Origin of the sequence: Streptomyces sp. NPDC046931, from assembly GCF_040644655.1 — a bacterium.
Classification (GTDB): domain Bacteria; phylum Actinomycetota; class Actinomycetes; order Streptomycetales; family Streptomycetaceae; genus Streptomyces.
The window spans coordinates 1-113,409 of the sequence record NZ_JBEYWX010000022.1; the positions used below are offsets into that span (position 1 = coordinate 1).

103 protein-coding genes and 7 pseudogenes (1 of these 110 only partly in view) are annotated in these 113,409 nt (G+C 71.2%); 46 read left to right on the forward strand and 64 right to left on the reverse strand.

What is annotated here, in order from left to right:
• Window positions 1-116: 116 nt before the first annotated feature.
• Together ABZ876_RS29645 and ABZ876_RS29650 are read left to right on the forward strand one after the other, a co-directional pair.
• Window positions 117-365 (forward strand): annotated as a pseudogene (locus tag ABZ876_RS29645) (transposase); the annotation flags it as partial.
• 309 nt (window positions 366-674) lie between these two features.
• Window positions 675-1,364, forward strand: coding sequence for a hypothetical protein (locus ABZ876_RS29650; RefSeq protein WP_361787682.1), 690 nt, complete (start codon window positions 675-677; stop codon window positions 1,362-1,364).
• Between the two features lie 348 nt (window positions 1,365-1,712).
• On the opposite strand, the gene ABZ876_RS29655 is transcribed toward ABZ876_RS29650, so the two are convergent.
• A complete protein-coding gene (locus ABZ876_RS29655) occupies window positions 1,713-1,898 on the reverse strand; it encodes a hypothetical protein (RefSeq protein WP_361787684.1) in 186 nt (61 codons plus the stop codon).
• 251 nt (window positions 1,899-2,149) lie between these two features.
• Between ABZ876_RS29655 and ABZ876_RS29660 the strand changes: the two genes are divergently transcribed.
• The 3 genes from ABZ876_RS29660 (at window position 2,150) to ABZ876_RS29670 (ending at window position 4,482) form a co-directional block, all read left to right on the forward strand.
• Window positions 2,150-2,890, forward strand: coding sequence for a Sir2 family NAD-dependent protein deacetylase (locus tag ABZ876_RS29660; protein ID WP_361787686.1), 741 nt, complete (start codon window positions 2,150-2,152; stop codon window positions 2,888-2,890).
• 577 nt (window positions 2,891-3,467) lie between these two features.
• A complete protein-coding gene (locus ABZ876_RS29665; RefSeq protein WP_361787688.1) occupies window positions 3,468-3,668 on the forward strand; it encodes a hypothetical protein in 201 nt (66 codons plus the stop codon).
• 115 nt (window positions 3,669-3,783) lie between these two features.
• Window positions 3,784-4,482, forward strand: a complete 699-nt coding sequence (locus ABZ876_RS29670) for a Sir2 family NAD-dependent protein deacetylase (RefSeq protein WP_361787690.1) — start codon at window positions 3,784-3,786, stop codon at window positions 4,480-4,482.
• A 51-nt stretch (window positions 4,483-4,533) separates the two neighbouring features.
• On the opposite strand, the gene ABZ876_RS29675 is transcribed toward ABZ876_RS29670, so the two are convergent.
• Window positions 4,534-4,638: a hypothetical protein gene (locus ABZ876_RS29675; protein WP_361787891.1), complete on the reverse strand. Its 105-nt coding sequence runs from the start codon at window positions 4,636-4,638 to the stop codon at window positions 4,534-4,536.
• Here ABZ876_RS29675 and ABZ876_RS29680 point away from each other — a divergent pair.
• Both ABZ876_RS29680 and ABZ876_RS29685 read left to right on the forward strand, forming a co-directional pair.
• A complete protein-coding gene (locus ABZ876_RS29680) occupies window positions 4,609-4,851 on the forward strand; it encodes a hypothetical protein (protein ID WP_361787692.1) in 243 nt (80 codons plus the stop codon). The genes ABZ876_RS29675 and ABZ876_RS29680 overlap by 30 nt on opposite strands.
• A gap of 39 nt (window positions 4,852-4,890) precedes the next feature.
• A pseudogene (locus ABZ876_RS29685) lies at window positions 4,891-5,053 on the forward strand (NAD-dependent deacetylase); the annotation flags it as partial.
• On the opposite strand, the gene ABZ876_RS29690 reads toward ABZ876_RS29685, so the two are convergent.
• The 7 genes from ABZ876_RS29690 to ABZ876_RS29720 all read right to left on the reverse strand — a co-directional run bounded on the left by ABZ876_RS29690 (window position 5,050) and on the right by ABZ876_RS29720 (window position 16,842).
• Window positions 5,050-5,532 (reverse strand): methylated-DNA--[protein]-cysteine S-methyltransferase, encoded by a 483-nt coding sequence (locus ABZ876_RS29690; RefSeq protein WP_361787694.1) that lies wholly within the window; start codon window positions 5,530-5,532, stop codon window positions 5,050-5,052. The pseudogene ABZ876_RS29685 and the gene ABZ876_RS29690 sit on opposite strands and share 4 nt — an antisense overlap.
• A gap of 23 nt (window positions 5,533-5,555) precedes the next feature.
• Window positions 5,556-7,034, reverse strand: a complete 1,479-nt coding sequence (locus ABZ876_RS29695; RefSeq protein ID WP_361787696.1) for an AlkA N-terminal domain-containing protein — start codon at window positions 7,032-7,034, stop codon at window positions 5,556-5,558.
• Window positions 7,035-7,159: 125 nt separating this feature from the next.
• Window positions 7,160-7,669, reverse strand: a complete 510-nt coding sequence (locus ABZ876_RS29700) for an O-acetyl-ADP-ribose deacetylase (protein ID WP_361787698.1) — start codon at window positions 7,667-7,669, stop codon at window positions 7,160-7,162.
• Window positions 7,666-9,075 (reverse strand): NAD(P)/FAD-dependent oxidoreductase, encoded by a 1,410-nt coding sequence (locus ABZ876_RS29705; RefSeq protein ID WP_361787700.1) that lies wholly within the window; start codon window positions 9,073-9,075, stop codon window positions 7,666-7,668. The genes ABZ876_RS29700 and ABZ876_RS29705 overlap by 4 nt, the downstream gene beginning before the upstream one ends.
• 158 nt (window positions 9,076-9,233) lie before the next feature.
• Window positions 9,234-10,079, reverse strand: a complete 846-nt coding sequence (locus ABZ876_RS29710) for an inositol monophosphatase family protein (protein ID WP_361787702.1) — start codon at window positions 10,077-10,079, stop codon at window positions 9,234-9,236.
• Between the two features lie 118 nt (window positions 10,080-10,197).
• The gene (locus ABZ876_RS29715) at window positions 10,198-12,024 is read right to left on the reverse strand and encodes a gamma-glutamyltransferase (RefSeq protein ID WP_361787704.1); all 1,827 of its coding nucleotides are present in this window, start codon (window positions 12,022-12,024) and stop codon (window positions 10,198-10,200) included.
• Between the two features lie 225 nt (window positions 12,025-12,249).
• Window positions 12,250-16,842, reverse strand: coding sequence for a cation-translocating P-type ATPase (locus ABZ876_RS29720; RefSeq protein ID WP_361787706.1), 4,593 nt, complete (start codon window positions 16,840-16,842; stop codon window positions 12,250-12,252).
• Between the two features lie 180 nt (window positions 16,843-17,022).
• Between ABZ876_RS29720 and ABZ876_RS29725 the strand changes: the two genes are divergently transcribed.
• Window positions 17,023-17,520, forward strand: a complete 498-nt coding sequence (locus ABZ876_RS29725; RefSeq protein ID WP_361787708.1) for a hypothetical protein — start codon at window positions 17,023-17,025, stop codon at window positions 17,518-17,520.
• A 12-nt stretch (window positions 17,521-17,532) separates the two neighbouring features.
• Here ABZ876_RS29725 and ABZ876_RS29730 read toward each other — a convergent pair whose 3' ends face one another.
• Complete coding sequence (locus ABZ876_RS29730; RefSeq protein ID WP_361787710.1) at window positions 17,533-17,919, reverse strand: HGxxPAAW family protein; 387 nt, start codon at window positions 17,917-17,919, stop codon at window positions 17,533-17,535.
• A gap of 119 nt (window positions 17,920-18,038) precedes the next feature.
• On the opposite strand from ABZ876_RS29730, the gene ABZ876_RS29735 reads away from it, so the two are divergent.
• From ABZ876_RS29735 to ABZ876_RS29745, 3 genes are all read left to right on the forward strand, one after another.
• The gene (locus ABZ876_RS29735; RefSeq protein ID WP_361787712.1) at window positions 18,039-18,512 is read left to right on the forward strand and encodes a MarR family transcriptional regulator; all 474 of its coding nucleotides are present in this window, start codon (window positions 18,039-18,041) and stop codon (window positions 18,510-18,512) included.
• A 110-nt stretch (window positions 18,513-18,622) separates the two neighbouring features.
• Window positions 18,623-18,865 (forward strand): DUF6480 family protein, encoded by a 243-nt coding sequence (locus tag ABZ876_RS29740; RefSeq protein WP_361787714.1) that lies wholly within the window; start codon window positions 18,623-18,625, stop codon window positions 18,863-18,865.
• Between the two features lie 270 nt (window positions 18,866-19,135).
• Window positions 19,136-19,834 carry a hypothetical protein gene (locus ABZ876_RS29745; protein ID WP_361787716.1) on the forward strand — a complete coding sequence of 233 codons (699 nt, stop codon included), beginning with the start codon at window positions 19,136-19,138 and terminating at the stop codon, window positions 19,832-19,834.
• A 25-nt stretch (window positions 19,835-19,859) separates the two neighbouring features.
• On the opposite strand, the gene ABZ876_RS29750 is transcribed toward ABZ876_RS29745, so the two are convergent.
• The 4 genes from ABZ876_RS29750 to ABZ876_RS29765 all read right to left on the reverse strand — a co-directional run bounded on the left by ABZ876_RS29750 (window position 19,860) and on the right by ABZ876_RS29765 (window position 23,623).
• Window positions 19,860-20,009, reverse strand: a complete 150-nt coding sequence (locus ABZ876_RS29750) for a hypothetical protein (RefSeq protein WP_361787718.1) — start codon at window positions 20,007-20,009, stop codon at window positions 19,860-19,862.
• A gap of 399 nt (window positions 20,010-20,408) precedes the next feature.
• The gene (locus tag ABZ876_RS29755; protein WP_361787720.1) at window positions 20,409-20,939 is read right to left on the reverse strand and encodes a hypothetical protein; all 531 of its coding nucleotides are present in this window, start codon (window positions 20,937-20,939) and stop codon (window positions 20,409-20,411) included.
• 18 nt (window positions 20,940-20,957) lie between these two features.
• Window positions 20,958-22,241: a NucA/NucB deoxyribonuclease domain-containing protein gene (locus ABZ876_RS29760; protein ID WP_361787722.1), complete on the reverse strand. Its 1,284-nt coding sequence runs from the start codon at window positions 22,239-22,241 to the stop codon at window positions 20,958-20,960.
• A 62-nt stretch (window positions 22,242-22,303) separates the two neighbouring features.
• Window positions 22,304-23,623: a hypothetical protein gene (locus ABZ876_RS29765; protein WP_361787724.1), complete on the reverse strand. Its 1,320-nt coding sequence runs from the start codon at window positions 23,621-23,623 to the stop codon at window positions 22,304-22,306.
• A gap of 601 nt (window positions 23,624-24,224) precedes the next feature.
• Here ABZ876_RS29765 and ABZ876_RS29770 point away from each other — a divergent pair.
• On the forward strand, window positions 24,225-24,383 hold the full coding sequence (locus tag ABZ876_RS29770; protein WP_361787726.1) for a hypothetical protein: 159 nt from the start codon (window positions 24,225-24,227) through the stop codon (window positions 24,381-24,383).
• Between the two features lie 110 nt (window positions 24,384-24,493).
• Here ABZ876_RS29770 and ABZ876_RS29775 read toward each other — a convergent pair whose 3' ends face one another.
• The 9 genes and pseudogenes from ABZ876_RS29775 to ABZ876_RS29815 all read right to left on the reverse strand — a co-directional run bounded on the left by ABZ876_RS29775 (window position 24,494) and on the right by ABZ876_RS29815 (window position 35,925).
• The gene (locus ABZ876_RS29775; RefSeq protein ID WP_361787728.1) at window positions 24,494-26,044 is read right to left on the reverse strand and encodes an NCS1 family nucleobase:cation symporter-1; all 1,551 of its coding nucleotides are present in this window, start codon (window positions 26,042-26,044) and stop codon (window positions 24,494-24,496) included.
• 257 nt (window positions 26,045-26,301) lie between these two features.
• Window positions 26,302-26,469: pseudogene (locus tag ABZ876_RS29780) on the reverse strand (nitrate reductase); the annotation flags it as partial.
• A gap of 166 nt (window positions 26,470-26,635) precedes the next feature.
• Window positions 26,636-27,658 carry a TIGR03842 family LLM class F420-dependent oxidoreductase gene (locus ABZ876_RS29785; RefSeq protein ID WP_361787730.1) on the reverse strand — a complete coding sequence of 341 codons (1,023 nt, stop codon included), beginning with the start codon at window positions 27,656-27,658 and terminating at the stop codon, window positions 26,636-26,638.
• Window positions 27,659-27,669: 11 nt separating this feature from the next.
• On the reverse strand, window positions 27,670-29,109 hold the full coding sequence (gene hydA / locus ABZ876_RS29790; RefSeq protein ID WP_361787732.1) for a dihydropyrimidinase: 1,440 nt from the start codon (window positions 29,107-29,109) through the stop codon (window positions 27,670-27,672).
• Between the two features lie 169 nt (window positions 29,110-29,278).
• Window positions 29,279-30,121, reverse strand: a complete 843-nt coding sequence (locus ABZ876_RS29795) for a nitrilase-related carbon-nitrogen hydrolase (protein WP_361787734.1) — start codon at window positions 30,119-30,121, stop codon at window positions 29,279-29,281.
• 148 nt (window positions 30,122-30,269) lie between these two features.
• Window positions 30,270-31,829, reverse strand: a complete 1,560-nt coding sequence (locus tag ABZ876_RS29800) for a PucR family transcriptional regulator (protein WP_361787736.1) — start codon at window positions 31,827-31,829, stop codon at window positions 30,270-30,272.
• Window positions 31,830-31,906: 77 nt separating this feature from the next.
• Complete coding sequence (locus ABZ876_RS29805) at window positions 31,907-33,190, reverse strand: aspartate aminotransferase family protein (protein ID WP_361787738.1); 1,284 nt, start codon at window positions 33,188-33,190, stop codon at window positions 31,907-31,909.
• Window positions 33,187-34,029, reverse strand: coding sequence for a nitrilase-related carbon-nitrogen hydrolase (locus ABZ876_RS29810; protein ID WP_361787740.1), 843 nt, complete (start codon window positions 34,027-34,029; stop codon window positions 33,187-33,189). Before ABZ876_RS29810 ends, ABZ876_RS29805 begins: the two co-directional genes overlap by 4 nt.
• A 186-nt stretch (window positions 34,030-34,215) precedes the next feature.
• Window positions 34,216-35,925 carry a hypothetical protein gene (locus tag ABZ876_RS29815; RefSeq protein ID WP_361787742.1) on the reverse strand — a complete coding sequence of 570 codons (1,710 nt, stop codon included), beginning with the start codon at window positions 35,923-35,925 and terminating at the stop codon, window positions 34,216-34,218.
• A 450-nt stretch (window positions 35,926-36,375) separates the two neighbouring features.
• Between ABZ876_RS29815 and ABZ876_RS29820 the strand changes: the two genes are divergently transcribed.
• The gene (locus ABZ876_RS29820; RefSeq protein WP_361787893.1) at window positions 36,376-39,078 is read left to right on the forward strand and encodes an ATP-dependent Clp protease ATP-binding subunit; all 2,703 of its coding nucleotides are present in this window, start codon (window positions 36,376-36,378) and stop codon (window positions 39,076-39,078) included.
• A gap of 12 nt (window positions 39,079-39,090) precedes the next feature.
• Here the strand turns inward: ABZ876_RS29820 and ggt are convergent, their stop codons facing one another.
• Window positions 39,091-40,887 (reverse strand): gamma-glutamyltransferase, encoded by a 1,797-nt coding sequence (ggt, locus tag ABZ876_RS29825; protein ID WP_361787744.1) that lies wholly within the window; start codon window positions 40,885-40,887, stop codon window positions 39,091-39,093.
• Window positions 40,888-40,991: 104 nt separating this feature from the next.
• Between ggt and ABZ876_RS29830 the strand changes: the two genes are divergently transcribed.
• The gene (locus tag ABZ876_RS29830; RefSeq protein ID WP_361787746.1) at window positions 40,992-41,747 is read left to right on the forward strand and encodes a hypothetical protein; all 756 of its coding nucleotides are present in this window, start codon (window positions 40,992-40,994) and stop codon (window positions 41,745-41,747) included.
• A gap of 114 nt (window positions 41,748-41,861) precedes the next feature.
• The gene (locus tag ABZ876_RS29835) at window positions 41,862-43,430 is read left to right on the forward strand and encodes an alpha/beta fold hydrolase (RefSeq protein WP_361787748.1); all 1,569 of its coding nucleotides are present in this window, start codon (window positions 41,862-41,864) and stop codon (window positions 43,428-43,430) included.
• 161 nt (window positions 43,431-43,591) lie between these two features.
• Here the strand turns inward: ABZ876_RS29835 and ABZ876_RS29840 are convergent, their stop codons facing one another.
• The 5 genes from ABZ876_RS29840 to ABZ876_RS29860 all read right to left on the reverse strand — a co-directional run bounded on the left by ABZ876_RS29840 (window position 43,592) and on the right by ABZ876_RS29860 (window position 48,565).
• The gene (locus ABZ876_RS29840; RefSeq protein WP_361787750.1) at window positions 43,592-44,032 is read right to left on the reverse strand and encodes a DUF6278 family protein; all 441 of its coding nucleotides are present in this window, start codon (window positions 44,030-44,032) and stop codon (window positions 43,592-43,594) included.
• 79 nt (window positions 44,033-44,111) lie between these two features.
• The gene (locus ABZ876_RS29845) at window positions 44,112-44,891 is read right to left on the reverse strand and encodes an exodeoxyribonuclease III (RefSeq protein WP_361787752.1); all 780 of its coding nucleotides are present in this window, start codon (window positions 44,889-44,891) and stop codon (window positions 44,112-44,114) included.
• Window positions 44,892-45,208: 317 nt separating this feature from the next.
• Window positions 45,209-45,844 carry an MBL fold metallo-hydrolase gene (locus ABZ876_RS29850; RefSeq protein ID WP_361787754.1) on the reverse strand — a complete coding sequence of 212 codons (636 nt, stop codon included), beginning with the start codon at window positions 45,842-45,844 and terminating at the stop codon, window positions 45,209-45,211.
• 72 nt (window positions 45,845-45,916) lie between these two features.
• On the reverse strand, window positions 45,917-47,215 hold the full coding sequence (gene pcaC, locus ABZ876_RS29855) for a 4-carboxymuconolactone decarboxylase (RefSeq protein ID WP_361787756.1): 1,299 nt from the start codon (window positions 47,213-47,215) through the stop codon (window positions 45,917-45,919).
• 696 nt (window positions 47,216-47,911) lie between these two features.
• Window positions 47,912-48,565, reverse strand: a complete 654-nt coding sequence (locus tag ABZ876_RS29860; protein ID WP_361787758.1) for a HemK2/MTQ2 family protein methyltransferase — start codon at window positions 48,563-48,565, stop codon at window positions 47,912-47,914.
• A 105-nt stretch (window positions 48,566-48,670) separates the two neighbouring features.
• Here ABZ876_RS29860 and ABZ876_RS29865 point away from each other — a divergent pair, with 105 nt between their 5' ends.
• Complete coding sequence (locus ABZ876_RS29865) at window positions 48,671-49,123, forward strand: DUF6098 family protein (protein WP_361787760.1); 453 nt, start codon at window positions 48,671-48,673, stop codon at window positions 49,121-49,123.
• A 320-nt stretch (window positions 49,124-49,443) separates the two neighbouring features.
• Here the strand turns inward: ABZ876_RS29865 and ABZ876_RS29870 are convergent.
• The 10 genes and pseudogenes from ABZ876_RS29870 to ABZ876_RS29915 all read right to left on the reverse strand — a co-directional run.
• Window positions 49,444-49,773, reverse strand: a pseudogene (locus ABZ876_RS29870) (SPW repeat protein); the annotation flags it as partial.
• Between the two features lie 95 nt (window positions 49,774-49,868).
• Window positions 49,869-50,084 carry a hypothetical protein gene (locus ABZ876_RS29875; protein ID WP_361787762.1) on the reverse strand — a complete coding sequence of 72 codons (216 nt, stop codon included), beginning with the start codon at window positions 50,082-50,084 and terminating at the stop codon, window positions 49,869-49,871.
• Between the two features lie 138 nt (window positions 50,085-50,222).
• The gene (locus tag ABZ876_RS29880; protein WP_361787764.1) at window positions 50,223-50,675 is read right to left on the reverse strand and encodes an SRPBCC family protein; all 453 of its coding nucleotides are present in this window, start codon (window positions 50,673-50,675) and stop codon (window positions 50,223-50,225) included.
• A gap of 570 nt (window positions 50,676-51,245) precedes the next feature.
• Window positions 51,246-51,773, reverse strand: a complete 528-nt coding sequence (locus tag ABZ876_RS29885; protein ID WP_055495080.1) for an ATP/GTP-binding protein — start codon at window positions 51,771-51,773, stop codon at window positions 51,246-51,248.
• A gap of 49 nt (window positions 51,774-51,822) precedes the next feature.
• The gene (locus ABZ876_RS29890; RefSeq protein ID WP_361787766.1) at window positions 51,823-52,260 is read right to left on the reverse strand and encodes a DUF742 domain-containing protein; all 438 of its coding nucleotides are present in this window, start codon (window positions 52,258-52,260) and stop codon (window positions 51,823-51,825) included.
• A gap of 40 nt (window positions 52,261-52,300) precedes the next feature.
• Entirely contained in the window at window positions 52,301-52,777 is a 477-nt protein-coding gene (locus ABZ876_RS29895; protein ID WP_055495024.1) for a roadblock/LC7 domain-containing protein, read from the reverse strand.
• Complete coding sequence (locus tag ABZ876_RS29900; RefSeq protein WP_361787768.1) at window positions 52,774-55,254, reverse strand: ATP-binding protein; 2,481 nt, start codon at window positions 55,252-55,254, stop codon at window positions 52,774-52,776. The genes ABZ876_RS29895 and ABZ876_RS29900 overlap by 4 nt, the downstream gene beginning before the upstream one ends.
• Before the next feature lie 315 nt (window positions 55,255-55,569).
• Complete coding sequence (locus ABZ876_RS29905) at window positions 55,570-57,147, reverse strand: ABC transporter substrate-binding protein (RefSeq protein ID WP_361787770.1); 1,578 nt, start codon at window positions 57,145-57,147, stop codon at window positions 55,570-55,572.
• A gap of 306 nt (window positions 57,148-57,453) precedes the next feature.
• Window positions 57,454-57,682 (reverse strand): annotated as a pseudogene (locus ABZ876_RS29910) (IS5/IS1182 family transposase); the annotation flags it as partial.
• A gap of 518 nt (window positions 57,683-58,200) precedes the next feature.
• The gene (locus tag ABZ876_RS29915) at window positions 58,201-58,875 is read right to left on the reverse strand and encodes a tellurium resistance protein (protein WP_361787772.1); all 675 of its coding nucleotides are present in this window, start codon (window positions 58,873-58,875) and stop codon (window positions 58,201-58,203) included.
• Between the two features lie 219 nt (window positions 58,876-59,094).
• On the opposite strand from ABZ876_RS29915, the gene ABZ876_RS29920 reads away from it, so the two are divergent.
• The 6 genes from ABZ876_RS29920 (at window position 59,095) to ABZ876_RS29945 (ending at window position 64,370) form a co-directional block, all read left to right on the forward strand.
• Window positions 59,095-60,564, forward strand: coding sequence for a hypothetical protein (locus ABZ876_RS29920; RefSeq protein ID WP_361787774.1), 1,470 nt, complete (start codon window positions 59,095-59,097; stop codon window positions 60,562-60,564).
• Window positions 60,561-61,055 (forward strand): hypothetical protein, encoded by a 495-nt coding sequence (locus ABZ876_RS29925; RefSeq protein WP_361787776.1) that lies wholly within the window; start codon window positions 60,561-60,563, stop codon window positions 61,053-61,055. Before ABZ876_RS29920 ends, ABZ876_RS29925 begins: the two co-directional genes overlap by 4 nt.
• A 45-nt stretch (window positions 61,056-61,100) precedes the next feature.
• Window positions 61,101-61,766 (forward strand): VWA domain-containing protein, encoded by a 666-nt coding sequence (locus tag ABZ876_RS29930; protein WP_361787778.1) that lies wholly within the window; start codon window positions 61,101-61,103, stop codon window positions 61,764-61,766.
• 8 nt (window positions 61,767-61,774) lie between these two features.
• Complete coding sequence (locus ABZ876_RS29935) at window positions 61,775-62,896, forward strand: protein phosphatase 2C domain-containing protein (protein WP_361787780.1); 1,122 nt, start codon at window positions 61,775-61,777, stop codon at window positions 62,894-62,896.
• Window positions 62,893-63,846 (forward strand): hypothetical protein, encoded by a 954-nt coding sequence (locus ABZ876_RS29940; RefSeq protein ID WP_361787782.1) that lies wholly within the window; start codon window positions 62,893-62,895, stop codon window positions 63,844-63,846. Before ABZ876_RS29935 ends, ABZ876_RS29940 begins: the two co-directional genes overlap by 4 nt.
• A gap of 245 nt (window positions 63,847-64,091) precedes the next feature.
• Window positions 64,092-64,370 carry a hypothetical protein gene (locus ABZ876_RS29945; protein ID WP_361787784.1) on the forward strand — a complete coding sequence of 93 codons (279 nt, stop codon included), beginning with the start codon at window positions 64,092-64,094 and terminating at the stop codon, window positions 64,368-64,370.
• Between the two features lie 22 nt (window positions 64,371-64,392).
• Here the strand turns inward: ABZ876_RS29945 and ABZ876_RS29950 are convergent, their stop codons facing one another.
• From ABZ876_RS29950 to ABZ876_RS29985, 8 genes are all read right to left on the reverse strand, one after another.
• Entirely contained in the window at window positions 64,393-66,501 is a 2,109-nt protein-coding gene (locus ABZ876_RS29950) for an SWIM zinc finger family protein (protein ID WP_361787786.1), read from the reverse strand.
• The gene (locus ABZ876_RS29955; protein WP_361787788.1) at window positions 66,498-69,302 is read right to left on the reverse strand and encodes a DEAD/DEAH box helicase; all 2,805 of its coding nucleotides are present in this window, start codon (window positions 69,300-69,302) and stop codon (window positions 66,498-66,500) included. The genes ABZ876_RS29950 and ABZ876_RS29955 overlap by 4 nt, the downstream gene beginning before the upstream one ends.
• A 108-nt stretch (window positions 69,303-69,410) precedes the next feature.
• Complete coding sequence (locus ABZ876_RS29960) at window positions 69,411-69,986, reverse strand: sugar kinase (RefSeq protein WP_361787790.1); 576 nt, start codon at window positions 69,984-69,986, stop codon at window positions 69,411-69,413.
• 8 nt (window positions 69,987-69,994) lie between these two features.
• A complete protein-coding gene (locus ABZ876_RS29965) occupies window positions 69,995-71,140 on the reverse strand; it encodes an ROK family glucokinase (RefSeq protein ID WP_361787792.1) in 1,146 nt (381 codons plus the stop codon).
• 172 nt (window positions 71,141-71,312) lie between these two features.
• On the reverse strand, window positions 71,313-72,134 hold the full coding sequence (locus tag ABZ876_RS29970) for an ATP-binding cassette domain-containing protein (protein WP_361787794.1): 822 nt from the start codon (window positions 72,132-72,134) through the stop codon (window positions 71,313-71,315).
• Window positions 72,131-73,195: an ABC transporter permease gene (locus tag ABZ876_RS29975; protein ID WP_361787796.1), complete on the reverse strand. Its 1,065-nt coding sequence runs from the start codon at window positions 73,193-73,195 to the stop codon at window positions 72,131-72,133. Before ABZ876_RS29975 ends, ABZ876_RS29970 begins: the two co-directional genes overlap by 4 nt.
• A complete protein-coding gene (locus ABZ876_RS29980) occupies window positions 73,192-74,196 on the reverse strand; it encodes a sugar ABC transporter substrate-binding protein (protein WP_361787798.1) in 1,005 nt (334 codons plus the stop codon). Before ABZ876_RS29980 ends, ABZ876_RS29975 begins: the two co-directional genes overlap by 4 nt.
• A gap of 176 nt (window positions 74,197-74,372) precedes the next feature.
• Window positions 74,373-75,122: a GntR family transcriptional regulator gene (locus tag ABZ876_RS29985; RefSeq protein ID WP_361787895.1), complete on the reverse strand. Its 750-nt coding sequence runs from the start codon at window positions 75,120-75,122 to the stop codon at window positions 74,373-74,375.
• 116 nt (window positions 75,123-75,238) lie between these two features.
• Between ABZ876_RS29985 and ABZ876_RS29990 the strand changes: the two genes are divergently transcribed.
• Window positions 75,239-76,249 (forward strand): Gfo/Idh/MocA family oxidoreductase, encoded by a 1,011-nt coding sequence (locus ABZ876_RS29990; protein ID WP_361787800.1) that lies wholly within the window; start codon window positions 75,239-75,241, stop codon window positions 76,247-76,249.
• Window positions 76,250-76,288: 39 nt separating this feature from the next.
• Here the strand turns inward: ABZ876_RS29990 and ABZ876_RS29995 are convergent.
• The 6 genes and pseudogenes from ABZ876_RS29995 to allB all read right to left on the reverse strand — a co-directional run.
• A pseudogene (locus ABZ876_RS29995) lies at window positions 76,289-76,501 on the reverse strand (cytochrome P450); the annotation flags it as partial.
• Window positions 76,502-76,920: 419 nt separating this feature from the next.
• The gene (locus tag ABZ876_RS30000; protein WP_361787802.1) at window positions 76,921-77,316 is read right to left on the reverse strand and encodes a ribonuclease domain-containing protein; all 396 of its coding nucleotides are present in this window, start codon (window positions 77,314-77,316) and stop codon (window positions 76,921-76,923) included.
• Window positions 77,317-77,437: 121 nt separating this feature from the next.
• Window positions 77,438-77,542: pseudogene (locus tag ABZ876_RS30005) on the reverse strand (dihydrofolate reductase); the annotation flags it as partial.
• 11 nt (window positions 77,543-77,553) lie between these two features.
• Complete coding sequence (locus ABZ876_RS30010) at window positions 77,554-78,366, reverse strand: AIM24 family protein (RefSeq protein WP_361787804.1); 813 nt, start codon at window positions 78,364-78,366, stop codon at window positions 77,554-77,556.
• A gap of 178 nt (window positions 78,367-78,544) precedes the next feature.
• Window positions 78,545-79,687, reverse strand: coding sequence for an allantoicase (gene alc, locus ABZ876_RS30015; protein ID WP_361787806.1), 1,143 nt, complete (start codon window positions 79,685-79,687; stop codon window positions 78,545-78,547).
• 44 nt (window positions 79,688-79,731) lie between these two features.
• A complete protein-coding gene (allB, locus tag ABZ876_RS30020) occupies window positions 79,732-81,072 on the reverse strand; it encodes an allantoinase AllB (RefSeq protein ID WP_361787808.1) in 1,341 nt (446 codons plus the stop codon).
• Window positions 81,073-81,356: 284 nt separating this feature from the next.
• Here allB and ABZ876_RS30025 point away from each other — a divergent pair, with 284 nt between their 5' ends.
• Window positions 81,357-82,151 carry an IclR family transcriptional regulator gene (locus tag ABZ876_RS30025; RefSeq protein WP_361787810.1) on the forward strand — a complete coding sequence of 265 codons (795 nt, stop codon included), beginning with the start codon at window positions 81,357-81,359 and terminating at the stop codon, window positions 82,149-82,151.
• A gap of 74 nt (window positions 82,152-82,225) precedes the next feature.
• Here ABZ876_RS30025 and ABZ876_RS30030 read toward each other — a convergent pair whose 3' ends face one another.
• Window positions 82,226-82,540: a DUF5955 family protein gene (locus ABZ876_RS30030; RefSeq protein WP_361787812.1), complete on the reverse strand. Its 315-nt coding sequence runs from the start codon at window positions 82,538-82,540 to the stop codon at window positions 82,226-82,228.
• Between the two features lie 178 nt (window positions 82,541-82,718).
• On the opposite strand from ABZ876_RS30030, the gene ABZ876_RS30035 reads away from it, so the two are divergent.
• Window positions 82,719-83,327 (forward strand): nucleotidyltransferase family protein, encoded by a 609-nt coding sequence (locus ABZ876_RS30035; RefSeq protein ID WP_361787814.1) that lies wholly within the window; start codon window positions 82,719-82,721, stop codon window positions 83,325-83,327.
• A gap of 217 nt (window positions 83,328-83,544) precedes the next feature.
• The gene (aceB, locus tag ABZ876_RS30040) at window positions 83,545-85,164 is read left to right on the forward strand and encodes a malate synthase A (protein ID WP_361787816.1); all 1,620 of its coding nucleotides are present in this window, start codon (window positions 83,545-83,547) and stop codon (window positions 85,162-85,164) included.
• A 1-nt stretch (window position 85,165) separates the two neighbouring features.
• Here the strand turns inward: aceB and ABZ876_RS30045 are convergent, their stop codons facing one another.
• The 3 genes from ABZ876_RS30045 to ABZ876_RS30055 all read right to left on the reverse strand — a co-directional run bounded on the left by ABZ876_RS30045 (window position 85,166) and on the right by ABZ876_RS30055 (window position 87,952).
• On the reverse strand, window positions 85,166-85,465 hold the full coding sequence (locus tag ABZ876_RS30045) for a SelT/SelW/SelH family protein (protein WP_361787818.1): 300 nt from the start codon (window positions 85,463-85,465) through the stop codon (window positions 85,166-85,168).
• Window positions 85,462-86,376, reverse strand: a complete 915-nt coding sequence (locus tag ABZ876_RS30050; RefSeq protein ID WP_361787820.1) for a HipA family kinase — start codon at window positions 86,374-86,376, stop codon at window positions 85,462-85,464. The genes ABZ876_RS30045 and ABZ876_RS30050 overlap by 4 nt, the downstream gene beginning before the upstream one ends.
• 76 nt (window positions 86,377-86,452) lie before the next feature.
• Complete coding sequence (locus tag ABZ876_RS30055; protein WP_361787822.1) at window positions 86,453-87,952, reverse strand: IucA/IucC family protein; 1,500 nt, start codon at window positions 87,950-87,952, stop codon at window positions 86,453-86,455.
• Window positions 87,953-88,007: 55 nt separating this feature from the next.
• On the opposite strand from ABZ876_RS30055, the gene ABZ876_RS30060 reads away from it, so the two are divergent.
• From ABZ876_RS30060 to ABZ876_RS30070, 3 genes are read left to right on the forward strand one after another with little or no spacing between them, the layout of a single operon-like run.
• Entirely contained in the window at window positions 88,008-89,546 is a 1,539-nt protein-coding gene (locus ABZ876_RS30060; protein ID WP_361787824.1) for an IucA/IucC family siderophore biosynthesis protein, read from the forward strand.
• A 52-nt stretch (window positions 89,547-89,598) separates the two neighbouring features.
• Window positions 89,599-90,864, forward strand: coding sequence for a VWA domain-containing protein (locus tag ABZ876_RS30065; RefSeq protein WP_361787826.1), 1,266 nt, complete (start codon window positions 89,599-89,601; stop codon window positions 90,862-90,864).
• Window positions 90,864-91,655, forward strand: coding sequence for a hypothetical protein (locus ABZ876_RS30070; protein WP_361787827.1), 792 nt, complete (start codon window positions 90,864-90,866; stop codon window positions 91,653-91,655). Before ABZ876_RS30065 ends, ABZ876_RS30070 begins: the two co-directional genes overlap by 1 nt.
• A gap of 162 nt (window positions 91,656-91,817) precedes the next feature.
• Here the strand turns inward: ABZ876_RS30070 and ABZ876_RS30075 are convergent, their stop codons facing one another.
• Window positions 91,818-92,444 carry a winged helix-turn-helix transcriptional regulator gene (locus ABZ876_RS30075; protein WP_361787829.1) on the reverse strand — a complete coding sequence of 209 codons (627 nt, stop codon included), beginning with the start codon at window positions 92,442-92,444 and terminating at the stop codon, window positions 91,818-91,820.
• A gap of 87 nt (window positions 92,445-92,531) precedes the next feature.
• Here ABZ876_RS30075 and ABZ876_RS30080 point away from each other — a divergent pair, with 87 nt between their 5' ends.
• From ABZ876_RS30080 to ABZ876_RS30090, 3 genes are all read left to right on the forward strand, one after another.
• Entirely contained in the window at window positions 92,532-93,740 is a 1,209-nt protein-coding gene (locus tag ABZ876_RS30080; RefSeq protein ID WP_361787831.1) for a pyridoxal phosphate-dependent aminotransferase, read from the forward strand.
• Window positions 93,741-93,875: 135 nt separating this feature from the next.
• Window positions 93,876-94,529, forward strand: a complete 654-nt coding sequence (locus tag ABZ876_RS30085) for a histidine phosphatase family protein (RefSeq protein WP_361787833.1) — start codon at window positions 93,876-93,878, stop codon at window positions 94,527-94,529.
• A gap of 47 nt (window positions 94,530-94,576) precedes the next feature.
• The gene (locus ABZ876_RS30090) at window positions 94,577-95,212 is read left to right on the forward strand and encodes a hypothetical protein (protein WP_361787835.1); all 636 of its coding nucleotides are present in this window, start codon (window positions 94,577-94,579) and stop codon (window positions 95,210-95,212) included.
• A gap of 170 nt (window positions 95,213-95,382) precedes the next feature.
• Here ABZ876_RS30090 and ABZ876_RS30095 read toward each other — a convergent pair whose 3' ends face one another.
• The 6 genes from ABZ876_RS30095 to ABZ876_RS30120 form a co-directional block, all read right to left on the reverse strand.
• The gene (locus ABZ876_RS30095) at window positions 95,383-96,762 is read right to left on the reverse strand and encodes an 8-oxoguanine deaminase (RefSeq protein WP_361787837.1); all 1,380 of its coding nucleotides are present in this window, start codon (window positions 96,760-96,762) and stop codon (window positions 95,383-95,385) included.
• Window positions 96,763-96,899: 137 nt separating this feature from the next.
• Window positions 96,900-97,829: a factor-independent urate hydroxylase gene (gene pucL, locus ABZ876_RS30100; RefSeq protein WP_361787839.1), complete on the reverse strand. Its 930-nt coding sequence runs from the start codon at window positions 97,827-97,829 to the stop codon at window positions 96,900-96,902.
• A 4-nt stretch (window positions 97,830-97,833) separates the two neighbouring features.
• On the reverse strand, window positions 97,834-98,241 hold the full coding sequence (gene uraH / locus ABZ876_RS30105; RefSeq protein WP_361787841.1) for a hydroxyisourate hydrolase: 408 nt from the start codon (window positions 98,239-98,241) through the stop codon (window positions 97,834-97,836).
• A gap of 12 nt (window positions 98,242-98,253) precedes the next feature.
• Window positions 98,254-98,763 carry a 2-oxo-4-hydroxy-4-carboxy-5-ureidoimidazoline decarboxylase gene (gene uraD, locus ABZ876_RS30110; protein ID WP_361787843.1) on the reverse strand — a complete coding sequence of 170 codons (510 nt, stop codon included), beginning with the start codon at window positions 98,761-98,763 and terminating at the stop codon, window positions 98,254-98,256.
• 161 nt (window positions 98,764-98,924) lie between these two features.
• Window positions 98,925-99,290: a helix-turn-helix domain-containing protein gene (locus ABZ876_RS30115; protein WP_361787845.1), complete on the reverse strand. Its 366-nt coding sequence runs from the start codon at window positions 99,288-99,290 to the stop codon at window positions 98,925-98,927.
• A complete protein-coding gene (locus ABZ876_RS30120; RefSeq protein WP_234517452.1) occupies window positions 99,287-99,538 on the reverse strand; it encodes a thiamine-binding protein in 252 nt (83 codons plus the stop codon). The genes ABZ876_RS30115 and ABZ876_RS30120 overlap by 4 nt, the downstream gene beginning before the upstream one ends.
• A gap of 353 nt (window positions 99,539-99,891) precedes the next feature.
• On the opposite strand from ABZ876_RS30120, the gene ABZ876_RS30125 reads away from it, so the two are divergent.
• The 14 genes from ABZ876_RS30125 to ABZ876_RS30190 form a co-directional block, all read left to right on the forward strand.
• A complete protein-coding gene (locus ABZ876_RS30125) occupies window positions 99,892-100,908 on the forward strand; it encodes a lytic murein transglycosylase (protein ID WP_361787897.1) in 1,017 nt (338 codons plus the stop codon).
• Between the two features lie 54 nt (window positions 100,909-100,962).
• Window positions 100,963-102,024 (forward strand): sigma-70 family RNA polymerase sigma factor, encoded by a 1,062-nt coding sequence (locus ABZ876_RS30130; RefSeq protein WP_361787847.1) that lies wholly within the window; start codon window positions 100,963-100,965, stop codon window positions 102,022-102,024.
• Between the two features lie 107 nt (window positions 102,025-102,131).
• The gene (locus tag ABZ876_RS30135) at window positions 102,132-103,076 is read left to right on the forward strand and encodes an ABC transporter ATP-binding protein (RefSeq protein ID WP_361787849.1); all 945 of its coding nucleotides are present in this window, start codon (window positions 102,132-102,134) and stop codon (window positions 103,074-103,076) included.
• Window positions 103,073-103,843, forward strand: a complete 771-nt coding sequence (locus ABZ876_RS30140) for an ABC transporter permease (RefSeq protein ID WP_361787851.1) — start codon at window positions 103,073-103,075, stop codon at window positions 103,841-103,843. The genes ABZ876_RS30135 and ABZ876_RS30140 overlap by 4 nt, the downstream gene beginning before the upstream one ends.
• Before the next feature lie 3 nt (window positions 103,844-103,846).
• Window positions 103,847-104,671: an ABC transporter permease gene (locus ABZ876_RS30145; RefSeq protein ID WP_361787853.1), complete on the forward strand. Its 825-nt coding sequence runs from the start codon at window positions 103,847-103,849 to the stop codon at window positions 104,669-104,671.
• A 5-nt stretch (window positions 104,672-104,676) separates the two neighbouring features.
• A complete protein-coding gene (locus ABZ876_RS30150; RefSeq protein ID WP_361787855.1) occupies window positions 104,677-105,924 on the forward strand; it encodes an MCE family protein in 1,248 nt (415 codons plus the stop codon).
• Window positions 105,921-106,958, forward strand: coding sequence for an MlaD family protein (locus ABZ876_RS30155; RefSeq protein WP_361787857.1), 1,038 nt, complete (start codon window positions 105,921-105,923; stop codon window positions 106,956-106,958). Before ABZ876_RS30150 ends, ABZ876_RS30155 begins: the two co-directional genes overlap by 4 nt.
• Before the next feature lie 194 nt (window positions 106,959-107,152).
• Window positions 107,153-108,133, forward strand: coding sequence for an MCE family protein (locus ABZ876_RS30160; protein WP_361787899.1), 981 nt, complete (start codon window positions 107,153-107,155; stop codon window positions 108,131-108,133).
• A complete protein-coding gene (locus ABZ876_RS30165; protein WP_361787859.1) occupies window positions 108,130-109,263 on the forward strand; it encodes an MCE family protein in 1,134 nt (377 codons plus the stop codon). Before ABZ876_RS30160 ends, ABZ876_RS30165 begins: the two co-directional genes overlap by 4 nt.
• Entirely contained in the window at window positions 109,260-110,543 is a 1,284-nt protein-coding gene (locus tag ABZ876_RS30170; protein ID WP_361787861.1) for an MCE family protein, read from the forward strand. The genes ABZ876_RS30165 and ABZ876_RS30170 overlap by 4 nt, the downstream gene beginning before the upstream one ends.
• Entirely contained in the window at window positions 110,540-111,814 is a 1,275-nt protein-coding gene (locus ABZ876_RS30175) for an MlaD family protein (protein WP_361787863.1), read from the forward strand. Before ABZ876_RS30170 ends, ABZ876_RS30175 begins: the two co-directional genes overlap by 4 nt.
• Window positions 111,787-112,314, forward strand: coding sequence for a hypothetical protein (locus ABZ876_RS30180; protein WP_361787865.1), 528 nt, complete (start codon window positions 111,787-111,789; stop codon window positions 112,312-112,314). Before ABZ876_RS30175 ends, ABZ876_RS30180 begins: the two co-directional genes overlap by 28 nt.
• 22 nt (window positions 112,315-112,336) lie before the next feature.
• Window positions 112,337-113,128 (forward strand): hypothetical protein, encoded by a 792-nt coding sequence (locus ABZ876_RS30185; protein WP_361787867.1) that lies wholly within the window; start codon window positions 112,337-112,339, stop codon window positions 113,126-113,128.
• 192 nt (window positions 113,129-113,320) lie between these two features.
• On the forward strand, window positions 113,321-113,409 hold the beginning of the coding sequence (locus tag ABZ876_RS30190; RefSeq protein WP_361787869.1) for a TIM barrel protein. It continues 742 nt past the right edge of the window; only the first 89 of its 831 coding nucleotides appear in the window; it begins with the start codon at window positions 113,321-113,323; its stop codon lies beyond the right edge, outside the window.

A 113,409-nucleotide genomic window follows, 5' to 3' on the forward strand; every position in this document is an offset into this window, starting at 1 on the left:
GCTCAGCCCAGTGGAGTACGAACTGCGTGCAGAACCTGTAGCGTGAAATCAGGTATCCCGACTCTGTGTAACTCGGGGCAGGCCGGAGCCTCCACCAACCCCGGAGCGGTTCAGTTATCGCAGACGGCGGCTACCGGGGCACCGGCCTGGTCATCCCTCACCGCCGTGAGCGCGGCCAGGCCGAACTCCCGTCCTGGAAAGAGGAACACAACGCGTCCCACCGCAAGGTCCGCGCCCGCGTCGAGCACGTCTTCGCCCGCATGAAGGCGTGGAAGATCCTCCGCGACTGCCGCCTGAAAGGCGACGGCGTCCACCACGCCATGCTCGGCATCGCCCGCCTGCACAACCTCACCCTGGCCGGATAACGGAAAAACGGGCTGGTCAGTCCGCACGCCGTAGATCATTTGCGGGACAGCCCTTAGGCTGCAGGCCTAGCCGGACATTTGGCCACCGTCCTGCTGCCTAGGCTGAAAGAGTACTTGCCTCGTGGACAGCCTTGCGGCGGGAGCGAGCTCCACTCGAAGCGCATGCGGCCGTGAGTTCTGCAGGCTCAGACCCACTCCACCTCTGAGTGGATGTCCAGGGCGCTTCGTGGATCCGGCAAAGCCCAGGGGCTTGAGGCATGAGGCCCAGACAGCTTGAGAGTTGAGGCGCGGGGCGACTTCAATAGCGCCGTGACCATAGCACCGATGGACCGCATGAGAATGATTGCTGGACGGGTCTCACTCGACGACGTCATGGCGAAGCTGGGTCGGCACAGGCCGGTCTTCCACTCCGAAGCCGACCTTCAGCACAGTTTTGCCCGGGCGCTCTGGGAGTTGGCGCCAGACGTGCACTCTAGGCTTGAGGTGCCGCAGCGAGGGTCGGGTAAGACCGAGTATCTAGACCTTCAGTGCCTCGGTCCTGGGGACCGCACTGCGATCGAATTCAAGTACTTCACCCGAGCTTGGACAGGCAAGGCCGGCGTTCCGGTCGAGGACTACGCCCTGAAGGCGCATGGCGCCACCGACCTCGCCCGCCTGCACTTTGTTCGGGACATAGCGAGACTGGAGCGCTTCTGCCGTCGGCCCGGCCAGAACGGTCTTGCCCTCATCCTGACCAACGAGGCGTCCCTGTGGGCCCCGCCGGGCCCCGGCCGCCGACGTACTCGGGATCATGACTTCCGGATGCACCACGGACGGGAACTTGCCGGGACTCTGCTCTGGGCCGAGGGGACCTACGAACCGAACACATGCAGTCTGCGAGGCACCTACCCCCTCGAGTGGGAGAAGTACTCCGAGCAGGGCGGAGCAGGCGGTGAGTTCCGCTACTTGGCGGTGTTCGTCGGTCCATCAGCTACCGAAGCCGACGACACAGATGCCTAGCTCGTTCGTGGATCACTCCACGAAGTGATGCGAGTAGTCGCGAAGCCATCTGGTTCGGTACCTCGCCCAGACCTCGGTGGCCGAAGGAACCCGAGACCCCCATCCGTGGGAACCGGAGCGAGCCCCATCGGGCATGGACGCGCCCCAATTGGTTAAATGGGTAATTAGCTTGGGCCCCGTCCCACCCAGCCCCGCAGTACCCGCTCGGACTTTTGCTGTCCAAAATTTACTGCTGTTGGTACCTGTCAAGCCCGGGAGAAGGAAGTTTTGCTCCCCTTCATCTGCTACGGGACGGGGTAGACAACGACACGTGCGGTCGTAGGCGGTCGCCTCGTGGGCGACGATTCCTCAGACCCACTCCACCTCGGAGACGATCCGCGAGGCGCTCCTTGGACTCGGCAGCGGACTCCTGGAGGACGCCAACGGCGCCGACGGGCGAGGGGCCGAAGCGCCGGCCGCAGCCAGCGCAGCCGCCACCTCCTCCTCGCTCACCCCCGCCAGCGCCTTCATCACCCGATCGAGTGCCTCGCTCACGTCAGTGCTCGTGACCACTCGAAGCCGACGTCAGACCAGCGTTCTTGACCGTCAGCGGCAGCAACTTCTTGCCGGTCGGGCCACTTGTACCCAAGTATCCATCTGCGGACAGATGCCGTAGTCGTAGGGGCCTCCCGCCTGCAGTCAGCGACTGTTACCGGGCACACACTGCCAGTTAGCACAACCTACGGGCGACGCACCCACCCCGATATCCATTCGCCCCGAGCAGGCCGGCGTCCTACTCTCGGCTCATGAACTGGCCTCTTGTAGCCATTCTCAGTGGCGCAGGTATCTCCACCGATTCGGGGATTCCTGATTATCGCGGGCCCAACGGGTTGTGGCGACGGGACCCAGAGGCCGAGAAGCTCGTCACGTACGAGTACTACATGGGCGATCCGGAGATCCGGCGGCGCTCCTGGCAGATGCGGCGCCAGAACCGGACGCTGAAGGCCGAGCCGAACGCCGCGCACCGGGCCGTGGCCGAGCTGGAGCGGTCCGGGGTGCCGGTCCGGGTGATCACACAGAACGTGGACGGGCTGCACCAGCTCGCCGGCATGCCCGCCCGCAAGGTACTGGAACTGCACGGCACCGCCCGCACCGTCGTCTGTACCAAGTGCCACGCGCGCGGCCCGATGGAGGTCGCCCTCGCCCGGGTCGAGGCCGGCGAGGACGACCCGCCGTGCCTGGAGTGCGGCGGGATCCTCAAGTCGGCGACGGTAATGTTCGGCGAGCGCCTCGACCCTCAGGTACTGGACGAGGCCATCGCCATCACCAAGGCCTGCCAGCTCTTCATCGCCGTGGGAACCAGCCTCCAGGTCCAACCCGCCGCAGGCCTCGTCGGCATCGCCGCCGACCGGGGCGCCCGGCTCATCATCGTCAACGCCGAACCGACCCCGTACGACGGCCACGCCAACGAGGTCATCCGCGAACCAATTGGCGCCGCCCTGCCCAAATTGTTGAAGGGGCTGAGCAGTGAGAGTGACGACAAGTGACCGGCGAAACCCTCGACAAGCAATGACGGAAGCGACGAGCGACGTCAGCTAGTGACCCGGCTCAGGCCGAGCCGAGGGACTCCCCAAGCAGCCGTTGATCAACAGCCAGTGGCCACTCTGCGAGTGCTCCCGCTCCACGGATATCGGCTCCCCGACCGGAGCGGTCCGGCGTCCCCTTCGTCCGACCCGCCATGTGCCCTGCCCCAACTTCTAGGGAGCAGGGCACATTTGCGTCTTAGCGACGGCCGCACCGGTATGCGCTAGCCTAGATGCATCGGGCGAGATAGCCCGTGCGCACCTGGGCGCTCTGCACTCGACAGCAGGAACCAGGAGGTCGCTCCGTTGGAAGCTGGCGGGCTCTGAGTATGTGAAGCCAGGGCTCGGACGCACAAGCTAGAAGACGGTGCCGCCAGACAGGGACAAAGGAAAGCAGTACCTGGGCTGAGTGTAATCTTGGCCCACCCCGAGAACATTTGCGCTCGGTGCGTCAGCGCGGGTGTCTCGGTCCGAACCAGAGGGTTCGGATCGAGGCTGCCTGCGCACCCGATCCGACCCATGACAGGGAAGGTAAGGATCGGTGGACGGCACGGCCATCCTCTTCATTCTCGCCATCGCTGGCGTGGTCTCCATGGCATTCACCGCCATCAAGAAGCTCTTGGACGAGGTGCCTGAGGTGCTGGACTCGGCAGGGCAGGCGCGGGACGCATGGCGGCGATTCCGGCGGCCCGAGCTTCCGCGTTCGACGGACGACGACCATGAGCCGCCTGCCGCTGCGTAAGCCGTCGCGGGCACTCGAGGAGCCTCGCCCGCACGAGAGCTCGCCTTGGAGCCTGGAATCGGTACGCGGACGAACGGCAGCACGCCTCGGCCGCGTGCCGGTGTTACCTCCACCAATGCCTTGCGATTCCGGGATCCCCGACTACCGCGGTCCGGGCGGGCTGTGGCGGCGGGATCCGGAGGCGGAGAAGCTCGTGACGTACGCGTACTACATGGGCGATCCGGAGATCCGGCGGCGGTCCTGGCAGATGCGGCGCGGGAACCGGACGCTGATGGCCGAACCGAACGCCGCGCACCGGGCCGTGGCCGAGCTGGAGCGATCCGGGGTCCCCGTCCGGGTGATCACACAGAACGTGGACGGGCTGCACCAGCTCGCCGGAATGCCCGCCCGCAAGGTGCTCGAACTGCACGGCACGGCCCGTAGCGTCATGTGCACGAAATGTCATGCCCGCGGGCCGATGGAGGACGCGCTCGCCCGCGTCGAGGCGGGCGAGGACGATCCGCCGTGCCTGGAGTGCGGCGGGATCCTGAAGTCGGCGACCGTGATGTTCGGCGAGCGGCTGGACCCGGCGTTGCTGGCCGAGGCCGTCGCCATCACCAAGGCGTGCACGGTCTTCCTCGCGGTCGGCAGCAGCCTCCAGGTGCAGCCCGCCGCCGGGCTCGCGGGTCTGGCGGCCGACCATGGGGCCCGGCTGATCATCGTGAACGCCGAACCGACCCCATACGACGACCGCGCCGACGAGATCGTACGAGAGCCCATCGGCACCGCACTGCCCGGACTCCTGCGCCGATTGAGCCCCGAGGGCAACTCCTAGTACCAGCAGCCAGTACCAGCGGCTTTTCGCTGTGCGCGGCCCGGCGACGGGTCACTCCGGCTTGATGCGCGGCTTGTCCTCCTGGCTGCGGCGGCGGTGGGACTCCGCGTATACCTGGGAACGGAAGTGCAGGACGGGGTCGTCGGACAGTTCGATGCCCGGTGGGACGTTGGTGGGGTCGAAGACGAGCCCCTCGACGTGTTCCTGGTCCTCGTGCAGCCGGTCGCCTTCGCGGAGGAGGCGATGACGAACTGGCCGGTGGACGGGACAGGCGCGCGGGACGAACTCCGCGTGTTCCTCGACGCCAGCTTCGTCAGCCTGCTGGGCATCCTCGACGACGGGCGGCCGTCTTCCGTGAGCGAGGAGTGACAGCGGTCAGTGGACGTGGGCGGCGATGGTCCGCACGGACAGTCCGCCGCCTGGCTCCCCGGTGTCGCCGCCGCCCACGGGGCCCGGCTGATCATCCAACGCCGATCGGCTCCCGTGGGAGGACCTGGCCGGCCAGGTCGTCGTACGGGAGCCGATCGGCACGGCGCTGCCGAAGCTGCTTCAGGGGCCCCGCGAGGGCTAGAACAGCGCTGTTCCGCGCTCGAAGTCCAGCAGCCGGCGCTTGCGGTCCAGTCCGCCGCCGTAGCCGGTCAGACCGCCGCCCGCTCCGATGACGCGGTGGCAGGGGACGATGATGCCGACCGGGTTCCTGCCGTTGGCGAGGCCGACCGCGCGGGAGGCGCCCGGGTTGCCGAGGTCGGCGGCCAGTTCACCGTACGAGCGGGTCTCACCGTAGGGGATGCGGCGCAGCCCGTCCCACACGCCGCGCTGGAACGGCGTGCCGTGCAGGCGCAGTTCGAGGGTGAACTCCCGCAACTCGCCCGTGAAGTAGGCCGTCAGCTGGTCCGTTGCCTCCCCGAAGGGGCTCGCGTCCCGCTCGCCGAAGGTCTCCTCCGGCGGGCGGTGACGCTGGCCGGCCATGTACAGGCCGCACAGCACCCCCTCGTCGGCGACGAGGGTGAGCGGGCCATAGGGGCTGTCGATGATCGTGTGCTGTTTCACCGCATGTCCTCAGCTGGATGTCCTCAGACGGGAAGGAAGTTGATCGGGTGGCTGTCCGTCGCCCACAGGTACTGGACCGCATACGCCCGCCAGGGCCGCCAGGCCGCCGCGCGGGCCGTGAGCGCGGCCGGAGTGGACGGCAGTCCCAGCTCCCGCGCGGCACGGCGGATGCCCAGGTCCGTCGGCAGGAACGCGTCGGGGTCGCCGAGGGCGCGCATCGCGATCACATCCACCGTCCAGGGGCCGAAGCCGGGCAGGGCGAGGAGCCGGGCGCGGCTGTCCTCCCAGTCGCTCTCGGCGCCCAGGTGGAGGGTTCCTTCGGCGAGTCGGTGTACCAGGGTGGTGAAGGTCGTCCGGCGGGTGCGGGGCATCGCCAGTGACTCGGGGTCGAGCGCCGCCAGCGCCTCGGGCGCCGGGAAGAGGTGGGTGAGGCCGCCCTCCGGGTCCTCCACCGCCTCGCCGTGCGCGGTGACCAGTCGGGCCGCGTGAGTGCGTGCCGCGGCGGTGGAGACCTGCTGGCCCAGGACGGCGCGGAGGGCGAACTCGGCCTCGTCGACGGTCCGGGGGACCCGGCGGCCGGGCGCCTTGTCGACCAGGGGAGCCAGCACCGGATCCGTGCGCAGCTGGTCGTCGATCGCGACCGGGTCGGCGTCCAGGTCGAGCATGCGGCGGCAGCGGCTGATGGCGACGGGCAGGTCGCGCAGGTCGCTGAGGGTGAGCCGGCACGCGATGTGGTCCGGCTGGGGGGTCAGCGCCACGATCCCATGGCCGTACGGCAGCCGGAGGGTGCGCCGGTAGGCGCCGTCCCGCCACTCCTCCACGCCCGGGACGGCGGTCGCCGCGAGGTGGCCGAAGAGGTTGTCGGGGTTGAGCGGGGCCCGGAACGGCAGCCTGAGGCTCAGAACGCCGGGGGCGGTCGCCGTGTTCTTCGGGCGGCGGCCGCGCAGCTCGCTCGGTGAGAGCGCGAAGACCTCGCGGACGGTGTCGTTGAAGGTGCGGATCGAGGAGAAGCCGGCCGCGAACGCGAGGTCGGCCATCGGCAGTGCGGTCGTCTCGATGAGCAGCCGGGCGGTCCGGGCGCGCTCGGCCCGGGCGAGCGCGAGGGGCCCGGCGCCCAGCTCGGCGAGGAGCTGGCGCTCGATCTGGCGGGTGCTGTAGCCGAGGCGGGCGGCGAGGCCGGGAACCCCCTCACGGTCGACGACGCCGTCGGCGATGAGCCGCATGGCTCGTGCGACGAGGTCGGCGCGCTGGTTCCATTCGGGCGAGCCGGGGCTGGTGTCCGGGCGGCACCGCTTGCAGGCGCGGAACCCGGCCTGCTGGCAGGAGGCCGCGCTGGGGTGGAACGTCATGTTCTCCGGTTTCGGCGGTACGGCCGGACAGCTGGGGCGGCAGTAGATCCGCGTGGTCAGGACCGCCGTGAAGAACCAGCCGTCGAAGCGCGCGTCCTTGGACTGGACCGCGCGCACACAGCGCTCCCTGTCGGTGTGCATTCCGTTCCGCATGACTTCAGCATCGGTCACGGGCGGGATCAGGGCTGGCGGAATTGCGACATGTACGTGGGCCTGCCTGCCGTTCTCCCCGTCCCGCCGGCGGCCGGTGTCCGCGCCGACGGCCGGTGTCCGCGCCGTCAGCCGGCTTCCGCGGCGAACGCCGCGTAGGCCCGCTCGTCGAAGAGGACGAATCTGATCTCCTCGACCGCCGTGTCCGTGGCGCGCACCGTCTCCACCGCGATGCGGGCGGCGTCCTCCATCGGCCACCGGTAGACGCCGGCGGAGATCGCGGGGAACGCGACCGTACGGGCGCCGAGTTCGTCGGCGACGCGCAGCGATTCCCGGTAGCAGGAGGCCAGTTGCTCCGAGCGGTCCTGCGTCGTGGAGTACACCGGTCCGACCGTGTGGATCACCCAGCGCGCGTCCAGTTCGCCCGCCGTGGTGGCCACCGCCTGGCCCGTGGGCAGGCCCCTGCCGAACCGGGAGGCGCGCAGTCCGCGGCACTCCTCGAGGATCGCCGGTCCGCCGCGCCGGTGGATCGCGCCGTCCACGCCTCCCCCGCCCAGCAGCGAGGAGTTGGCCGCGTTGACGATGGCGTCGACGCTCTGCCGGGTGATGTCGCCCTGTACCAACGTGAGGGTGGTCATGACTGCCTCAGCCTCCGCCAGACGGCCTTCGCCGCGTTGTGGCCGGACATGCCGTGCACGCCGGGGCCCGGCGGGGTGGCCGACGAGCAGATGAACACCGCCGGGTGGGGGGTGTGGTACGGGAACAGGGACGGTTTCGGGCGCAGCATGAGCTGGAGTCCGGACGCCGCGCCGGAGGCGATGTCGCCGCCGACGTAGTTGGCGTTGCGGGCGGCCAGTTCGGGCGGTCCCGCGGTGGCGCGGGCGAGGACACGGTCACGGAAGCCCGGGGCGTAGCGCTCCAGTTGGCGTTCGACGGCGTCGGTGAGGTCCCCGCGCCAGCCGTGCGGCACATGTCCGTACACCCAGAAGACGTGTTTGCCGGCCGGGGCGCGGCCGGGATCGGCGACGCTGGGTTGCACGCTGATGAGGAACGGCCGTTCGGGGGCGCGGCCCTCTCGGGACACGGCGCGCAGGGCGGTACCGATCTCCGCGGTGTCGGCCCCGATCTGGACGGTGCCGGCGACGCGCGGTTCCCGCGCGGTCCATGGCACGGGGCCGTCCAGCGCATAGTCGATCTTGAAGACGCCGGGGCCGTAGCGGTACTTGTCGTAGTACCGCCCGAGGCCCGCGATACGGGCCAGGGCGGTGGGCGAGGTGTCGAAGACATAGGCGCGGGCCGGCGGGAGGTCGTCCAGACGCTTGACCTCGTAGTCGGTGTGGACGGTGCCGCCCAGGTCCTTCAGATACGCGGCGAGCGCGTCGGAGACGGACTGCGAGCCGCCGCGGGCAACGGGCCAGCCGCGGGCGTGTGCGGCCAGCGCGAAGACCAGGCCGATCGCGCCGGTGGCGAAGCCGTCCAGCGGAGCGATCACATGTGCGACGAGCCCGGCGAACAGGGTCTTGGCCCGCTCGTCATGGAAGCGGCGCATCAGCCACGTCGAGGGCGGCAGGCCGACGAGGCCGAAGCGGGCCAGGGTGACCGGGTCGCGTGGCAGGGATGTGAGCGGCAGGGACATGAAGTCCCGGGCCAGCGTGTCCCAGTGCCTCAGGAAGGGCTGGACCAGCCGGCGATAGGTGCCCGCGTCCCGGGGGCCGAACGAGGCGGCCGTCTCGGCCACGGATCGGGACAGCACCGCGGCCGTGCCGTCGGGAAAGGGGTGGGCCATGGGCAGTTCGGCGTGCAGCCATTCGAGGCCGTACCGCTCCAGGGGCATTGCTCTGAACGCCGGCGAGTTGATGCCGAGGGGATGCGCGGCGGAGCACGGGTCGTGCCGGAAACCGGGCAGCGTCAGCTCCTCGGTGCGGGCGCCGCCCCCGATGGTGTCGCGGGCCTCGAAGACGGCCACGGCAAAGCCCCGGCGGGCCAGCTCCACGGCAGCCGTCAGTCCGTTGGGCCCGGCCCCCACCACGACCGCATCGAGCATCGACGGCACCTTCGGACTCCTTCGTCAGCCGACGGCCACTGGGCATCAGGATATGCCCGAGATCCGGCGCGACTGCGGCGCGGGGGGCGGCCATCGGGTGAGGGTGCGGTTCCGTTTCCGGCGCCCGGGGGGGGCCTCACGCCCGTCGGCGCGGGCGGTCAGGTCCCGCGGGTCAGCAGCTCCACCACCCGGCGCGCCGTGGCCTCGTCGCGGGCCGCGGTGAAGGGCAGGGCGTTGCCCCCGGTGATGCGGAAGGGTTCACCCGCGACCGTCAGCTGACTGCCGCCCGCCTCCTCGACCAGCAGCAGGCCCGCGGCGTGGTCCCAGGCCGCTTCCCAGCAGAACGCCGTGGCGTCCAGCAGGCCCTGGGCGATCTGCAGGTACTCCAGGCCCGCCGATCCGCACGAGCGCGGGCGGACGCCCTTCGTCTGGAGGCCGAGGAGCGCGCGCTTCTGCTCGTCCGTCGTGTAGTACGGGTGGGACGTGGCCACCTCCAGGTCGCGGCCCGCGGCCGGTGAGCCGGAGTGCAGGCGGCTGCCGTCGAGGAACGCGCCCCTGCCCCGTATCGCCGTGGCGAACCGGTCGTGGACCGGTGCGTACGTCCATGAGGCGTGCACGACGCCGCCCTGGGTGAGCGCGACCAGGGTGCAGAATCCGGGATCCCCGTGGACGAACTGGCGGGTGCCGTCGACGGGGTCGACGATCCACACGGGCGCCTCGCCGCGGATCGCGTCGTAGGTCGCGGGATTGGCGTGGACCGCCTCCTCGCCCACCACGACCGAGCCGGGCAGCAGCTTGGCGAGCGCCTCCGTCAGATACGCCTCGGCCTTGCGGTCGGCGTCCGTGACCAGGTCGTGGGGGCCGCTCTTCTCGTCGATCTCGTGCGTGGCGAGGCTGCGGAAGCGCGGCATGATCTCGGTGGCGGCCGCCGTGCGGACGGCCTCCTCCACGTCGGACGTGCGGTGGGCGAGAAACTCGTCGATGGTTTCGGTGTCTCCGATCATGCCTCCATGAGAGCACGCGGCACTGACAATCCCCACCGGCCCGGTGTACACGCAGTGGAATCGACATGAACACCGGGTGCCCGGATCTTGGGTCGGGGGCGTCGCCCCTCGGCCTCGGTCAGCGTCCGACCGCGTACCCCTGCATCCCGCGCGGGTTCGCCGCCGCGGACAGCACGCCGGTCTCCCGGTCGCGGGCGACCGCGCACAGCCGCCCTTCGGACCATGCGCCCCCGACCGTGACGTCATGACCGCGCCGGCGCAGCTCCTCGACGACCGCGGGATCCGTGCGGGACTCCACGGTGATGCTGCCGGGCCGCATGCCGCGCGGGTGGAAGGAGCCGGGGAAGCTGTCGTTGTGCCAGTTCGGGGCGTCGATGGCACCTTGCAGGTCGAGGCCGCCGCGGACCGGCGGGCGCAGGACGGCCGCGAGGAAGAAATGCAGCTGCCACTGGTCCTGCTGGTCGCCGCCGGGCGTGCCGAACGCCAGCACGGGCACACCGTCGCGCAACGCGATGGAGGGGGTGAGGGTGGTGCGCGGGCGACGCCCGGGTGTCAGGGAGTTGGGCAGGCCCTCGTCCAGCCAGGCCATCTGGAGCCGGGTGCCGAGCGGGAAACCCAGCTCCGGCACGACCGGGTTCGACTGAAGCCAGCCGCCGCTGGGGGTGGCCGCGACCATGTTGCCCCAGTGGTCGACGACGTCGAGGTGGCAGGTGTCGCCGCGGGTCGCCCCGAAGGCACCGACGTCCGGTTCGCCGGGCACCGCGCAGGTCGGGTGGCGGACGACCGTCGGCTCGCCGACCCCCATCGGGTCGAAGCCGGGCTCGTCGGCGGCCACCACACGCGCGTGCACGCTCAGCCGTGGAGCCCGGCCCGAAGGGGCGCCGGGGCGCAGCTCGTACGACGCCTTGTCACCGATCAGGGCGCGCCGTCCGGCGTTGTAGGCGTCCGACAGCAGTTCGTCCAGCGGCACCTCGGCGGCGTCGCCGTACCAGGCCTCGCGGTCGGCCATGGCGAGCTTGCAGCCCTCGATCAGCAGGTGGACGTAGTCGGCGCTGCCGTAGCGGGGCAGCTCGGGCGGGAGCAGGGCGAGCTGCTGGAGGAAGACCGGGCCCTGGCTCCAGGGGCCGGGCTTGCACACCGTCCAGCCGTTCCAGTCGTACGTCGCCGGCGCCTCGTAGGACGCGGACCAGGCGGCAAGGTCGCCGGCCGTAAGGGTGCCGGTGTGCCGCTCGCCGGTCATGTCCATGGTGGACCGCCGCGCCTGGCGCACCAGGGCCTCGGCGATGAATCCGGACCGCCACACCTCACGGGCGGCCTCGATCTGCGCCACCCGGTCCCCGGCTCCGGACACCTCGGCGAGCAACCGCTTCCAGGTGGCGGCCAGGGCGGGATTGCGCAGCAGCGCGCCGGGGCGGGGCGCCCGTCCGCCCGGCAGGTAGACCTCGGCAGACGAGGCCCACTCGGTCTCGAACAGCTTCCGCACGCTCTCCACGGTCTCGCCGACGCGTTCCACGGGCGCGTGCCCGTGGTCGGCGTAGCCGATGGCGTACTTCAGGACGTCGGCGAGGGTCTTCCTGCCGTGGTCGCGCAGCAGCAGCATCCAGGCGTCGAACGCACCGGGGACGGCCGCGGCGAGCGGACCGGTGCCGGGTACGAGTGCGAGACCCAGGTCCCGGTAGTGCGCGGTCGTGGCCCCGGCGGGTGCCACGCCCTGCCCGCACAGCACCCGCACCTCACCGCCCACCGGGGCCAGGAGGATCGGGACCTCGCCGGCCGGCCCGTTGAGATGCGGCTCCACGACGTGCAGGACGAACGCTCCCGCGACGGCCGCGTCGAACGCCGTACCGCCGTCCTCCAGGACCGCCATCGCCGACTGCGAGGCCAGCCAGTGGGTGGACGACACCATGCCGAAGGTGCCCTGGAGCGTGGGCCGGGTGGTGAACATCTGGCGACTCACCTCGCTGTGCACGCGCATCGGTCCGTTCGGTCGGCTCGGGTCCACCCGATGCCCGAGCAGGCTACCGATCGCGCTGCGCCCCGGGGAGGCGCAGATGCACCTCCCCGGGGAGCGCGTCGCTCGGCGCCGCCCCGCCCCAAGGAGCCGGGGAGGCGGTGCGGAGCTCTACAGGCCGACGTCGCGCCTGCGGATGTCGTCCAGGGGGCGTCCCCCTCAGACAGGAGCCGGCAGGCCGAGGTCCGGTGTGTGCAGGCCGAGCCGGGACAGCGTGCCGCTCACCCATGTCATCGCGCCTTTGGCGAGGGCGGACGCGGCCGACGGCGACGGCGGCGCTGTGTCCCCGGTGTCGCCGGACCCCGCTCCCGCCGAGGGCAGCCAGCCCGTGCGGGCCAGTCGACCGGCGAGGGGCTCCAGCGTCGAGTGGAGGAGCGTGGCGATGGTGATGGCCGCCAGGGCGATGCCCCAGCCGACGGGCCCCAGCGGGGTGGATCCGAAGAACCGGCTGATGCCCGGGGTCTGGATGATGCCGACGAGTACCGCGGCCGAGCCGATGGTGGCGGCGAGCACCTGGCGGTCCGCGCCGCCGCTGGTGAGCGTCTGGGCGAGCTGGGTGCCCACCACCGCGACCAGCGCCACCGTTCCGGCGCGCCGTTGTGTGCCGGTGAAGCGGGCGGCCGTCCAGGCCAGCCCCGAGCCGAGGGCGGTGGTGAGCCCGCGTTGCAGCATCTCCTGGGTGAGCGCGGTGCCCAGCGACTGGTGGGGGCCTTCCTCCAGCAGCTGTTCCCCAGTGCTCTCGGCCGGGGTGCGCACCGCGATGGAGAGGGCGGGGGCGAGGTCGGTGAGAAGGTTGACCAGCATGATCTGACGGGCGCTCAGCGGCGACCTGCCGGACAGTGCGGAGGCCAGCACGCTGAAGGTGACCTCGCCGAGGTTGCCGCCGATCAGGATGGCCAGCGCGGTCCTGACCGAGGACCACATCGCCCGGCCCTCGGTCAGGGCGGTGACGATCGTCTCCAGGCGGTCGTCACCGATGACGAGATCGGCGGCGGCCGTGGCCGCGGGGGTGCCCCTTCGCCCCAGCGCGATACCGACGTCGGCGAGACGGATGGCCGGGGCGTCGTTGGCCCCGTCGCCGGTCATCGCCACCACCCGGCCCAGACGCTGGAACGCCTCGACGATACGGACCTTGTGGTGGGGTGTGCACCGGGCGATCACATCCACCGTCGGCAGCAGCGCGTCGAGCGCGTCGTCGTCCAGCTCGTCCAGCTCCGGCCCCGTGCACACGGTTTGGTCCGGGTCGCCGGTGACGGAGGCGGCGATGGCCTCGGCGGTGGCGGCGTGGTCCCCGGTGAGCAGGACGGTGTGCACCCCGGCCGCCCGCAGCCGGCTGGTGGCCGGGGCCGCACCGGGACGCACCGGGTCGGCCAGGACGACGAATCCGACGAAGACCAGATCGCGTACCGCGTCGTCGGTGATCTCCTCGCCCGGCTCGACGGTCCGTTCGGCCACGGCGAGGACGCGGCGGCCTGCTCCGGCCAGCTTCTCGGTGGCACCGGTGAGCGTTGTGTGCCCGGCGTCGTCGAGTGCGCTCTCCACCCCGTCCAGGCGTCTGCGCCGGCAGCGGGCCAGCACGACCTCCGGGGCGCCCTTGACGCTGAGCAGGGTGATGCCGGCGGTGCGGCCGGCTGTGGCGTGGTAGGCGCGGGACGGGTCGAAGGGCAGGGTGCCGGTGCGCCGCCAGCGGGGCGCGCCGTAGCCGACCGGCACCCGGGCCCGGCGGGCCCCCGCGTCCACCGCGCGGTCGGTCTGATGTGCCATCGGCTCCGACTGGCGGGCGGCGGGGGTGGCGCGGAGCGCGGCGGCCAGGATCGTCCGGTGCCGGGGGCCGAGCCGGCCGACGGAGAGCGTGCGCTCCCCGTCGCTGACGGCGATGAGCTGCAGATTGCCCTCGGTGAGGGTTCCCGTCTTGTCGAAGCACAGCACATCGGCCCGGCCGAGCGCCTCGATGGTGCGCGGGTTGCGTACGAGTGCGCCGTGTTCGGCCAGGCGGCGCGCGGAGGCCAGCTGGGCCGCGTTGACGAGGAAGGGCAATCCCTCGGGGACCGAGGCGACCGCCAGGTTGACCGCCGAGGCCACGCTCTCGGCGAGCGGACGTCCATGCAGCAGCCCGGCCCCGGCCACCGCCGCCGCGGAGCCTGTCGCCAGGGGCAGACTGGCCTTGGTGAGAGACGACAGCCGTGCCTCGACGCCGGTGGTCGGTGCCGCCTCCCGGGCGGTGGCCATGGTGCGTCCGACCTCGGTGGCCGCCCCGGTGGCCACGACCACGGCGACCGCCTCCCCGGCGGAGACGGTGGTGCCCTCGTAGAGCATCGAGCGGCGGTCGGTGAGGTGCTCGGCGACCACGGGAGCCGGGTCCTTGGCGACGGGCAGCGACTCGCCCGTCAGCGACGACTCGTCGACCTCGAGTCCCTGGGCCTGAAGCAGGCGGCAGTCGGCAGGCACCACGTCCTCCGGCCGGAGCAGGATGACGTCTCCCGGCACCAGGTCCTCCGCGGTGACCAGCTGCTCGGCCCCCTCGCGTCGCACCCGGGCGCCCACGGCGGAGCGCGCGGTCAGCTCGGCGAGGGCCCGTTCGGTCCGCACCCGCTGAACGCCGCCGACCAGCGCCGAGGTCGCGGTGATCAGGGCGACGAGTACGGCGTCCGCCCGTGAGCCCACGGAGGCGGCCAGGGCCGCACCGCCGGCCAGCACGGGTGTCAGCGGGTTGGCGAGCTCCTCTACGAACGCCGACGGCAGGGTCGTCCGCGGCGTCACGCCGGTCCGTGACGGGCCCTTGGCCCGTGCGTCGGCCTCCTGCGCGGACAGCCCGTCGGTGCTCGTGCGCAGCCGCCCCAGGACCTGAGAGGGCGGCATCAGGTGCCAGGGCACCATCTCCACGGAGGGGGTGACGGCGCGCGAGCACAGCTGCCGTGCGCGCCAGACCCCCAGGGCGAAGGCGATGCCCCCGGCGGTGTTGCAGGCCGCCTGTCCGCGCGAACACGCCTCGGCGGCCGGTGCCCGAAGGGCCGCGACCGCACCGATGCCACTGCCGCTCGCGGCCAGCACCGCGCTGTCCCGGTCGACATGACGGGCCACGCCGACGCCGGTGAGGATCAGCGCGACCGAGTCCACGTCGGTGCCGACCAGCAGATGGGCGCCCCAGGGCGGTGGCTCTCCCTCGCGGTGCACTCCGATACCGCAGTCGGACGCGCCCAGCGCACGGCGGTTGCCCGACACGAGCAGCACCACCGCACCGTCCGCCTGCAGCCCGCGCACGGACGCCACCAGACGGTTCCCGGTCGGCACCATCGCGTCGACGAAGCCGAGTTCCGGATACGTCCGGTCGCCGCCGAGGACAACGCGGATCCCCGAGCGGCGGGCCGCGGCCGCCAGGGCCTGCGCGCCGGGCAGCGTCTGTGTCGCCACCCCCGCCACGGCCACCAGGCGGCGCCGGAAGGACAGGCCCAGCACCTGTTCGCTGCCTCGGTGCCGCAGCCGGTCCGCGGCCCGTCGGCCGGTGCGGCCCGTCAGCTCCAGGTCCTCCAGGGGACCGAGTGCCCAGCCGTCGTCGTCATGGTGGACGCGGGCGAGTGCGGCGGGGTCGAACAGCGCGAACAGCCGGTCGGACACGTCCGCGGGGTCGGCGCCGCCGAGCAGTTCCAGATCGGTCAGCTCATGGCGGCCGCTGCGCAGTACGTCCACATCCAGGAGCACGGTGTCCACCTGGCCCAGGCGACGCAGCGCGCCGCGGTCCATGGCCACGACGCCGCGCAGTGCCAGGAACCGGCCCAGGGTGGTGGCGAAACCCTCCCGCCCGGCCTCCGGCGCCTTCGGCATGCTGGACAAGGCCACCGCGAGCGCGCGCCTCGGCCCCACGCCGGGGGTCGTCAGGGCGCCGACGGCCGCGCCCGCCCCCATGGCCCGTGCGGCATAGCGCTCCGTCACGTCCTGGTGTTCCTGGGGCCGTTGAGCCACGGTCGGCTCGGCCCGCGCGTCCTCCGGGCCGCGCACCAACCGCGGCTCCGCCTCCGCCCACGCCTCCAGGGCCGCGTTCGCCTCCCGCCACTGCGCCACACGCTGCGCCGCATCGAGGACCAGCCCACCGCCGCGGGTGGCCACGCCCTGAACGATCGCGTTGAGCACCGGAAGCGTTGATTCCGGACGCTCCCGGTGGCTGAGGACCGACGCCGCCAACCGGCGCAGGAGTGGGTGATACTGGACGGCCGAGGCGAGGGCCCCCACTTCGGCGGGCAGCGGGGTCCACGGCGACAGGCGCGTGGCCAGTGTGAGCAGCAGCCCCGCGATGTCGGCCGCGAGGACCGGAAGCGTCGGCCGCGTACGGGGCCCCTCGCACGGATGGTGCGGCTCGGGGCACCACTGGTCGGATCCGCCCGGATCCGCGGTGGCGGCGGCGCCGTGGGCCTCCGCGTGGGCGATGATCCGCAGCAGTTCCTGCCGGGGCGGTGGCGGCGAGGCCAGTTCCACGACGACCCGCTCCGCGGGGGCGTTCACCCGGGCCCACACCACGCCCGGATGCTCCTCGAGTGCGCGCTCCACGAGCCGGCCCACCCACATGCCGCGCGGCCCGCGCACCCCCCGTACGTCGATGTGACAGCGCCCCGCGCGGGACCACACGTCCCGCCGGTCCACCCCGAGCAACCGGGCGGCCCCGTCCACGGCCTCACGCACACCGGCGGCCACCCCGCCCGCCAGGCTCCGGGCCAGCGGCGCGGGCAGCGGCAGGGGCACCCCGGACCACAACGACATCCGCGTGCCACCTCCGCAGCAGGCCGGTCCCTCGTCCCTCGCGATCAGCATGAGCCACCCCGGTGCCACCCGCCCGTGATACTGGTCCGAACGGCTTCCCGGCTCGCAGGCCTCCTTGTCCGCGGGTAACTTGTGCCTCGCTGAGGGGCGACGTTCCGGACCCACGAACGGATGTGAGCCGTGACCACGCCGAGGACCGCCGAGAAGCGCCCGAACACGAGCATCGCCAAGCCGTCACATCCCGCCTCGGAGACGACGAGGACACCGGAGGCGAAGAAGCCGCCGGAGACGAAGAAGCCGCCGGAGACGACGAGGGTGTCGGGGGCGAAGAGGGTGTCGGGGGCGAAGAAGCCGACCGCGACCAAGAAGACACCGCGGCCCGAGGCGGGTCGGGCCGGGAAGTCGCCGAAGCGGAATCCCACCGCCGCGTTCGGCGGGCGCACGATCACGCTCACCCTCCCGGGGCTCGGTGAGGCAGCCATCTGGGCGGTCGACGCCGTCGCGGGTCCGGCGGCCACCGTCCGCGGCGCACTGACCGCCCGACGCGGACTGCCCCTGTACGCCGGCCTCGGTGCGCTGGCAGTCGTGGGCGCCGTCGACTGGCCGTTGGCGGTGGGCGTGGGCATCGGCTATGCCCTACTGCGGCCCAAAAGCCTGCCCGCACGGCAAGGTTCCTGACGCCGTCCCCACCTACTGACGGGCGCGGTGGTCCGTCAGGCCGACGGTTCGGACACGGGGGGCGGTGGCGACGGGCTCGGGAGCGGCACCGGCCGCCGCCGGGGCCCCACGCCGTCCGGCCAGCCGGCACCCGAGGCAGTCCGGGTGGCCCTGGCGCGCGGCGCGGTCCCGGACCGTCAGACCCCACTCGCCGGCCGGCCGTGCACCGGGCGCCTTGCCCCAGCCGGCCAGATGCAGGGCCCATGTGACCAGCGGTGCCGGCACCATGAGAGCGAGCCCCATCCAGATGCCCGGGTGCCGGCCGCAGATGCCCATGCCGGCCACCACTGCCCCGGCCGTGGCGATGGCGCAACCGGCCCAGCCGGCGACGGTGTGGCCTTCGTCGTGCAGTCCGCTCATCTGCCCTGCCTCCTCGCGCCCGCCGGGGCTGCGGCACGGCATGCCATGGCCGCACCACCGACGCCGGGTTAAGGTGCCTCAGTAAGTGAGGAATTTATCTTAGGCGCTAAGGGAACTTAATGGAGGGCAGGCTTCACCTCCCCGCTTCCGCCGCGGATGCGCTCGCCGCCATGGACGACCTCATCGCGACGAGCATCGTCGGACAGCAGGAGTTCGCCCGAAACCTGGGCCTGAGCGTCACGGACCTGATCTGCTTCGCGTACGTCCTGGGGGCGGGCGACTCACCCGTCACCGCGGGTGACCTGGCCCGGCGCGCGCATGTCACCACCGGCGCGGTGACCGGCGTCATCAATCGCCTGGAGCGCGGCGGGTTCGTCACCCGCCGGCCGGACCCGGCCGACCGGCGCCGGGTGCTCGTGGCCGCCGTCCCGGCCGCCGCCGAGCGCGTGCGGGCCGTCTACGAGCCGTACAACACGCTCCTCGAGCGGCTGTTCGCGGACTACACACAGGAGGAGATCGCCGTCCTCGCCGACTGGTTCAGCCGTGCCGGTGCGCTCGCGCGGACCTACCTGGAGGAGTCGTGCGAGACCTGACCCTCGCCGGTCACTGAGCCCTTTTGTCCGCACTGCCCGAATAAGTGGCGATGATGGGGGTATTCGGCACGTGCAGGAAGCGCATCGACCGGGAGGGCGAGGAGGACGGCATGCGGGACAGGCAGTACGGCGGCCCCGACCCCGAGTCGGCGCCGACACCCGGCGTGGAGCCGGGCGGGGTTCCGCCGGGCGAGACCCCGCCCGGTGAGGGCAGCACCTCGGGTGCCGCCCCGAACGTGGTCTACGACCGGACGCGCGGCTGGGCCAAGGGCCCGCTGATCGCGATCACGCTTCTGACCCTGCTGGTGGCCGGATTCTTCCTGGCCTACGCATTGGCACTGATCTTGCGATAGTCCGCCGCGAACGCCCTGTGCGCGGGGCGGCAACGCTCGGAGGGCGGCGACCGTGGCCGCCCTCCCTCCGGGGTGCTCCGATGCGGAGGCGAGGACATAACGGGCACACCGTGCCGAGCGCAGAGAAACTCACACCCCGTCAACATCGAGCACTGTCATCACACGGGCACGGAGCGAGTTCGCCCTTCCGCCTCACAGGGAGTCATGTGACACTGGCGTCCCGTCCGCAGTGCGGACTCCCTCCGCACCGTCCCCCACGAGAAGTGCGCCGTGCTTTCTCTGCCTCTGCCGCTCGCCCTGACCGCACGTCTGCTGCCGGTCGCCGTGCTCGCCTCGGCCGGCTGGGCCCTGTCGTCCGGTCCGCTCGCCGCGGCCCCGGCCACCGGCGGGAGGCCGGCACAGGGAAGCCCCGACACGCAGGACGCGCAGAGCGGCTCCCCGGGGTCCGCGTCGCCCGCGAACCCGGCGGCGACGGCCAAGGCGTACGCCGCCGCACCGGCGCCGTGCGTCACCCTGGCCAAGAGCACCATCACCTCACTCGTTCCGGGCGCCAAGACGGCCGGCAAGGAGATCCCGTCGACGGACGCCTCCATCCGCCGCACCTGTTCCTGGAACGCGCTCAAGGGCTTCGACTACCGATGGCTCGACGTGACCTTCGAGATCACGGACTCGCAGGCCGCGGCCCAGAAGGCGTACACCCAGCGCACCGCGGAGAAGAGCGGCGGAGGCTCGGTCCCCGGTATCGGCGACGACGGCTACTCCGTGGTGAACCTGACCACGGAGGACAAGCAGCAGACCCGCGAGGGTGTGGTGCTGGTCCGCTCGTCCAACGCGCTGGTGTCGGTCACGTACAACGGCAGCGACTTCGAGACCAAGAAGGCGCCCGGGACCGACGAGATCAACAAGGGTGCCATCAAGGCGGCCCGGGAAGCGGTGACCGCGCTGGAGAACGGCCGGAAGCAGAGCTGACCGTCCTCCGCACGCGGTCGGGACCTCAGTCGGCGGCCTCCTCGCGGCGCCGCAGCAGCATCAGCGCCAGGTACACCACCATGGAGGTGCCGAGGCCCACCGCCCAGCCGTAATGCCGGCGGTGTCGAGATAGGTGAGGACCACCCGGAACCCGCCACCAGGCCGGGGATCCCACCGCCGGTCCAGGAGGGCGCCGTAGACGGTCGCCCGTGGCACCGCGATCAACCGGCTGGCGCGGTCTGTCCCTGCCCATGGGCCGATTTGAGGGCTGAGGTTCCACCAGGCTCATCCTCGTCGACCAACCCGCCAAGGAATCCAACCAGGACACGACCATCAAGTCGCATGACACGCCGCTCCACCGGCCATGACTATTCCTCATGCGGCGGCATCGTGGTGGCTGAGCGCTACTGAAGGGGGCCGGGATGTCGCGATGAGGTTGCTCGTGGTGATACGGGGAGCGCGCATCACGCGTTGGGCGTGATCATCCATGCGGCTTCCCAGCGGTGGCGGTGAAGCGGAAGTTGTCGGGCATGCGCTGGCCGATGTGTCAGCTCACGCCACCCAGACGGTCGCCTCAGAGGTCCTCGTCATCGATGGGTTCGGGTTCGCGCGTGTAAGCGAGGTCGAGAACGTAGCGTTCGGTGACGGGACAGTTGCGCCAGGCTTCCGTGAGCCAGCCGTCGGGGGTGTCGTCGGTGAGCCGACCGAGGGTCGTGTCGTAGTAGGCGGCGGTTACCTGGCGGTTCGTCCACCAGGCGTGGCCTTCGTAGACACCGGGGCGAGGAAGGTTCATTTCTCCTGCGGGGCCCAGGCCGAGCTGATTGATGACGAGGATGCCGGTCTCGGATTCGATGCTGACGGGGATATGGCCTTCGGCGTCGGCGGGTGGGCTGGGCAATGGGGTGTCCCAGATGCGGATCGTGACGTCGACGTCAATGTCGGGCTGGAGGCTGCGCAGGTACAGGTGGTAGCCGTTCCCGGCTACCACCTGTGTGCGGGCGGCTTTCATGGCATCGTCGTCGCCGAGGTAGGCGTCTGCGTCGTAGATCTCCACTACGCGGCGGCCGGGGGTGGCCTTGCAGCTGTATTCGGCGAGGAGCGCCATGGAGCCGTGCCTTCCCTGCTAGTTGGTGATCTTCACGTAGAAGGCGTCGCCGTCGAGGATCCGATTGAGGGTGTACATCCCGTCGAGCCTGCGGCCGCCGGTTTCATTGTCGTCGCCGTCGATGAGGCGGACGGAGAACCGGTTGTCGCCCTTGGTGGATCCTTCCTTGGTGGAGGCGAAGGGGTACTCGTCACACTGGAGGCCCGAGCCTGAGTAGTTACCCCACACCTTCTCGCATTCCTTGATCGAATGCTCGCGGTTGGCCTGTTGCTTGTCCTTGTTGATCAACCGGTGCAGGGGCTCCTTCGCACCGGGGACGGTCTTGCCGGGCCAGGAGGGGAAGGTGCGCTCGGGCCGGTTCTGGGCGTCAAATATATGCAGCGCGCTTTCTTTGACGTCCGGGTCCTTCTGGCTCATCACGATTTCCACCCTGGCCTGGTTGAAGACGGTGCCTTTGTACTTGCCCGCGACCTTTCCCGCGTAGTCATAGCGGACGTTGGAGTGATAGGCGTCGACCCCGCCGGTGTAGGGAGCGGCGCTGGGCGAGCTGGCGGTCAGGTCCAGGAAGACGGTGGAGAGGACGCGCTGTTGGTTGCCCTGGTCGAACAGCGGGCCTTTGTCGGGGGAGGTGTAGGTGAGGCTCCACTGCGGCTTGCGGTCCCAGGCGCCGAGCAGTTCGTCGCGCTCAGTGGTTTCCGGCGGCGTGACTTGGGGGTCGGGGTCGCTGGTTGAGGCGTTGATGCTGTGGCGGAAGTGTTGGCCGACCCGCCATTTCGTGGCGTCCTCGGTGGGGATGGGTTCCACACGGATGTTCTCGATGCTGGTGACAAAGTCGACCCGGCGGGTGCCGTCGTAGGCGAAGCCCAGGGTCCACATGTCGAACCACAAGCGGCCTATGGACGTAGTGCCATGTATGTCGCGCAGGACCAGGTCGTACGGCCGTTTCTGGCAGCTCTCGAAACGGGACTTGATCCAGCCGGCGGCGGACTTGGCCTGGGCCGCGTGGTCAGCACACTGCTGCCGCAGATCTTTCTGCTCGCCCGGGTCGGGGTCGTCGGCAGACCGTCGTACAGCGGCACTCGAGCCGTGTGCGCGAGCGTACTCGGCGAAGGGGATGGGGTGGTCGAGCCCGCGCAGTTCGTCGGCGGGCAGGGATGCGGCGTCCACGAAGGCGCCCGGCCCGGAAGCCGGGTCGGCGTCAGGTGAGGGGTGGGCGGCCGTGGTGGCCGCAGTGAGCAGGATCAGGGCGGCCGCGGCTGCGGCGCCGCGGGCGAAACGTGCCAGTGCTGTACGGGGCTTCACCTGGGGACTCCTTGCGTTGCACACAGGGGCGGAACGAGGGCTGCTCGGGGAGAAGACGCCGATCACGAGGCGTCGCACAGATCGCCCCAGCAGGCATCCAGCAGTGCGCCCGTGCGCGCGGAGTAGCGGGCGGTGAAGCCGTCAAAGCGGTGGCCGGTGTGCTGCAGCCCTGCTGTGGAGTCGGCGGAGGTGACCGTCCAGGCTGCGTCGCCGTCCGCGGCGTGAAGGCGGGCTGCCAGCCCGGCGGGCGCAGCCGGCGGGGTGAGGGTGAGGGTGTCCGCGGGGACGTCGAAGGCGGCTGCGGCCTGGCTGCGGATGTCGGCGTCGGACACGTGCGTGCTGCCCGTGGTGTCGTCGGTAGTGCTGCTGGGCAAGGCTGCCGCGTTGCACACCCGGACGGTGACCACGCAGTCGGCCAGGCCCGGTACGGTGACCAGGCAGCCGCTGGGGTCGTTGTCCAGACAACCCTGAAGGGCCTGCTGGTCCACGCCGTTGAACGTGCCGGGCAGGCCACCGTCGGCGGCCGGGCGGCGGGCGGGAACAGGGTATGCCGCGTTAAGCGGGGTCAGCGCGGCTGCCTGCCGGCGCGGCTTGCTCACTGTCCACTGAGTGAAGTTCGTGCTGTCGGTCAGCTTCGTGGTGAAGCAGCTTGGCGGCTTATGGGCGGTGCCGCAGCCTGGAAGCGTGACGGACTTGGCCGTGTTACGGGTGGCCACCTGCTTCCACGCCTTGTTCTCGGCCATGAACTGCATGCGGTTCGCGATCGAGGGGACGTTGATGTACCGGGAGCCGGTCACCTCCAGACCTACGTCGACACGGTTCGTGTTACCGCCCACCACCTTGAGCTGGCTTGTCGTGGAGCCGACCTTGTTGAAGTCGTACAGCACGTCCCACTGGTTGCCGTGGTCCTGCCGGACGGTCATATAGGTGTGGTTGCGGTTGTCCGGCTTGGCCGGATTTACGCCAGCAGTGATGGCCTTGGTACGTCCACCACTGGTGGTCAGTTCCGACCAGCGCGGACCATAGGTGTGCGCGGTCTTGCCCGTCTTTTGCGCGTACAGGCCTATCTCTATGTTGGCGGCCAGCGGGCTGCTCTCGGTGTTCGGAGTGACCCTCAGATAGTTGGACGCCTGCACGGTCGCCGAGGCGGTGTCGACCTGGTCGAAGGTAATGGGCACGTTACGCCAAGTGGCGAAGCCGCCGATCATCGGCTCGCCAGGCTGGCTGCACGTCATGGCCCAAGAGGTGAGGCGGTCGTTGTAAAGGATGCTGCACGCCTCGTTGGGCGGAGCCGCACTGGCTGGCGGCGCAGCGCCGAGAGCGGTCAGTGCGGCAGTCCCGACGCAGGCCAAAGCAAAGAATCTCGCGCGTGAACGCGACAAGGTTCCCCCTAGAAACGATCAATTGTGGCCATCGAGGAACCTACTGCTGCCACATCACCGCTTGTCCGCTAATCGCACGAGTTGGCTCGATGTGTGCGCATGATCCATGTCACTGAGCTCTGTCGCAGGATGCCGTGCGGGGGCGACCTCATGGCGCGTGCCCTGCTGCACCAGTCGTGAGCGGCTCCTGCCGCTGCATCGAGACATCACTCTCGGGCATCACGGGCGCGATGCGCTCAACCAGCAGTTTCGCAGCATCCTTTGCCGCACATGGGAAGAGCGCCGAGCAGTGCCCTCATCGGCCAATAGCACTTCTTGGTTCAGCATGACTGACCAATGCGCGGGCTTCGGCCCACACGGCCCTGCTCTGACCCTCGTGAGCCAACAGATGCCCACCGTCCTTCAGTCGGACCCGCGCGCCAGGCCCGTCCGTGGCGTGCCGACGTGGCAGGCCGGCAAGTCTGTGCGTCATGCTCCCTAGACTCAAGGTCGTTTGCCCGGCCTCGGCTTTTCGCCACCGAAATGGTGTGTGGGCTGTGCGCCCTGGCCTCGGGCGCTGCCTGATGCGCGCCCAGTTCCTCTCACGAAGAGGGGTGTTCCCGTGCCCGAGAAGGTCACCAAGGACAAGGTGCTGTGCTACGTCGTGAGCGATGGAAAGCTGCTGGTTCCGGTGGGTGGCTGCGGAGAATCCCTGTTCCTGACCGTAGTGGAAGACGGCGGTGCGACTGGGGAGGTCGACATACGAGCCGGGGCGCGGTGATCGTCTCTTCCGTCATGAGCCCGAGGCTGTCGCGCTCCATGTAAAGGAGCCGGCCGACGGACACGCCGCGGACTGCCTGCCCTCGGCGTGTCCGTCGGCCGGCCCGCGGATCAGCCGTCCTGGTCCCGGCTGAGGCTGACGCTGAGCAGGGTGTAGACCAACAGGGCGGAGGCCAGGCCGACGGCCCAGCCGTAATCGGCCAGGGGCTTGAGGAACGGGATGACGCCGTCAGCGGGGAAGGGGCCCTGCTTGACGCCCTTGACCACGGTCGAGTACGAACCGCCGACGGCCAGGACACCGCCGATCACGAAAGCGGCCACCGCCGACAGGTTCCAGCCGCCGGTGTACCAGTAACGGCCCCCGGACTGGTACAGCTCTCCCAGCGCCAAGCGGGTACGGCGCACGATCCAGTAGTCGGCGACGAGGATGCCGGCCACGGTGCCGAGCAGGCCGCCTACGAAGCCGAGCCACGTGAAGATGTACACGTGCGGGTTGGCGATCAGCTTCCACGGCATGATCAGGATGCCGACCACGCCGGTGATCAGCGCGCCGGTGCGGAAGCTGACCAGGCGCGGCAGCAAGTTCGACAGGTCGTACGCCGGGGAGACGACATTGGCGGCGATGTTCACCGACAAGGTCGCCACCATCACGATCAACAGCGCCAACAAGGCTCCGACGGTGTTGCTCATCTTCGCGCTCAGTGCGATCGGATCCCAGATCGGCGCCCCGTAGACGGCCTGGGAGCCGGACGTGACCAGCACCGACAGGATCGCGAACAGTGTCATCGTGGTCGGCAGGCCCAGCGTCTGGCCCCACAGTTGGGCGCGCTGGCTGCCGCCGAAGCGAGTGAAGTCCGGGATGTTCAGCGACAGCGTGGACCAGAAGCCGATCATGCCCATCAGAGCGGGGAAGAACACCTTCCAGAACCCGCTCCCCCAGCCCAGGCGCGAGGGCTGGTCCAGCAGCGGACCGAAGCCGCCCGCCTTGGCGGCCATGAACCCCAACAGGGCCAGCGCGCCGACGATCACCAGCGGCGCCGCCCAGTTCTCCACCCTGCGTAGGGTCTCCATGCCGCGGGTGATGATGGCGACCTCAATCAGCCAGAACACCCCGAACGACAGCCACTGGGTCCACGGCGTGCCCGCTATCGGTCCGGCGTTCAGCCAGCCGTGACCGAACAGCTTGCCGGCCAGCAGGAAGATGCCCTCCCCACCGATCCACGTCTGGATGCCGAACCAGCAGCACGCCACCGCCGCCCGCACCATCGCCGGCAGGTTCGCCCCACGCACCCCGAACGACGCCCGCGCGAACACCGGGAACGGAATCCCGTACTTGGTGCCCGCGTGACCAGTCAGCAGCATCGGCACCAGCACGGTCACGTTCGCCAGCGCGATCGTCAGCACCGCCTGCTTCCAGTCCATCCCCAGCGCCACCAGCCCTGAAGCCAGCGTCCACGACGGAATACAATGCGCCATTCCCACCCAAAGGGCGAGATAGTTGTAAGTACCCCAGGTCCGGCGCGCGATCGGGACCGGCACCAGGTCCGCGTTGGCGAAACGCGAATCATCCAGCGCCGCCGGATCGGACAACGCCACTCGGCCGTCCGGGTACACCTGCTGCGCGACGGCCGGATCGGCCAGGGTTCTTCCACTGGGGGACATCAGGACCACCTCGTATCACGAAGGCTCATGTGGAGACGCAGACTCCGGGAAGCTCGACTGATCCCCGGGAGTCCGACGAACGAAGGGCGAGCCGACCAGCCGCGCGAGCAGACGCATCGCCGACGGGGTCGGTCCGCCCCGGCGGCATCAACCGCGCACCGCGGACACACGCTCGCGCGGCCAGTGCGATCGGTGACGAAAGTGCTGGCCAGCACCCTTCAAGGCAGTATGTGTTTCTCTTGCGCGACACACAGCCCGGAGAAGTTGTACGTGGTCCAGGTGCGCCTGTCGACGGGGACCGGCAGCAGGTCCTTGTTGGCGTAGGGACCGCTCGGCGGCGGAGAGCCGGGGGCGAACTCCACGCGGCCGTCGGGACGGGTGACTTGGGCGGACATCGGTATGGCCGAAGGTGCGGTGTCGGTCATGGGCAGACCCATCGTGAGGTGGGGTGGGAAACGCCGTGCGGGTGGCGCCGATGGGGGGTGCGCCCCGGAGGCCGAGGCGACAGGGAGCGCCCTGGCCCCCTTCCCGGGGGAGCGGGAAGGGGACGAGCGGGGCCGGGGGATCAGGAGGCCCCCGGCGGACCGGCGGCTAGCCGTTGACCGCCGGGATGACCTGCGATCCGTAGGCGTCGATGACGGCTTCCTGCGCGTCGTGCATGTCGTAGACGGCGAACTGGTCGACGCCGAGGTCACGCAGCGCGGTGAGCTTCTCGATGTGCTTCTCGACCGGGCCGATGACACAGAACCGGTCGACGATCTCGTCCGGCACGAACTGCGTGTCGGGGTTGCCGCTGCGCCCGTGGTGCGCGTAGTCGTAGCCCTCCCGGGCCTTGATGTAGTCGGTGAGCGCGTCGGGTACGGCGGCCGAGTGCTCGCCGTACTTGGCGACGAGGTCGGCCACGTGGTTGCCGACCATGCCGCCGAACCAGCGGCACTGGTCCCGGGCATGGGCGAGCGCCTCGGGCGAGTCGTCCTCGGTGACGTACGCGGGTGCGGCCACGCAGACCCTGACGTCGGAGGGGTCGCGTCCGGCGGCCGCGGCCGCGTCCTTCACGGCCTTGACCATGTACTCGGTCAGATAGAGATCGGCGAGTTGGAGGATGAATCCGTCGGCCTCCTCCCCGGTCATCTTCAGCGCCTTGGGGCCGTACGCGGCCATCCACACCGGCAGTTCGGCACCGGGCTTGATCCACGGGAACCTGACGACCGTGCCGCCGCCGAGATCGGCCGCCTCGCCGCGGCCCAGCGCCCGGATCACCTTCATGGCCTCGCTGATGCGGGCCAGGGTGTTGGGCTTGCGGCCCGCGACGCGCATCGCGGAGTCGCCGCGGCCGATGCCGCAGATCGTGCGGTTGCCGAACATGTCGTTGAGGGTGGCGAAGGTGGAGGCCGTGACCTCCCAGGTGCGGGTGCCCGGGTTCGTCACCATCGGGCCGACGGTCAGTCTGCTGGTGTTCGCCAGGATCTGGCTGTAGATCACAAACGGTTCCTGCCACAGCACGGCCGAGTCGAAGGTCCAGCCGTAGCGGAAGCCGTTGCGTTCGGCCCTCTTCATCAGGCTGACGACCCGGGAGGCCGGCGGATCGGTCTGCAGGACGAGTCCGAAGTCCATGAGGGCCACTCCTAGTTGAGGTACTGACAGGTGGAGCGGGGGGTGTAGACGCCGTGTCCCGCGTGTCCGGTGAACTCCCGTTCGGTGACGACGGGTTCACCGCGCGACAGGACGGTCTCGACCCGGCCGGTCGTGCGCTTGCCCTCGTAGGCCGAGTAGTCGACGTTCATGTGGTGGGTCTCGGCGGACATGACCTGTTCGGCGTGCGGGTCGTAGATGACGACGTCGGCGTCCGCGCCCGGGGCGATGGTGCCCTTCTTCGGGTAGAGGCCGAACATCCGGGCCGGGGTGGCACAGGCGATCTCGATCCAGCGGCGGCGTGAGATGTGCCCGTCGACGACGGCCTGGTGCAGCAGGTCCATGCGGTTCTCCACGCCCGGCAGACCGTTGGGGATCTTGGAGAAGTCGCCCCGGCCCAGCTCCTTCTGCCCCACGAAGCAGAAGGGGCAGTGGTCGGTGGAGACCACCTGGAGGTCGTTGGTGCGCAGGCCCCTCCACAGGGCCGCCTGGTGCTCCTTGGGCCGCAGGGGCGTCGAGCACACGTACTTGGCGCCCTCGAAGTCCGGCTCGGCGAGGTTGTCGGTGGACAGGAACAGGTACTGGGGACAGGTCTCGCCGAAGACGTTGAGCCCCTCGTCGCGCGCCCGGGCCAGCTCGGCGACCGCTTCCTGCGCCGAGACGTGCACGACGTACAGGGGCGCTCCCGCGACCTGGGCGAGCTTGATGGCGCGATGGGTGGCCTCGGCCTCCAGCAGTGCCTTGCGGACCTCGCCGTGGTACCGGGGGTCGGTCTCGCCGCGGGCCAGCGCCTGCTCGACCAGCACGTCGATCGCGATGCCGTTCTCGGCGTGCATCATGATCAGTCCGCCGTTCTCGGCGGAGCGCTGCATGGCGCGCAGGATCTGTCCGTCGTCGCTGTAGAAGACGCCGGGGTACGCCATGAACTGTTTGAAGGAGGTGACGCCCTCCTCGACCAGCAGGTCCATCTCCTTGAGCGTCTCCTGGTTGACGTCGGAGACGATCATGTGGAAGCCGTAGTCGATGGCGCAGCTGCCCTCGGCCTTGGCGTGCCAGGCGTCCAGGCCCTCCCGCAGGGTGTGACCGACGCTCTGCACCGCGAAGTCGACGATCGTCGTCGTTCCGCCCCAGGCGGCGGCCCGCGTGCCGGTCTCGAAGGTGTCGGAGGCGAAGGTGCCGCCGAACGGCAGCTCCATGTGGGTGTGGGCGTCGACGCCGCCCGGGATCACGTACTTGCCGGTGGCGTCGATGGTCCTCCCCCACCCTTCGGGCGGGGGTGCCCCCATCTCGCTCCGCTCGGCCGTGAAGGCCGCGGCGGCCGGGGTGCCGGACGCGGCGAGGGCGGCGATGCGGCCGTCCTCGATCAGGACGTCGGCGTGGATCTCGTCGGACGCGGTGATGACGAGGCCACCGCGGATGACGGTACGAGTCATGCTCACCCTCCGGGCGTTGACGGCGGTCGTGAAGAGTGCGGGTTGTCTGTGGCGGGTCGCTCCCCCGAGTTCCCGGCTTCGCTCGAACCCGGGGGGACCCCCATCGCGGCGGAGTCGGGTGCCGGACCGCTGCCCCCGCGCCCCCTTCGGGGCGCGGGGGCTCCGCCCGTCACGGAGCTGTCAGCGGCCCGTACGCGCCCGGGGCGCGGTCGCGGTAGAACTGCCAGCGGTCGCGCACCTCCCGCAGCTTCGCCAGGTCGAGGTCGCGCACGACCAGCTCGGTCTCCTTGTCGCTCGCCACCTCGCCGACGAACTGCGCCTCCGGGTCCACGAAGTACGAGGTCCCGTAGAAGTCGTTGTCGCCCAGCTCCTCGACGCCCACCCGGTTGATCGCGCCCACGAAGTACTCGTTGGCGACGGCCGCGGCCGGCTGCTCCAGCTGCCACAGATAGCCGGACAGCCCGCGGGAGGTCGCCGACGGGTTGAACACGATCTCCGCGCCCGCGAGGCCCAGGGCGCGCCAGCCCTCCGGGAAGTGGCGGTCGTAGCAGATGTAGACGCCGATCCGTCCGGCCTTGGTGTCGAAGACGGGCCAGCCGGAGTTGCCGGGGCGGAAGTAGAACTTCTCCCAGAAGCCCTTCACCTGCGGGATGTGGGTCTTGCGGTACTTGCCGAGGTACGAGCCGTCGGCGTCGATCACCGCCGCGGTGTTGTAGAGGACGCCGGGCTGCTCCTCCTCGTACATGGGCAGGACCAGCACGATGCCCAGCTCCTTCGCCAGCGCCTGGAACCGCTTGACGACGGGGCCGTCCGGGATGCGCTCGGCGTACTCGTAGAACGCCGGGTCCTGGACCTGGCAGAAGTACGGTCCGTAGAACAGCTCCTGGAAGCACAGGACCTCGGCGCCTTGCGCGGCCGCGTCGCGGGCCGCCTGCTCGTGGACCTGGATCATCGATTCCTTGTCGCCGGTCCAGGCGGTCTGGAAGACGGCGGCACGGACCACTCTGCTCATCGGGACCTCCGGTCGCTCGGTGTGCGGCGAGCTTAGGAAGCCCGGCGGACCGGTTTGAGTGGCACCGTGTCACGTCTGCGGGTGCACCGCGTTCCACGGTGTCACCCCGGCCCGTCCGCGGCGGTTTCCCGCTGGTTCCCATGGTGTCTCACCCTTGTTGGGCGTCGTGCGCGAGCAACGCGATGTGCACGGAGGCGGCCTGTTCGAAGTCGTCCAGGTCGACCCCGAGGAGGGCCTGGATGGCCTCCAGACGGCGGTAGAGCGCGGGCCTGCTGACATGGTGCAGCTGGGCGGTGCGGGACTTGTTGCGGCCGGTGGCCAGATAGGTCCGCAGCACGGGCAGCAGCTCCTGCTCGGCGTGGCGTCCGCACAGCAGGCCGTCCAGCTCCCGTTCGGCGAAGGACTGCACATGCGGGTCGTCGCGCAACAGCCGGATCAGACCGCGCAGATGGACGTCCTTGAGCCGTACGACGGCCGGCAGGTCCTGGGCGGCCGAGTGGGCGGCGACGGCGTCGGCCACGTGCCGGGCCTCCCGCAGCCCCGCGGGTACGTCCTCCCAGGCGGTGCGCGCGTCGGCCGCCGCGACCACGGTTGCGAGCATGCCGGACTCGGTGCGCAGCCGGGCGGCGAAGTGCGCGGTCAGTGCCTCGGCGTCCTGGTCCCGGGCGAGGCTGAGCAGGATGGCGGTGGCCCCGTCGGCGAGGTCCGCGACGAGTCCGGACAGCCCCAGCAGACGCAGGACGCGGTCGAGTCCGGCCGGTTCGCCGTCGCGTACGACGACGGGGACGAAGGTGCGGCGGTTGACGGGCAGCCCGGCCGCCCGGGCCCGCGGCAGCAGCTGACGGGCCGGGACGACTCCGGAGACGAGGTCGGTCAGCAGGCCCTGCGCGGACTGCTCCTCCCAGGAGTGCGCCGACCCGCCGAGCATGCGGTGCAGTACGAGGGCCTCGGCGGCGCGTTCGGCGAGCAGGCGCCCGATGGGGCTGTCGCCGCGGTAGCCGCACAGCACGATCCTGCCCCAGCGCTCACCCCGCCCGCCCAGTTCGGCGCGGACCCAGCCGTCGCCCTGGCTGCCGCCGGCCTGCCGGGCGATGCGCTCCCAGTCGCGCAGCACGTCGTCGACCGCGGACCGCTCCCCCGCGGTCGCCAGCACCCGGTGGGCGAGGTTGGTGAGGACCACGGGGCAGGCGGCGTGCACGGCGATCTCGTCGAGCAGCCGCTGGAGCGGGGCGCCCGCGGTGATGAGTCCCGTCAGGGCCGTACGGACCGACTCCGACAGACTCACGGCCGCGAACTTGCGCCGCACCAGCCGGGACTGGACCTCCTCGGTCAGCTCGGCGAAGGGGAAGGGCCGGTGCAGGACCACCAGGGGCAGTCCGCAGCGCTCGGCGGCCCGGCGCATCACGTCCGGGGGCGCGGGGAAGGCGCGGCCGAGCCCGAGGACGACGGCCGCGGCCTCCGCGCGGTGCAGGGACCGGATGTACTCGGCCTGCTTGTCGGCGTCGCCGGCGAGCAGCACCCCGGTGGTGAGGACCATCTCGCCGCCGCTGAGCATCACTCCTACGTCGGGTGCCTCGGCGACGTGCACCCAGCGCACCGGCCGGTCGAGGTGCCCGGCGCCGGCCACCACCTCGGGCTCTCCGGCGAGCACCCGGTCCAGGGTGAGGACCTGGCGTACCGACAGGGCTGGTTCCAGGGCGGTGGACATGGCGACGTTCCCTTGCTCAGGTCATCGGCTTGTCGACGAGGAACACCTCATGACGACGCTGTCGACAGCGACGGGGGTCACCGGACGCTTCCGAGGGCGTGCTCGAGGATCGCGGCGCCCTCCTCGGCCTCCGGCACGGTCAGCGTGAGCGGCGGGGCGATGCGCAGGACGCTGGTGTTGTGGCCGCCGCCCTTGCCGATCAGCAGTCCGCCCTCGCGCGCGGCCTCCAGCACGGCGGCCGCGGCCTCCGGGTCGGCCTCGTCCGTGCCGGGCCTGACCAGCTCGACGCCGATCATCAGGCCACGCCCGCGCACCTCCCGGACGACCGGGAGCTGTGCGGTGGCGGCCCTCAGCCGCTCGAGGAGCCGTCCGCCGACCCGGCGCGCGTTGCCCTGGAGGTCGTGCTCCAGCAGGTAGGTGAGGTTGGCGAGGCCCGCGGCCATGGTGATCTGGGTACCGCCGAACGTCGAAATGGAGTTCGCGTCCAGGCAGTTCATGATGTCCGCGCGGGCGACCACCCCGCCGATGGACATGCCGTTGCCGATGCCCTTGGCGAAGGTGAGGAGATCCGGCGGGCCGCTCTGTCCATGGGCCTGCCAGCCCCAGAAGTGGTCACCGGTGCGGCCCCAGCCGGTCTGCACCTCGTCCGCGATCCACAGGGTGCCGTGCTCCTCGAGCACCTCGCGGAAGGCCGCGTACAGCCCGTCCGGCGGCGAGGTGAAGCCGCCCACGCCCTGGATGGGCTCGGCGATCAGCGCGGCGGGCGGCCGGATGTGCCCGAGCAGGTCCTTCAGGTCCTCGACGCAGGCCGCGATGAAGTCGGCGTCGCCGAGGTGGGCGAACGGGCCGCGGGTGCGGACGCCTCCGTGGACGTAGAGGGTTCCCAGCGGTGACAGCGAGGTCGGGGACCAGCCGCGGTTGCCGGTGATGCCGACCGAGCTGAAGGAGCGGCCGTGGTAGCTGTTGCGCATCGCCAGGACCTGGTTGCTGCCCCGGTAGGTGGTCGCCAGCAGCAGCGCGGTGTCGTTGGCCTCGGTGCCGGATGTGGTGAAGAAGACCCGGGCGTCCGGAATGCCGCTCAACTGGGCGATGCGCTCGGCCAGTTCAACCATCGGCCGGTTGAGGTAGAGGGTCGAGCTGTGGATGATCCGCCCGGCCTGCTCGCTCACCGCCTTGGTGACCTCGGGCAGGGCGTGCGCGGTCATGGTGGTGAGGATCCCGCCGAAGAAGTCCAGGTACTTCCTGCCGTCGGCGTCCCAGACATGGCGACCCTCGCCGTGGGTGATCTCCAGGGGGTCCTTGTAGTACAGCGCGAGCCAGTCGGGCAGGACGGCCCGGTGGCGGGCGTACAGCTCGCTCACGGCTTCACCAGTCCTTCGTACGCGTCGGGGCGGCGGTCGCGGTAGAACGCCCACAGCTGCCGCACTTCTTCGATGAGGTCGAAGTCGAGGTCCCGGACGACGAGCTCCTCCTCCTTGTCGCTGGCGAGCTCCCCGACGAACTGCCCGCGGGGGTCGACGAAGTAGCTCGTGCCGTAGAAGTCGTTGTCGCCGTACTCCTCGCGGCCCACGCGGTTGATCGCGGCGATGAAGTACTCGTTGGCGACGGCGGCGGCGGGCTGCTCCAGCTGCCAGAGATAGCCCGACAGGCCGCGCGAGGTGGCGGAGGGGTTGTAGACCAACTGGGCTCCGTTGAGACCGAGTTGCCGCCAGCCCTCCGGGAAGTGGCGGTCGTAGCAGATGTACACGCCGACCTTGCCGACCGCGGTGTCGAAGACGGGCCAGCCGAGGTTGCCCGGCTTGAAGTAGTACTTCTCCCAGAAGCCGTTGACCTGGGGGATGTGGTGCTTGCGGTACTTGCCCAGGTAGGTGCCGTCGGCGTCGATCACGGCGGCGGTGTTGAAGTAGAAGCCGGACTGCTCGATCTCGAAGACGGGGACGACGATCACCATGCCGGTCTCACGGGCCAGTTCCCGCATCCGGGCGACGGTGGGCCCGTCCGGCACGGGCTCGGCCCAGCGATAGTGCTCGGGGTCCTGGACCTGACAGAAGTAGGGGGCGTTGAAGACTTCCTGGAAGCCGATGACCTGCGTGCCCTGCCGGGCCGCCTCGCGGGCGTGCGCCACATGCTTGTCGATCATGGATTCGGTGTCGCCGGTCCAGGTCGCCTGGACCAGTGCGGCGCGTACGACGTGGGCCATGATGCCGCTCCTTTGCCTCAAGTCCCGGTGAGGACGTCAGCGAGCCTCTACGCCCGTAGAAACAGGTGGTAGAGGCTCGAACGTAAGCCTCCGGGGAGGCCTTGCCAAGACCATCGTCGTCAACCCGCGGAGTCGATCATGTTTCGCACCCCTGCGGGTGAAGTGGTCGGATTGTCGACGGGCTGCTCAGACGGTGAATCCGGCGACTCTCAGGGCGTGGACGAGGTCCCAGTGCCGCTCGTCGGAGACGCCCCGGGCAGCCTCGAGGAGCAGCGGCAGGAGCAGCCCTGGATCCGCCTCGACGCTGCGGACCGCTTCTTCGGGCGGACGCATGCGCACATACGCGTCGAGGAGCGCGCGGACCTCACGGTGCCGGCCGTCGGCGTTCAGGCCCAGCACGGCCTCGCCGATCTCGCTCGCGGGCCGTACCGCGCCCTGGCGCAGTATCTGCTCCCCGTCCGCGGTGCGCCCGGCGGCGGTGAGTGCGTCCGCGGCGGCGACGAGGCGGTCGGCGGGCAGCGCGACGGCCTCCCACAGCAGGGTGGCCCAGTCGGCGCCGAGACCCGCGCGGTGCAGTTCTGCGGCGAGCGGGGGGTAACGGGCGGCAGGCCAGTGGGCGGCCTCGGCGAGCAGGGCGTGGGCTTCGCCGCTGCGGCCCTCGGCGCGCAGCCGGATGAGCGCGGCGACGGTCTCCGCGATGATCCGCCGGCCCGCCTGGTCCAGGGACTCCTCCGCGCGCTCTTCACGCACCGCCTCGGGCCCGGTGTGCCCGGCTCCGGCGAACCGGGCGCCGCGCGGGCCCTCGCGGCCGGGGGCGGGCGCGGAGGCGGGCACGGCACCGGCGGGCGCCTCCTGGACGTCCATCATCCCGGCGAACCGGGCACTGCCGCGGGGACGGCGCCTGGAGCGCTGCTTGACGGGGGGCGCGGGGGCGGGGTCCGAGGGGGCGGGGCCCGGCGAGGCAGGGTCGGCGGCGAGGGGCTCCTGGGCGGTGGCTCGGGTGTGGAGGGCGGCCGGGGTGTCGTGGGCGGCGTCGGGGGGCGGCACGACCGGAGCGTGCCGCTGGAGATGGGCCTGCTGCCCGAGCGGGGCGTGCTGCTCGAAGGGACCCTGCTCCTCGAGCGGGGCGCGCTGCTCGAAGGGACCCTGCTCCTCGAGCGGGGCGCGCTGCTCGAAGGGACCCTGCTGCTCGAGCGGGGCGCGCTGCTCGAAGGGACCCTGCTGCTCGAGCGGGGCGTGGGGTGCGGCGGAACCGGCGGCCGGGCGGGCGCCGGGTCGTGCCGCCGTGCCCGGGCCGGCCGTGTCGCCGGGGCGCTCGTCGGCTCCCGGGCGCCAGGCCGGCCCGGGGGCCATTAAGGGCGGCGCGCCCCGCTCCGGCGGGCGCAGGGCACGGTGGTCGAGGGCCGCCATGCGGCGGCGGAGCTCCACACAGCGGGCGGTGGCGCGTTCATGGTCGTCCCGGGCCCAGGCCAGGTCGAGGTGGAGCGACTCGGCGTCCTCCCGGGTCGCGGCCGACTCCAGGCGGCGGACCAGCTCCGCCTGGCGCTCGGCCGCGTAGCGCTGTTCGCGGAGCATCACGTCGAGCCGGTCGACGAGGGCGTCGCGGCCGCCCGGCCGGGCGTCGTACGCCGCGATCGAGGCCCCGTGCAGCGCCCGCGCCCGCTCGGCCTCGTGCGCGGCGCTGGGGGGTCCGTAGGCCGCGGCGAGGTCGTGCAGCAGGGCCTCCACGACGTCCCAGGGAGGCACCTCCCGGCCGTCGAGGCACGCCCGCATGCCGTCGGGATCGCGCTGCCAGAAGACTCCGCACCAGCCGCCGTCCTGGTCGAGCCGCGCCAGCAGCGCGTTCAGGTAGCCCGCGAACTCCCGGATCTGCACCGGGAGTTGTTCCACATCCATCGCCCAGCTCCCACCCGACTGGAGTACTCCGACCCGATAGATAACACCAGTTGTGTTACGGGACGACTACGGGGAGTTTTCGGACCGGACGCAGAGCGCTCCGCGTCCGGACTCGATCCCGGGGAGGGCCGAGGCCGAGATCCCGGCGTCCGCGGCCGGCTCCGCCGCGCCATACCGGCACGCCCTCGGCCCTCACCCGCCAACCGCCCGAGCCGCCGGCATTGTTCGCGTTCCCCGGAGTCCGGCGGCGTCCCGGACGCGAAACGCCACGCCGCGGGCAGGATGAGGGACCTTTCTGGACATGCCGCCGGAGTGCGTTCGTGCCATCGTGGGTCTACGAGCGCCGCGCGCGCCCCACAGGTGTAACCGGGCCCCGTCCGGGCACCCGGCACCGGCACGTCGATCAACGAGCGTGTCCCGGGCCCCGCCGGGACGCCGGAACGGATGGCCATGACCAGCGGCTTCAACGGTCCGCAGGGCTACGGCTCGGACCCCTTCCAAGAGTTCTTCCGACGCATCTTCGGCGGCGGGCCGCGCCCCGGTCCCCGCCAGATCGACCTGGGCCGGCTGCTGAGCGAGCCCGCCCGGCAGCTGGTCGCCGGCGCCGCGCGGTACGCCGTCGAGCACGGTGCGCGGGACCTCGACACCCAGCATCTGCTGCGCGCCGCACTCGCCGCGGAACCGACCCGGAGTCTGCTGAGCCGGGCCGGTGCGGACCCGGACACGCTGGCGACGGAGATCGACCAGCGCTCCGGGCCGGTCCAGCCCCTCCCCGACGACGCTCCGCCCCCCGCCTCGCTCTCGCTGACCCCTGCCGTCAAGCGCGCCCTGCTGGACGCGCACGACCTGGCCCGGTCGACCGGCGCCGGCTACATCGGACCCGAGCATGTGCTCACCGCCCTGGCCGCGAACCCGGACTCCGCCGCCGGGCACATCCTGCACTCGGCGCACTTCGCACCGCCCTCCCTGCCCGCCGAGACGGCCGAGGCCGCCCAGCCGGCGCGACCGGAGCGGCCGCGCCCCGCCACGACCCCGACCCTAGACAAGTACGGCCGTGATCTGACCGACCTCGCACGTCAGGGCCGCATCGACCCGGTGATCGGGCGGGACGAGGAGATCGAGCAGACCATCGAGGTGCTCTCCCGACGCGGCAAGAACAACCCTGTACTCATCGGCGACGCGGGCGTCGGCAAGACCGCCATCGTCGAGGGCCTCGCCCAGCGCATCGCCGACGGGGACGTGCCCGACGTCCTGCTCGGCCGCCGGGTCTTCGCCCTGGATCTGCCCGGGGTGGTCGCCGGTACCCGCTACCGCGGCGACTTCGAGGAGCGGCTCACCACCATCGTGGGCGAGATCCGCGCGCACTCCGAGGAACTGATCGTCTTCATCGACGAGCTGCACACGGTCGTCGGAGCGGGCGGGGGCGGCACGGAAGGCGGGTCCATGGACGCGGGCAACATCCTCAAGCCCGCCCTGGCCCGCGGCGAGCTGCACATCGTGGGCGCCACCACGCTGGAGGAGTACCGCCGCATCGAGAAGGACGCGGCGCTGGCCCGCCGCTTCCAGCCCATCCTGGTGCCCGAGCCGAGCGTCCCGGACGCGATCGAGATCCTGCGCGGGCTCCGCGACCGCTACGAGGCGCACCACCAGGTCCGCTACACCGACGAGGCGCTGGTCGCCGCCGTGGAGCTGTCCGACCGCTATCTCACCGACCGCCATCTGCCGGACAAGGCGATCGATCTGATCGACCAGGCCGGCGCCCGGGTGCGGCTGCGTGCCCGGACCAAGGGCACGGACGTCCGGGCCATGGAGCGCGAGGTCGAGCAGCTCGCCCGGGACAAGGACCAGGCGGTGGCCGACGAGCAGTACGAGCACGCCACCCAGTTGCGCGATCGCATCACCCGGCTGAAGGAGCGGATCGGGGAGGCCTCCGGGGAGACCGAGGCGGACGAGGGTCAGCACCTGGAGGTCACCACTGAGGCCATCGCGGAGGTGGTCTCGCGGCAGACCGGCGTCCCCGTCAGCCGGCTCACCGAGGAGGAGAAGGAGCGGCTGCTCGGCCTGGAGGAGCATCTGCACCAGCGGGTCATCGGACAGGACGAGGCGGTCAGCGTGGTCGCCGACGCGGTACTGCGCTCGCGCGCCGGCCTGTCCAGTCCCGACCGTCCGATCGGCAGTTTCCTCTTCCTCGGCCCGACCGGTGTGGGCAAGACGGAGCTGGCCCGCGCGCTCGCCGAGGTGCTGTTCGGCAGCGAGGAGCGCATGGTCCGCCTCGACATGAGCGAGTACCAGGAGCGCCACACCGTCAGCCGGCTGGTGGGCGCTCCGCCCGGGTACGTGGGCCACGAGGAGGCCGGCCAGCTCACCGAGGCCGTACGGCGGCACCCGTACTCGCTGCTGCTGCTCGACGAGGTGGAGAAGGCGCACCCGGACGTCTTCAACATCCTGCTTCAGGTCCTCGACGACGGCCGGCTCACCGACGCCCAGGGCCGGACCGTGGACTTCGCCAACACGGTCATCGTGATGACGAGCAACCTCGGCTCGGAGGCGATCACCCGGCGCGGCGCCGGCATCGGGTTCGGGGCGGGCGGCGCCGAGGCGGACGAGGAGGCGCGCAGGGAGCGGATCCTGCGCCCGCTGCGCCAGCACTTCCGACCGGAGTTCCTCAACCGCATCGACGAGATCGTCGTGTTCCGGCAGCTCACCTCGGATCAACTGCGGCGCATCACCGACCTGATGCTCGACAAGACGCGGCGCCGGCTGCACGCCCAGGACATCGACGTCACATTCAGCGAGGCGGCCGTCGACTGGCTGGCGCAGCGTGGGTTCCAGCCGGAGTACGGTGCCCGCCCGCTGCGCAGGACCATCCAGCGGGAGGTCGACAACCAGCTGTCCCGGCTGCTGCTTGACGGCCGTATCGAGCGGGGCGGCCGGGTCGAGGTGGACGTCGAGGACGGGCGGCTGGCCTTCCGGGCCGGGCCGCCCGCTGCGAGGCAGGCGGAGGCGAGCGCCGCTCCCGCGGAAGAGGCCGACGCCACGGCGCCGGCTCCGGCCGCTCCCACCGGCTCGGGCGAGGGCGCCGCACCCCCCGCCGTGCAGGGCGGCGAGACGGCCCGTCCGGAAGGGAACGGGGCCGCCCGACACCCCGAGTGAACCGCGTGGCTGTTACGGCGCCGGGTTCACCACCATCGCGGATCCGCCGCCGCGCCGCACCTTCTCGGCGGCGGCGAGCCACCTGCCGTCGGGCAGCCGCTGCACGCCCGTGGCCGCGCCGATCTCCGGGTTCGGCTTGAAGGAGTGCCCGATCGCCTCGAGCCGGGCCTTCAGATCGCTGTCGTAGAGGCCGGGTTCGAGTTCGGTCTGGGCCGCGTTGCGCTGGCTGGCGCGCGGGGCGGCGATCGCGTCGACGAGCGGCAGATGCCGGTCGAGGAACCCGGTCAGGGTCTGCAGCACGGTGGTGATGATGGTCGCGCCGCCGGGTGAACCGAGGGCGACGACCGGTCGGCCCTGCTTGTCCAGCACGATCGTCGGCGAGATGGACGAACGCGGCCGCTTGCCCGGACCGGGCAGGTTCGGGTCGTGCACGGCCGGGTTGGCGGGCGTGAAGGAGAAGTCCGTCAGCTCGTTGTTGAGGAGGAAGCCGCGGCGCGGGACGGTGATACCGCTGCCGCCGGTCTGCTCGATGGTGAGCGTGTAGGCGACGACGTTGCCCCACTTGTCTGCGACGGTCAGGTGCGTGGTGTTCTCGCCCTCGTACGTCGTCGGGGCCGCCGTTCCCCGGGCGCCGCAGGGCGCCGGGTGGCGCGGGTCACCGGGCGCGAGCGGGCTGGTGAGCACAGCGTCGTCCTTGATCAGGCACGCGCGGGAGTCGGCGTACTTCTGGGACAGCAGGTCCTTCGTCGGCACGTCCTCGAAGGCGGGGTCGCCGACCCAGCGCCCGCGGTCGGCGAAGGCGATGCGGCTCGCCTCGATGAAGTGGTGCAGGTACTGCACCTCGCTCGCCTTCGCGAGGTCGGTCCGCTCCAGGATGTTGAGCGCCTCGCCGACCGTGGTGCCGCCGGAGGAGGACGGGGCGATGGAGTAGACGTCGAGGCCGCGGTAGGAGGTTTTGGTGGGCGCCTGCAGTTTGGCCCGGTAGACCGCGAGGTCCTTGTCGGACAGCTTGCCGGGGCGGGCGTTCCAGCCCGAGGCCGGGTCCACCGGGGGCTTTTCGACGGTGGCGACGATGTCGTCGCCCAGATCGCCGTGGTAGATCGCGCCGATGCCCTTCCGGCCCAGTTCCGCGTAGGTGCGGGCGAGGTCGGGGTTCTTGAACGTTGAGCCGACCACGGGGAGCGCGCCGCCCGGCAGGAACAGCTTGGCGGTGTCCGGGAAGTGGCGGAAGCGGGTCTCGTTGGACGCGGTCTGCGAGCGGAACGTGTCGTCGACGGTGAAGCCGTCGCGCGCTATGCGCTCGGCCGGCTTCAGGACCGTGCCGAGCCTCTTCGTACCCCACTCCTCCAGTGCCTTCTGCCAGGTGGCGGGGGTGCCCGGGGTGCCGACGCTCAGGCCGCTGCCGACCGCGTCGGCGAAGGGGAGCGCCTTGCCGTTCTCGACGAAGAGCCCCTCGTCCGCGGTGAGCGGGGCGGTCTCGCGGCCGTCGATGGTGTGGACCGTGCGGGACTTGGCGTCGTAGTAGACGAAGTAGCCGCCTCCGCCGATGCCCGCGGAGTAGGGCTCGGTGACGCCGAGCGCGGCGGCCGTGGCGACGGCCGCGTCCACCGCGTTGCCGCCCTTCTTCAGGACCTCGATCCCGGCGGCGGAGGCGTCCGCGTCGACGCTTGCCACGGCCCCGCCGTACCCCACGGCCACGGGGACCTTCTCCGGTGCCGGGGTGGACGACGGCGGTGCCGCCGCTCCCACCGAGACCACGGCGGCCGAGACCGCCAGCACCGCCAGATTCCGTCGGACAGGACGTTGCATCCGTACCTCCAGTCGACTTCCCTCCACGCAGCGTAACCGCATTGCCATGGTCCCGTCAGTCCCATCGAACACCGGTTCACAACGGCCCGCTACCATGCCCGGCCATGAACGACGACGTGCGCAACATCGTCCTGGGAGTGGTCGCGGCCGGCATCAGCGCCGCGCTCGGCTGGCTCGCCCGGACGTACCTATGGAAGCGCAAACTCCGCCGCAAGCAGGCCTTCTTCGGGCTGCCGGACAACTCCGAGTCACTGCTGGTGGTCAACAGGGACGCGGGCGGCCCCGAGTTGACGGTGGTGCGCCAGGACGTGTTCGCGCTGCTGGAGCTGTCCGCCCTCATCAAGGACTGTGGCGCCCACGCCCAGGTCGTGGCGCACGACGCCGCCCGGCAGGGATTCGGCGAGCGCACGGAGTTCTGCCTCGGTGGTCCGGCGTCGAACCGCCGGATGGCCGCCCATCTCCAGTCGCTTCTGCCGGGAATACGGGTGAACACCGACGCGGAACGCGGTCCGGAGCGCTGGGCGTTCGGCATCGGAAGCGAGCGCCATCTGCTGGAGCCCGGCCGGTCCGAGCATGTGATCCTCGCCCGGCTCACGGCGGACCTGGGCCGCGGCGCACGCCCTGTCTTCCTCTTCTGCGGTCAGACCGCGATCACCAACCAGGCGGCGACCCGCTATCTCGCGCGCCACCACGAGCGGCTGGCCCGCAAATACGGGAGTGGCTCCTTCGTCCTGCTGCTGAAGGTCGTCAACTCCCAGGCGTACGGGCCGGACGTGGTCGAGCTGGTCGGAGACGTCACCCGGGCCGCGCAGGCTCCCGCGCCGGAGGAAGCCGCACACGACTCCTCCCGTCCCTCCTGATTCTGCTTACTCGTCAACTATTCTTACCCGCACGTAACTTACCGACGGGTTACCTGCGGTATGGAGGAGGGGTTACCGTCAGGTCACTTTGCTCTGACATATGAGGAGTGACCCGTGGAAAACCACCGCAAGATCCTGCGTACGACCGCCGTGGGTGCCGTCTCGGCGACGCTGATCGCCGGCAGCGCCCTCGGGCTCGCCCCGACCGCCCAGGCGACGTCGAACAGCGTGCGCTTCGTCGACATCACGGGGGCCGGCGGGACGGTGCTGAAGGGGAACGTCGTCACGCCCGCGGACGCCGACGGCACACGCCGTTATCCGCTCATCGTGCTCCCGACGAGCTGGAGCTTCCCGCAGGTCGAGTACCTCGCCCAGGCCCGGAAGCTCGCGGACACCGGCTATGTCGTGGTCACGTACAACGTGCGGGGGTTCTGGCAGTCCGGCGGCGAGATAGAAGTGGCGGGACCGCCCGACATAGCCGACGCCTCCAAGGTCATCGACTGGGCACTCGCCAACACCCCGTCCGACGCCCGGCACATCGGCATGGCGGGCGTCTCCTACGGCGCCGGCATCAGCCTGCTGGCGGCCGCGCACGACAACCGCATCAAGGCCGTCGCCTCGATGAGCGGCTGGTCGGACCTGGTCCACTCGATCTACTCGGGACGCACCCAGCACGTCCAGGCGGCCGCTCTGCTGAGGGGCGCGGCGACGGTCACCGGCCGCGAAAGCCCCGAGACCCGGCAGGTGTTCGACGACTTCTTCGCCGGCGACGTGGCCAAGGAGTCCGACCTCATCGCCTGGGGGAAGAAGCGGTCGGCCGAGACCTACCTCGACCAGCTCAACCGGAACGGCGCGGCGATCATGCTCGCCAACGCCTGGGGCGACACCGTCTTCCCGGCCAACTCCTACACGGACTTCTACGAGAAGCTCACGGTCCCGAAGAGACTGGAGCTGCGGCCGGGCGACCACGCCACGCCCGAGATCACCGGGCTGCTCGGGCTGCCCAACGACGTCTGGACCGACACCGAACGGTGGCTGGACCACTACCTCAAGGGCGAGGACAACGGGGTGGACCGGGAGCAGCCGGTGCAGCTCAAGTCCCGCACCGCGGGCGGCTACGAGGGCTATCCGGACTGGAAGTCGGTGGCCGCGACCAGCCGGAAGATCGACCTCGCCGGCACCACCACGATCCATGCGAACGTCGACTCGGGGGCTGACGGCGGGATCGTCCTTCTCTCCAGCATCCTCGACCAGCTGGTCCAGGTGCCGCCGGTGGCCTCCATCCCGCTGCTGCCGCGCCGATGGGCCGCCGTGTGGAAGTCGGAGAAGTACGCCACCGCCCAGCACATCCGCGGCACGGCGAAGCTGCACACCACCGTCACCGGCACCAAGGAGAGCGGCACCCTCGTCGCGTACCTCTACGACGTGGGCCCGCTCGGCCTCGGCAAACTGGTCAGCCACGCGCCGTACACCTGGTACGGGCAGACACCCGGCAAGCCGTTCGGCCTCGACCTGGACCTGTTCTCCACGGCCTACGACGTCCCGGCCGGGCACCGGCTCGCGCTGGTCGTCGACACGGTCGACCCGCTCTACATCGAGCACAACCCGTCCGGCGCGCAGCTGACCTTCTCCTCCCCCGCGGAGGACCCGTCCTACGTGTCCATTCCGCTGCGCGAGCAGTGATCTTCGGCTGCCACCGGCCGGGCACACCCCGGTGAGCTGGTGCTTCCCTCCCCCTGCGGTCCCCGGGGCCGCGGGGGGATCCCCCTCGGCCGCCGGGACCGCGGGGACGAACGGCCCATCCTAGTCGAGGTTCCGGACGGTGCACCCCCGGGGGACAGCGCCTACATCTCCGCCGCTTCGGCGTAAACCTGCGTCAGTTCGGGGGCGCCCGTCGAGGCCCAGGTGTGGCCGGCGTCGACCACGTCGATCTCGCGTCCGGAGGCCAGCCGTACCACGGGGTGGCCGCTCGGCCAGACCTCCCAGCTGGCGCCCGGCACCGTGCGCACGATCACCGTGCCCAGGTACAGGCCCGCGTCGTTCCCCAGCCAGGGCAGGGTCTCCTCGTCGTCCCGCCAGCGCGGCACGACCTGGTCGAGCGCCACCAACGACGCCGCCGAGTCGTCGAGTTCGACGCCCGCCTGGTCGGCCTGGGAGCGCAGCAGCTCGCACTCGGAGAGGAGTTCGGCGACGCCGCTCGGGTCGGGGTCGCCGTCGGAGAACACCGCGACACCGCGGGCGGGGCCGTGTTTCTTGCGCCAGTTGCCCAGGAAGGGGATGTTCATACACCCAGCGTGTCACCAGGGCCACGGCGCGCACTACAGGGCGCGCGGACTCCGGCCACCCTCCCCCGGCGCGCGCGGGCTACGGCGCCAGGTCGACCACGACCGGCGCATGGTCCGAGGCGCCCTTGCCCTTGCGCTCCTCCCGGTCCACGTATGCGTCCTTGACCGCCTTCGCGAACGGCTCGTTGCCGTACACGAGGTCGATGCGCATGCCTCGGTTCTTGGGGAAACAGAGCTGGCGGTAGTCCCAGTACGTGAAGGGGTGGTCGTACTTCAGCGGGCGCGGGACCACGTCCGTCAGACCGGTCTCCCGCAGGGAGGTCAGGGCGGCCCGCTCGGCGGGGGTGACATGGGTCGCACCCTCGAAGGCGGCGATGTCGTAGACGTCGTCGTCCGTCGGCGCCACGTTGTAGTCGCCCAGCACCGCGAACGGGCGGCTGCCCCCGGCGTCGCCCGCCACGGCCGCCTTCAGCGCCTCGAACCACCGCAGCTTGTACGCGTAGTGCGGGTGGTCCACCTCACGGCCGTTGGGCACGTACACCGACCAGACGCGGACCGGGCCGCAGGTCGCGGAGATCGCGCGGGGCTCCTGGAGGCCGTCGTAGCCGGGATCGCCCGGCAGGCCCTTGACCACGTCCTCGAGCCCGACGCGGGAGAGCACCGCCACGCCGTTCCACCGGCCGGTGGCGTGGACCGCCGCCTCGTAGCCCAGCTCACGCAGCTGGTCGTGGGGGAACTGGTCCTCGGCGACCTTGGCCTCCTGGAGGCACAGCACATCCGTGCCGCTGCTCTCCAGCCAGGCCAGAAGCCTCGGGAGACGGGCGGTGATCGAGTTCACGTTCCAGGTGGCGATGCGCATGCCTCACAACCTACCCGGCGGCTACGACAACCGGGCGGGGCGGTGGCGGGCCCGGCCGCGAGGAGACGGCGGGCCCGGGCGCCGGGGGCGCTGGCCGCACGATCACGGACCCTGACCCCGGAGACACAGTGGGCCCGGCCGCCAACGGAACCGGCCGCACGATCACGGACCCTGACCCCGGAGACACGGCGGGCCCGGCCGCCAACGGAACCGGCCGCACGATCACGGACCCTGGCCCCGGAGACACGGCGGGCCCGGCCGCCAACGGAACCGGCCGCACGATCGCGGGCCCGCTCCCCTCCCGGGCCTCGCGGCCGTCAGACGTCCGCCGAGGCGCCCGGCGCCAGCCGCATGTGCTCCGCGCCGCCCAGCGCGCCGATCTGGTTGTCGTAGATCGGGCGGGCGAGGTCCGTCAGCAGGGCGTCGTGGATGTCGTACGCACGCCGCGGCTTGACCTCGCGGACGTAGTCGATCACCTCGGAGATCTTGTTCCAGGGCGCCATCACCGGAAGCATCAGCGTCTCCACCGGGTGTTCGGGGACCGTGAGCGCGTCGCCCGGGTGGAAGACCTTGCCGCCGTCGATCAGATAGCCCACGTTCGTGATGCGCGGGATGTCCGGGTGGATCACCGCGTGCAGTTCGCCGTGGACCTGGACGTCGAAGCCCGCGGCCGTGAAGGTGTCGCCGTGGCCGACGGTGTGCACACGTCCCGGGAACGCCGCCGAGATCTTCTCCGCCACGGAGGCGAGGGTCCAGATCTCGGCGCCCGGGTGGGACTCCATGGCGGTCCGCAACCGCTCCTCGTTGAAGTGGTCGAGGTGCTCGTGCGTGACCAGGATGGCCTCGGCGCCGACCGCGGCGTCCTCCTCGCTGAAGGTGCCCGGATCGATGACGAGCCTGCGCCCGTCCTTCTCGAGCCGGATGCAGGCGTGCGACTTCTTCGTGAGCTTCATGGGCTCCATCCTGCCCCCGCCCGGGCGTCCGGAGACTGCTTCGGCGTGGTGCTCTCACCACCCGGCTGACGCTCACTCCTGCGGGGTCGTCTCCTCGCGGATGACCTGCTGCGCCACCTTGAACGCGCTGTTCGCGGCCGGTACGCCGCAGTAGACCGCCGCCTGGAGCAGCACCTCCTTGATCTCGTCCGGGGTCAGTCCGTTGCGCAGGGCCGCCCGGGTGTGGGAGGCGAGTTCCTCCGAATGGCCGCCCGCGACCAGCGCGGTGAGCGTGACACAGCTGCGGGTGCGCCGGTCCAGGCCCGGCCGGTCCCAGATCTCGCCCCACGCGTACCGGGTGACGAACTTCTGGAAGTCCCCGGAGAAGTCGTCCGCCGAGGCCAGCGTCCGGTCGACATGCGCGTCACCGAGCACCTCCCGGCGGATCTTGAGCCCCATGTCGTACGGGTCCTGCCTGCCCGCGGCCTCGGGCGCCACGGCGGCCGGGGCGATCTCCGCCACCGGGGCCACCGGGGCGGGCGCGGCGAGCACCGGCTTGACCGGAGGCGCCACGATCGCCGCCATCTGGCCGGTCGTCGCGTCGAACGCCGGCTGCCAGGCGGTCGAGAAGTGGTGGACGAGCAGATCGGTGACCGCCGCGGGCTGCTCGACGGGCACCAGGTGGGAGGCGCCGGGGACGACCGCGAGCCGGGCGTCCGGGATCCCGGCGACCAGGGTGCGGGCCTCGGCGGGGCCGGTGACCTGGTCCTCCGAGCCGACGAGAACCAGGGTCGGCACACCGATACGGCCCAGTTCGGCCCGCACGTCGAAGGCGGCGAGCGCTTCGCAGGCCGCGATGTAGCAGCCGGGGTCGGTGGTGCGCACCATCTGCACGGCCCACTCGGTGATCGCGGGCTGGGCGGCCGCGAACCCTCCGGTGAACCAGCGCTCGGGGGACGTCCGCGCGATGGGGTCGAGCCCGTTCGTTCGGACGATCACGCCGCGCTGACGGAACTCGTCGGCCGTGCCGAAGCGAGGTGAGGCCGCGATCAGGACGAGCGAGGAGAGGCGCTCGGGGTGGCGCAGGGCCAGCTCGATCCCCACGGCCCCGCCCAGCGCGCAGCCCGCGTAGCCGAACCGCTGCACACCGAGCCCGTCGAGCGTGGCCAGCAGCCGGGCGGTGAGATCTGCGACGGAACCCGCCGGGTGCGCGGGGGCGCCACCGTGGCCCGGAAGGTCGTACCGGAAGACCCGCCACTGCCGGGCGAGCTCGGGAACCTGCCGGTCCCACATGTGCCATGTGGTACCCAGTGAGGGACCCAAGATCAGGACCGGAGCGTCTTCTGGCCCGTCAAAGCGGTATTGCAGGGTGTTCGGTGGTGTCTCACTCACGCCCCAGACCCTCTCACGTCTCACCAAATCTCACACGGCCAGGTGAACCCGGCGGCTCGTGCCCCTCGCGGCGCGGCACGCCCGGCACCGTGGGTCCACGTACGAGTTCATCGATGTGCACGCCTGACCGTGGGGACAGTGCGTCCTCCTGGCTCGCACACCTCCCAATCCCTGCGCTCCACAGCTTCCCACGGCACGGCGTCCAGACGGTCTGGTTGCAGCAAAGCGTGTAGTGCCGTCCCCAAGGATCGGCATGACGTACCTGAAAGCCTTCCGGGGTTCACCGACGAACATCCTGAACGCCACACGGCGGGCAAGCTCTGCCTTCCCTCGCAGGAGGGGAGACGTTGGCCGTGGCCTGGCCGCCCCTCCCCGTTCGCCGTCGCTGGTCCACAGCCAGCAGCCGGCCTCCGGGCCACCTGGATTCTGACTCGTGGCCTGCGGAGAGCTTGCACACTCCGTCGACGCCGAATTGACTGCGGGACTGACCGCCAGGGAAACCGCACAACTCACCGGCCTGCTTGACCGGCTGGCCGCTCGTCAAGGCCTGCCGACGGAGGCCACCGAGCACCAATGATCTCCGTGTGATGGGCCGCCGCGGACGCCCGTTCCCGCAGTTGAGCGCGAACGATTCCGACCCGCGACATCACCCGGCAAAGCTCAGTAACGCCGCTGCATCGTGAATCGGCCAGCTCGTCAGGGGACTCGTTCGGCGCGAATTACCACCAGTTCTTCCATTTCGTCGGACGCGGCGAGCAGCCCGCGCCGGCGCAGCCACTCCTCACGGGAGCGCAGCACCGGCCCGAAGGCGATCCATCGCCGCCGCACCACCGCGGCCTTCAGTCCTGCCTCTCGCAACAGCTGGAGGGAGCGCCCAGTGTCGCTGAGCGCGGACTGCACGAGGAGCAGCACGCCCCCGGAGTGCAGCAGTGGGGGCGCGTCTCGGCAGATCCGGTCCAGCAGCAGCCGCCCGTCGTGGCCGGCGTCCCAGGCCCGGGACCGGCTGCGCGGACCGCGCCGGGCGTGCGGCGCCGGGACGTAGGGCGGGTTCGCAAGGATCAGGTCATACGTCCGGTCGTGGACCGGACCCAAGAGGTTGCCGCGCCGGATCCGCACTGGCAGCCGGGTCAGCCACGCGTTCAGCCGGGCCGTCCACACCGCGCGCCGGGACACGTCCACCGCGGTCACCTCGGCGCCCCGCCGGGCCGCGGCCAGCGCCAGCGCACCGCTCCCGGTGCCCACGTCCAGCACCCGCGCCCCGGGCGAGGGAGCCTCCTCGTGGAGGGCCTCGGCCAGCAATGCGGTGTCGTCCTGCGGGGCGTATACGCCCGGAAGCACAAGGAAGGTCACAGCAGCCGAGTACCCGGGCGTGGCGGACGTATGGATCTGCTGTTGTCGGTGTGATCCAGCAGTACGGGCATGGTGTTTGGGCGACGGGGCACACATGTGGGTGTCATGTGCGCCACCACCGAGCTGTCGATCTACACCAGCCTTGAAGAACTTACCGGGCTGCTCTCGACCCGGCGCGAGCTCTACGCGCGGTGGTCCCTCGGGCCTGAACGCGATCTGCCTCAGGTAAGCAGCAGGGATGACCTGACCGGCGTCAAGTTGCCGGGTCTGTCGGCGAGCCCTTTGGATGTCGAGGACTGGTGGGGCACACGGCCCAGGCACGTATGGGTGGCGCGTCGGCTGCACGACTACTGCCACCTTCCCCACCACAAGGATGCCCGTACCCGGCCATGGGTGCTGCACGGCCGTGAGGTGGCTCGGGGGCCGGACAACGAACCCTTGGTGACGGACGTCGAACCCCTCGGGTGGATTGCGGACCGGACCATTCAAGAGGCTTTCCACGTCATCGACGAGCAACCCGGTCGGTGGGGTCCCCTCGCCCGGGGCGGGCGCACCTGATACGGCTTCGAGTACGAGCCACGCCGTAACTGTCATAAGGACAGTGGGCAGCAAGTTGGGAAGCGTGCCGAGGAAGACCGTCCCGATACGCAGACAGTGCGGCTGTCGGCTTTCCGAGGTAGTAGCCGATCTTGTCCGGCGGGAAGGATACCGGTGATGCCTGCCGCTGCTCTGTCGGAGGGGTCGTAGCGGCGGCCGAAGCCGATGCGCGGCCCGCTGGTGGTTGGTCGGTGAGGTCTCTGACGGGAACCGCACCGGGGATGCAGGGCACTGCTCGCCAAGGTGAAGGCGCCACCGCGGCATTGTCGCGGGCTCAGAGGTCAGCGGCCCGATGTGTACGGCGTCGCCGTTTCGCGTCGCATCTTGGGTGATTCGGCAGCGCGGTCGGCGGCGCTGGCAGCCAGTGCGAGCAGGAGTGCGATAGCGCCGGCGATGACGTTGTTGGTGACGGTCTTGGTGGTGCTGACGCTGCCTGCCACCACCCAGGGCGCGATGATCGTCCATACCCCCAGGGCGCAGGCTCCCCAGGCCGTGCTGTGAGTGCATTCGTAGGCTCGGCCGAAGCCCACGCTCATCAGCAGGGCGTAGGCGAGGCCCATGAGGAGGTTGTTGACGGCGAGGGTGGACAAGCCGTTGAACCCGGTGATCCACGTGATGGCCGGGACGGCCGCTGCGCCGAGGGCTCAGCCGGCCGACATGGAAGGTGTACTCGTTGGCGTTGGATACCCCGCACGCTGCCTGGGAACTAGGAGGTCAGATCCAGGGGCTGCAGGGTGCTCCAGTAGCTGTGCAGGATCTCTTGGGGCGCGGCCGGCTCGGGGGCCTGCCGGGGCGGCAGGGGCCGGGCCGGCGGCCGGTTCGACGTGTGGCGTGCCCACCAGCGGACGGCGCATACGCTCATGCAGCTGCCGGCGAGCGCAGCTGCGGCGATGGTGAACGCGCTTCGAGCCCTGACCGGCATGTCATCTCCCGTTATGTGGGCTGTCGGAGTCGTGTCTGCGTCCGGGTTGCCCGGCAGACCGGCTTGACACCCGCGGGCGACGCACGAGGCTGGTGTTGGTGGGCCCGCAGGCCCACCAACACCAGCCGGTCGTCCGGGTCAGACCTCGCCGCGCCAAGCGCCCGTCTCGGCGCCGCCGCGGGACTCGATGAACTCCTTGAACCGCTTCAGATCGCCTGTGGCCTGCCGTTTGACGAAGCCCAGCTTGTCGCCGACCGTCTCAGCGAGGCCCTGGGGGTCGTAGTCCAGTTGGAGCATGACCTTGGTGCGGGCGTCGTCCAAGCGGTGGAAGGTGACGACGCCGGCCTGCTTCGCCTCACCGTTGACGGTGGTCCAGGCGACCCGCTCGTCGGGGATCTGCTCGGTGATCTCCGCGTCGAACTCGCGCTGTACTCCGCCGATCTTGGTGACCCAGTGGGTGAGGGTGTCGGTGCGCTGTTCGATGCGTTCGACACCGTCCATGAACTGCGGGAAGTCCGCGAACTGGGTCCACTGGTTGTAGGCGGTACGGATAGGGACGTCGACCTCGATGGACTCTTCTACCTGCGACAACAGTGATCTCCCTTCTTGGGAAGCGGGCAGCAGACCGACCGCATGGCGCCGGTCTTCCTGCATTGCTTGTGATCATCACTGTCCGGGTTGCCACCAGCTGGTGATTGATGCGTCGCCGAGCCGCCCAAACGGCTGAGGCGAACGCCCGGGCCGCCCGGCTGCTTGACCACGCGTCGTCTGCTTCACGCTCACCGACGAGGAAACCAATGACATCCTTGCCGCCTTACCTGATCAGCCAGGTGCCGGGGTGGCCGCAGAGTGGCTCGGACTCGCAAGTTGGACGGCGAGGCTTCTGCCCGGTCCATCCCGAGCCTGCGATAGGCCGGATTTCCCGAACAGTTGGGTCGGAGACGGGACCCCGTGCACCGTTTCTGGTGTCGGTCTTCCCGTCCCCGCCCGCCGAACCGGACGTGCCCGTTGGCCGGGCATCCGGCTCTCCACGGGTCGCCGCCGGGTGCGACGCGGTCGCCGCTGGGTGCGGCGGGCGCAGCGGGCAGGCCAGCACGTGCCGCGGTGGAGACGGCCGTCACCGTCGCCGCCGCCGACCACCTGCGGACGGGCGTGTACCGCCTACGCCTCCGCCCGCTTCAGCGCATGGTCGAGTACCACCAGCAGTGCGTCGAGCACCGAGCCCCGTTCTCGGGCGTCGAAGACGAACAGCGGGACGTGGTCGCTGACGTCCAGCGCCCAGCGCACCTCGTCAAGCTCGTGCGCGACCTCGCCGTCAAAGGCGTTGACGGCCACCGCGAACGGGATGTCCCGGTGCTCGAAGTAGTCGACCGCGGCGAAGCAGTCGTCGAGGCGGCGGGTGTCGACGATCACCAATCCGCCCAGGGCGCCCTCCACCAGGTAGTCCCACATGAAGCCGAAACGCTCCTGGCCGGGCGTCCCGAACAGGTACAGCTTCAGGGTCGGATCGAGGGTGATGCAGCCGAAGTCCATGGCGACCGTGGTGGTGGTCTTGTGAGGGGTGTGGCTGAGATCGTCCACGCCCGCCGCGACCTCGGTGATCGACGCCTCGGTGGTGAGCGGTTCGATCTCCGAGACTGACGCCACCGTCGTGGTCTTGCCGACGCCGAACCCGCCCGCGATCACCATCTTCACGGGAAGGGGCGGCCGTTCGGTCTCGTGTGGGACGCACGGTGCGTCAATCCCGTTGGCTGTCACGGTGTACCCCTTCGGATTCGGCGACGCCACGGAGACCCTCGATCACCCTTCGCAGAACGGAGACGTCGCGGGAGGCATCGGCACTGGGCACGTATACGGCGAGGAGCGCATGGGCGCGCAGGTCGGCCGCGAGCACACGGACGACGTTCAGATGCAGGTGCAGCTTCGCGGCGACCTCGGCCAGCGACTGCGGCCGCCGGCATACGGCGACGATGTCGCGGTGTTCGAAGGCCAGGCTTTCGAGGGTGGCCAAGCCCAACGAGGTGGTCACGACCTGGGTCTCGATGGGGAGCGGCGCTACCGCGTCGCCGCCCGCAACCCTTCCCGCGGTCAGCAGGAACGGCCGGATCGCCGAAGGGCGGCCGGCGGATCCCGAACCGCCGGAGCCCGGGTGGTGCTGACCACCCTCGGACGCCATTCTGGGTCTTTCCTTCCTGCTGCATGTGGTGGCGGACGGTTCACCCGGTGGCCGGGGAACCGACGCTGTTCTTGAGCTCGAGGACCAGCTCGGGGCTGAGGGCCGCGCCCACCCGGTTGGCGAACAGGGTCATCTCGTAGGCGACGTTCCCCAGCTTCGCCTCGTTCGAGGTGACGACGCCGAGCACGGATCCGCTGCCGATCGCGGAGACGAGGAGATGGCCTCCTTCCAGATCAATGATCACCTTGTTGAGGGCGCCGAGGCCGTAGTTGCCCGAAGCGCCGGCGGCCAGGCTGGTGATTCCCGAGACGATCGCCGCAAGACGCTCGGAGTCCGCGTGGTCGCACAGCCGCGAGACCGCTATCAGCAGACCGTCGGAGGAGACGGCGATGGCATCCACCACGCCCGCGGTCTCCGTCGCGAATCGATTGAGCAGCCAGGTGAAGTCCTCTGCGGCGGCACGCAGATCAACGGGCTCCACTGGGTTGAATTGAGTTCCACCTGTCGACGTGGTCACTGCCCCACTCCTTCCGGTCCCTCCGGGGATTCTGGTGATGCCGGCATCCGAGTCGGCTGTTGTCCCGGCTGCGCGCTCTCGCGCTCGGCCCGGGCCACCGCCTCCTCGAACTCTTCGATCGAGGAGCGGACCGCCTCCGCGTCGAGCGGCCGGCGCGACGTCGGCGTCGGCCGGCGTGCCGCCGCGGCGTTCTCGAGCGTGGCGCCGCGCACACGGCGCCGTAGCGGCGGCGCGGCCGGTGCCGGGGTGAGTGCCTCGCCATCCGGGTGTTCCTGCGCCTGCGCCGCGGCCCTTTCGGCGGTGTTCGCGGACCGGGTTTCGGGGGGCGGACCGGCCGTGTGCGTGGTCCGCGGGACACGTCGCGGCAACGGTGCGGGCTCCTTCCCGGTGCTGTCCCGCGGTGCGCCATCCGCGGGGGTTCGCCGCGAGGGCTGGGGATGCTGCTGGGGAACGGCGGATGTGACGGCAGGCCCGGTGAGCGCTGGGGGCTTGGCGGGCCCCACGGGCCGACTCCGGGTGGGGAGGACCGACGAGGAAAAGTCCTCGCCCGCGAACACCGTGGGCACGTGGCTCAACGGCATGAGCAGCGTCGAGGGGATGAAGACCCTGCTGGTGACCCCACCGCCCATCGTCGCGGTCAACGTGACCCTGATGCCCCAGCGCCGGGCGATCCGGCCGACCACGAAGAGCCCGAGGACCTTGGTGGGGACAAGGTCGAGCCGCTCGCGGCGCACCAGCCGCTCGTTCTCCTCTTTCAGACGCTCGGCGCTCATGCCGAGCCCGTGGTCGACGACCTCGACCACCGCCGCCTCGCCCTGGGAGCGCACCCGCACCTCGACGGGGCTCTCGGCAGGGGAGAACGCCACCGCGTTCTCCATCAGCTCGGCGAGCATCAGGGTCAGATCGCCGACGATGTCGGGCGCGACGGTGACCTCGTCCAGCACACGCAGGTGGATCCGCTGGTACTCCTCGATCTGGGCGAGCGCGCCCCGTACGACGTTGGTCAGCGCCGTCGGCCGGGCCTCGAGAGCGGTCTCCGCCAGCCCGGCGAGCAGCATCAGACTGTCGGCATTGCGCTGCAGGCGCACCGCCAGGTGGTCGATGTGGTAGAGCTGGTCGAGCAGCGCGGGGTCGGTCTCCTCACGCTCGACCGCATCGATCAGCGCCAGCTGGCGCGCGGTCAGGTTGCCGACGCGCCGCCCGACGTTGCCGAACATCTCCGCCACATTGCGCCGGCTGAGCACCTGGCGCTGCAGCAGGGCGGCGGCCGCCTCCTGTACCTCGTTGAACGCCTCCGCCAGCGTGCCGATCTCGTCGCGTGCCCGCACCGGGACTGCGTTCAGCCTGAGCCGGCCGTCGTCCTCGGCCTCGTCGTCCGCCACCCGCGCGAGCTCCTGCCCGGTCGCCCTGGCCACCTGCTGGGCCGCGGCGGTCAGCATCCGCACGGGCCGCACGACGGAGCGCCGGACCAGGAGGGAGAGCAGCAGCCAGAAGGCGAAGGTCAGCACCACCGCGGTCAGCAGCCACCCCACTCGCCACCAGGCGTCGGAAGAGGCCCGGTCGCCGTCGTCCGCGATCTGGTGGATCAGTGACCGGGTGATCTCCAGCCGGGTGGACGCCTGCTTCTCGTACGTCGGATACGCCGCGATGGCCTTGTCGACGGCCGCCCGCACCTCGTCGAGGTCCCTGGCCTCCAGGGAGGAGGGATCGAACTGGAGGGACGCGAACTCGGACCGGATGGCGTTCTGGTGCGCGTTGCGCTCGATCCGGGCCAGCCGGCCGCTCTGGGCCACCGAGGCGATCCGGCTGAAGCGCTGAGCGTGGTGGTTGTAGAGCTGGAGGCTGCCCACCGCGCCGGTGAATTCCGTGAGTGCGCTGGAGTCGCCGGTCTGGGCGGAGAAGACACCGGTCTCGAACGCGGCATGCGCGGCGTCCGCGCGCAGCAGGGTGTCCAGGACGTTCTCGGGCGACGACACCGCACCGCCCGCGGATCCGCCGAGGCCGAGCCCGTCGATGAGGTTGGACACCATGGAGTCATAGGCCGGGTCGATGCTGTCGGCCGGGAGGTAGGCGCCTTCGACCGTCTTGCGCAGCCCGGTCAGCCCGGCGACGCCGCGCAACGCCCTGGTCTCCGCCGCGGGAAGGCGGGATCCGAACGCGGAGCGGACCTCGGCGACCTGGCGGTCGACGGCCCACTGGGCCCGGCGGTAGTCCCGCGGCGACGGCGCGGGCCCACCGGGCTCCGCGGCCTGGTAGCGCACCGAGAGCAGAATCGCCTGCTGATGCTCCCTCTGCAGGTCGTCGACGAGGGAGGCGACCTGCTCGCTGCTGCGGACGAGGGCCGCGGTGCGCGCCGCTGACTGCGCCTGTGCGACCTGGCCCTCGATGACGTAGGCGAGGATGGCGGCGACCACCGCGGCGGGGATGATCACCAGCACATTGAGCTTGCGCTGGAACGGCCAGCGGTCGAGGAACACGTCGGCCCTTCGCCGAACCCGCGCTCCCCGACGTGCCTGTTCCGCTGCTTCCACCTTGTGCGGGGACACCAAGCCTCCGGAACGATGTCGTACGGGCAAGCTGCTCTGTTGCCTGGGTGAGTTGCCGTGCTGATCTGTATCGCTTGTCCGAACGGGCGGAGACTACAGCCTTTTTGCCCGTGGGGTTCAAGCGTCGTGCAGAGAGAACGGTGACGATGGGCGTGCCGGCCGGTCCGGGGCCGGGCCTTCGAGGAGCCCGGCGCTCGGGTGGCGGTCTTTGCCCTGCCGGGCGGCGCCCGTGCACGGCTTCGGCCCTCAGCCGTCGACGGAGACGTCGCGGAACCGGTAGTCGGACAAGGGGTGGCTGCGGGTCGGGACCAGTCCGCCGACCCCGGCCGCGTACGCATCGACCTGGTTCTTGAAGCCCCAGACGATGTAGCCGCCGCGCTCGTACTCGATCTTCTGGGCCGCCTTGAGCAGTTCGTTGCGCTTGCCCTCGTCGAACTGGCCGCGGGCCTGGTTGACGAGGGAGACGAACTCCGGGTCCCTCCAGTGCGTTTCGTTGTAAGGGGCGCCCTTGATCGATCCCTGTTCCACCTGCGCCAGGTAGTTCCGCGTGAACCAGTAGTCCATGGCGAACGGCCAGCTCAGGTACTTGTCGCCGTAGAAGGTCGCGGAGTCGGTCTTGCGGACCCGCACCGTCACCCCGGCGCCCCTGGCCTGCTGGGCGAAGAGCTGCGCGGTCTCGACCGCGCCGATGCCGATGCCGTTGGAGGTGACCAGCTCCACGTTGAGCCCCTCGTGCCCGGCGGCTTTCAACAGGAATCTGGCCTTGTCGAGGTCCTGGACGCGCTGCGGCAGATCGTGGTTGTACGCCGGATCGAAGGGTGCGTAGAGGTCGTTGCCGATGCGTCCCTGTCCTCTGAGCACCTGGCGGACCATCTGCGGCCGGTCGACGATCAGCCGCATCGCCTGGCGGACCCGCTCGTCGTCGAAGGGGCCGGTATCCAGGCGCATGGTCAGCGGGGTCCAGGCCCCGGGCTCCGAGATCAGGACCTTGCAGCCCTGGGCCTCGACCAGCTCCATCTGCTCGAGCGGCAGGTTGTCCATGGCGTCGATCTCCCGGCTGAGCAGCGCGTTGACCCTGGCCGTGTCGTCGGGGAAGTCGATGATGTGCAGTTGGTCGACATGGGCCGGGCGACGCCAGTAGTTGTCGAACCTGGTGAAGACGCTCTCGTCCCCGGGGGTGAAGGACTTGTAGACGAACGGGCCGGTGCCGATGGGTTTCCTGAGGTCGAAGTCCGCCGGGACGACAGCCATGACGGTCTGCGCGAGCAGGTCCTCCAGCAGGGCGTACGGAGTCTTCAGCGGGATCCGCACGGTCAGGGAGTCGATCCGCTTGAGGTCCGCGACGTCGACCACGGCGAGGCTGCTGGCCCCGGCGGCGGGCGCCTTGGGGTTCGCGATCCTGCGCAGGGAGGCGATGACGTCGTCGGCGTCCAGGGTCTTGCCGTTGTGGAACTCCACCCCGGAACGGAGCCTCAGCGTCCAGGCCCTGCCGTCCTTGGACGGCTCCATCGAGTCCGCGAGCAGGGGCTTGACGCGGTATCTCTCGTCATGGACGAACAGCCGCTCGAACAGGTTCACCGCCCGTGCGTGGTCGGGCCAGATGACGGGATTGTGAGGGTCGAGGGTGTCCTTTGCGCTGCCGCCGGTGCAGCCGACGCGCAGGACGCCGCCCTTCTTCGGGGTCCTGGCTCCCGAGTCGTCGCCGCCGGACCCGGAGCACCCCGGGAGCAGGCCCGCCGCGGCCGTGGCGAGCAGGCCGCCACCACCACGCAGGACGGTTCTTCGCCTCATCGCTCCGCTGGGGTTGTTTCCGTGCTCGGTCATGGGCAGGTGTCGCCTTTACATCAGGGCCGTTCTCATGGCGCGCTGACTGCTCGGATGACGCGCAGCACCTCTGCAACGCGGGCAAAGGCCAGTCGGCCGGGCTTCGCGCACGCCACAGCCGACCGCCTCGCCAACGCGGTCATCGCCCCATTACGGATCGTCAGGAGGTTAGAACACATGCCCATCGAACACCCATCGAACATCGGGAAATGGTGCAAGAGATCGGGCCGGGTCTGCCGGACGGGGGTGGACCGGACCACGGCCGGGGATCTCAGCAGTTCACCGCGGCGCCGCGCCGGTCACCGAATCGGTCAGCCCCTCCACGAACTGCGGCACCGGCACGAGCGCCGGCCCGGCAGGCGACCAGGCAGGCCGACCGCGCGCGGGGAAGGGATGGGTGAACTCCTCGTCGCGGAACAGCGGCCCAACCCGCCCAGCAGCCGGAGTGCCAGGCTTCCGCTCGGGAGCGCTGCCGCGCCACCGGCACCGTCTCCGCCGGGACCTCCCCAGGCCCGTGGGCCGCAACGACATCCACTCACCCCACATGACGACGTCGGCCTTCAAGACCACAACCAGGTCTCGAAGGCCGACGTCAGGCCGAAGAGGTGGAGCTGGTCGGGCTGCTCAGGCTGGTTCGTCGGCCCGGTTCGGCCGCGGCGCGGTCCACTCCGACTCGCCGGCTGGCGGCCCGTTGTTCGCTCCGCGTGGGACGTGCCACTACTCGGTTCCCCAGTGGCACCGCCTAGCTGATCACGAAGGGAATCAGGGCCACCTCCACATCCCACGGCGTCGACGAACCAGCTCCTGACCTACAGCGCCGGCTACACCCCGGCCGGCGCGCCGAAGGCGGTCATCGTGCATCCCCGGCCGGGAGGGTACGCCCGACGCACGCTACGGATCGGGAGCCCTCAGCGTGGTTTGGGCGTCATCCACGTGCTCGGCATAGACACACACGCCCCACCGGATCAGGCGAGCGCGTGGATGCGCGCCACGTTGCCGTGAGGTGGCTGCTGTGGCCGGTCCGGCCGGAACCCACGCCGGACCGGCACCGGCTCACAACGGCGGCTTGCTGCCCGGCACCCAGTCGAACCCGAAGCCGTATGCCCGGTCGATGAGCTCCTGGTTCGACAGCCACGGCTTTGCGGTGAACCAGCGGACCTCGCGTCGGAGTTCGAGCGTGTCCTGCCCCGGGGTCAGCAGCGCAATGGCGCATGCGGTGGCGTCGGCCGGGGAGTCGTCGAGGTGGATGCGCCAGGTGCCGCTCGGTGCGCTGACGGTGACGACGCCTCCGAGTGTCCGGAAGTCGGCCGCGCCCTCGTAGATGTACACGTAGACGAGGAGTTTCCTGAACTTACGGCGCTTCTCGAGGCTGATGCGGAGGGTCTCCCCGTCGGAGGTCTCGCCCGTCCGGTCGTCCTGGTCGATGCTGACGTAGGGCCAGGCGTCCAGGCTTCCCCACGTCTCACCGAGGGGCTGCACCGCAGCGCCCTTTCCGCTGCGGGTGAGGACCATGCAGCCCAGATCGAGGTCGGCCTCCGCGGTGACCGACCAGTTGAGGTTGACCTGCATGATGCCCCGGCCGGTGATCTGGGCCCGCGGCGTGTGCTTCGTGAGCTCTACGGTGCGCGCTGGCTGCTCTCGCGGCTGCTGCGTCCGCAGCTCAGGCTCGGCGGGCGGTGCTCCACGGCCCAACTGGATGACCCCCCGCTGTCTTCCGTCACCGCTCACGGCAGCCCTCCCTATACATCATTGATCAGCGTCGGCGGTTCCCGCCACGCCGCACCACAGGTGTGATCGTCGTCTAATATTGCGCGATCAGTGAAGAGAGTGTGATCATTGCACTAACCATGTTTGTTGGCGCAGTGCTTCTCGCTGTAGATCATCGCCGTGCGTCGGCCGCAGTTGGATCAGCACAGAAGGCCCGGTATCAGCGGGCAGGGGTGGGGAATGTTCACGGGGATTCAACTCGACAACGGGGTGGCTGCACGCCATCTCGACGACATGGCGCAGGAGCCTCTGCTCGCGCCGCGCGCCGACGAGCTGCGCGCACTGGCACAGGCACTCGACTCCGATGACGCGGACGCCCTCGATCCGTGGGCCGACCTCGACCTGATGGGGCATTTCGCACGTCCCGAGAGCATCGCCGAGACCGCGGCGGACGGCCGCGGGCGGCGCTTCGACTCGGCCCTGGACTGGGTTCTCGGCGCCTTGGTCTTCATGCCTCTGCTCTTCACCTGGTTCGGGCTCTGGCAGGCCTCGAGCGCGTACGGAGCACTCACGGGGGACGACCCCAAGGCAGCCGGCCGGCCGTTCCTCCAGCTGTGGCAGTCCGGATTCGACGGGCACCTGGGTGCCACGTTCCGGTTCGGACACGTCGCCGTGGCCGGCTGTGTGGCGCTCGGGATGTTGTTCGTCCTCACGGCGGTCCACGGTTACCGGCGCACCGCCGCCGAGCGCAGCGACGAGCAGGCACGCCGCCGCGCCCAGGCGGTGCTCGCCCGCCTCACACCGGTCCTGACACGGGCGCAGCTCTGCCTCAACCGGCACCGTGTCGCCTCGCCTCAACGATTCGCGGAAGAACTGAACTCGGCGGCCAAACGGCTGCAGCGGATGCACTCCAAGGCCATCACCACGCAAGAGGAACTCACTCGAGCCGCGGAACTGGTCGGTGAGGCGATGGACAAGGCGGAGCAGCGTCTTTCCCAGGCCGAGGCGTATGTACGGCCGATCGAACAAGTGGTGAAGCAGATCGAGGAGACCGTCCGCGACAGCGGTACGGCCATCCAGACCGCTGTCGAGAACCTCGCCGACCCGTTGACGCAGGCGGGAAGGCAACTGACCGACGCCGTCGGCGGGCAGACCGGCGTGCTCGACAAGGCACTGGAAGATCTGCGAGCCGCCGGCGACGCCATGCGTGATCTCCTCGCCCGTGCTGCGGACCGGCTGGAGTCGGCGGTCGGTGAGAACGGCGACCGCGTCCGCAACGCGCTGTCCGATGCTGCCCAGCAGGTCGAGGACTCCCTGACCGTGCTCGCCGCCTCGCAGCGTGGGTTCACCACCGGAATCGAGATGGTCTCCGACGTCAACGGCCTACTGCTCAACGACCTCGCGGCGGTGGCCGAGCGCTCCAGCGAGGCGGCGGAGATGTCTCGCGAGGCGCTGCTCGGTATCGAGGCCCGCAGCCGGGCACTGCACGACGCGGCCGACCGCTTCGCAAGCGTCACCGACGCCCTCGAGCTGGCGCTCAGCGACACGGAGAGCGCGCGGGCCGACGTGGCTTCGGCACGAGCGGACGCGGAGGCTGCGCGAGCCGAAGCGGAGGCAGCGCGGGTCGGAGCCGAGGCAGCCCAGCGGCGCGCCGAGGATGAGCTGCGGCAGGCGAGGGAGCTGCGGGCCGGGATCGGATCGGCACGGTGAGCCCGCGAAAGCGAGGCTTCAGGTTCAACCCGCTGCACCTGGCCGGGTGGCTCTTCGCCGACATGCTGCTCGTTCTCGCGCTGGTTTCCATGGGCGACCGGGGGGATCCGCTGGCCGCCCGGGCCGCCGCTCACCCTTTCCCGTCGGCCGACGCCAAGCCCTCACCCAAGCCGAGCCCGACACCGACGGGTCCGCGGTCGGTGGAGCGCAAGCCGGTCAAGCTCCATGTGACGGCTGCGACGGGTGACACCGCGCGGATGGTGAAGGAGCTGCGTGCCGCCACCGCCCGCTACAAGGAGCGCGACGCGGCCTTCGTGCTGACCTTCGGCCAGGCGCATGAACCCGCTGACGGTCAGGCGTACGCCCGCGACATCAACAAGTCCCTGCACAAGGCGCGACCGCACATGTTCAGCGACGCCACGACACGGGACTTCTGGAACGGCGGCGCCTCCGGCGCGGCCGACCTGGAGATCTACTTCTACACCCGGTGACGGCCACGCCGTCTCCACGCCGTCTTCTTGAGCTCAGGAGAGTCCATGCAGATCCTTCCCTTCTACATGGTGTGTGACGAGTCCGGTTCCATGGCCGGAGGTGGCGTGGACGCCATCAACTCGGCGCTGCCCGACCTGCACCAGGAGATCAGCACCAACCCGAGCGTCGCGGACAAGACCCGCTTCGCGCTGATCGGTTTCTCGACGCAGGCCTCGGTGCTTCAGCCGCTCGCCGACCTGAGCGAGCTGACGCAGCTGCCGTCCTTGTCGGCGGGCGGAGTCACCTCTTTCGGAGCCGCCTTCCGCCTGCTGAAGAGCACCATCGAGAGGGACGTCGCGGACCTGAAGGCCGAGGGCCACGACGTCTACCGGCCGGTGGTCTTCTTCCTGTCCGACGGCATCCCCACGGACGAGGGCTGGCGTACCGACCTCAAGGAACTCAACTCGTTCCGTTACGCGCCGAAGATCATCGCCTTCGGTATCAACGACGCCGAAACCTCCACCATCACCGAGGTTGCCAACTTCAAGGCGTTCATTCAGCAGGACGAGTCGATCTCCCCGGCCATGGCGATCCGTGAGTTCGCCTCTAGTCTCACCCGGTCCATTGTCAGCTCTGCGACCAGCATGTCCGCTCAAGGCGGTGAGGGCTTCGAGCTCCAGGTCGAGGAGCAGGTCCCCGGTTTCACCAGCCTTTCCCTGGACAAGCTGTGAGCGGCCCGGTGAACCTCGAGAAGTCGCAAACGGCGATGCAGGGTGCGGCGAACGCGGGCCACGCTCCCGACGGCAGTGAGGTCGACGCGCACTATGCGACCCTGCCGCCCGGGATCGTCGCACACCAGAAGACGCTCTCCCGGATGGAGACAGACGAGTGGGCTGCGCCCCCCACACTGGAGCGCCCCGTGACGTCTCCAGAGGCCAGAACCGACGTACCGCGCGGAGTACCCGGTCACGTCGGTAACCGGCCTCCCAGCTATCCGCCGTATCCCTTGTCACGCCCCTCCGTTCGGGACGGCGACGATTGCGCCGCTTTCACGCCCGTTGTCCGGCTGGACGGAGCCCGAGTAGGACAGATCTCGGTTCGCGCCGCTTCGGTGAGCGGTGACTCCCACAACTGGCAGGGAACCTGCCGCCAGGACGCAGTGACGGTGGCGCGCATCGGGCCCCCGGAGGCTGAGATGCTTCTGCTGGCGGTCGCTGACGGGGTCGGCTCAGCCCCGAATTCGCACATCGGCTCCTACCACGCGACCCGCCAAGCGGCTGTCTTCCTCGATCAGGAAGCCGAATCCATCTACTCGGCACTGTGCGCGCGGAACAAGGCCGATCTCAGCGGCATCGCCAACACGGCAGTCGCCAGGGCGACCGAGCAAATGCGTTCCGAGTGGAAATCTCTGGCCGATCGAGCAGGCCGTCCCTACCTTGACCAGGACTACGCCACGACCCTGCATGTCCTGCTCGTGCCCACGAACGCCCGTATCCGTGAACGCGTTCTGTTCAGCGTAGGCGACGGCGGCCTCTTCGTCCTGCGCGAGGGGAGTTGGTATCAGTGGAATCACACGGAAGACGGCGCCGTTCTCGACACTCGGACCGAAGCTCTCCCCCACGCCTACCGCAGCGTCAAGGCCACCCTGCTGGCCGCAGAGCCGGGTGAGGTCCTTCTCCTGGGCACCGACGGCATCACCAATCCTCTGACACAGAAGGACCCCGAATTCGCGCGGCGCCTCGCCCATGCCTGGGGCGGCGAGGTCCCCTCACTGTCCGACTTCCTGTGGCAGGCGCAGACGCGGGCCAAGTCCTACGACGACGACCGCACCGTGATCTGCGTATGGGAGGACGAAGCGTGAGCGCGGAGGACGGCGCGGACGTCACCCGCGCATCGTTCACCCTGGGGGACAGGGTGGGCAGCGGCGGCCAAGGTGAGGTGCGCGCTCTGTCCGACGGGTCGCTGCTCTTCAAGGAGTACAAGGATCCGTCCAAGGTCAACGGCGGCGCCCTCGCCGACCTCGTCGCGTTCCGGCAGAGCCTCGGCCAGTCCGACCGCAGCCGCCTGGACTCCCTCGCTGCCTGGCCGCTGTGCCGGGTGGTCGAGGGAAACCGGGTACTCGGCTTCCTGATGCGGCGCGCCCCGTCCGACATGATGTGGCGCACCGCTGCCGGGTCCACGAAGCTGAGCGAGCTGCAATACCTGATCAGGCCGCCCAAGGTAGCCTGGCAGGAAGTGGCGCAGCCGACTCCGCAGCAGCGCAGAGCTCTGGCTGTGGCTTGCGTGGAAGCCATCGGCTGGTTCCACAGCGCCGGACTCGTGATCGGTGACATCTCGCAGGCCAACATCCTGTGGTCGCTCACACCGGGAGTCGCCGTTCACTTCCTGGACTGCGACGGCTTCCGCCGGGTTGGCCGTGCGGCCGTGCAGGCCCAGGCCGGCACTCCGGACTGGAACGATCCGCTGGTGCCGTCGACCGAGGCGTCGGTGGACACGGACGCGTACAAGTCGGCCCTCGTGGCGGGGCGCATTCTCACCCAGGACCCGTATGTCGTGCCCGGGAAAGAGCTGGAGCTCGTCGCGGGCTGTCTGAACGACCGGCAGGAGGCCGCGACTCGTCGGCTCTTCTCGCAGGCCGCCGGTGAGCGCGGTACCCGTCCCCGGCCGAGCGAGTGGCAGACCGCGCTGAGTGACCGTGGCACGATCACCCTGACTGCGGCTGCACCCAGGCCCCGGCCCGCCATCGACCACACGGTCCTGGACGGGGCACGCGTTCGGACGCCGATAAGCCTGCGCTCTCAAGGGCACTAGGGAGAGGCGTCCCGATCCTCGGCTTCGGCTGTCTCGGAGTCGTCGCGCTGTTCGTTCTGATCGGAATCATCGCCGCGGCCGCCGGCGGGGGCGGCTCCACCAAGTCCCATGACACCGCCGGGACCAAGCCCGCGGCCACCGCGCCCAAGGAGAAGAAGGCCGCCGCCGACGGCACGTCCAGCGGCAAGGCCGGCGACAAGACCAAGAGCGGCGCGTCCAAGGACGACAAGGCGAAGAAGACCGCCGTGTTCAAGGTGTGGGGCACCGCGCCCGGCGGTGTGGACATCACCTACGGCAGCGACAGCGACACCCGGCAGGGTCACTTCAAGAACGGCACGTTCGAGGCCACCCTGCCGGTCGCCAAGAACGCCCTGTACTTCAACGTGATGGGCCAGCTCAACGGCGGCGGCGACATCAACTGCTCCATCACCATCGACGGCAAGACGAAGAAGGGGCACGCGTCCGGCGGCTACAACATCTGTGACGCCCAGCTGAACGCCGGTCTGCTCGGCGGCTGGGACTGATCCCTCCGGCACTCGATGCCGGTCATCGCTCGTCGGTGGTTCCCAGTCCCGTCAGCGCACCGACCGGGTCAGGGTCGGGGGTGCCGCGAGGCCACCAGTCCTCCTGGCCCGGTTCCGACTCGTACGCGTACCACAGCCCGTCCCGGCCGAGCCGGAGCTGGACGTGGCCGTCCGGGTGCGTGAGGCGGTTGCGCCAGGGCCGGAACGCGGGCAGGTCCGCGGCCAGCAACTGGGGGCGGGCGCGGTCGAAGCGGCCCGCCGGCGGATCCCAGGGCTCCTCCAGGACGGCCAGGGCCTCCCGTCCGCCCTGGCGCCACGCGGCGACCGCCCGTGCCAGGTCGGCCGGGGCCCGCCCGGTCACGGCGGCCAGCGACGAGTACAACGGCCGGGTCGTCGCCGTGAGACCCGAGCCCGGACGGGCGGCGGCCAGTCGCACCGCGTCCTGCCACAGCGTCAGCTCCCCGACCGGATCGTCCCCGGTGGTGAGCAGGGCGTGCGCCCTGGCCGCCGCGTCCGTGGCCAGCTGGTCCAGCGCGAAGGGGTCCGGACCGCCCGGCGCCGCCGGGTAGACCGGCGGCTGCTCGGGATGGGCGAGCGGCGGCAGCGGGGCGGGGAGCGGCGGCCGTACGCCGCGCGCCAGGACGTCACGAGCCCGGACTCCGGGCACGGGCGCGGGCCGCTGTTCCCGCGCGGCGCGGGCCGCGCGCGCCGCGTTGCGCCGGGACAGCGCGTCGATCAGCTCACGCTCGCCGCGGCCGCGGAGCAGGAGCAGCACGAAGGGGTCCCGGTCCAGCAGGCGGGCCGTCTGGTAGCAGACCGCGGCGGCGTGCTTGCAAGGGTGCCCGGCATCGGGGCAGTTGCAGTGCGGTTCGAGGTCGCCGGGCCCGGGAAGGAGCCGGACTCCGCACTCGGCGAGGGAATGCGGCACCTGCTTGTCCAGCAGTGCGGCGATGTGCCCCGGCTGCTCCGCGGCGGCGTCCAGGAAGCGGTCCCACTCCTCGTCGGCGAACGTCCGCAACCGCACCTGCACCCGGTACGGGCGCGGACGGCTCCCCCGGACGTACGCCAGGACGAGCCCCGGGGTGACGGTGATGGCGTCCACGTTCCCCCGGTCCGCGTACGCCCGCCCCCGCGCCAGCCGGGCGGCGTCGAGGGCGCCCTCCTCCAGCGCGGCGACCCAGGCGTTGCCCCACCATGTCCCCGCGAAGCCGTCGGCGGTGCCCGCAGTCGGCTTCGGGAGTGGGGCGAAGGTGCGCCGCAGCTCGCCGTCGCGGCCCGGGGCCGCCATGGAACGGGGGTAGCGGGCCGCCGGAGGCCTGCCGGGAGCCGTGTCCTCGGCACCCCCGGACGGATCCGGCCTCGCCTGTCCGCGTCTCGAGGACAGGTCCACCACCTCGTGCCGGCGGCGAGCGGAGGTCTCCTCGCGCTCACCGTGGGGGGTCAGCGTTGCGGACGCGGTACTGCCCCCCGGTGCCGGCGGCGCGGGCGGTTGGAAGGCCCCGGCGAGCAGTTCCCGAACCTCCCGGACCCGGTCGCCGGTTCCCCGCGCGCGGACGGCCCGGCGCCGCCGGGCCGCGGACAACCGAGTGACTCGGGACCGACCCTGACCAGCAGTCAGATACGAAGCGGCCCGCTGGCGTTGTGGCTCGCGGGGCTCGGCTGTTTCCTCGTTCCGCTCCCGTCCCCGCTCCTGTCCCGGTTCCTCTCCCCGCTCCCGTTGCTCTCCCTGCTCCCGTTCCGCCTCCGCTCGGGCGGCGTGCAGCGCCTCGCGGGCGACGTCGCCGGGGCGGGTGGCAGAGACGGAGGCCGGGGGCGTGTCGATCGCCCTCGCCACGGGTGGAGCCCCCTCTCCGGGCTCCGTTGGGGACACGGTCTCCGCGCCGCTGCCGCGATGCGCGTTCACCCGCCGCAGGGCCGCGCGCGCCGCATCGCCCGGGCGGGCCGTCCGCGCCGTCTTCCCCTCGGGCACGGTGAAGTCCGCTTCCTCGGTGGGGTGCTCGCCGTCCCGGTCCACCCCGGCGGCTTGCTCCCGTTCCCTCGCGGCGCGCAGCGCACGGCGCGCCGCGTCGGCGGGACGCCCTTCCGCGCCGGGTGTCTCCTCGGGGCGCACCTCCTCCCCCGCCCCGTTCACTCCGTCCTCCTCAGCGACACCAGGTCCCTCAGCTCACGGTCGGTCAGTTCCGTCAGGGACGACTCTCCGGAGCCGAGGATCGCGTCGGCCAGGGCGCGCTTGGACTCCAGCATCTCGGCGATGCGGTCCTCGACCGTGCCCTCGGTGATCAGGCGGTGGACCTGGACCGGCTGGGTCTGGCCGATGCGGTAGGCCCGGTCCGTGGCCTGTTCCTCCACCGCCGGGTTCCACCAGCGGTCGAAGTGGACGACATGGCCCGCGCGGGTGAGGTTCAGCCCCGTGCCCGCCGCCTTCAGGGAGAGGACAAGGACCGGGGTCGCCGCGCTCTGGAAGCGGTCCACCATCCGCTCGCGGTCGGGCACCGCCGTGCCCCCGTGCAGCAGCTCGACGGGCACCGCGCGGGAGGCCAGGTGCGTGGTGATCAGGCGGGCCATGCGGACGTACTGCGTGAAGACGAGCGCCGAGCCGTCCTCCGCCAGCAGCGTGTCCACCAGTTCGTCGAGCAGGGCCAGTTTCCCGGACCGCGCGATGAGCCCCGCCGCCGTCGTGGTGTCCTCCTTCAGGTAGAGCGCGGGGTGGTCGCAGATCTGCTTGAGCGAGCCGAGGAGCTTGAGGACCAGGCCCCGGCGGGCGATGCCGTCCGCCGTCTCGATCGCCAGCATGGACTCCCGTACGACCGCCTCGTAGAGCGCGGCCTGCTCGTGGGTGAGCGGCACCGGATGGTCGGTCTCCGTCTTCGGCGGGAGCTCCGGGACGATCCCGGGGTCGGACTTCCTGCGGCGCAGCAGGAACGGACGGACCAGGCGGGCCAGTCGCTCCACCGCCTGCTCGTCCTCGCCGTTCTCCACCGCGCGTGCGTGCCGGGCGCGGAAGGACTTCAGCGGGCCGAGCAGTCCCGGAGTCGTCCAGTCGAGCAGGGCCCACAGTTCGGAGAGGTTGTTCTCCACCGGGGTGCCGGTGAGGGCCACGCGGGCGGGCGAGGGAATCGTGCGCAGGGCCTTCGCCGTCGCCGAGTAAGGGTTCTTGACGTGTTGTGCCTCGTCCGCGACGACCATGCCCCAGGGCTGTTCGGCCAGTCGGGGGGCGGCCGTGCGCATCGTCCCGTACGTGGTGAGCACAAAGCCGCCGTCCAGGCCGTCCAGGGTGCGCTCGGGGCCGTGGAAGCGGCGCACCGGGACGTCGGGGGCGAAGCGGGTGATCTCCCGCTGCCAGTTGCCCAGCAGCGAGGCCGGGCAGACCACCAGGGTCGGCTCGCGGCGGGCCCGGCGCAGGTGCAGGGCGATGAGAGTGACCGTCTTGCCGAGGCCCATGTCGTCGGCGAGGCAGCCGCCGAGGCCGAGGGAGGTCATCAGGTCGAGCCAGCCGAGGCCCCGCAGCTGGTAGTCCCGCAGCCGGGCGGCGAGGCCCGGGGGTGGTTCCACCGGGCCGACGCCCGCCGTCAGCCGGTCCCGCAGCGCGGCCAGCGCGCCGGCCGGCACCGCCTCCACCGTCTCGCCGTCGACCTCCGTGCTGCCGGTGAGCGCGACGGACAGTGCGTCGACCGGGTCGAGCAGGCCCAGCTCGCGCTTGCGGGCCTTGCGGACGAGGGCCGGATCGACCAGCACCCACCGGTCGCGCAGCCGGACGAGGGGGCGGTGGGCCTCCGCGAGCGCGTCCATCTCGGCTTCGGTGAGCGGATCGCCGCCGAGCGCCAGCTGCCAGCGGAACCGGAGCAGGTCCTCGCTCTCGAAGAAGCCCGTGCCGTCGGTCGCCGAGCCGGGGGCGGGCCGGACGACGGCGGTGGCGGTCAGGTCCTGTGCCAGGTCCCGGGGCCAGTGCACGGCGACCCCGGCCGCGCCCAGCCGGGTGGCCGCCACGCCCAGCAGCTCGCCCAGCTCCTCCTCGGACAGCGCCAGGATGTCAGGCACCTCCTGCTCGCAGAGCCGCTCCAGCGGCGGCCAGACGCGGGCCGCCCTGCGGACGGCGAGGGCCGCGTCCACCCGAGCCCTGGGGCCGAAGGCGGTGTCCGCCTCACCCGTCCACAGCGCCGCCGCGTCCACGACGAGGGTCGGGTCGGCGAGGCTGTGCACCTGCACGACCGCGGCTCCTGAGCGGCGGGCGCCCTCCCCGTCGTCGAACAGGTCGTACGCCGACAGGTCCAGGCGCAGTGAGATGCGTACGCCCGCGTCCATGCCGGCCGCCACCTCGGCGGCCCAGGCGTGGGCCCCCGGCAGTCGCTGCGGTCCGGGTGCCGCGAAGGGCCGGCCCACGGCGTGGGCGGCCGCCGGGGTGCGCGGCAGGGTGTCCGCGACCGCGTCGAGGAAGGACCGCACGAGGGCTTCGGGCTCGGGCAGCAGAAGGGGGCCCTTGCCCGGGAGCGGGACGGCGTGGCCCTCGTACGGCAGGGCGGTGGCGATGGCCCTGAGGTGGGTGATGTCGTCCGGTTCCAGGGGGCCGACGCGCCAGGCGTCGTATCCGTCGGGGGTGAGTCCGGGCAGAAGCCGTCCGCGCGCGACGAGCCGCAGCGCGTGCAGGGCGGCCGCGCCCCAGCAGACGGTGGCGGGGTGTGCGGCGGGGTCACGGCGGGCCCGGGTGAGCAGGGGCAGGGCCTTGGCGATCGGCAGCGACACCGCGGGGACGGTGCTCCTGCGCACTCCGGATCCGTGCCGGCGTACGACCGTCAGTTCCTCGGTGGATCCCGACGGCAGTCGTCCGTCCGCCGGGTCCCAGAAGGCGACCCGGCCGCGGCGGGGCAGCGGCTCGGGCAGGAAGACGGCGGCCAGCCCCCCGGGCACGGTCCCCTCGGCCACCTGGTCGGCCATACGTCCGGTCACCTCCCCGCCGTAGCGTCGTATCGGACGTCTTCGACTCTACGGGCGGGGTCTGACAAGCGGCTCCGGCGAGCGGCCCGGCCGGACCGTCCGGCCGCGTCAGGGGATCGTGCGCGACACCACGTACACCGTCGGGTGCTGCGGGTCCGACGTGTTCACGACGACGTCCAGGGTGGGTGCCGGGTTCTTCTTCTCGTGGGTCAGTCCGGCCCAGGGTCCCGGTCCCGTGAAGGTCCAGCCGACGACATGCCGGTCGCGGTCGCCGATGGCGATGTCGTCCTCCTTCAGCGAGGCGCGCGTGGCCTTCAGGGTGCTGAGGAAGCGGTTCAGGCCGTCGTCGCTGGTGCTGAACTGCACGTAGAGGCGGCTGGTCTTCCAGTTGTTCGTCTCGTACGACGCGACGCTCGTGGCGTCCCACGGGATCCAGACCCGGTAGAGGCGGCGCTGCACGCGCGAGGGCCAGCCCTCGGTCAGTCCGGTTGCCGAGTACTTGGCCTCTTTGTCCTTGCCGCTGTTGCGGCTCTGGTTGGCGGAGATCACCAGGTAACCGGCGGGGACCCCGATGAGCAGGACGATGATCAGCAGGGTGAGCGCCCGCCGCCGGATCATGTGCCCCCGGCCCTCCGGGGGCCGCGAGGGCTCGTCCGGCGGTGACGCCTGTCGCGGTATGGACACGGCGGCCGTCACAGCGCCCCCCTGGTGGTGCGGCGGGCCTGCACGTAGCGCTCGTAGCGTTCGTAGCGCTCCACGCGGCGCCGGTTGGCGCGCCGGAAGCGGCGGGCGACGAGCCGGGCGAGGTCCGCCGCGCCGACCATGCCGGCCTCGGGGCCGAGCTGGGCGCGCGCGATGCGGGCCTCGGGGCGGTAGCCGCGCCCGGTCAGATGGCGCCGGAAGGCGTCCCGGGCGGGACCGATGAGCAGGTCGTCGGCCGCGCTGACCCCGCCGCCGATCACGAAGCAGGACGGGTCCAGGGCCGCCGCCAGGTTGGCGATGCCCACGCCGAGCCACTGGCCGATGTCCTGGAGCAGCTCGACGCACATCGCGTCGCCCTCGCGGGCCAGCTCGGTGATCAGCGGGCCGGTGATGTCGGAGATGTTGCCCTTGACGTGCTCGATGATCCCGTACGCCACCGGGGAGTCCGCGGCGGCCAGCTCCTTGGCCTCGCGCACCAGGGCGTTGCCGGAGCTGTACTGCTCCCAGCAGCCGCGGTTGCCGCACGGGCAGCGGTGGCCGCCGGGCACCACCTGCATATGGCCGAACTCGCCGGCGACGCCGAACTTGCCCCGCTTGACCTGGCCGTCCTCCAGGATGGCGCCGCCGATGCCGGTACCGAGGGTGATCATCACAAGGTGGTCCTCGCCGCGGCCGGCCCCGAAGCGCCACTCCGCCCAGGCGGCGGCGTTGGCGTCGTTGTCGACCAGGACGGGTACGGCGAGCCGCCCGGCGAGGCGGTCGCGCAGGGGCTCGTTGCGCCAGGACAGGTGCGGGGCGAACAGGACGCGGTTGCGGTCCGCGTCCACCCAGCCGGCCGCGCCGATGCCGACGGCGTGGACATCGTGCCGGTCGGACAGGTCCAGGACCAGCTCGACGATGGTGTCCTCGACGACCTTGGGGCTCTTGGACTTGTCGGGCGTCTCGGTGCGGAGCTTCTCCAGGATGTTGCCGTCGGCGTCGACGACGCCCGCCATCACCTTGGTGCCGCCGATGTCGATGCCCACTGTCGGGACGCGCGGGGCCGTCAGATGGGAACGGCGCTCGCGTGTGCCCACGGTCCGCAGGACGGTGGCCCGGGCGGAGCCGCGGTGGGTGAGGTCGCGGTAGGTGCTCATCGGGCCCGATTCTGCCTCACGCCACCGCTGGACTGCACCGTGGACCGTCCCCTGGGCCACACCCGGCACGGTCCCCGCCGGGCCTCGGGCGTCTCCGCGCCGCCGGCACGGTCCGGGCCGTTCCTGGCCGTTCCTGGCAGTCCGCGCCCGCGCGGCGCAGCGGCGGGACGGCTCAGCCCCGTGCTCCCCTCGGGGCGCGGTTCGCGAGTTCATGACGCAGATCGTCCAGCTCGTCGCCGCCCGCCATCTGGCTGGTCAGCTCCTCGAGGGTGATCTCCTCACGGGTGTGGCTTCCCACCATCGTGCCGCGCTTGAGCAGGACGAAACGGTCGCCCACGAGATACGCGTGATGCGGGTTGTGGGTGATGAAAACAACACCCAGACCCTCGTCTCGGGCGGCGGCCACATATTTGAGGACCACACCCGACTGCTTCACACCGAGTGCCGCGGTCGGCTCGTCGAGGACCAGCACCTTGGCGCCGAAATACACCGCCCGCGCGATCGCCACACACTGGCGCTCACCCCCGGACAGGGTGCCGACGGGCTGGTCGACGTCGCGCAGGTCGATGCCCATGCGCAGCAGCTGCTCGCGCGTCGTCCGGCGCATGAGGTCGACGTCGAGGCGCTTGAAGGGGCCGACGCCCTTGCGGGGCTCGGAACCGAGGAAGAAGTTGCGCCAGACCGGCATCAGCGAGACCACCGCGAGGTCCTGGTAGACCGTGGCGATACCGCGGTCCAGAGCCTCTCGGGGGGAGGACAGACGGACCTCCTCGCCCTCGATGCGAAAGGAGCCGGCGTCGTGCCGGTGCAGCCCCGCCACGATCTTGATGAGCGTGGACTTGCCCGCGCCGTTGTCGCCGAGGACGCAGGTGACGTCACCCGCGTGGACCTCCAGGGAGACTCCTTCGAGGGCGCGTACGTTGCCGTAGCGCTTGCCGATGCCCGCCAGGGCGACGAGCGCGGTGCGCTCCGTGACGTCGACGTCCGTGGTCATGTCGTGGCCTCCGCGCGCTTGCGGACCCAGGCGTTGAGCAGGGTCGCGAGGAGCAGCATCGCTCCGAGGAAGAACTTGAACCAGTCGGGGTTCCACTCGGCGAACACGATGCCCTTGCTGGTCATGCCGAAGAGGAACGCGCCGACCGCCGAGCCGATCGCGGATCCGTAGCCGCCGGTGATCAGGCAACCGCCGATGACGGCCGCGACGATGTAGATCAGCTCGTTGCCGACGCCCTCGCCGGACTGGACGACGTCGTACGAGAACAGCAGGTGCTGGCCGGAGAGCCAGGCGCCGAGGGCGACGCCCATGTAGAGGCCGATCCTGGTGCGCTCGACCGGGACGCCGACCGCGCGGGCCGCGTCCTTGTTGCCGCCGACCGCGAAGATCCAGTTGCCGGCGCGGGTGCGCAGCAGGATCCAGGAGGCGAGGGCGACCAGGGCGAACCACCACAGGATGGTGATCTTGAACTGGACGCCGCCGACGGTGAGCGTGGAGGCGAAGAGGGCCCGCGCCGAGGCGAAGCCGTCCATGTCGGAGATCGACTTGGTGGAGACCGTGCCGCTGATCAGCTTGGTGAGACCGAGGTTCACCCCGGTCAGCATCAGGAAGGTGCCGAGCGTGACGATGAAGCTGGGCAGCTTCGTACGGGTCAGCACAAGGCCGTTGAAGGCGCCGATCGCGAGCGTGACCAGGAGGGACACCCCGGCGCCGACCCAGACGTTCGCGGTCATCTGGTAGCTGAACATGGAGGACACCAGCGCCGACGACGTCACCATGACACCGGCCGACAGGTCGAACTCGCCGCCGATCATCAGCAGCGCGACCGGGACGGCCATGATGCCGATCGTGGACGCCGCGTACAGGACCGTGCTGAGGCTCGGCGCCCGCAGGAAGCTGTCGGCGACGATCGAGAAGAACACGAAGACGGCGAGCGCGCCGATCACGGAGCCCAGCTCGGGCCGGCCGAGGAGCCGCTTCAGCGGCGAGGTCCTCAGCAGGCGCTCGTCCGCCGCCGCCCTCGGGCTCTCGGGCGCGGATGCCGGTGCCGTCGCGGTCATCGCGTCCCCCGCTTCGTGTACTGCTCGAGCGCCGCGGCCTGGTCCCTGGTGATGATCTGCGGTCCGGTGAGCACGGGCCGGCCGCCGCCGAGGGCGTTGGCGTTGTACCTGTGGAGCCAGAGCTGGTCGACCGCCTCGTAGCCCTGGAGGTAGGGCTGCTGGTCGACGGCGAAGCCGAGGGTGCCGTCCTTCAGCTCGGCCGCCACCTTGGCGTTCAGGTCGAAGGTGTCGACCTCCGCCCGGCTGCCCGCATCGGACCTGGCCTTCACCGCGGTGTCGGCGTAGGGGGCGCCGAGGGTGACGACGGTGTCGACGGACCGGTCCGACTGGAGACGCGCCACCAGGGCGGACTGCACGTCCGGCATGTTGGTGCCGTTGACGTAGAGGTTGTCCACGGTGCCGTGGAACGTCTTCCTCACGCCCGCGCAGCGCTGCTCGTGGCCCACGTTGCCCTGCTCGTGCAGCACGCACAGGGCCTTCTTGCGGCCGCGCTTGTTCAGCTCTTCGCCGACGGCCTCGCCGGCGATCGTCTCGTCCTGGCCGATGTGGGTGAGCGCGCCGAACTCCTTGGACTGCGCCGAGCCGGAGTTCACCGTGACCACCGGGATACCGGCCTTCTCGGCGCGGGCGACGGCGGCCTTCATCGCGTCGGGCTTGGCCAGGGTGACGATGATGCCGTCGACCTTCTGGTCCACGGCCGCGTCCACGAGCTGGGCCTGCTGCTGGGCATTGGCGTCGTGCGAGTACAGGAAGTTGATGTTGTCCTTGGCGGCGGCCTGCTCGGCGCCGCTCTGCACGATGTCCCAGAAGGTGTCGCCATCACCCGAATGGGTGATCATCGCGAACGTCCAGCGGGGTGTGTCCACCGCGGCCCGGCCCTGGGCGGCGGCGGCCTTGCGGGCGTCCTCGGCACGCTTCCCGCCGTGACTGCTGCACCCCGCCAGGGATAGGCCGAGCGCCCCTGCGAGCGCGATGGTTGCCCAGGTCCGAAACCGTGCCACGAGACTGTGACCTTCCTGCCTAGTCGCTTGAAGCCCCCAAGTATCACCGACCGCGGATCGACGCCGCAGGTCAGGGGGCTGGTACGGGCAGGCTCAGGGGGCATGCGCGGGCGGCGGGCGGGCGCCCCGGCCCCTGGGAAGGCCGGGGCACGGCCCGGAGAAGGGCGCCCGAAGGCTCAAGGACGTACGAGCAGTTGGAACTCGAACGAGTAGCGCGAGGCCCGGTAGGTGTGAGTGCCGAACTCCACGGCACGGCCCGTGTCGTCGAACGTCGTGCGCTGCATGGTGAGGAGCGGGGCGCCCTCGGGTTCGCCGAGCCGCTCGCCCTCGACGGGGGTGGCGGCGCGGGCCCCGACGGTCTGCCGGGCACTGTGCAGGGTGATGCCTGCCGCGCGCATCAGCCGGTACAGGCCCGTGGACTCCAGACGCTCGGAGTCCAGGTCCAGCAGGCCGGTCGGCAGGTAGTTGCACAGGTACGCCATCGGCTCACCGTGTGCCAGGCGCAGCCGCTCGATGTGGTGCACCTCCATGCCCTCGGGCACCCCGAGCGCGGCGGCGACCTCGGTCGAGGCGACTGCGAACGTGTTGACCAGGACCCGGGTCGCGGGGCGCTGCCCGGCCGCCTCCAGGTCGTCGTAGAGGCTGCTGAGCTCCAGCGGGCGCTTGACCTGGCTGTGCACGACCTGGGTGCCGACGCCGCGGCGGCGCACCAGCAGACCCTTGTCGACGAGGGACTGGATGGCCTGGCGGACGGTGGGCCGGGACAGGCCGAGGCGCCCGGCCAGCTCGATCTCGTTGCCGAGCAGGCTGCCCGGCGTGAGCTGCCCGTGCTCGATCGCGGCCTCCAGCTGCTGGGACAACTGGAAGTACAGGGGCACCGGGCTGGTCCGGTCGACACCGAGCTGGAGCGAGACGGTCGGATCCACATCTGGTTTCGGCACGGGCCGAGCGTAGCTCCGGTACCTGATGACGGGAAGTTGTGTAGTCCGGTTGTCCGGACAAAGCATTGACAGGACGGGGGGTGCACCCGCAGGTTGTTCCCATGCGCATCGGACTCATCGGAGCTGGCCGGATCGGAACCTTTCACGCGACCACGCTCAGCCGCCACCGCGAGGTCGGCTCGCTCATCATCACCGACGTCGACAGGGCCCGGGCCAAAGCGCTCGCGGACCGGCTGGGCGCGACGACCGCGCCCGGTGTGGACGAGATCTTCACCTGGGGCGTGGACGCCGTGGTCGTCACGGCGGCGACCGCTGCCCACGCGGAACTGATCGGCCGGGCGGCGCGCTCCGGGCTCCCGGTGTTCTGCGAGAAGCCCATCGCGGTCGACCTGCCGGGCACGCTGAACGCGCTCGCCGACGTCGACGCCGCGGGAACGGTGCTGCACATGGGATTCCAGCGCCGCTTCGACGCGGGTTACACGGCCGCGCGGGAGGCCGTGCGCTCCGGCCGGCTCGGACGGCTGCACACGGTCCGCGCGACGACGGCGGACCAGGCGCCTCCGCCGGCCGAGTATCTGCCCGTCTCCGGCGGGATCTACCGCGACTGTCTCGTCCACGACTTCGACATCCTGCGCTGGGTCACCGGCCGCGAGGTCGTCGAGGTGTACGCGGCCGGGTCGGACGCCGGCGGGGCGATGTACCGCGAGGCGCATGACGTCGACACGGCGGCGGTGGTCCTCACTCTGGACGACGGCACGCTCGCCACGGCGACCGCGACCCGCACCAACGGCGCCGGCTACGACGTCCGCATGGAACTGGCCGGCGAACTGGACACGGTCGCCGTGGGCCTGGACGACCGTACGCCGATCGCCTCGACCGAACCGGCCGGCCCGCCGCCCGCGCACAAGCCGTGGACCGGCTTCCTGGAGCGCTTCGCGCCCGCGTACGAGGCGGAGGTCGCCGCCTTCGTCGAGGTGGTGCAGGGAGAACGCGCCAACCCGTGCGACGGCCGTGAGGCCCTCCAGGCGCTGCGGATCGCCGAGGCCTGCGAGCTGTCCCGGCACGAGCACCGCCCGGTGAATCTCGGTGAGATCGCGGGCGCCCGCGACTGATCCGCCGCTCCTGCGCGACCCCGCCCCGCCGTGCGTCCCCTACCAGCGCACCGGAAGGGTCCGCACCCCCCGTATCAGCATTCCCGGCCGCCAGGGGCCGGGCGGGCCGTCGAGGGACAGGTCCGGGCAGCGCTCCAGCAGGGTCCGCAGGGCCGTGCGCGCCTCCAGCCGGGCCAGCGGTGCTCCCAGGCAGTAGTGCATGCCGTGTCCGAAGGCGAGATGGCCCTGCGGGGCGCGGCGGACGTCGAAGCGGTGGGGGATCGAGACGATCGTGCTCGGCACCAACCCCGACGGGCTGGAGTTCGCCCGCAGGCACGGTTTCGTCGAGGTCGACCGCCATGTGGCCGCAGTCTCTCCTCGGTGCCGTCCGAGGCGGACGAGGTGTTCTTCAGCTACCCCCGAGCGGAAACGTCCCGCGCATACACGCCCCCCGTGATGCCGCGCCCCGCCGCCTGCTGGCTGTGTGCGGCACATCCGGGCCAGCCAGCCGGACCCGCCGGCGAACGGGAGAACGGCAGACCGGGAAATCGGGAGAACGCGAGACCGGGAGCACGGGCGAACAAGAGAACGGCAGAACGGGACTTTCGGCGGGACCCCTCCGACCGGACCAGGCAGGCGCGCCCGCCCCCGAGGCGACGGTCGGTTTCCTCGGGTGCGGGCGCGCCGTGGGCTCAGCAGTCGAAGTCGATCAGGTCGAACGTCGCGTAGTGGTCGGAGGTGTAGTAGTCCTCCTCGTACTTCTTGCCCGTGACGATGCGGCGGGCGCCGCGTGTCGAGGAGCCGGGGGTCTTGACCGTGTACTCGTGGTAGTAACCGCTCGTCTGCCTGGGGAGCACGCTCTCGCGGTTCTGGAAGACGGTCCCGTCCTGTGAGTAGGGGAAGGGGCCGCCACGGTCGATCAGGTCGAGCGTGGTGTAGGCCTGGGACGGCAGGTCGCTGTGGCAGATGCTGCCGACGTAGGCGGCTGCGGCGTCCGCGGTGGTGGCGGAGACCGTGCCGCCCATGAGGAGGGCGGACAGGAGCGCGGCTGTGGTGCCGATCCGGGTGGCTCGTGGGGGGAATCTCATGACGCCATGATGACGCGCGTAGAGAATGGCATGTCAATGACAAATCAACAAAGTTTCCCGTCCCGCCCCCTGAGTTCCCGGGACGTTAACCTCCGGCCCGGGACCGGGCGTCCAGGCGCCGTGAGGCCACGTACTTCGGCAGCGCGTTGAGCCGGTACGCCACCGGGTCGGCGTGGCCGGTCACCTTCGGCCGGTGCGAGGCGAAGACCTCGTACGCACGGCGGCCGGAACTCATCCTCAACCCGCGTGTGTGGAGAACAGTCCGCCCGTCGGCCCCTGCTTGTCGCCGCCCTGGGCCTTCTTCAGGGCGTTGGCGAGGCTCTCGATGGTGAGGGATTGCAGGATGACGCGGCCGTTGCCCTCCAGGGTGGCCAGGGACAGGCCCTCGCCACCGAAGACCATGTTCATGATCCCCTGGCGGTTGAGGCCCCCGACGCGCTGGACGCCGTACTGGATCCCCTCCTCGAAGGCGACGACACAGCCGGTGTCGACCTCGATGCGGCCGCCGAAGTCCGCGGGGTTGAGGTCGATGAAGTTGCCGGCGCCGGCGATGATCACCGTGCCGTACCCGGTGAACTTCTCCAGGACGAAGCCCTCGCCGCCGCTCATACCCGTGCGGCCGCCCTGGAAGGCGATGCCGAAGTCGACGGTCGACTCGGCGGCCACGAAGGCGTCCTTCTCGGCGAACCACGCGCGCCTGCCGTCGAGCTCCAGCGCGCGCATCTCACCGGGGAGCACTCCGGCGAAACCGACCGTGCCCTCACCGCCCTGCGCCGTGAAGTACTGGAAGGCCAGCGACTCGCCCGCGAGCGCACGCTGGCCGACCTGCATGGCGGTGCCCATCGCCTGGCGCAGGAAGCCGCCCATGCCGCCGCCCGCGCCCTGGGACTGGCCGCCGCTGTTCGACGGGCCGGACAGGCGCGTCTCCATCGTCACGTTCGTGGTCTTGAAGAGGAACTTGCCCGCCTCGCAGTACACGGTCTGGCCGGGGCTCAGGTTGACGACCGCCATCTGCATGGCGTTGCCGACGATTTCTTGCTGAAGAGTCACGTGGGGGGAACGCGGGAAACGGGCCGATTGGTTCCGGGCCTTGCAGGGGCATGCCCACGGGCCCTACGGAGGCATGCTCCCGGGCCCGGCGGAGGCAGGCGGAGGCATGCAGAGGCGTGTTTCCGGGCCCTCCGGAGGCACGGGTCCTCGCGGCCTCCGGAGTCCGTGGTCGTTGCGGTCAGCCGCCGAGTTCCCGGTGGCGTGTCGTGAGGTCCGCCACGCCCCGCTCGGTGAGGCTGCCGTACAGCCGCAGCCGGGAGATGCCGCCGTCCGGATAGATGTCCACGCGCGCGTGCGTGCCGACGGCGGGCTCCGGAAGGACGAAGCGGTGGTTGGTGTCGGGCTGGAGACGGGTGCGCGGGAGGATCTCCCGCCACTCCGTGTCCGCGGCTTTCTCGCCGCCGCCCGTGACCGAGACCGACGCCCAGCCCGCCGCGTTCCCCTTCAGATACGCGGTGTCGATCTCGATCGCGCGGATCCGCGCCTCGGCGGCCAGCCGGTAACGGATCCAGTCGTTGCCCCGGTCGCGGCGGCGCCGCGTCTCCCAGCCGTCGTCCATCTTGCGGGGCCTGCCCGGCTGGATGGTGTTGCTGGCGGGCGAGTAGAAGAGGTCGGAGGCGTCCTCGACCCGGCCGCCGTTCTCCAGGGCGACGGCGTCGAAGGTGCCCAGCGCCCGAAGCCACTCGGGGTCGGGCACCACGTCGCCGTATACCCGCAGGCGCGCGATGCCGCCGTCGGGGTGCTGGTTGACGCGCAGGTGCGTGAGGCGCTGCTCGACCGCCACGGCGAAACCGTTGGCCGCGTGCCCGCCGACCGGCGTACGCGGGACGAGGGTCGTCCACTTCACGTCGTCGCCGAGGAGTTCCTCGGGCGAGGGAGAGCCCGGCGCCGATGTGCCCTCGATGGACACCGCCTGGGGGTAGTTGCCCCGGAAGTGCGCGGTGTCCACGACGATGCCCCGTACTACACCCGGCGCGCCCAGGCGGATCAGTGCCCAGTCGTGGTCCTCCGCGGTGGGCCACGGGTGCCCGGCCGAGACGCCGCGCCGGCGCCGGGTCTCCCAGCCGTCCATGACCTTGCCCTTGTGCCCGAAGTGCTCGGGGTCGAATGCGGCGCGCTCGGGGACCAGCAGGTTCTCGCGGGGGGCGAAGAACTCGTCGTTGGCGGCGAGGACCGCGGCGCCGAGCCGGCGGTCGGCGAGGTTGGCGTGCCGGGTGAAGGGGAAGTCGGCGCTGCGGTAGTCCGCGTACGGGTCACCGCCTCCGTAGGGGTTGGCGTCGCCGGTGAAGCGGGCCGGGCCGGTGTGCTGCTGCGCCGTCACGGTGATCAGGTCGTCCTTTCGGGATTCGGCGGGTGCGGGAGTGGTCAGTGGGCCCGGGTGAGCAGCCTGCCCTTCGGCTCGGTGAACTCGCCGTCCGCCACGATGCGTTCGCCGCGCAGCCAGGTCGACCTCACCACCCCGGACAGGGTCCGGCCGGCGTACGCGGTGACGCGGTTGCGGTGCTGGAGGGCGGCCGGGTCGACGGTGAACGTCTCGTCGGGCGCGAACACCGCGAAGTCCGCGTCGTGGCCCGCCGCGATGGCGCCTTTGCGGGACTCGAGGCCCACGAGCCGCGCCGTGCGCGTGGACATCCAGCGGACCAGGTCCTGAAGACCGTGGCCGCGCCGTCGTGCCTCGGTCCACACGGCGGAGAGGCTCAGCTGCAAACCCGCTATGCCGCCCCACGCCGTCGCGAAGTCGCCGGTCTTGAGGTCGGCGGTCGACGGGGAGTGGTCGGTGACGACGCAGTCGATCGTGCCGTCGGCCAGCGCGCGCCACAGCAGGTCCTGGTTGGCGGCCTCGCGGATGGGCGGGCAGCACTTGAACTCGCTGGCCCCGTCCGGGACCTCCTCGGCCGTCAGGGTCAGGTAGTGCGGGCAGGTCTCCACCGTGATCCGTACACCGTCCGCCCGGGCGGAGGCGATCAGCGGCAGCGCGTCGCCGGAGGACAGGTGCAGCACGTGCACGCGCGCGTCGAACCGCCTGGCCTGTGCGATCAGCTGGGAGATGGCGGTGTCCTCGGCTTCTCGCGGGCGGGAGGCCAGGAAGTCGGTGTATTTCGGGCCGCCCTGCTGCGGGGCGGCGGCGAGGTGATGCGGGTCCTCGGCGTGTACGACGAGGAGACCGCCGAAGCCCGCGATCTCGGCCAGGGACCGGGCGAGTTGCTCCTGGTCCAGGTGCGGGAACTCGTCCACGCCCGAGGGTGACAGGAACGCCTTGAAGCCGAAGACGCCCGCGTCGTGCAGCGGCCGCAGGTCCTTCACGTTGTCGGGCAGCGCGCCGCCCCAGAAACCGACGTCGATGTGGGCCTTGCCGGCCGCGGTCTCCTGCTTCGTACGGAGGTGCTCGACCGTCGTGGTCGGCGGCAGCGAGTTGAGCGGCATGTCGACGAGGGTGGTGATGCCGCCGGCCGCCGCGGCCCGCGTGGCCGTCCAGAAGCCTTCCCATTCGGTGCGGCCGGGGTCGTTGACATGCACGTGGGTGTCGACGAGTCCGGGCAGCAGCACGTCGTCGCCGAAGTCCTCGAGGCGCGCCCCGGTCGGTACGTCCGCGTCGTAGGGCAGGACGTCCGTGATCGTGCTCCCGGCGACCGCGACGGATGCGGCACGCGTCCCTTCGGGCGTGATGACGCGTCTCGAGCGCAGCACCAGTTCGGCGTCGGACACCCGGACCCCTTCCTCCGCGCCGTTTCGCTTACGGGCAACGGGATGGACACCCCACAACGGAATTCAACGTTCTGTTGAAGGAGTCTTCACTCCCACTCTCACGCCGTCAAGGGTGGAGCGCCATCCGGCACGCGCGGCGGCATACGCTCTGGACGTTTCCACAAAGTGGAATTAGAGTTCCAATGGGAATTCCGATGGCCAGGACGTAGCTACGCACCAGCAGGGAGTCAACCGGCTGCCGGGTAGGCTGCTGCCCTCCCCGCCAGTACCGAAAGGAACGCGCCGTGCCGACGTCGACGTCCAGCGCCAGCGACGCCCCCGCCAAGTCCGCCACGGGCGGGGTGCAGTCCCTCGAGCGCGCCTTCGACCTGCTGGAGCGGATGGCGGACGCGGGCGGCGAGGTCGGCCTCAGCGAACTGTCCGCGAGCAGCGGCCTTCCGCTGCCGACGATCCACCGCCTCATGCGCACGCTCGTGGCCTGCGGTTACGTTCGCCAGCAGCCCAACCGCCGCTATGCGCTCGGCCCCCGGCTGATCCGGCTCGGCGAGTCGGCGTCCCGGCTGCTCGGCACCTGGGCGCGCCCCTGTCTCGCACGGCTGGTGGAGGAGACCGGGGAGACCGCGAACATGGCGCTGCTCGACGGCGACGAGGTCGTCTACGTGGCGCAGGTGCCGTCCAAGCACTCGATGCGGATGTTCACGGAGGTGGGCCGCCGGGTGCTGCCGCACTCCACGGGCGTGGGCAAGGCACTGCTCGCCACCACGCCGGACGACGAGGTGCGCGCCCTGCTGGCCCGCACCGGCATGCCCGCCGCGACCGAGAAGACCATCACCACGCCGGACGCCTTTCTCGCGGCGCTGGCGGTGGTGCGCCGGCTCGGGTACGCGGTCGACGACAACGAGCAGGAGATAGGGGTCCGGTGCCTCGCGGTGTCCGTGCCCGACTCCCCGACCGCCGCGGCGATCTCCATCTCCGGCCCGGCGGGCCGGGTCACGGACGCGGCGACGGAGCGGATCGTGCCGGTGCTCCGGCAGGTGGCGGCGGAACTGTCCGAGACCCTGGCCGGCACGGGCATCTGACCACACGACAGGTCCTCCGCGCGCGGGGATCGCCGGGAACCCCTGGCCGGCTACGGCGGTGTGCGTCCCTCGGCTCAGCCGGGCGGCGGACCCCCGAACAGCTCGACCGCTTCACGGACCTCCGCGAGCCCCCTGGCGAGGGCGCTGACCGAGCCGATCGCGCCCGCGATCAGCAGCAGGGAGCGGCGCAGACGAGGGATCTCCGGGACGCCGCCGGCGGCCATCGCGGCGAGCACCGCCAGTTCGTCCTCGGCGATGCCCCGGTCGGGGAACTCGGCGGGGAGCACGGCGAGTTCACGGCGCAGCCGGGACACGGCGGTCCGCAGTTCCGCCACTCTTCGATTCTCGTCGCCGCCGGTCACCGGCCTCTGCCTCAAGCTCCGCAACACAGCTCCCCCCTCGCACGCCTTCGTGCGCATGCTCCGCACCGACGCCCGCCGCCCAGGGCGCCGGCCGGGCGCCGAGGGAGAGCCAGTAAACGCCACTCGGTACGCCGGGCGCCAGCATGGGGACCGGAATTCAGTCCTGGGAGCCACGCGACCGCCGCGCCTCGGGTATGCAGGAGATATGACGCGAAGTGGAGGCGGTCGAGACGGGGTCGCCGGGCTGCTGCTGGCGGCAGGCGGGGGGCGCCGGCTGGGCGGACGCCCGAAGGCGCTGCTCGTGCACCGGGGGCGGCCGCTGGTGGAGTACGCGGTGGGGGTCCTGCGTGCGGCCGGGTGCGACCGCGTCCATGTGGTCCTCGGTGCGGCGGCCGAGGACGTCCGGGAGCGTGCGGACCTGTCCGGCTGCGTGCTGGTGGACAACCCGGACTGGGAGCAGGGCATGGGCTCCTCGCTGCGCGCCGGACTCGGCTCGCTCGCCGGGACGGGCGCCCGGGCCGCCCTGGTCTCGCTCGTCGACCAGCCCGGCATCGGCCCGGAGGCGGCGGCCCGGGTCCTCGCCGCGTACGAGGACGAGTCCTCCCTGGCCGCGGCCGCGTACGGGGGCGTCCGTGGCCATCCGGTCCTCTTCGGAACCGCTCACTGGACCGGCGTCGAGGCGTCCGCCACCGGGGACCGCGGAGCCCGCGCCTATCTGAAGGAGCACGAGGGCGCGATCCGGCTGGTCGAGTGCGGGGACGTGGCGCGGCCCTACGACATCGACACCGAGGGCGACTTGACCCACCTGGAGTGAGCGCGGTGGCACGGAGCGCCGCCTTCCCTCGAAGCGGAGACTCTCGACGTCAACAGATCATTGAACTTCCACTATGAGGAAACTAGTATCCACTGATCAGAAGCGTCTGACCGTCGGGAGGCGTAGTCAGCCGCATCCTGATCCCTCTGGCACCCGGTGCCGTATCCGTCCGTGCCGCGGCGCCCCCGCATCAGCTCGCCGAAGGAAGTGACAGCTCATGTCCACACCAGCGCCGTCGCCGGTCGTCATCGACGCCGAGCCCCTGCCGCGGCAGGACGAGGTCCTCACCGACGCGGCCCTCGCCTTCGTGGCCGAGCTGCACCGCCGGTTCGCCCCCCGGCGCGACGAACTGCTCGCCCGCCGGGCCGAGCGCCGCGCGGAGATCGCCCGTACCTCGACGCTCGACTTCCTCCCGCAGACCGCCGGGATCCGCGCGGACGACTCCTGGCGAGTGGCCCCCGCCCCCGAGGCCCTCAACGACCGCCGCGTCGAGATCACCGGACCCACCGACCGCAAGATGACCGTCAACGCCCTCAATTCGGGGGCGCGGGTCTGGCTCGCGGACTTCGAGGACGCCTCCGCTCCCACCTGGGAGAACGTGGTCCTCGGCCAGCTCAACCTGATCGACGCCTACACCCGGGCCATCGACTTCACCGACCCGGCTACGGGCAAGTCGTACGCCCTGCGCCCGGCGCAGGAACTGGCGACGGTCGTCATGCGGCCGCGCGGCTGGCATCTGAACGAGCGTCACCTCCTGGTGGACGGAGAGCAGGTGCCGGGCGCCCTCGTCGACTTCGGCCTGTACTTCTTCCACAACGCCCGGCGCCTGCTCGACCTCGGCAAGGGCCCCTACTTCTACCTGCCGAAAACGGAGTCGCACCTGGAGGCCCGCCTCTGGAACGACGTCTTCGTGTTCGCCCAGGACCACGTCGGCATCCCTCAGGGCACCATCCGCGCCACCGTCCTGATCGAGACGATCACGGCGGCGTACGAGATGGAGGAGATCCTCTACGAACTCCGCGACCACGCCTCCGGGTTGAACGCGGGCCGCTGGGACTACCTCTTCTCCATCGTCAAGAACTTCCGTGACGGCGGGGCGAAGTTCGTCCTTCCGGATCGCAACGCGGTCACGATGACGGCGCCGTTCATGCGCGCGTACACCGAACTCCTCGTCCGTACCTGCCACAAGCGCGGCGCGCACGCGATCGGCGGCATGGCGGCCTTCATCCCCTCCCGCAGGGACCCCGAGGTCAACCGGGTCGCCTTCGAGAAGGTCCGCGCCGACAAGGACCGCGAGGCGGCCGACGGTTTCGACGGCTCGTGGGTCGCCCACCCCGACCTCGTGCCCATCGCGATGGAGTCCTTCGACCAGGTCCTCGGCGACCGGCCGAACCAGAAGGACCGGCTGCGCGAGGACGTCGACGTCAAGGCGGCCGACCTGATCGCCGTCGACTCCCTGGACGCCAGGCCGACCTACGCGGGGCTGGTCAACGCGGTCCAGGTCGGCATCCGCTACATCGAGGCCTGGCTGCGCGGTCTCGGCGCGGTCGCCATCTTCAACCTCATGGAGGACGCGGCCACCGCGGAGATCTCCCGCTCCCAGATCTGGCAGTGGATCAACGCGGGCGTCGAGTTCGAGAACGGCGAGAAGGCGACCCCGGAGCTTGCCCGCAGGGTCGCCGCCGAGGAACTCGCCAACATCAGGGCCGAGGCCGGCGAGGACGCCTTCGCGGCCGGCCACTGGCAGCAGGCCCACGACCTGCTCCTGAAGGTGGCGCTCGACGAGGACTACGCGGACTTCCTCACCCTCCCCGCGTACGAGCAGCTCGCAGGCTGAGTCACTCCGCCGGCCTCTCCGAGTGGCCAAGGGGCTTCCCCGGGGCCACTCGGTCGCGTACGAGGCGCTTGACCGCCGTGGGCTCGGGGAAACCCTGCTCGCGACGGTCCCAGACCACCTCGTCGTTCACCCGTACGACGAAGACCCCGCCCTTGCCCGGTTTGAGCGCGAGTTCCGTCAGCTCGGTCTCGAACGTCGTCAGCAGCTCCTGCGCCAGCCAGGCGGCGCGGGGCAGCCACCGGCACTGGGTGCAGTACTCGATCTGGACGCGGTGGGTCTCTCCCTCATGGGTGTCCGTCATCCCAGGTGCACCGACCAATCCTGTTCCGCCGCCGGTTTGCCGTGCAGGTCGGGGACCCGCTTGAGCCAGTCCGGCCGGCCTTGCTGTGTCCGTGCCGCGCGCAGGGCCTCCTCGGCGGCGAGTTCCTCCCGGGTGGGGAAGTCGGTGGGCAGCCACCCCTCGGACGCCTTCACCCGCGCCGAGAGGTACTCCACGTAGGCGTTCCGGAGCTCGCCGGGCGTCGCGAAGCCGGGCTCGCCGGTCAGCCAGGCGTCCGGCACCTCTTCGGTGATCTCGCGCAGCAGTTCGTCGGTCACCCGGGGCGCGAGCTCGGCCTCGGCGGCCCGCATGTCCGGGGCGAAGTGACCGAGGGCGTGGTGGCGGAAGTCGTAGGCCTTCTCGGGCGCGGAGGCGTCCCAGCGGTGGTGGAAGACGAGGGCGGCGCCGTGGTCGATCAGCCACAGCCGCGGGGGTGCGGTGCCGAAGGTGGGCCAGACCATGAGGTTGGAGCTGTGGACCGTGCGGTCGACGTTCACGGTCAGGGCGTCGAGCCAGATGATGCGGCCCGCCTCCACCGGGTCGACCGTGCAGGCCCTCGCGACCTCGGGGGTGAAGTCCCGGGCGCCCGGCAGGTAGTCCATGCCGAGGTTGAGACCGGGGCTCGCGTTCAGCAGGTCGCGCACCTCCTGGTGGGGCTCGTGCGCGGCGATCGACGGGTCGAAGTGGGCGAGCACCAGCTCGGGGACGCGCAAGCCGAGGCTGCGGGCCAGTTCCCCCACGATCACCTCGGCGACCAGCGCCTTCACGCCCTGCGCGGAGCCGGTGAACTTCACGACGTACGTCCCGAGATCGTCGCCCTCGACGATCCCGGGCACGGAGCCGCCGGACCTCAGCGGGGTCACGTATCGAACAGCAGTCACGTCGCGCAGCACACCGGCCACTGTAGGCCAGCCGCCGACGAAGTCCGCGGGCCGGCGTCGGCCGGCGGAAGCCGCCGGCGGCCGCCGGTCAGCGGCACGCCAGCGGGTTCGGCAGGGGCAGGTAGCGCGCGTCCGCGCCGTCCGCGCCCGTCCAGCGCAGCAGCAGGTTCGTCTTGCCGGGGAGGGTGGGCGAGGCCAGCAGGTCGGGGATCTCGGGGACTGGGTGGCGGGCCAGCTCCGCGCGAGCGGCGGGCCAGGGGTTCCAGCCGGGGTGGCGTTCGGCCAGCAGCGCGGCCACCTCCGTGAGGTTGTTGACGACCAGGCAGTACACGAGCCGCTCCCAGCCCGCCGCGCGGGGCACCTCCGTGAGGAGCTTCACGCCCTCCGCGTCGCGGAACAGCGCCTGCACGGGCAGGCCTGCGGCGTCCACCGCGGCCAGGGTGTTCTGCAGATGTGCCTCCAGGACGACCCCATGGCGCTCGAACGCCTCCAGGACCGGGGGCACGACCTGGCGCAGATACGCGGTCCACCAGGCCGCCGGATCGGTGAGCCGCTCGAGCGGGCTGCCGTCGAAGCCCTCCACGAGGGCCGCCGCGAGCAGCGGGGTGGCGCCGGGCCGGAGGTGGGGGGCCAGCCCGTCGCGGACCAGGACGGCGAGTTCCTCGAAGGCGAAGCCGGCCGTGCGGTAGCCGCGGTCGCTCAGCCAGGCCGCGGGGCCGCGGTACGCGGCGAACGCGGCCGCCGCCGCCGCGTCGGTGCGGCGCAGCTTGAGCAGGTCGTGGCGCCACAGCCGGCGGATGTCGTTGGTGATCCGCACGTCCAGGCTGAACTTGAGGAAGTGATCGCTGCCGGGGGCGTACACCGTTCGGATCGCGGCCGTGGGCCACACGGTCCGCGGGGCGCCGTCGAGCCGCACCAGGCGCCCGTCCTCGAACGCCGCACGGATCCCCGGGCGACCGCCCACCAGGTCGAGCTGCCAGGGGTGCGCGGGCAGCACCCGGTAGCCGGGCGGGGCCGCGCACAGCGTGTCGAGTGCCGTGGTGTCACCCTCCTCGACGACCATGTCCTCGCGTACGCCCAGAAGGGTGAGCGGGAAGCACGCGTGGGCCTCGGGGGCGTACGGCAGCCAGCTCGCGACGGGACCGCCGCCGCGCGCCTTGGGCGCCGGATGGTGGGGGTGCCCGGTGATCAGGGACTGCTCGGAGCGCAGGTACAGGTCTCTCGGCGGTGTCGCGCGGGCGCGTGCGGCCAGGATCGCGGCCACCGCGTCCCGGCTGTCGATCATCTCTCCGGGGAGGTCGGGGTTGGACAGGCCGGTGGCCCGGCGCAGCTCCTCGGCGGTGAGCTTGACCAGCTCGGCGTGGGTGAGCCGATGCCAGGTCCCGCCGGCGTGCACCTCGGGATCGCGGGGGCGCCGCCCGCCGCGCACGCGCAGCAGCCGGCCGCCGGCCCGCAGCCGGTGGACGCCCTGCTCACCCGCGGGCTCCGCCACCTCCCTGAGCAGACAGTTGAGCAGCGGGGCCGCCGCGTAGTCGTCGGCGCGCTCGGGGACGCGGTCCCTGTCGTGCATGCGGTCCACGCGCTCCATTCGTTCCGTACGGTGCACTGACGATCAGTATGTCTGTCGTGGTCCGGCACCACGAATGCGCCGCCTGTCACCGAGGAGCCCGCCCGTGTCCCCTTCCTCTTCCGCCGAGGTCCAGCTCAGCCGCGAGCTGGACGCCGTACGGCCCGATCTGTCGCCGGCGTACGCGGCCGAGCTTCCCGGTGCCCGGGCCGCCGTCCTGACGCGCCTGTGGCGGGCGCTGGCCCATGAGCCGCTGCCGTGGATCGTCCGTCGGGAGCCGACCTGCGACGGGCTGGTCCTGCATCTGGCGGACGGGCGCCGGCTGCACGGGCCGCCCGCCGACCCGTACGCCACCGCCCCGTACGCCACTCAGGTGTTCCTGGACGGGCGCGGATACGGCCGTGCGGCGGAGCTGGTCACGGCCCTCGGTGTGCCGCACGGCGCCGCGTTCGCCGCCGAGCTCGACCACAGCACGGCCTCGCTGGCGCTGTCGCGGGCCGACGGGCCGCAGGACGTGCCCGAGCCGGCGACGAGCTGGGCATGGGAACAGCGGGTGGTGGACGGGCACCCGTACCACCCCGCCTGCCGTTCCCGGCCCGGCTTCTCCGTCGCCGAGCAGCTCGCCTACGGGCCCGAGCACCGCCCCCTGGTGCGCCTCGGCCTGGTGCCCGTGGCCGACGGTCTGCTGCGGGGCGAGTGGCCGTCCTGGCTGTGGGACGGCGATCGCCCGCTGCTGCCGGTGCACCCCTGGCAGAGGGCGCATGTGCTCCGCGGCGCGGCCGAGGACGGTCCGGTGGCGCATCCGCTGATGAACCTGCGCACTCTGGCCCTGCCCGACGGCGGCCCTCATGTGAAGACCGCCCTCAGCGCCCGGCTGACGTCGTCCGTACGGGACATCTCGGTCTCGTCCGTGGAGACCGCCCTTGTCGTCTCCCGGTTCGTGGAGTCGCTCGCCGAGCGCACCGACGGCCTCCTGCGGGTCACCCACACCCTGGGGGCGTTCAGCGCCCACTCGCCGGATCTCGCCGCGATGGTGCGCGAGTCGCCCGAGACGTACGCGGACGCGGCGGCGGGCGAGTGGGTGGTCCCGGTGGCCGCGCTGCCGGTCACGGGCCTTCCCGCGTCCCCGGGCTGGCTCGCCGCATTCACCCGTCTGGCGCTCACCGTGGGGCTGCGCCTGCTCGACCTGGGAGTGGCACTGGAGGCGCACGGCCAGAACCTGCTGGTGGTGCTCTCGGCCGCGGGGGACCCGCTGCGGCTGGTCTACCGCGACCTGGCGGACATCCGGGTGAGCCCGGCCCGGCTGGCCCGGCACGGCATCAAGGCCCCCGAGGTGGCCGACCGGATCGTCACCGACGACGAAACGGCCCTGCGCCGCAAGCTGTTCGGCTCGCTCGTCGCGGGGACGCTGGCCTCCACGGCCGGTGCGGGCCGCGCGCTGGGCGCGGCGCTGGAGGCCACGACCGGGGATCTGCCGGTCACGCCCGATCTGGTGGCGCTGCGCGAGGAGCCGCTGCACGCCAAGGCGCTGACGCTGATGCGGCTGTCCCCCGAGCGTCCCGGGGACCTGTGGACACGGCTGCCCAACCCCCTCGTTCAAGAGCCCGCCCCCTGAGATCAACGAGATCGTTTTGAAGCGCGCCCCCATTGATCAATAGGATCCGCCGATGATCACAAGACAACGGCTGGCGGCGGGAGTCTGCGCCCTGCTCGCCGCCCTGGCTGCCGGGATGGCCGTCCCGGCCGGGGCCGCCGCAGACGAGACGACAGCCCAGGACGCGCCCAAGGTCGATCTCGTCCTCGACGTCAGCGGTTCGATGCGGGCGCGGGACATCGACGGCGGCTCGCGGATGGCCGCGGCCAAGCAGGCCTTCAACGAGGTTCTCGACGCGACACCGGAGGAGGTGAGGCTCGGTATCCGGACGCTCGGCGCCAACTACCCGGGCAACGACCGCCAGACCGGCTGCAAGGACACCGCGCAGCTGTATCCGGTGGGGCCGCTGAACCGGACCGACGCCAAGACGGCCGTGGCGACGCTCCAGCCCACCGGCTGGACGCCGATCGGCCCGGCCCTGCTCAAGGCGGCGGACGACCTCGACGGCGGCAACGGCACCCGCCGTATCGTCCTCATCACCGACGGAGAGGACACCTGCGCCCCGCTCGACCCGTGCGAGGTGGCCCGGGAGATAGCGGCCAAGGGGATCGGGCTGACCATCGACACGCTGGGGCTCGTGCCGGACAGCAAGCTGAGCAAGCAGCTGAGCTGCATCGCCGAGGCGACCGGCGGCACCTACACGTCGGTGCAGCACAAGGCGGAGCTCTCCCACAAGGTGAACCAGCTGGTGGACCGCACGGCGGACAAGGTGGTCACGCCGGTCGCCGTGGACGGCACCGCGCAGTGCACGACGGCACCCACCCTGAAGTCGGGCCTGTACACCGACCGCGAGGAGTTCGGGCAGCACCGCTTCTACCGCGTGGACGTGAAGCCGGGCCAGGAGCTGCGCGCCTCGGTGAGCGTCTCCGACGACCGGCAGGTGAACCCCGACTACGGGGTGACGCTGCGCGCGGTCACCGTGCACGGACGGGAGATCGTACGCGGTGAGGCGACCGGCTCGGGCCGTACGGACGTCGTGTCGACGGGCCTGCGGTACCCGAAGGCCGAGAGCGACGACGAGGACGCGCCCGCCGAGACGGTGTGCCTCCAGGTCGCCGACTCCTTCTCCCCGGCAGCCGGTGTGAAGACCACGCCGGGCCTTCCGCTGGAGCTGACGGTCGACGTCGTCGACGGTCCCGACCAGGCGGGCGATGTGGCCTCCTTCGGTCTGGGGCGTGGCTGGTGGCTGCTCGGCGCCCTGGTGCTGACCGGCTTCGTCGCGGGTGTGCTGTGGGGCTGGCTGTCGCGCTGGCGGATCGCGGTCTGGAGGACCAACTGATGCGTATCGCACGAGCGTTGACCGCGACGGCCCTGCTGCTGGGCGCCGCCGCCTCCCCGGCCGTCGCCGACGCCTCGCCGTCCGCGAGCCCGTCGGGTGACAGTGCCGCGCCCACGTCGGCGGGCACGTCGTTCCGTACGGCGACCGAGATCGAGCAGGGGCAGCAGGCCACGGCGAGCGGCTCCACGGGCGACTATCTGTACTGGCAGTTCCCCGCGGACGCGGGGCAGCGGCCCACGGTGAAGGCGACGGTGAAGCTGCCCTCGTCGTCCCGCAGCGGGACGCAGACCTGGCAGCTGGACGTGTACGACGGGCTGCGGCGGCGCCAGGCGTGCCAGTACGGGGCGCAGACGCGCACGACCGCCCAGGGCGCGGCCTCCGTCGACCTCGCCTGCACGCTGCGCACGGTCCGTGCCTGGTCGGAGACCTGGGCCAACGACCCGCTGCCGGGCACGTACTACATCCGTCTGACCGCCGTGGGGCTCGGCACGGCCGACCTCGGTCTGCCGGTGAACGCCGAGGTCCGGGTGGACTCCAAGGACATCGGCGGTTCGGCGGCGGTGGACGGTTCGCTGGGGCAGCCGCTGGTGCCGGGGATCGCGCAGAAGTCCTCGGACTCCGCGTCGGATGCGCCCACGCTCTCGTCGCTGAAGCCCGACACGTCCGGCTGGTGGTCGGATCGCTGGGTGTGGACGGCGATCGGCGGCGTCCTCGCGGCACTCGCGGGCATCGGCGGCCATGCGCTGACGCGCGGTTCGGGGCGGCCGTCCCGGGTGCCGCCGGGCGTCTGACGCCCCGCTGCCGGCCTCGGCCGGGGGCCCGCCGCGTCCCTGCGGACACGGCGGGCCCCCGCCTTTCCGTCCCCCTTCAGACCCCGTTGCGTCCCTCTTCCGCCCCCCTTCAGACCCGTTGCGTCCCTCATCAGTCCCCCTTCGGCCCCGTTCCGTCCCCCTTCAGTCTCCGCGCAGCACCTTGGCGAGCGTGCTGTCCCCCGACACCGCGACGCGCCCCTGCGCGAGCGCCTGATGGAGTGTCAAGGCGCCGCGTCCGAGAGCGATGCAGGTCTCCGCGTCGAGGGTGAGCCGGGCGTCGGGCTCCTCGGGGCCGGGCCCGTCGCCGTACACCGGACCGTCCTCGGCGCCGAGCCACAGATGGAACTCCCCCTCGTCGAGCCGGACCTGGACGAGCCCCTCGCCCGGCAGCGCCCGCAGCAGCGGCAGCGCGAACCAGTGCGCGCGCACCGCGTCCGTCGGCCGGCGCTCCGCCAGCGCGGGCGCGCCCCACGCCCCGAGCGCCTGGATCACCGGCAGCAACTGCCGCCCCCGGCCGGTGAGTTCGTACACATACGCGACTCCGGGAGGCGGCAACCTGCGGCGTGTGGTCAGTCCGTCGCGCTCCATGTCCTTCAGCCGGGACGCCAGGACGTCGGTGCTCACGCCGGGCAGGTCCGCGTGCAGATCGGTGTAGCGGCGGGGACCGGCGAGCAGCTCGCGGACGATCAGAAGGGTCCAGCGGTCGCCGACGGCGTCGAGGGCCCGGGCCGTGGAGCAGTACTGGTCGTAGCTTCGGCGAGGTGACATGCGACGCAGTCTAGACATGTTGTTGGACTTTCCAAGCCGCCACTTGGTAAAACCAAGCAACCACGGACAGCGGAGGGGAAACGGCGCATGGAGTTCCGGCAGTCGAGCAAGCTCAGCGAGGTCTGTTACGAGATCCGCGGCCCGGTGATCGAGCACGCCAACGCGCTGGAGGAGGCGGGGCACAGCGTGCTGCGCCTGAACACCGGCAATCCCGCGCTCTTCGGTTTCGAGGCACCGGAGGAGATCCTCCAGGACATGATCCGGATGCTGCCGCAGGCGCACGGCTACACGGACTCGCGCGGCATCCTCTCCGCCCGCCGCGCCGTGGCCCAGCGCTACCAGGCCAAGGGTCTGGAGGTCGGCGTGGACGACGTCTTCCTCGGCAACGGCGTCTCCGAGCTGGTCTCGATGGCCGTGCAGGCGCTGGTGGAGGACGGCGACGAGATCCTCATCCCCGCACCGGACTTCCCCCTCTGGACGGCCGTGACCACCCTCGCGGGCGGCAAGGCCGTGCACTACCTGTGCGACGAACAGGCCGACTGGTACCCGGACCTGGACGACATGGCCGCGAAGATCACGGACCGTACGAAGGCCGTCGTGATCATCAACCCCAACAACCCGACGGGCGCGGTCTACCCCAAGGAGATCGTCGAGGGCATCCTCGACCTGGCCCGCCGGCACGGCCTGATGGTCTTCGCGGACGAGATCTACGACCAGATCCTGTACGACGACGCCGTACACCACTCGGCCGCCGCCCTCGCCCCCGACCTGGTGGTCCTCACCTTCTGCGGACTGTCGAAGACCTACCGGGTGGCGGGTTTCCGCTCCGGCTGGCTGGTCGTCACGGGGCCGAAGCAGCACGCGCGCAACTACCTGGAGGGCCTGACGATGCTGGCCTCCATGCGGCTGTGCGCCAACGCCCCCGCCCAGTACGCGATCCAGGCCGCGCTCGGCGGCCGGCAGTCCATCGGCGAGCTGACCGCGCCCGGCGGCCGCCTCCACGAACAGCGCGAAGTGGTCTGGCGGAAGCTCAACGAGATCCCCGGAGTGAGCTGTGTGAAGCCCAAGGGCGCGCTGTACGCGTTCCCGCGCCTGGATCCCAAGGTGCACAAGATCCACGACGACGAGAAGTTCGTGCTGGACCTGCTGCTGCGGGAGAAGATCCAGGTGGTCCAGGGCACCGGATTCAACTGGCCCACCCCCGACCACTTCCGCATCCTCACACTGCCTCACGCGGACGATCTGGAGGCGGCGATCGGGCGGATCGGCCGTTTTCTGAGCGGCTACCGCCAGTAGGACGGGGCGCCGGCCCGCCTTCCCCGCGGGCCGGGGGACCTTCCCGGAACGGCCGTCTGGCCCAGTCCGTCCTGCGCGCCGCCGTGCGTGTGTGGCACGGTGCGCTGAGAGGCGGAGCGGGAAGGGCGGCACGGCGTGGGCGACCTCATTCTGGTCCGGCACGGTGAGACCGAATGGTCGTTGTCCGGACGGCACACCGGGCGGACCGACGTCCCGCTGACCGACCACGGCCGGGAACAGGCGCGCCGGCTGGCTCCGCTGATCGCCCGGCATCACATCGCGTCGGCGTTCGTCAGCCCGATGCAGCGGGCCCGGGAGACGGCCCGGCTGGCCGGGATCGGGGGCGCGCGCGTCGACGCGGACCTGTCCGAGTGGGACTACGGCGGGTACGAGGGCGTCACGACCGTCGAGATCCAGCGGACGCTGCCGGACTGGTTCCTGTTCACGGACGGCGTCGCCCCCGGCCCCCCGGAGCACCCCGGGGAGAGCCCGGAGGAGGTCGGAGCGCGCGCGGACCGGGTACTCGCCAGGATCGACGCGGCGCTCGCCGAGGCGGAGGGCAGCGTGGTCGTCGTCTCACACGGCCATTTCCTGCGGGTGCTGACCGCGCGGCGGCTCGGTCTGCCGGCCTCGGCGGGCGCCTTGTTCCAGCTCTCCACGGGGACCATGAGCCGGCTGAGCACGGAGCACCGCCGCCATGTGATGGCCGGCTGGAATGTCAGACCCGACGCGTACTGTTCCCATGGGTCCCTCTCCGCGGGGGAGGCGGGGCCGTCCGAGGAACACTGAGGGGGGACACGAGCGTCCGTCCTCTTCCCCGCGGGAAGGAGCACGCCGTGACCCGACCGCCCACCGCCGCACAGCGGCGTGTGATCGAAGCCGCCGACCCCGTCACCGGGCGGCTGAAGGGGACGGACGTCCAGCTTGCCGCGCTGGTGAAGCGGGGGCTGGCCTTCCGGCATCCGCGTCCGCCGCATGACCACTTCCTCACACCGGCGGGTCATCGCATACGGGAGGCGCCCCCCGAGGAAGAAGCGGTGCCGGACGCTTCCGCCCCGGCGGCGGACTCGGGCGTGTTCGCCGCGCGGGTCGGCGGTGAGGAGTGCGAGGACACCGGGCCCGCGCGGGCACGCGAGGTGCACAGCGCCTGGCAGGGGCTGCTTGAGCTGCGCCGGATGACCAACCCGGGCGGTGCCACGGACCGCCCGTGCGGCTGGGAGCGCGCCCATCTGGTGCCTGCCGCCGCACTCGCCCTGGAGGCCGCCGGGCACCGGCCCGCGACCGGGGACCAGGGGGACGGCTACCGGGTGCGGGCGACCCCGCAGCCGGAGGCGGTCGCCGTGCACCAGCCGGACCTCGCGGCACTGCGCTCCTGTGCGGCCACGCTGGAGAACGCGGGCTGGCAGGTGAGCGAGCACACCCCGCCGCGGGCCGGGGAGCGGTACGTGCTGGCGTCACCGCGGCGCAGATGACCGGCAGGTCGGTCGTACGGGACCGGGGACGCAGACCGTTCGAGGGAGCGAACGGAGTCCGTCCCGGGGCGCGCACATCCCTGCGCGCCCCGGAGACGGTTGCCGTGGACCCCGCTCGGTCCACGGCTTCCGGCCGGGAGCCGTCCCTCCCGGCCGGAGCCTTCGGCTGCTCAGTCCCGCGCGGCGATCCGCGCCAGGCGCTGGGCCTCCTCCCGCGTGGAGCGGGCCACGGCGTCCTCGTCGACGTGCAGCAGACGTCCGTTCTCGACGACCGGTTCGCCGTTGACGAGGGAGAGGGTGACGGGGGCGGCCGCCCCGAAGACCAGCGCGGTCACCGGGTCGGCGATCGAGGCGTGGGCCAGCGTGTCGAGCTTCCACAGCACGAGGTCGGCGAGTTTGCCCGGCTCCAGGGAGCCGATCTCCGCGCCGCGGCCGAGGACCTGGGCGCCCCCGAAGGTGCCGAGGCGCAGCGCCTGGCGGGCGTTCAGGGCGGCTTCGCGATGCGCGCCCAGGCGGTTGATCAGGAGCGCGTTGCGCAGTTCGGTGTGGAGTTCGCCGGACTCGTTGGAGGCCGTGCCGTCGACGCCCAGGCCGACCGGGACACCCGCCGCGAGCATGTCGGGGACCCGTGCGATGCCCGCGGCCAGGCGGGCGTTGGACGACGGGCAGTGGGCGACCCCCGTCCTCGTACGGGCGAAGGCGGCGATGTCGGCGTCGTTCATATGGACGCAGTGCGCCATCCACACGTCCTCGCCGAGCCAGCCCGTCGACTCGAAGTAGTCGGTGGGGCCCATGCCGAACAGCTCGTGGCAGAACTTCTCCTCCTCCACCGTCTCCGAGCCGTGGGTGTGCAGCCGTACTCCCTTGTGCCGCGCCAGTTCGGCGCCCTGCCTGAGGAGTTCGGTCGAGACGGAGAAGGGGGAGCAGGGCGCCACGGCGACCTGGGTCATGGCCTCGAATGAGGGGTCGTGGTGCTTGTCGATGGTGGCCTCGGTGGCGGCCAGCGCGCCCTCGAGGGTCTCCACGGCGAAGTCCGGCGGCAGACCGCCGTCCTTCTCGCTGCGGTCCATGGAGCCTCGGGCGAGAGTGAAGCGGACCCCCGTCTCGCGGGCGGCACGGACGAGGGCGCCGGACAGGTCGCCGGAGCCCTTCGGGTAGACGTAGTGGTGGTCCATGGCGGTGGTGACGCCGCCGCGGGCCATCATCGCGAGCGATCCCCGCGCCGCCGCGTACACCATCGTCTCGTCGATGCGCGCCCATGCCGGGTACAGCGCGACGAGCCAGTCGAAGAGGTTGTGGTCCGTGGCCAGGCCCCGGGTGATCCACTGGTAGAAGTGGTGGTGGGTGTTGACCAGGCCGGGGGTGACGAGGTGCCCGGTCGCGTCGATACGGCGTACGACGTTCTCCAGGCCCTCGGGAGCCTGGCCCGCGCCGATGGCCTCGATGCGGTTCCCGGCGACGACGACATGCCCCGTGGGGTACTCGGTGTCGTCGGCGTCCACGGTCGCGATCGCACCGTTCTCGATGACGATGCGCTGGGCTGCTGCCATGGTTCGTCCTTTTCGCTCTGTGCAGAGGGCACGGCAGGACCCTGGGAGTCTGAGTGCCGCGGCCCGGTGTCGGATGCCGGGCCGCGGGTGCCGAAGGAAGAGGGTGCCCCTTGAGGGGACGGGGGCACCCCGTTGCGTCACAGGTTGGTGAGGTCCACAGGGATCCGCGCGTCGCAGCCGTCCCGCAGGACCGTGGCCTCGATCAGGCCGTACGGGCGGTCGGCGGCGAAGTACACGGCTCCCTCGGCGGGGTCGTTCTTCAGCCCGAACGGCTCCAGGTCCACCAGGAAGTGGTGCTTGTTCGGGAGCGAGAAGCGGACCTCGTCGATCTCGTCACGGTGCTCGATGATGCGCGCGCCCATCTGGTACAGGGTCTGCTGCAAGGACAGGGAGTAGGTCTCGGCGAAGGCCCGGAGTAGGTGCTTCTTCGTCTCCTCGTAGGAGCTGTTCCAGTCCGGCATCTCCTGGGCGTCGTCGCTCCAGCCGAAGCGCCAGCGGCCGGTGACGGACGTGGCCAGGAGGCGGTCGTACGCCTCGGGCAGTGTCGTGTACTTGTCCTTGACATAGCCCCAGAACTCGGAGTCGGTCGAGTTCATCACGGTCAGGTCCTTCAGGCCCGAGACCACCTCCCAGGACGAGCCGTCGTGGGTGATCTGTGTCAGGCGGGTCTCCTGGCCCCTGCGGACGAAGGAGTGCGCGCCCCGCCCCGCGTGCTCGATCCGGTCCCAGGCGTACTCCTCGATGCGGATGCGGGCCCGGTGGATCGGCTCCTGCGACGCCACGAAGTGGCGGGCGAGGTGGATGCCGAACTGCTCGGCGGACTCGATGCCGTGCTCCTTGGCGAACGCGTACACCGTGTTCTTGGTGGTGTCCGTCGGCAGCACATGGGCGTTGGAGCCGGAGTAGTGGACCTCGTCCATGTCGCCGGAGAGCGACACGGACACATTCAGGTCCTTGATGTGGTGGGTGTCGCCGTCCCGCGTGATCCTGACGACTCGGTTCTCGGCCTTGCCGTACTGGTTCTGTCCCAGCATCACAGGGCGGGCGGGGCGGGAGTTGACGGTCATGTAGCTAGCTCCCTCGGTAAACGGAGTAGCCGAACGGGGTGAGCAGCAGCGGTACGTGGTAGTGCTCGCCCGGCACGACGGCGAACGTGACCGTCACCTCCGGGAAGAACGCTCCGGTGGTACCGCTGTCCCGATTCGCGGGGGCGTCCTGCTGCGCATCGGCTTGCTTCTTCTCGAACCTTTCGAAGTACGCCTCGACGGCGAAGTCGAGCCGTACGTGGGTGGTCCCTTCCGGCGGGCCCGGGAGGTCCTTGCACCGGCCGTCCGCGTCGGTCGCGGAGCCGCCGAGCGCCTGCCAGTCCGCGTCCCGGCCCGAGCGGGCGGAGAGCCGGACGGCGACGCCCCGGGCGGGACGGCCGACGCTGGTGTCCAGGATGTGCGTGGACACGGAGGCGGTGGTCTCGGTGCTCATGCGGTGACCTCTTCAGGCGGAGTCGAGCAGTCGGGTGAGCCGGATACGGTTGATCTTCCCCAGCTCGGCACGGACGATCTCCCGTTCCTGTTCGGGCGTGTTGCCGATCCGCTCCTTGACCGCGTCGCGCATCTGCTCTCCGGTCCTGCCGGTCGCGCAGATCAGGAAGACGTGCCCGAACTTCTCCTGGTACGCGAGGTTCAGTTCGAGCATCTCCGCCCTGAGCTCCTCGGAGGCGCCGGCCATGCCGCGTTGCTCCCGGGCCGAGGTGGGGTCGCCCGGCTTCGGGCGGCCGATCGGCGGGTGGCCGGCCATCGCCTCCTCGAGGTCCGCGGTGGTCAGCTCGGCCATGGCCGCGTCACTGACGGCGTACAGCTCGTCGGCGGTGCGGTAGGGGCGTGCCGCGAGCAGCCGCCCGGCCCATGCCGTGGAGGCGCACGCCTCGTGGAGGACGGCGGAGGCCGCGCGCTCCTCGAGGGCGTTGAACCGGGCGAGGCCCGGCGGCGCGGAAGTCGATGTCACGAGTGCCTCCGTGGCCTTGGGCGGAACGGGCTGCGAACAGCTAACGCCCTCCGCCGGACACCGTCAACACTTTGTTGAAAATTCGGAGTGGCAAACGCCGCCGCCCGGATGCCGGGCGGCTGCTCGTCGTACCAGGTGCGCGCGGAGCGCATCCGGCCCGGTCAGGACTTGTCGCGGTTGAGGTAGTTGTAGACGGTGAAGCGGCTCACGCCGAGGGCGCTCGCGACGGTCTCCACGCCGTGGCGCACGGAGAACGCGCCACGCGCCTCAAGGGCCCGTACGATCTCCTGCTTGGCCTTGCGGTCCAGTTCGGCCAGGGGCTTGCCTCGCTTGCGCTCCATCGCGGCGAGGATGTGGTCGAGCGAGTCGGCGAGCTGCGGCAGGCGTACGGCGACGACGTCGGCGCCCTCCCAGGAGAGCACGACGTCGTCCGGACCGGCCTGGTCCGGCGGCAGTATCTCGCCGCCCATCGCATCGACGAGCGGCTTTACGGCCGTGATGAAGGCCCCCTCCCCAGACCCGGTCATCTCTCGGCCTCCCCGACCACGTTGACCTGCAACGAGATCCGGGTGGCACCGGCCTCCAAGGACTTCCGCAGCAGCGCGTCGACCGCGGTGAGCACCGCGTCGGCGCGCCCCTCCGCGGTGTTGCCGAACGGGCCGACGTCCACGGCGTCCAGGTCGGCCGCCTCGACGACCTCACGGGCCACCAGCGCGTGCGCGGGGGCCTCGTCGAGATCGAAGGGCTCGGTCGTGAACTCCACTCTCAATCGCATGGCGCCCCCATGGCATCTGCTCCGACCCGCGCGTTCCGCCAGGTCCGCCGTCGGGGTCGGACCGCCCCGGCCGCTTGGTGAGACCTTAACGGACGCGCCCGCCGGCCTCGCCGCCTGAAACCGCCCCCGAATCCGCCCCCGGATACGCCCTGCGAATGCGGTCCCCGACTGCGGTCCCCGACTGCGGTCCCCGACTGCCGTCCCGATTCCGCGCCGCTTCCCGCGACGGACCGGCCGCCCGGCCGCGTAGAGCAGACGACCGCATTCACACAGAAAGGGACCGCACGGTGGCAGTGCGCGCATTCAAAGGGGCACTGAGAGGTGCCAGGGGTACGGCGATCGCGGCGGCGGCGATGGCGGCGCTGACCGCGTCACAGGCTTCGGTGGCGGTCTCGGCCGGAGCATCGGGAGCCGCGCGGCGGGCGGCACCCGTCGAGCACGGCCCGAGCGTGTCCGGCGACACCCCGTACCGCACCGAACTCCCTCCCCTGCGCCGGGCGGCCGGGGAGCCCAAGGGGAACGCGCCGACGGTGACGGGCGGCGCGCTGCCGCGAACCGTGTTCGCCGCGTACCGGCACGCCGAGGCCGAGCTCGCGCGCACCGCACCCGGATGCCGGCTGAAGTGGCAGCTGATCGCCGCGATCGGCCAGGTGGAGTCCGGACAGGCGCGGGGCGGCCGGGTGACCGCCGACGGTACGACCGTGACTCCGATTCTCGGGCCCCGGCTGACCGGCGGCCCCTTCGCCGTCGTCCCGGACACCGACGGCGGCGCGTACGACGGGGACGCGATGTACGACCGCGCGGTCGGCCCCATGCAGTTCATCCCGTCGACCTGGGCCCGCTGGGGCGTGGACGGCAACGGCGACGGACGGGCCGACCCGGACAACGTCTACGACGCGGCGCTCGCCGCCGGGCGCTATCTGTGCGCCGGTGGACGCGACCTGTCCGACCCGGCCGACCTGGACCGGGCGATCCTCGGCTACAACCACTCGGAGGTGTATCTGCGTACGGTCCGGGCTTGGTACGCGTACTTCCTGGACGGGCACCGGGTGGTGCCCGACCTGCCCGGCGCCTCCACTCCCCGGCCGGATCCGTCCCGGCCCGCCACACCCGAGCCCTCGCCGAAACCGTCCCACCACCGCCCGGCCGCGGGCCCGTCCCGCACACCGTCCGCGGCGTCTGGCACACCTTCGCCCACCCCGTCGCCCACGACGCTCGTGCCGCGGGAGACGCGGGAGCCGGCGCTGCCCGCGCCCACCCTCCCGAGCCTCGGGCTGCCCGGCGGCGTGCCGACCGGCGGCCCGCTGACCAGCAACAGAGAGGACACGATGGACGCCTCCCCCTCCACAACCGGGGATACCGGGCGGTAATGTCGCCATCCGCCGGGCGGTGCGGACCCGGCGGGTGAGCGCAAAGGGGCCCTCATGGCGACGGACATGCCCGCGGAGACCGAAGCGGCCATGCCTGCGGAGATGCAGGCCGCCCATGACCGATGGCAGCGCATGTGGAGCCACCGCGAGCAACTGCTCAAGGTGGCCCGGCGCCGCTCGATGAGCCCCGAGGACGCCGAGGACGCCGTGCACGAGGCGATGCTGCGCGCCGCCGAGCGACCCGACCTCGACGACGAGCGCCTCGGCGCCTGGCTGACGACCGTGACCATGCGGCTGTGCGTCGACCGGTACCGTCAGGTCAACCGGGAGGCCGAGGTGCGCACCAGCCCCACACTGATCGCGCCGGGCCCGGTCCCCGTCGAGGAGGCGGTGTGCGACCGGGCGGAGGCCAAGTGGCTGGCCGTGCGGAGCGGGGAACTGCCCGCCCGCCAGGCGGAGGCCCTGCGGCTGAAGTCCGAGGATCTTGACGTCGGCCAGGTCGCCGTGCGGATGGGGCTGAGCTACCGGACCGTCGAGTCCCTGCTGGCCCGCGCGCGCAGGACGCTGCGCGCCTCGCTGGCGGGGACGCTCGGGTTCGCGCTGTTCCTGCTCGGGCGCGGGCGGCCGCGCGGGGGCGGGAAGGCGCACGCAGTGGCCGTCACCTCGACGGCGGCGACCCTGGTGGTGGCCGGATTCATCCTGCCGCAGACGCTCGATGCGAGCGGGGGCCCGCAGGCTCCGGCTCCACGGCCGGCCGAGTCCCCCAGCGCCTACGTGCTCGGGCCCGACAGCACCGGCCGGGTGCGCACCACGGAGGCACACCGGCCTTCGTCCGCCCAGTCGACGACGGTCGTCCGGAAAGCAGGCCGGTCGCACGGCGACGGACCGGTGCTGCCGCTGACCGTACCGTCCCTGCCGCAGGTCTCCCCCTTGCCGGACCTGCCGGAGCCGGGGCTCGCCGCACAGGTGCCCCACGTGCCCGAGCTGCCGGATACACCGGTGAACTCCGCGCTCCCGTCGGTCCCCTCGCCCCGCTCGACCCCGGCCGTCCGCGCCGTACCGTCCGCTCCGCTCCCCGTACCCACCCCGAGCACGCCTTCGGTGAAGCTGCCGTAACCCGGCGTCAACGCGTCCGAAAAAAACTTGCCCTCGGCGCGACGGACGCCCCACCCCTCCCCGTAGAGCAGATGTCGAGCTGCTCAAGCGGGCGAAGGGTGGACCGGATGGGTGTCGAGATCTGTGTGGAAGGGCTGACCAAGTCCTTCGGTCACCAGGTCATCTGGCAGGACGTCTCGCTGACGCTGCCTGCCGGGGAGGTCTCGGTCATGCTCGGCCCCTCGGGGACGGGCAAGTCGGTGTTCCTCAAGACGCTCGTCGGGCTGCTCAAGCCGGACCGCGGCTCGGTCAAGGTCGCGGGACGGGACATCACGAAGCTGCGTGAACACGACCTGTACGAGGTGCGGAAGCTGTTCGGAGTGCTGTTCCAGGACGGCGCGCTGTTCGGCTCGATGAACCTGTACGACAACATCGCCTTCCCGCTGCGCGAGCACACCCGCAAGTCCGAGAGCGAGATCCGGCGGATCGTGCTCGAGAAGATGGACATGGTCGGGCTGATCGGCGCCGAGGGGAAACTTCCCGGCGAGATCTCCGGCGGTATGCGCAAACGGGCCGGTCTCGCCCGCGCGCTGGTGCTCGATCCGGAGATCATCCTCTTCGACGAGCCGGACTCGGGCCTGGACCCGGTGCGCGTGGCGTATCTGAACCAGCTCATCGTCGACCTCAACGCGCAGATCGACGCGACCTTCCTGATCGTCACCCACGACATCGCCTCGGCCCGCCAGGTGCCCGACAACATCGGGCTGCTGTTCCGGCGCGAGCTGGTGATGTTCGGGCCCCGCGAGCAGCTGCTGACCAGCGACGAGCCCGTCGTACGCCAGTTCCTGAACGGCCGGATGCAGGGGCCGATCGGCATGGCGGAGGAGAAGGACGCCGCCCAGGTCGAGCAGGAGCTGGCGCAGCTCGGCGACGGCGCGCGCACAGAGACTCCCCGCAGCCAGGACATGACTCCCCGCCTGCTGCCGGGCCCGGGCATCACCCGGCCGCCCCGCTGGCAGGCGATCGCCGGACGGGAGGCGGAACGGGGCCGCAAGGAGGTGACCGGCGCATGAGGCTTTCCCCGACCGGAGCGCTGCGGCACTCCGGAAACCTGTTCGCGATGGCGCTGGACGTCGTGCGGACCCTGCCCCGACGTCCCTTCCAGGTACGGGAGTTCATCCAGCAGGCGTGGTTCGTCGCGAGTGTCACGATCCTGCCCACGGCCCTCGTCTCGATCCCGTTCGGTGCGGTCATCGCGCTGCAGATCGGCAGCCTGACCCGGCAGCTCGGCGCCCAGTCCTTCTCCGGTGCCGCCTCCGTCCTCGCGGTGCTGCGGGAGGCCTCGCCGATCGTCACCGCGCTGCTGATCGCGGGCGCGGGCGGCACGGCGATCTGCGCCGACCTCGGGGCACGAAAGATCCGGGACGAGATCGACGCGATGCAGGTGCTCGGGATCGACCCGATCCACCGGCTCGTCGTCCCCCGGGTGCTCGCCTCGATGGTGGTGGCCGTGCTGCTCAACGGCCTGGTGTCGGTCGTCGGTGTGGCGGGCGGCTATTTCTTCAACGTCGTCCTCCAGAACGGCACGCCCGGCGCGTACCTGGCGTCCTTCACCACGCTCGCCCAGCTGTCCGACCTGTGGGCGGCCGAGCTGAAGGCGCTGGTGTTCGGGGCGATCGCCGCGATCGTCGCCTCCTACAAGGGACTGAACGCGCAGGGCGGCCCCAAGGGCGTCGGCGACGCGGTCAACCAGTCGGTGGTGATCACCTTCATGTTGCTGTTCGTGACGAATTTCGTGATGACCGCGGTGTACTTCCAGGTCGTCCCGCAGAGGGGTTAGTCGATGCGACCTCAAAGACTTCTCGATCGCCCCCTGCGCTCCCTGGAGGAGCTGGGCACCCAGCTGTCCTTCTACGGACGCTCGCTGGCGTGGACGGGCCGCACCCTGCGCCGCTACAAGAAGGAAGTCCTGCGGTTGCTCGCCGAGGTGAGCTTCGGCCGGGGCGCGCTCGCCGTGGTGGGCGGCACGGTCGGCGTGATCGCCTTCCTCTCCTTCTTCACCGGCACCGAGGTCGGCCTCCAGGGCTACGCGGCCCTCAACCAGCTCGGCACCTCCAACTTCGTGGCGTTCCTGTCGGCGTACTTCAACACCCGGGAGATCGCCCCACTGGTGGCCGGGCTCGCTCTGTCCGCGACGGTCGGGGCCGGATTCACCGCGCAACTCGGCGCGATGCGGATCAGCGAGGAGACCGACGCGCTCGAGGTGATGGGCGTTCCCTCGCTGCCGTTCCTGGTGACGACCCGGATGATCGCCGGGTTCGTCGCCGCGATCCCGCTGTACGTGATCGGGCTGCTGTCCTCGTACCTGGCCGCCCGCACCATCACGACCGGCTACTACGGGCAGTCGACGGGCACGTACGACCACTACTTCCACCAGTACCTGCCGCCGGTCGACGTGTTCTGGTCGTTCGGCAAGGCGATCGTGTTCGCCGTCCTGATCATCCTGGTGCACTGCTACTACGGCTACCACGCGAGCGGCGGCCCGGCCGGCGTCGGCGTCGCGGTGGGCCGCGCGGTGCGGACGTCGATCGTCGCCATCAACGTCCTGGACTTCTTCCTGAGCCTCGCGATCTGGGGCGCCAACACGACCGTCCGGATCGCGGGGTGAGACAGGTGAGAGTGCTGAGACTCAGGCTGTACGGCATCGTCTTCATCGCCCTGCTGGCGCTGCTGCTGTCACTCGCGGTGGCCGCCTACCAGCAGGCGTTCACGCCCGTCGTGCATATCACCCTTCAGGCCGACAGCCTCGGCAACCAGCTCGACCCGCGCGCCGACGTCAAGCTGCGCGGGCTGCTGGTCGGCGAGGTGCGCGCGGTGCACGCGGACGGCAGGAGGGCGACCCTCGACATCGCGCTGACGCCCCGCTATACGACGTTCATCCCGTCGGACGTGCACGCCCGGCTGCTGCCCAAGACGCTGTTCGGCGAGAAGTACGTCGATCTCGTGCCACCGCCCGGCTCGGCGGCCCGCCCCATCCGCGCCGGGGACGTCATCACCCAGGACCGCACGAGGGTCGGCATCGAGGTCCAGCAGCTGATGAACGACCTGCTGCCACTGCTGCAGACCGTCGAGCCGGGTGAACTCAACGCCACCCTCTCGGCGTTCGCCACCGCGCTGGAGGGCCGCGGCGACCGGATCGGCGACAACCTCACCCGGGTCGACGCCTATCTGCGCCGCCTCAACCCGCATCTGCCCTCCCTCAAGGAGGACATCTCACGCTTCGCCGACGTCGCCCAGGTGTACGGCGACGCCGCGCCCGATCTGATGAGCACCCTGCGCAACACCGTCACCACCAGCCGCACCCTCGTCGAGAAGCGGGACCGGCTGGCCGCCGCGCTCCGCACGACCGCGGCCGTCGCGGACACCGGGCGGGACTTCTTCGACGAGAACGGCGACCGGCTGATCACCCTCGGCCGGGTCTCCCGCCCCACGCTGGAGCTGTTCGCCCGCTACGCACCCGAGTACCCCTGCCTCTTCGGCGGCCTGGTCCGCCAGGAGACGGCGTCCGAGGACGCGTTCCGGGGCGGCGAGATGCGGATCAGCCTCGAGGTGGTCCGCCCGCAGGGCGCGTACCGGCCCGGCGAGGAGCCGCGCTATGCGGAGCGGTCGGGGCCCGACTGCCGGGGACTGCCGCATCCGCAGGTGCCCGGCCCCAAACCCAAGCTCAACGACGGTACGTCGTCCGGTGGTTCGGACGGCGCACTGCCCGGAGGTGTCCATGTGTCCGCCACCCAGGCCGAGCAGCGGGCCGTCGGCTCGCTGGTGGCGCCCGTCATGGGCGTGCCCGCGGACCAGGTGCCGCCCGTCGCGACCCTGCTGTTCGGGCCGCTGGCCCGCGGAACGGCGGTGAGCGTCGCATGAGGACGACAGGAGCCCGCCGGACCGCGGCGCCGTTGGTCAAGTTCAGCCTCTTCACGTTGGTGACGATCGCGGCGACGGCTCTGCTCGCCGCCACCATCGTCAACATCTCGTTCGCGCCGAAGGACACCTACCACGCGGTGTTCAGCGACGTCACGGGGCTCGAGAAGGGCGACGACATCCGGGTGGCCGGGGTACGGGTCGGCCAGGTCCAGGACATCCGCATCAAGGACCGGACGCTGGCCGAGGTCACCTTCTCCGTGGCCGCGGACCGCCCGCTGCTCACCAGCACCGGCGCGGTCGTCCGCTACCGGAACCTCGTCGGGCAGCGGTACATCGCACTCACCGAGGGCGCGGGCGACGGCACCCGGCTGCGGCCCGGCGGCACCATTCCGCTGTCCAGGACCCGGCCGGCGCTGGACCTCAACGCGCTGCTGAACGGCTTCAAACCGCTGTTCGCCGCGCTCAGCCCGAACGACGTCAACCAGCTCGCCACCGAGATCATCAGGACCCTGCAGGGCGAGGGCGGCACGGTGAACAGCCTGCTGGCGCACACCGCGTCGCTCACCACGACGCTCGCCGATCGCGACCAGCTGATCGGCTCGGTGATCGACAACCTGAACACCGTACTGGCGACGCTCGACCAGCGGGGCGCCCGGTTCTCCGGGCTGATCGCACAGCTGCGGCGGGTGATCTCCGGTCTGTCCGCCGACCGCAAGCCCATCGGGGACTCCCTCGCCGGCATCGGCGACCTCACCGCGGCCACCTCCGGCCTGCTGAAGGACGCGCGTCCGCCGCTGAAGGACGACATCGCCGGGCTGACCGATCTCACCGGAACGCTGAACAAGAACGAGAAGACCGTGGAGGGCATCCTGAAGCGGCTGCCGAACAAGCTCGACGAGCTGACGGGGACGGCGTCCTACGGCTCGTGGTTCAACTTCTACCTCTGCGACTTCGACGGCCGCGTCGTGCTGCCGAAGACGAAGCAGGTGCTCAGCCCGGAGCTGCATGTGGCGCAGGCGAGGTGCGGCGGATGAGCATGCGTCTCGCGCCGCGCCGGAGCCGGCGCCCCGAACCCCTGATCAAGGTGCGCGTCCTGCCGCCTCGGCTGCCCCGGCTGCCGAAGCCGCGGCTTCTGCGACCCGCCATCCCGCCGCGGCGCCCCGAGCCGCTGTTCAAGGTGCACGTCCTGCCGCCGAAGCTGCCGCGGATCCGGCTGCGGCGACCCCGCCTGAAGCCGTTCCGCGAGCAGAATCCGGTCGTGATCGGGGCCGTCGGCCTCACCGTCCTCGCCCTGCTGACCGTCGCCGCCTTCAACGTCGACAGCCTGCCGCTGATCGGCGACGGCCGGACGTACAGCGCGGCCTTCTCAGAGGCGGGCGGCCTCAAGCCGGGCGACGAGGTGCGGATCGCCGGGGTCAAGGTCGGCAAGGTCGACGGTGTCGACCTGGAGGGCGACCACGTCAAGGTGACCTTCAAGATCAAGGGCGATCCGGCGTTCGGCACCCGGACCGGCGCGGCGATCCGGGTCAAGACGATCCTCGGCGCCAAGTACCTCGCGCTGACCCCGAAAGGCTCCGGCCGGTTGAAGCCGGGCAGCGAGATACCGCTGGGGCGGACGGTGTCGGCGTACGACGTCGTGCAGGCGTTCAGCGACCTGACGACCACGTCGGAGGAAGTCGACACCCAGCGGCTCTCCAAGGCGCTGGACACCCTTTCCGCCACCTTCCAGGACTCGCCCGCGGAGGTGCGGGCGTCGATCAGCGGACTGTCGCGGATCTCGAGGACGATCGCCTCGCGCGACGAGGCACTGCAGGGTCTCCTCGACCACGCGAACGGGGTCACCAAGGTGCTGGCCGCGCACTCGGAGGACTTCTCGGCGCTGGTGAAGGACGGCGACAAGCTGCTCCAGGAGATCAGCAGGCGGCGCGAGGCGATCCACGCCCTGCTCAAGAGCTCGGCCCTGCTGGGCATCGAGCTCTCCGGCCTGGTCGAGGACAACCGCAAGGAGATCGGGCCCGCCCTGAAGAATCTCGACACCTTCGTCACGATGCTCGAACGCAACCAGGCGAGCCTCGACCGCAGCGTCAAGCTGCTCGCGCCCTACGTCCGGGTCTTCACCAACACCCTCGGCAACGGACGCTGGTTCGACTCCTACGTCCAGAACATGGTCGCCGCCCCGGTCGTGCCGCGGACGGGAGGCTCGCGATGACCGAACGCTTCCGCAAAGGCCGCGCCCTGGCCCTGCTCACGGTGCTCGCGCTCGTCGTCGCGCTGGCCGTCGTGCTGTGGCCGCACTCCGCCTCCGTGCGCGTCACCGCGTACTTCCCGCGCACCGTCGGCATCTACCCCGGCTCGGACGTCCGCGTCCTGGGCGTCCGGATCGGCGAGGTCAAGAAGATCACGCCGGAGGGCGACCGGGTGCGGGTGGAACTGGAGTACGACGAGGGGCGCAAGATCCCCGCGGACGCACAGGCCGCGATCGTCAACTCCTCGGTGGTCAGCGACCGTTATGTCCAGCTGCTGCCGGTGTACCGCAAGGGTCCGGTGCTGCGGGACGGCGATGTCATCCCCGAGTCACGTACGGCCGTCCCGGTGGAGCTGGACCGGATCTTCGACAGCCTGCACACCACGGCGGAGGCGCTCGGCCCGAAGGGCGCGAACAAGGACGGGGCCCTGTCCCGGCTGCTCGGCGTGAGCGCGGACAACCTCCGGGGCCAGGGCACGAACCTCAACCGGACGGTCGAGGACCTCTCGCAGGCGGTCACCACGCTGTCCGACGGGCGGGAGGACCTGTTCGGCACCCTGCGCAACCTGCAGGTGTTCACGGCCGCGCTGGCGGCCGACGACAAGAGCGTGCGGTCGTTCAACGACAGTCTCGCCGAGGTGGCGAAGCAGCTCGCCGGGGAGCGCGAGGACCTCGGGGCGGCGCTGCAGCACCTGGGCACGGCACTCGGCGACGTGTCCGACTTCGTGAAGAACAACAAGAAGGCACTGGCCTCGAACGTCGAGGGTCTCAGCAAGGTCACCAAGGTCCTCGTCACCCAACGCGCCGCACTGGAGGAGCTGTTGACCGTCGCCCCCACGGGCCTGTCGAACCTGCAGAACGCCTACAACCCGTCCGCCGGCACCCTCGACACCCGCAACAACCCGCAGGGCCCGCAGGACCCCGCGTCCCTGCTCTGTTCCCTGCTGAAGACGACGGGGGACGCGGGCGGCAAGAATCCCAGCTGCAAGGAGCTGCAGCAGCTCTTCGACTCGCTGCCGCGGATTCCGGCCGCTCCGGCCGGGACCGGCTCGGTCGACCGGACGCTCGGCGGAATCCTGGGGGCCGGGGCATGAGCGCGGCGCGCAAGGGCCGGGTGGCCGCGTGGACGGCGGCCGGTTCGCTGCTGCTGTGCGCATGCGACGTCAACGGCTGGTACGACGTCCAGCTCCCCGGAGGCGCCGCGGCCGACGGCCACGCCTACCACGTCACCGTCGAGTTCAGGGACGTACTCGACCTGGTGCCGCAGTCGGCGGTCAAGGTCGACAACGTCACGGTGGGCGCGGTCGAGAAGGTGGAGCTGGACGGCTGGCACGCGCGGGCACGGCTGCGCGTGGCGGACTCGGTGAAGCTGCCCGCCAACGCGGTCGCCGGCCTCAGGCAGACCAGCATCCTCGGCGAGAAGTACGTCGCGCTGTCCGCGCCGGCCGGTACCCCGTCCGTCGGACGGCTGCGCGACGGCGCCCTGATCCCGCTGTCCCGCAGCGGCCGCAACCCGGAGATCGAGGAGGTGCTGTCCGCGCTGTCCGCGCTCCTCAACGGCGGCGGCGTGGCCCAGCTCAAGACGATCACCGTGGAGCTGAACAAGGCCCTGGAGGGACGCGAGACGCGGGTCGCGTCCCTGCTCAAGCAGCTCGACACGTTCCTCGGCGGCCTGGACCGGCAGCGCGACGAGATCGTCCGCGCCCTCAAGGGCATCGACCGGCTGGCCAAGCGGCTCGGGGCGGAGAAGACGACGATCGCCGAGGCCGTCGACTCCATCCCGCCCGCCCTGAAGGTCCTCGCCGACCAGCGCCGCGACCTCACGAAGATGCTCACGGCCCTGTCGGACCTCGGCACGGCCGGCACCGAGGTCGTCAACGCCTCGCGGGACGACACGGTCGCCGACCTCACGCAGTTGCGGCCGATCCTGGAGCAGCTCGACAAGGCGGGCGACGACCTGCCCGACTCGCTGGAGCTGCTGACGACGTATCCGTTCCCGCGCAACGTGGCGGACGCCGTCAAGGGCGACTATGTCAACCTCAAGATCACCGCCGACCTCGATCTGGCGGGCATCTACGGCAACCTCACCGACAAGCCCGGCAAGGGGGGCGGCGGATCCGGGAAGCGGCCGGTGCCCACTCCCCCGCTCCCGGCCGTGCCGAAGGTCCCGCTGCCCACGGCGCCGCCCGGCACACCGGACCTGCCGAAGGTGCCGAGCGCCCCCGCCTCGCCCTCGGCGCCCACGGGCGGCGGCGGTGTGCTGTGCCCGCCGGTGTGCACCGCGGGCTACGCCGCCCAGGGCGACACGGGCCGCTTCCCGCCGGGGGTCGACCTCGCCCTCGCGGAGCTCATGCTGAAGGGGATACAGCCGTGATCACACGTACGGTCAGGGCCCAGTTGCTCGCCTTCGCGACCGTCACCGCGCTGGGAGTGTCCTACGTCGGCGCCCGGTACACGGGCCTGACGGACGGTCTACTCGGCCGCGGCTACACCGTGACGGCCGACTTCGCCGACTCCGGGGGCATCTTCCCCGGCGCGGAGGTCACCTATCGCGGGGTGCCCGTGGGCCGCGTCGGCGATCTGCGGCTGAACGGCTCCGGGGTGTCCGTGCCGCTGAAGATCGAGGACGGCGCTCCCCGCATCCCGGCCGACACCCTGGCGGTGGTCGCCGACCGGTCGGCGGTCGGCGAGCAGTACGTCGACCTGCAGCCCCGGAACTCCGGCGGCCCGTATCTGCTCGACGGGAGCCCGATCCCGCGCAGCCGTACCCGGGTGCCGCTCCCGGTCACCGACCTCGTCCTCAGCCTGGACCGGCTGGTGAACTCGGTCGGCAAGGACGATCTGCGCACCACCGTCGACGAGTTGGGCAAGGCCTTCTCCGGCACCGGACCACGGCTGAGCCGTCTGGTCGACTCCGGCAACCGGCTCGTGGAGTCCGCGTCCGACTCGCTGCCGCAGACGGTGTCGCTGATCGAGGACTCGCGGACGGTGCTCAAGACCCAGGCCGACAAGGGCTCGGCCATCAAGTCGTTCTCCCGCGATCTGGCGGCGCTCTCCGCGCAACTGAAGTCGAACGACGGCGATCTGCGGCGGCTGATCGGCAACGCGACGCCCGCCGCGGAGCAGATCGACTCCCTGCTGAAGTCCACGCGAGCGGACCTGCCGGTCCTGCTGGCCAACCTCATCAGCGGCGGCCAGGTCACGGTGGCCCGGCTGCCGGGCGTGGAACAGGCCCTGGTCACCCTCCCGCTCACCGTCGCGGGCAGCTACACCGTCGTCCCCGGGGACGGAACCTTCCACTTCGGACTCACCGTGAACGCCGACGACCCTCCGTCCTGCACCCAGGGCTACGGGACCCAGCGGCGGGATCCCTCGGACACCGGCAGGCGTCCGGCGAACACCGACGCGCGCTGCACGGCACCGCGGGGCGGCAGCACGTCGGTGCGCGGTGCGCAGAACGCGCCCGGTGCGTCGGCGGGCCGGGGCGGGGCCGGCCACGCCGCGTACGTCACCCCGTACGACCCGGAGACCGGCACCGCCACCGGCCCGGACGGAAGGCCCGTCGAGATCGGCTCGACGGGCGGCGAACAGACCGTCTTCGGAAAGGAGTCGTGGCAATGGCTGCTCGTGGGACCGATGGCATGAACGCCGTTCACAGGAACAGGGGGCGCCGCAGGGCGCTGGCGGCGGGGCTCGTCGCCGCGACGGCCTTGACGACCGCGCTGTCGGTCTGGCTGGGTGTGCGGCTGGCCGGTCAGCGCACGGTGGACCATGACCGTCAGGACATCCTCGCGGCGGCCCGCCAGTTGGCGCTGAACTTCACCTCGCTCGACTACCGGCACTACGACCGGGACAGCTCGAACGTGCTGAAGGACGCCACCGGTGATTTCAAGAAGCAGTTCGCCGCGCAGACCCAGGAGCTGACCCAGCTCGTCGACCGGAACAAGTCGGTGTCCGAGGGGCAGGTCCTCGAAGCGGGCATCGTCCGGTCGGACGCACACTCGGCCCGGGTCCTGGTCGTCGCCGACAGCAAGGTGACCAACACCGCGGCTCCCGAGGGACAGTCGCGCACGTACCGGCTCCAGCTCGACCTCGTGCGCGAGCACGGCCGCTGGCTGACCTCCGACGTCGAGTTCGTGGGCTGACCCACAGTTGAGGAGAGACACCGTGGCGAACCCGACCTCCCGCATCCGCGGCACCGGCTCCCCGGCCCGCCGCACGATGACCGCGGCCGCCCGCGCGGCGGCCAAGCGCGCCGAGCGGCCGGCGCGCCCCGAGCGTGGTGCCCCCACCTCCTCCTCCACCGGCCCGGCGGAGGAGGCCCCGTCCGGGCGCACCCTGCTCATCGATCCCCCGACGGACGGCTGGGACGACCCGCCGGAGCCCGAGAGCCCCGGGACCCCCGGGACTCCCGAGGCCTCCGAGAACCCCGAAAAGAGCACTCCTTCGCGCCGGGACGCCCGGGGACTGCTCGCCGCGGTGCTGTGCGTCGTGCTCGTGGCGGGCCTGGTCACCGCCGCCGTGCTCGGGTGGCGGTACCGGCAGGGTCAGCAGGCCGAGCAGGCGCGACGCCAGGCGGTCACGGCGGCACTCAAGGCGGCTCCGGTCGTGCTGTCGTACGACTACCGGCATCTGGACCGGGACTTCGCGCGCGCCCGCACCAATCTGACCGGCGCCTTCCGGGACCAGTACCTGAGGACGACGAAGACGGTGGTCGGGCCGACCGCCGCCAAGTACCACGGCGTGGTGAAGGCGACGGTGGCCGCGCCCTCGGGCGGCGGCTCCCCGGCGGTCTCCGTCGTGTCGGCCGCACCGGACAAGGTCGTCGTGCTGCTGTTCGTCAATCAGGTCACCCGGAGCACGCAGGTGTCGGGGTCCCGCCTCGATCTGAACCGGGTGCGGATGACGCTGGCCCGTACGTCCACGGGCTGGAAGGTGAGTGCCGTCGACGCCCTCTGACCATCACCGGGACCCTCCCGGCGTCCGCCTCCGAAGTGCCCCCGCGCAGGCCGCGCGGGGGCACTTTTTCGTGAGGTCCCTTGACAGTGGCAGCCGGTCGCGGGCAATCTTCCATTGAGTAGAAAATAGATTCCGTAATACGGAAACTCGAAGCAGACTCGGAATCATCCGCAGAAGGGAGCGCCGCCCCCGATGGGATTCGCAGACCAGCGCTTCAACGTCAACCTGTCGATCCTCTTCACGGAACTCCCACTCCTGGAGCGCCCCGCGGCCGCCGCCGC

Coding starts and splice junctions, on each gene's coding strand:
- ABZ876_RS29660 (WP_361787686.1), top strand. CDS start 2,150: ATGAACTGGCCTCTTGTAGCCATTCTCAGTGGCGCAGGTATCTCCACC.
- ABZ876_RS29670 (WP_361787690.1), top strand. CDS start 3,784: ATGCCTTGCGATTCCGGGATCCCCGACTACCGCGGTCCGGGCGGGCTG.
- ABZ876_RS29695 (WP_361787696.1), bottom strand. CDS start 7,034: ATGCGGAACGGAATGCACACCGACAGGGAGCGCTGTGTGCGCGCGGTC.
- ABZ876_RS29700 (WP_361787698.1), bottom strand. CDS start 7,669: ATGACCACCCTCACGTTGGTACAGGGCGACATCACCCGGCAGAGCGTC.
- ABZ876_RS29705 (WP_361787700.1), bottom strand. CDS start 9,075: ATGCTCGATGCGGTCGTGGTGGGGGCCGGGCCCAACGGACTGACGGCT.
- ABZ876_RS29710 (WP_361787702.1), bottom strand. CDS start 10,079: ATGATCGGAGACACCGAAACCATCGACGAGTTTCTCGCCCACCGCACG.
- ABZ876_RS29715 (WP_361787704.1), bottom strand. CDS start 12,024: ATGTTCACCACCCGGCCCACGCTCCAGGGCACCTTCGGCATGGTGTCG.
- ABZ876_RS29720 (WP_361787706.1), bottom strand. CDS start 16,842: ATGTCGTTGTGGTCCGGGGTGCCCCTGCCGCTGCCCGCGCCGCTGGCC.
- ABZ876_RS29730 (WP_361787710.1), bottom strand. CDS start 17,919: ATGAGCGGACTGCACGACGAAGGCCACACCGTCGCCGGCTGGGCCGGT.
- ABZ876_RS29735 (WP_361787712.1), top strand. CDS start 18,039: ATGGAGGGCAGGCTTCACCTCCCCGCTTCCGCCGCGGATGCGCTCGCC.
- ABZ876_RS29740 (WP_361787714.1), top strand. CDS start 18,623: ATGCGGGACAGGCAGTACGGCGGCCCCGACCCCGAGTCGGCGCCGACA.
- ABZ876_RS29755 (WP_361787720.1), bottom strand. CDS start 20,939: ATGGCGCTCCTCGCCGAATACAGCTGCAAGGCCACCCCCGGCCGCCGC.
- ABZ876_RS29775 (WP_361787728.1), bottom strand. CDS start 26,044: ATGTCCCCCAGTGGAAGAACCCTGGCCGATCCGGCCGTCGCGCAGCAG.
- ABZ876_RS29785 (WP_361787730.1), bottom strand. CDS start 27,658: ATGGACTTCGGACTCGTCCTGCAGACCGATCCGCCGGCCTCCCGGGTC.
- hydA (WP_361787732.1), bottom strand. CDS start 29,109: ATGACTCGTACCGTCATCCGCGGTGGCCTCGTCATCACCGCGTCCGAC.
- ABZ876_RS29795 (WP_361787734.1), bottom strand. CDS start 30,121: ATGAGCAGAGTGGTCCGTGCCGCCGTCTTCCAGACCGCCTGGACCGGC.
- ABZ876_RS29800 (WP_361787736.1), bottom strand. CDS start 31,829: ATGTCCACCGCCCTGGAACCAGCCCTGTCGGTACGCCAGGTCCTCACC.
- ABZ876_RS29810 (WP_361787740.1), bottom strand. CDS start 34,029: ATGGCCCACGTCGTACGCGCCGCACTGGTCCAGGCGACCTGGACCGGC.
- ABZ876_RS29815 (WP_361787742.1), bottom strand. CDS start 35,925: ATGGATGTGGAACAACTCCCGGTGCAGATCCGGGAGTTCGCGGGCTAC.
- ABZ876_RS29820 (WP_361787893.1), top strand. CDS start 36,376: ATGACCAGCGGCTTCAACGGTCCGCAGGGCTACGGCTCGGACCCCTTC.
- ggt (WP_361787744.1), bottom strand. CDS start 40,887: ATGCAACGTCCTGTCCGACGGAATCTGGCGGTGCTGGCGGTCTCGGCC.
- ABZ876_RS29830 (WP_361787746.1), top strand. CDS start 40,992: ATGAACGACGACGTGCGCAACATCGTCCTGGGAGTGGTCGCGGCCGGC.
- ABZ876_RS29840 (WP_361787750.1), bottom strand. CDS start 44,032: ATGAACATCCCCTTCCTGGGCAACTGGCGCAAGAAACACGGCCCCGCC.
- ABZ876_RS29845 (WP_361787752.1), bottom strand. CDS start 44,891: ATGCGCATCGCCACCTGGAACGTGAACTCGATCACCGCCCGTCTCCCG.
- ABZ876_RS29850 (WP_361787754.1), bottom strand. CDS start 45,844: ATGAAGCTCACGAAGAAGTCGCACGCCTGCATCCGGCTCGAGAAGGAC.
- ABZ876_RS29865 (WP_361787760.1), top strand. CDS start 48,671: ATGTGCGCCACCACCGAGCTGTCGATCTACACCAGCCTTGAAGAACTT.
- ABZ876_RS29875 (WP_361787762.1), bottom strand. CDS start 50,084: ATGCCGGTCAGGGCTCGAAGCGCGTTCACCATCGCCGCAGCTGCGCTC.
- ABZ876_RS29885 (WP_055495080.1), bottom strand. CDS start 51,773: ATGGTGATCGCGGGCGGGTTCGGCGTCGGCAAGACCACGACGGTGGCG.
- ABZ876_RS29890 (WP_361787766.1), bottom strand. CDS start 52,260: ATGGCGTCCGAGGGTGGTCAGCACCACCCGGGCTCCGGCGGTTCGGGA.
- ABZ876_RS29905 (WP_361787770.1), bottom strand. CDS start 57,147: ATGACCGAGCACGGAAACAACCCCAGCGGAGCGATGAGGCGAAGAACC.
- ABZ876_RS29920 (WP_361787774.1), top strand. CDS start 59,095: ATGTTCACGGGGATTCAACTCGACAACGGGGTGGCTGCACGCCATCTC.
- ABZ876_RS29930 (WP_361787778.1), top strand. CDS start 61,101: ATGCAGATCCTTCCCTTCTACATGGTGTGTGACGAGTCCGGTTCCATG.
- ABZ876_RS29955 (WP_361787788.1), bottom strand. CDS start 69,302: ATGGCCGACCAGGTGGCCGAGGGGACCGTGCCCGGGGGGCTGGCCGCC.
- ABZ876_RS29965 (WP_361787792.1), bottom strand. CDS start 71,140: ATGAGCACCTACCGCGACCTCACCCACCGCGGCTCCGCCCGGGCCACC.
- ABZ876_RS29970 (WP_361787794.1), bottom strand. CDS start 72,134: ATGACCACGGACGTCGACGTCACGGAGCGCACCGCGCTCGTCGCCCTG.
- ABZ876_RS29975 (WP_361787796.1), bottom strand. CDS start 73,195: ATGACCGCGACGGCACCGGCATCCGCGCCCGAGAGCCCGAGGGCGGCG.
- ABZ876_RS29990 (WP_361787800.1), top strand. CDS start 75,239: ATGCGCATCGGACTCATCGGAGCTGGCCGGATCGGAACCTTTCACGCG.
- ABZ876_RS30000 (WP_361787802.1), bottom strand. CDS start 77,316: ATGAGATTCCCCCCACGAGCCACCCGGATCGGCACCACAGCCGCGCTC.
- ABZ876_RS30035 (WP_361787814.1), top strand. CDS start 82,719: ATGACGCGAAGTGGAGGCGGTCGAGACGGGGTCGCCGGGCTGCTGCTG.
- aceB (WP_361787816.1), top strand. CDS start 83,545: ATGTCCACACCAGCGCCGTCGCCGGTCGTCATCGACGCCGAGCCCCTG.
- ABZ876_RS30045 (WP_361787818.1), bottom strand. CDS start 85,465: ATGACGGACACCCATGAGGGAGAGACCCACCGCGTCCAGATCGAGTAC.
- ABZ876_RS30055 (WP_361787822.1), bottom strand. CDS start 87,952: ATGGAGCGCGTGGACCGCATGCACGACAGGGACCGCGTCCCCGAGCGC.
- ABZ876_RS30060 (WP_361787824.1), top strand. CDS start 88,008: ATGCGCCGCCTGTCACCGAGGAGCCCGCCCGTGTCCCCTTCCTCTTCC.
- ABZ876_RS30065 (WP_361787826.1), top strand. CDS start 89,599: ATGATCACAAGACAACGGCTGGCGGCGGGAGTCTGCGCCCTGCTCGCC.
- ABZ876_RS30070 (WP_361787827.1), top strand. CDS start 90,864: ATGCGTATCGCACGAGCGTTGACCGCGACGGCCCTGCTGCTGGGCGCC.
- ABZ876_RS30075 (WP_361787829.1), bottom strand. CDS start 92,444: ATGTCACCTCGCCGAAGCTACGACCAGTACTGCTCCACGGCCCGGGCC.
- ABZ876_RS30080 (WP_361787831.1), top strand. CDS start 92,532: ATGGAGTTCCGGCAGTCGAGCAAGCTCAGCGAGGTCTGTTACGAGATC.
- ABZ876_RS30095 (WP_361787837.1), bottom strand. CDS start 96,762: ATGGCAGCAGCCCAGCGCATCGTCATCGAGAACGGTGCGATCGCGACC.
- pucL (WP_361787839.1), bottom strand. CDS start 97,829: ATGACCGTCAACTCCCGCCCCGCCCGCCCTGTGATGCTGGGACAGAAC.
- uraH (WP_361787841.1), bottom strand. CDS start 98,241: ATGAGCACCGAGACCACCGCCTCCGTGTCCACGCACATCCTGGACACC.
- ABZ876_RS30115 (WP_361787845.1), bottom strand. CDS start 99,290: ATGACCGGGTCTGGGGAGGGGGCCTTCATCACGGCCGTAAAGCCGCTC.
- ABZ876_RS30120 (WP_234517452.1), bottom strand. CDS start 99,538: ATGCGATTGAGAGTGGAGTTCACGACCGAGCCCTTCGATCTCGACGAG.
- ABZ876_RS30125 (WP_361787897.1), top strand. CDS start 99,892: ATGGCGGCGCTGACCGCGTCACAGGCTTCGGTGGCGGTCTCGGCCGGA.
- ABZ876_RS30130 (WP_361787847.1), top strand. CDS start 100,963: ATGGCGACGGACATGCCCGCGGAGACCGAAGCGGCCATGCCTGCGGAG.
- ABZ876_RS30135 (WP_361787849.1), top strand. CDS start 102,132: ATGGGTGTCGAGATCTGTGTGGAAGGGCTGACCAAGTCCTTCGGTCAC.
- ABZ876_RS30140 (WP_361787851.1), top strand. CDS start 103,073: ATGAGGCTTTCCCCGACCGGAGCGCTGCGGCACTCCGGAAACCTGTTC.
- ABZ876_RS30145 (WP_361787853.1), top strand. CDS start 103,847: ATGCGACCTCAAAGACTTCTCGATCGCCCCCTGCGCTCCCTGGAGGAG.
- ABZ876_RS30155 (WP_361787857.1), top strand. CDS start 105,921: ATGAGGACGACAGGAGCCCGCCGGACCGCGGCGCCGTTGGTCAAGTTC.
- ABZ876_RS30165 (WP_361787859.1), top strand. CDS start 108,130: ATGACCGAACGCTTCCGCAAAGGCCGCGCCCTGGCCCTGCTCACGGTG.
- ABZ876_RS30170 (WP_361787861.1), top strand. CDS start 109,260: ATGAGCGCGGCGCGCAAGGGCCGGGTGGCCGCGTGGACGGCGGCCGGT.
- ABZ876_RS30180 (WP_361787865.1), top strand. CDS start 111,787: ATGGCTGCTCGTGGGACCGATGGCATGAACGCCGTTCACAGGAACAGG.